Consider the following 115,343-nt stretch of genomic DNA (forward strand, 5'->3'; position numbering starts at 1 on the left):
ATAAGGGCGTTGAGGTCCTTAAGATCGACGCTGAATAATCGGCTTGATCCGATAAAAGAGAAGGAGAGGAGGAGTGAACCTTCTCTCCTTTTTAAGTTTTTGGAGAAGATATATGGTTAAGATCAACAGCGTAATGCATGGCTCTCCGGCAGATTTGTCCGGAGTAAAAAGTGGCGATATACTCGTTGAAATAAATGGTCATGGTATAAAAGATGTACTTGACTATATGTACTATGCTGCCGATACGGAAATCACTATTAAGCTTGAAAGAAACAGCAAGCCGCTTACAATAAATATTTCCAAGGATGAATATGACGACCTTGGACTTGAATTTGAAACTTTTCTCATGGATCAGAAGCAGTCATGCAGTAATAAGTGCGTTTTCTGCTTTATAGATCAGATGCCTCCTGGCATGAGAGAGACCCTGTATTTTAAGGACGATGACGCAAGATTGTCATTTTTGCAGGGAAATTATGTTACACTTACCAATATGAAACAGGAGGATATCGACAGGATCATTGAAATGAAGCTGAATATCAATGTTTCTGTTCATACGACCAACCCCGAACTCAGAGTAAAAATGATGAATAACCGTTTTGCGGGAGAGAAGTTGAAGTTTATACGTCAGCTCGCAGAGAACGGTATCAAGCTGAATTGCCAGATCGTGTGCTGCCCCGGACTGAATGACGGCGATGAGTTAAGAAGATCACTAACAGATCTTGGTGAGTTAATGCCTAATGTCACGAGTATGGCAGTCGTTCCGGTCGGACTTACAAAATTCAGGGAAGGTTTGTTTCCGCTTGTAAGCTTTACAAAAGAAACTGCAGGCGAGACGATCGACATTATTGAAGAGTTCCAGCAGATATTTCTGAAGAAATTCGGAACAAGAACAGTATTTCCTTCCGACGAATTCTATCTCATTGCCGAGAGAGAATTGCCGCCGATGGAAGCATATGAGGATTTTTCACAGTATGAAAACGGCGTAGGAATGCTCAGGTCTCTTATTGATGAATTTGAAAAAGCTCTTGATATGGCTGAATGGGAAGGCGGAGAAAGGTGCGTTTCAATCGCAACAGGTTATTCGCCGTTTAATACGATAAGTATGCTTGCGCAAATGGCGGAAAAGCGTTTCCCGTTGCTTAAATGCAACGTATATCGTATCCGCAATGATTTTTTCGGCGAAACGATCACAGTTACCGGTCTTATAACAGCTCAGGATCTCATTGCTCAGCTAAAGGGCAAGGAACTTGGAGAAGAGCTGCTGATTTCATCTTCTATGTTAAGACGTGATTCAGATGTTTTTCTTGACGATCTTACTGTAGAGGACGTGGAACGCGAAATAAAAGTAAGGATAAAATCCACCAACAGTGACGGTTATGAGCTGCTTGACGCAATAATGGGAGTAACATACTGACCGTCTCTGTCACTGTTTATTGAAATGAAAGCATGAAGCATATTGCTTCTTTAAATATATTTTATTGAAAAGAAAGGAGAGGGCATCAATGTCATTACCAATAGTTGCTGTTGTCGGACGTCCTAATGTGGGCAAGTCTACACTTTTCAACAAGCTGATCGGACAGCGCCTTTCAATCGTAGAAGACACTCCGGGTGTGACAAGAGACCGTATCTATTCAAAATGTGAATGGCGCGGCAAGGAGTTTATGGTCGTTGATACAGGCGGTATTGAACCAGACAGCAATGATGTAATTCTTTCTCAGATGAGAAGACAGTCAGAACTGGCGATAGAAAAAGCCGATGTTATTGTTTTTGTGACTGACATACGCTGCGGAGTAACTGCTGACGACTATGCAGTTGCCCAAATGCTGCTGAAGAGCGGCAAACCTGTAGTTCTCGCCGTAAATAAGGTGGACACACTCGGTGATCCTCCTTTGGAATTATATGAATTTTATAATCTCGGACTCGGAGAACCTTATCCCATCTCGTCTGTACATGGTCATGGTACGGGAGATATGCTTGATAAGGTGTATGAAAGTCTGCCAGACTGCGAAGAAACTGAATATGATGAAGATCATATAAAGGTTGCTGTAATAGGCAAGCCGAATGCAGGAAAGTCTTCTCTTATCAATAAAATCGCAGGTGAAGAGCGTGTGATAGTTTCGGATATCGCCGGAACCACCCGCGATTCAACGGATACTGTTATCGAAAATGAATTCGGTAAGTTTGTTTTCATCGATACAGCAGGTATCAGAAAGAAATCAAAAGTTACTGAAAAGGTTGAGCATTACAGTGTTCTCAGAGCTTATATGGCTGTTGACCGTGCTGACGTATGCGTTATTATGCTTGACGCAACGGAAGGTTTTACCGAGCAGGACTCAAAGGTCGCAGGATATGCGCATGAACAGGGAAAAGCCTGCGTCGTTGCAGTAAACAAATGGGATCTTGTCGAAAAAGATGATAAAACAATGCAGGAATTCAGGACAAAGCTTGAAAATGATTTCAGTTTTATGTCATATGTTCCGTTTGTTTTTATTTCTGCCAAAACCGGTCAGCGCATAAACAAGCTTTATGAGTTGATAAAATATACCTTTGAGCAGAATAGTATGAGGATATCCACCGGTATGCTGAACGATGTGCTTGCATATGCGACTACAAGAGTTCAGCCTCCGTCTGATAAGGGCAGAAGGCTCAAAATATATTATATGACTCAGCCTTCTACAAAACCGCCTACTTTCGTTACGTTTGTTAACAGAGCTGATCTGTTTCATTTTTCATACAGAAGATATATCGAAAACCAAATACGTTCAACATTCGGTCTTGAGGGAACACCAGTTCGCTTTATAGTCCGTGAAAGAGGAGGGAATGATAAATAATGAAAATGTTTATAACTTTGCTTGTGAGTGCAGGTCTTGGCTATTTTCTCGGCAGTCTGAATTTTTCAATTATCGTTGTAAGAATGATGACAGGAAGAGATATCCGTGATATGGGCAGTAAAAATGCAGGCCTTACCAATACTCTCAGATGTGCAGGCAAAAGCTGTGCTTTTATTACGCTTATAGGGGATCTTCTTAAAGGTGTAATTGCTGTTGCACTTGCAAGAGGCTTCTGTCATCTTATGAATACAGGACTCATGCCGGGAAATGATACGCATTATATAGGTTATATTGCCGGATTTTTTGCGATCATAGGTCATGTATTTCCTATCTATTACGGATTCAAGGGCGGAAAGGGCGTGCTTGTCGGAGCTGCATCGTTCCTTGCAGTAGATTATAAGGTATTTATTGCACTTTTGGCGATATTTGTCGTTATGCTTGCGCTTTCAAAGTATGTTTCCCTTTCATCGATTATTTCCACAGCATATTGTCCTATCGCAACATTCATGATGTCACTTATCGTTGATAATTATTCGTTCGGCAGGAGTTTGCTGTATATGGTTTTATCTGTACCGATGGCAGCAATGGTAATATGGATGCACCGTTCCAATATTCAAAGGCTCGTTGCAGGAAACGAGAATAAGTTCTCGTTCAACAGCATATAAATAAGCAGAGACTGATATATTGATAGGAGTGGATCACGATGGCGAATATAGTTATACTCGGTTCGGGAGGATTCGGTCTCAGTCTTGCTATAATGGCTGAGCACTGCGGAAAACATAAGGTCACTGTATGGTCAAAATTCCAGTCTGAGATCGATGAGATACGTTCACATGGCGAGCATATTCAGAAGCTGCCGGGTGTGCCTGTATCTGAAAGTATCGCAATGACAAGTGATATATCATGTATAAAGGGATGTGATATGCTGTTTTTCGGTATCCCTTCATCATTTGTCAGAGATGTCGCAAAAGCAGCTGCCCCATTTGTGGACGATAATATGGTCGTAGTAAATACCGGAAAGGGCCTTGAAGAAGGAAGTCTCAAAACTCTCAGTGAGGTCATACGTGAAGAGATAAAGACTGATAAAATGGTCGTTTTGTCCGGACCGTCTCACGCGGAAGAGGTCGCAAGGTGTGTTCCTACTACTATCGTAGCTGCTTCTGATAACCGTGAGGCGGCAGAGTATGTGCAGCGTGAATTCGGAAATCAGTATCTCAGGATATACGTTAATGATGACGTCAAGGGCTGTGAGATCGGCGGGGCATTAAAAAATATCATTGCTCTTTGTGTCGGAATCTGTGACGGTCTCGGCTACGGCGACAATACAAAGGCAGCACTTATGACAAGAGGTATACACGAGATAGCTCGTCTCGGAAAAGCCTGCGGAGCCAATCCTAATACTTTCAGCGGCCTTACCGGAATTGGCGACCTTATAGTTACCTGTACAAGTATGCACAGCCGAAACAGACGTGCCGGTATACTCATAGGTCAGGGCGTATCGCCTGAAGAAGCAGTAGAACGTGTAGGCACAGTCGAAGGATATTTCTGCTGCAAGGCCGCATATTCACTTGCCAGACAGAAGGGCGTTTCAATGCCTATAACAGAACAGCTTAACGAAGTTCTTTTCAACGGCGGAGATATAAGGCTTGCTCTCGGAGCTCTTATGAATCGTCCGCTCAATTCTGAAGAAATATAATCATACCAATCAAGAGGTGAACTTAATTGATCAGCATCTGCGATTACAGAGGCCATATACGCAATTGGCGCGGACTATGCAGCGAACTTGGAATAAAAACAGATCTTTCACGTGAAGACCGTGAAAAAGAGATCATTATAAAGTCTTATGAAAAATGGGGCAGGGAAATGGCAGACCATTTTTATGGTATGTTCGCTTTTGCTCTTTATGATACAGAAGAAAAAAAGTATTTCTGTCTCAGAGACCAGTTCGGAACAAAGCCGTTCTACTATTACATAACCAAAGACAACAGACTGCTTTGCGGAACCAACATCAGCAGGATAATCGGACAGGAAGGCTTTGTCAAAGAACTGAACATAGATATGCTCCAGATTTATATGACGCTTACCTATGTAGCAGGGGAGGATACCTTCTTCAAGGGAGTAAAGAAGCTAATGCCTGGACACTGGCTTGAATTCAAGGACGGAGTTCTTACTGTAGAGCGCTACTGGACTCCTGTATTCAAACCTGATGATTCTAGGACTCTTGATGAGTGGGCAGACGAGATACATGAAACACTCGGCAATATTTTCCATGAGGTAAAGGACGAGGACGAGACAGCTGAATCTTTCCTTTCAGGTGGTGTTGATTCATCTTATGTTCTTGCCATGTCTGATGCTAAAAGAGCTGATTCATGCGGCTATGACGAGGAAAGATTTGACGAGTCCCGTGTCGCAGCGAAGACTGCTGAGCTCCTCAATGTTGAACACAGTATTGCAAATATCCAGCCTAAGGATTTCTTTGATATCGTACCATTTGTTATGTATAACATGGAGCAGCCTCTCGGAGATGCTTCTGCAATTGTTTTTACCCTTGGCTGCAAAGCTACTGCCGAGCATACAAAGCTCTGCTATTCCGGCGAAGGCGCAGACGAGTTTTTCGGCGGCTATAATATGTATCGCAATGCTGAGCGCTACGGTGATAATCTCAAAACTTTCTATGTTGGAAATACCAATATCATGAAGGAAGAAGAAAAGCAGAAGATACTCAGGCATTATAACCCTGACGTACTTCCGATAAATCTTGTGAAGTATATCTATGATGAAACGGAAGGCCTTGATCCGCTTACAAAGATGTCAGATGTTGATATACAGATATGGCTTGAAGGAGATATCTACCTTAATGTGGATAAAATGAGTACCGCTTTCGGACTTGAGATACGTATGCCTCTTACTGATCGCAGGATATTTGATATTGCTTCACGTATGCCTTCAAAATACAAGGTAAACGACGAAACGAACAAGGTTGCATTCAGGACAGCTGCGGCAAAGGTACTTCCGGAGGAGATCGCTTTCAGAAAGAAGCTCGGCTTTATAGTTCCTATCAGGATATGGCTTGCCGATGAGCGCTACAATGCTGATGTGCGTGCTAAATTCAGAAGCGATATGGCTGCGCAGTTTTTTGATCTTGACGAGATAAACGCTATTTTCAACGATTATGTCGGTGGAAATTCCGATAACTGGCGGAAGGTATGGACGATTTATACCTTCCTTGTCTGGTACGAGGAATATTTTGTAAAAAGATAATAATATATAACAGCACCTTTGAACTTTCACTCAAAGGTGCTGTTATGGTTATTTGGGAAACTATAAAAAGGAGCAGATATATGAATGTAAAAGAATACCTTGAAATACTGCATACAGCTGAAAGGCTAAAGGATACTCTGAGACATTGTACGACTTCAGAAGGAAGGAATGAAAGTGTTGCGGAGCACAGCTGGCGTTTGGCTCTGATGGCATTGTTGTTAAAGAATGAATTCCCTGATGCAGATATAAGCAGGGTGATAGAAATGTGCCTTATACACGACCTCGGAGAGTGTTTTACAGGTGATATACCGTCATTTTTGAAAAATGATAAGGACAGAGTGACAGAAGATAAGCTTCTGAATAAGTGGATAGGGTCATTACCTGATGAAGTGTCCGGAGAGTGGCTGGCTTTATTTGCTGAGTTGACTGCACAGGAAACAAAGGAAGCAAAGATCTGCAAGGCTCTTGATAAACTTGAAGCGCTGATCCAGCATAATGAATCACCGATCAATACGTGGTCGGATAATGAATTTGAGCTGAACAAGACCTATGCTTTTGATACCGTTGAGTTTTCAGACTGGCTTACAGAGCTCAGAGATGAGATATTAAAAGATACACTCAAAAAGATCAAAACTGAAAAAATATAATAAAACAGCCCGAAATAGTCTTTTTTTCGGGCTGTAGTTTATTTATTCAAATACAGGAAGAAATGCAAGTGCACCGAGTTCCTTTGCCTTTGCCTGAGCGTCAGCAAATGAGAGCGTATCTGTTGTTATGTAAGAAAGACCATTTTCGCTGTTATATACTTCAACTCCACCGATCTCCGAACCGCCGGGCAAACGGAAATACCAGCGTGAGGAGAAATTGTCTATCTTTTCAACGAATGAATCATCAGAAGCAGATTCCCATGTCTGGGAGAAGACAGTTACCTTATGCTTTACAGCTTCGATAACATCGCCCATTACAGCGCTTGCAGTCGGAAGTTTTCCTGCTCCGCGTCCATAAAACATTGTCTGATCTATACCGTCACCATAAACGAGGACGGCGTTGAAAACGTCATTAACTCCAGACATTATACTGTCATAAGAAACAAGCATAGGCATAACAGACGGAAGAATCTTGCCGTTATCAAGCTTTGAAACTGAAGCAACAAGCTTTATAGCATAGCCGAGAACGTCAGAAGCTTCCACATCACAGAGCTGTATATCTGTGATACCCTTGGTGTAAACGCTTTTGGGATAAACGTGTTTACCGAATACGAGGGAAGAGATTATGCATATCTTGCGGCAGGCGTCATGGCCTTCGATATCAGCTGTAGGATCCTTTTCAGCATAGCCAAGTTTCTGAGCAAGCTTCAGAGCCTCAGCAAACGGCATATTATCATTATACATTTTTGTGAGTATAAAATTAGTGGTACCGTTAAGTATACCTGCCACCTTGGAAATATCATTGGCAGCAAGGCATCTGTGAAGAGGACGGATTATTGGGATTGCACCGCCTACGCTCGCTTCAAAGAAGAAGTTGCAGTTGTGCTCCTTTGCGGTTTTCAGGAGAATATCACCTTTTTCAGCTACAAGTTCCTTATTGGAAGTTGAAACGCTCTTTCCTTTTTCGAGACAAGCTTTTACGAAAGTGAATGCAGGTTCAACGCCGCCCATACATTCAGCTACCGATACGACTTCGTCATCATTAACTATATCGTCAAAGTTCTTGGTGAATTTGTCAGCGTAAGGAGAATCAGGAAAATCTCTGAGATCGAGTATATATTTTATATCCATTTCAGTACCGGCGTGTTTTTCAATACTCTTTCTGTTTTTGTAAAAGAGTTCAACGACGCCTGAACCAACAACACCATGACCTAAAACTGCAAATTTAACTGACATAAAAAGAAACCTCCGTAAACTATTCGGCAGAGAGTATCTTACACTCTAAAATGCCGTCAAGTTCTGTAATTGAATTAAGCTGAGCGAGTTCTTCGGTGGATTCGCCCGTGAGCCTGAGTGAAATATTTACAGCTGCAGCACCATCAACTGGTATGCTCTGATTAACTGTAAGAATATTGGCATTCAGGTTGTGAAGAAAGACAAGAGCGCTTGACAGGATACCGGGTTTATCGCTAAGTAACAGGTAGATATTCACTATCTTTCTGTTAAAAAGCTCCTCGTAAGAAAAAACACTGTCTTTATACTTATAATAAGCGCTTCTTGATATGCCGATGCGTTTACAGGCGGAAGCAAAGCTTTTTTCGCCTTTTTGTGCCATTAGCTTCTTGACTTCCAGAACTTTTGTAAAGACTTCGGGAAGTATCTTTGAATCGGCAACTATAAGCTGTGATTTGGTATCCATAAGAAATCACCTTTTGATAGATAGTGTATAAATCGTCCGCCTACGGTGAACAGTTGTTTACCATATAATTACTATAACATTTTTTTGATGTTTTGTCAAGACTAAATAATTACAGCGGAAGACGTATATTTTATGTAAGATGACAATAGTCCGCGTTGTTCACGCGGACTATTTTGCTTACTTTTCAGTTTTTTCGAGTATTTTCAGTCTGTACTGATATGCGGACTGTTCCTGCTTGTTATCTCCGAATTTATAGTACACATGGTCTGCGATAGCATCGGGAAGATATTGCTGCTTTACGTAGTGTCCTGGAAAATCATGAGGATAAAGATAATGCTGTCCGATCACTTTTGCTCCTTTGCCGTCGTAGTGAATATTCTGTAAATGACGCGGGAAATCAAGTGCGTCACAGCTCTTTATATCTTCAAGCGCAGCATCAATAGCCATACAGGCACTGTTGGATTTCGGGGCTGTAGCCATTAAGATAACAGCTTCTGCTATGGGAAGCTTTGCCTCGGGAAGTCCAAGCTGCAAAGCGGAGTCCACACAGGCTTTTACTATCGGAACAGCCATAGGGTAGGCAAGTCCGACATCTTCGGAAGCGATACAGAGCATACGTCTGCAAAGAGAGATTATATCTCCGGCTTCGATAAGTCTTGCTGCATAATGCAGGGCGGCGTTTTCATCAGAACCGCGCACTGATTTGTGAAATGCAGACAGTATATCATAATGCTGGTCACCGTCACGGTCGTAGCGCATATTGCTGCGTTGAGCGAGAACATCAAGAGAAGCTTCGGTTATTGTAATTTTCCCGTTGGAAGGTTCTCCGCATATGACAGCAAGCTCGGCTGTATTCATTGCTTTACGCACATCACCGCCGCAGCTGTAAGCAATACGTTTGATAATATCCTCTGAAGCAATGATCTCATAGTTATTTTCACCGGACATAATTTTCAAAGCGCGTTTTATGGCGGGAACAAGCTGCTCGGCAGTAACCGGTTTGAACTCAAATACCGTGCTTCTGCTTATAACTGCATTATATACGGCAAAATAAGGATTTTCGGTAGTTGAAGCAATAAGGGTGATGTCACCGTTCTCAATATATTCAAGAAGACTCTGCTGCTGCTTTTTGTTCAGGTATTGTATCTCATCGAGATAAAGCAGTATACCGTTTTCACTGCCAAAAGTGCCGATATCTGCGACAACGTCCTTGATATCGGAAAGTGAAGCGTTAGTGCCGTTGAGTTTATACAGAGACATTCCACAGTTCTCGGCAATGATACGGGCTACAGTTGTCTTGCCGACTCCTGACGGACCGTAGAAAATCATATTCGGAACAGTACCGCTTTCAATTATACGGCGAAGGGGCTTGCCCTCTGCGAGGATATGCTCCTGACCGACCACATCGGCAAGAGTTTTCGGACGTATCTTATCAGCTAATGGCGCGGGCATAGCAGTTCTCCTTTCTGTTTATTTTACAGGTGCGGTTATTTCAATATGATTTCCTTCTGAATCGACAAATTCCGCTACCCAGTTATCATTTATCCGGGTAAGTGGAAAACATATTTCTTTCCCGGTTAGTTTCCTTTTTAAATCGTTAAGATTTTCAGTGCTTAGGCTTGGCAGGCAATTGCTGCCGAAAGTATGCGGTTCATTAGCTTTTTCATAAGCAAATAAACCCAAACGGAAGCCATTTACATCGAAAACGCTGTAAACATCGTCTTTTTCGGTTACTTTCTGCTCAAAAAGCTCCTCGTAGAACTTTATAAATCTTTACATTTCTTTAACGCACAGATAGAGCGACTTTATGTTAATTCTCATATTATGAATCAGCGATTGCCTGTTTGAATAAAACGTATCAGGGCTTCGATGTCGTCGAAATCGTCATAATCGCCGATAATACCCTCTCTGTGGTAAACAATACCTGCTTTTTCGTTTTTTTCAAGACAGTTCAGAAGCTCATCTACGCCAAATCTTCTTGCATATTCCGCAAAAGCGCGAGCTTTTATTTTATCCGCATATAACCCTTTGCGGCAGTCTTTCGGTTCACACTCATAGCAGCCGTTTATGTTCTTTTCAATTACGCATTTTCTGTTAACGCACCATTCTGCGTCATTGCACCATGAAAGATCAAGAAAACCGTCACGTTTGCAGCCTTTACATTCAACATTTTCAGAGCACAGGCAGCAAGCCAGTCCGCATCTGGCTATTCCGAGTTCGCGTTTCATAGTATACTCCTATAATTATAAAAATCAAGGGACGGACAGCTCGTCCGTCCCTTATTGGCTATTGATTACTTGTAAAGTGGGAACTTCTCGCAGATAGCGTTTACACCTGCACGGATCTCGTCGGCCTTGTTCTCAAAATCTGTAGCGCAGAGGTAGATGTACTCAGCGATCTTTTCCATTTCCTCAACACCGAGACCTCTTGTTGTAACAGCAGGAGTACCGATTCTGATACCGCTTGTTACGAAAGGCTTCTCAGGATCGTTGTGGATAGCGTTCTTGTTTACTGTGATGTAAACCTCATCAAGTCTGTGCTCAAGCTCCTTACCTGTGATGCTGAAAGGACGGAGATCAACCAGCATTAGGTGGTTGTCTGTACCGCCTGATACGAGGTTGAAGCCTCTCTTTACGAGACCGTCAGCAAGAGCCTTGGCGTTCTTTACAATCCTCTGCTGATAGTCCTTGAACTCCGGCTTGAGAGCTTCACCGAAGCATACAGCCTTAGCAGCGATTGTGTGCATCAGAGGTCCGCCCTGTGTTCCGGGGAAGATAGCAGAATTGATCTTCTTTGCAAGAGCCTCGTCATTTGTGAGGATAAGTCCGCCTCTTGGTCCGCGGAGAGTCTTATGTGTAGTAGTTGTTGTGATATCGGCATAAGGAACAGGGGACTCGTGGCAGCCTGCTGCAACAAGACCTGCAATATGAGCCATATCTACCATGAGAAGAGCTCCTACTGAATCAGCTATCTGACGAAGTCTCTTGAAGTCTATTGCTCTCGGATAAGCGCTTGCGCCTGCAACGATGAGCTTTGGCTTGTGCTCATTTGCGAGAGCCTGTACTGTATCATAATTTATCATTTCAGTCTCATCATCAAGACCGTATGAAACGAAGTTGAAGTATTTACCTGAAAGATTTACAGGCGAACCGTGTGTGAGATGTCCTCCGTCTGCAAGGCTCATACCGAGAACGGTATCACCTGGCTGAAGAACTGCGAAATATGCAGCTGTGTTAGCCTGAGCACCTGAGTGGGGCTGAACATTTGCAAACTTTGCACCAAAAAGCTTGCAAGCTCTTTCAATAGCTATAGCTTCTACCTCGTCAACGCACTGGCAGCCGCCGTAGTAACGCTTTCCGGGATAGCCTTCAGCATACTTATTTGTAAGAACGCTTCCCATAGCAGCCATTACTGCGGGAGAAACGATATTTTCGCTTGCGATGAGTTCGAGGTTTCTCTGCTGACGAGCAAGCTCCTTGCCCATTGCTTCGCCTACTGCTGGATCGTAGCTCTTAACGAAGCCGATTGAATCCATAAGATCGTTGTACATAAAAGCACTCCTTTAAAATAGTGAATTTGCGCAAATGCATTACTTTATAATTATACATTAACTTTAGAAAAATTTCAATAGGTAAACTGAAAAAAGTTGCCTGTAATGTAAATTCTCATGTAAATAGCGGAATTTCCGTTGAAATTCGGCATATAACACAGATTGCCCCTCTGTGTATTTTCAGAGGGGCATTGAATTATATTTTAAACAGATTTTTCAAGACTGCTGAAAGCGTTGTCAACTATCTTTTTGTCAGGAGCCTTTGTAAATGCGCTTATAACTGGTACGATAATCAATGAAACTATCATAGAGAAAGCACCTGCATTGATCGGTGAAAGAAGAGACAGAGGACAGTTAAGTCCGATAATAGCTTCCTTGATACCGCTGAAAGCCTCAATATTGAGACTGAAAAGTATCATATGCATAACGCTTATTCCGACACCGGTGATAAAGCTTGCACAGCAGGCAGCCTTTGAAACCTTTTTCATGAAAAGACCATAGAGGAACGGTCCGAGGAAGGCACCTGAAAGTGCGCCCCATGAATAAGACATAAGCGTTGAAATGGAAGCATTTTTATTGCAGGCGATAATAACAGAGATCAAAAGGAATACTGCAATAAAAATACGCATGAACATTACCTGGTGCTTATCGTCAAAATTCTTGATACGTGGTTTGATAAGGTCGTTTGTCAGCGTTGAGCTTGAGGTGAGAACAAGTGATGAAAGAGTTGAAAGCGAAGCGGAGAGTACAAGTACGACTACAAGTCCGATAAGAATGCTCGGAAGTGCCTGCTGAAGAAGTGCAGGAACCATTGTATCATAGACGGGCTTTCCGTTCACGGTTTCAATATAGGTTTTATCTTTATCGCCGCCGAGTGTGCAGTAAAGTCTGACAAATCCGCCCATGAAATATGAACCGCCTGCTACAACAAAAGCAAATAATGTTGAAATGAAAGCGCCCTTCTTTATTGCCTGCTCGTCCTTTATAGCGTAGAACTTCTGTACCATCTGAGGAAGTCCCCATGTACCGAGAGATGTAAGTATTACAACGCCAAGCAGATTTATGGGATCAGGTCCGAAGAAAGAGCCCAGTGTGCCGGTTTCCGTCTTGCTGTCTGAGATCCTGTTTAATGCATCGAATGCAGCAGAAATACCGTCTTTTTTCTGTACTGTAAGAGCAACTACTGTTATAATTCCTATGAGCATAATGATTCCCTGGAAGAAATCATTGAGTGCTGTTGCTTTGTATCCGCCAAGTGTTACATAAACAGCTGAAAGAACAGCCATTGCGATGATTATGTAAGTTGCTCCGTTATCTCCAAGGTCAAATACCATACCGAAAAGTCTTGAAAGACCATTGTAAACGGAAGCAGTATATGGTATGAGGAATATGAAAACTATAAGTGCAGCAATTGTCTTTAAGCCTTTGGAATCAAATCTGCGCTCAAAGAACTCAGGCATAGTTTTTGCGCCGATATGATTTGTCATAAGACGTGTTCGCTTACCGATAAGAAAGAACGGGATAAGGCTTCCGATTATAGCGTTACCGACGCCTATCCATGATGCTGACGCGCCGTATAACCAGCCGAACTGTCCGGCGTAACCGATGAATACGACAGCAGAGAAGTAAGTTGTTCCATATGAAAAAGCAGTGAGCCATGAACCAACATTTCTGCCACCGAGCATAAAGTCTTCAGATGACTTGGTCCGTCTTGACATATAGATTCCGATGCCTACCATAATGATTACATAAATGGCAAGTATTACGAATGTTGCGGTTGTAGCGGTTTGGGATTGCATTGATATCTCGACCTTTCTGTATGCTTCACGTTTTTTTGTTATAAACCTGTAAAGCTTTAAATGAATAAAGTGATTGCCGAGTAATATTATACTATATAATAAATGTAAAGTCAATAGTAATTTTAAAAAAATCCTCGAAAAACAGACTTTTATTTTGTTATATGGCGCAAACCCAAAGATACAGAACAAAAAATCGCAGGCTTCAAAAACCTGCGATCGTAAGTGCCGCTGACCGGACTTGAACCGGTACGATATTGCTACCGAGGGATTTTAAGTCCCTTGTGTCTGCCAATTCCACCACAGCGGCTTAAAAAGCGGTATATCGCACATTGACGATATACCGCCGTTTCTGGTCGAGGTGACAGGATTTGAACCTGCGGCCCCTACGTCCCGAACGTAGTACTCTACCAAACTGAGCCACACCTCGACAGCAATAATATTATACTACAAACGGGAAGTAATGTCAAGTGTAAATATTTTTTGTTTAATTATTTTTATTTTTTTACAATATTGTTTTTGCCAGTGAAGCTATATCTATCAGGCTTTTTTAAGTATCAGGTCTATGTAAAGTACGAGTTTGGTTATTAGTATGATTGACATATAATATTGATTATGTTATAATGTATAATAAATAAATGAGATAATAATTTTGAAGGAGGAGTTTATGATAAGTCGTGAAGAAGCAATGAATATCATTTCAAAATATGGGCAGGAGCATTTACTTGATCATTTTGATGAACTGAGCAGTGATGAAAAGAAGGAGCTTCTTGGACAGATAGAGCTCATCGACTTTTCGGTGCTTGAAAATCTTGATGCTGATAAAAATGTTAATGCAGTGCGTGGCAGATTTGAACCTCTCGGAGCTGTTACCATTGATGATATCGCATCAAACAGTAAGGAATATATTCAAACCGGTATTGAAGCAATAAAAGCAGGTAAGGCGGCTGCTGTGCTTCTTGCCGGAGGACAGGGCACAAGACTTGGCTTTGACAAGCCCAAGGGAATGTTCAATATAGGCGTTGACAAGGAACTTTATATATTTGAGTGCCTTATAAACAATCTTATGGATGTGGTAAAACTTGCAGGCAGTTTTATCCCTTTATACATTATGACCAGCGTTAAGAACAACAGGGATACAGTTGATTTTTTTGCAGAGAAGAACTATTTTGGCTATGATCCTGAATATGTTCACTTCTTTATGCAGGACATGGCGCCTTCAGTTGATTTTGACGGTAAGATACTGATGGAAAGCAGATCAAGGATATCGGTTTCGCCCAATGGCAACGGCGGTTGGTTTTCTTCACTTGTACGTGCAGGAATGCTTGATGAAATCAAGAAAGAAGGCGTGGAGTGGCTCAATGTTTTCGCAGTCGATAACGTACTTCAGCGTATTGCAGATCCGGGATTTATAGGAGCTGTGATCAAATCGGGGCTCCAGTCCGGCGGAAAAGTGGTCAGCAAGGCTGCGCCTGAAGAAAAGGTCGGTGTTCTTTGCCTTGAGGACGGTATGCCTTCGATCGTTGAGTATTATGAGATGACTGACGAAATGAGAACCCTGCTTGATGAAAAAGGTGAACTTGCTTATAAATACGGCGTTATACTTAACTATCTTTTCAATGTAAAAAAGCTTGAGGAGATATGTGACAAGAAGCTGCCTGTACATATAGTTGACAAGAAAATACCCTTTATGAATGAAAAAGGAGAATATATTACACCTGAATCTCCCAATGGACATAAATTTGAAACGCTTGTCCTTGATATGGTACATATGCAGGACAGCTGTCTGGCATATGAGGTAGTACGTGAAAAGGAATTTGCTCCGGTAAAAAACGCTGTAGGTGTTGATTCTGTCGAAACTGCAAGAGAACTTCTTAAAGCAAACGGAGTAGAAATATGATAATCAGCGACACTTCCGGATATTCGGAAGTGTCGCTGTATATATGAAAACATTCAGGTGATGGGACACAAATATGAAAAATTTACTCGTATTTTTGAAAAACTATAAGAAGGAACTTGTTTTAGGTCCTTTTTTTAAGCTGCTTGAAGCTGTTTTTGAACTGATTGTTCCGGTAGTCATGGCAAAAATCATTGACAGAGGAATAGGCTGTCGTGATTCCGGATATGTGATAAAAATGAGCGGACTTATCGTATTGCTTGGCGTATGCGGGTTATGCTTCGCTCTGACTTGTCAGTATCTTGCGGCAAGATGCGCATACGGTTTCGGTACTGAACTGAGGGCGGCGCTGTATAAGCATATCAATTCTCTGTCGTACAGCAGTATAGACAGAATAGGAACATCTTCCCTTGTAAATCGTCTGACAAATGATACCAATACAGTTCAGAACGGCGTGAATATGTTTATAAGACTTGCTGTCAGAGCCCCTTTTCTTGTCATCGGAGCTGCTGTTATGGCTGTAACTATAGACAGAAAGCTTTCATTTGTCTTTTTTGTGGTCGCTCCTCTTATTTCTGTAATAATTTTCTTAATAATGAAGAAAACCGTCCCAATGTACAGAAAAAATCAGCAATGTCTTGACCGTGCATCTATGCTCACTCGTGAATCTCTTGAAGGCGCAAGAGTAATAAGAGCTTTTTCACGACAGCAGGAAGAGGTGGATGAATTCAGGGATGCTGTGGATGAGATATCATCCTGTTCGGTTGCTGTTGGTAAAATATCTGCAATTCTGAATCCTGTCGCGTTCATGGTAATGAACCTCGGTATAGTAGCCGTTATATGGTTCGGCGGAAAAAGAATAAATACAGGCGGACTTACGCAGGGGGAGCTCACCGCATTTACAAATTATATGACTCAGATACTGCTTGCACTTGTTGTGCTTGCAAATCTTATAGTTATATTTACAAAGGCTTTCGCCTCTGCCAACCGTATAAGCGAAATATTCTCTCTTGAACCTGAAATGAACGGAAATGTAACTGTTCTTGAAAAAGATGCTGAAAATATCATTGAATTCAAAGATGTTTCCTTTGCATATGAAGGTGCAGGTGATTATTCTTTAAAAAATATAAGTTTTTCTGTCAGGCGCGGCGATATGCTTGGAATTATAGGCGGTACCGGCTGCGGAAAAACAACGCTTGCCAATTTGATACCATGCTTTTATAAAGCTTCTGAAGGCACGGTGGCAGTTTCGGGAGTTGAAGTCGACAGAATAGAGCCTGATGTACTTAGAAAAAGAATAGGTACGGTTCCGCAGAAGGCGGTGCTTTTTACCGGTACTATACGTCAGAATATGCAGTGGCAGAAGGCAGACGCGACCGATGATGAGATCGTTTCGGCGTTAAAAACCGCTCAGGCCTGGGAATTTGTCAGCAAGATGCCCGACGGACTTGATACGGTTGTATCACAGGGAGGAAGGAATCTTTCGGGAGGTCAGAAACAGCGTATTTCCATTGCCCGTGCTCTTGTTGGACAGCCTGATATATTGATACTTGACGATTCGACAAGCGCACTCGACTACAAAACGGATTTCGCATTCAGAAAAGCTCTTCGCAGTGATCTTCCGTTTACTACAGTTGTTATGATATCACAGAGAACCACTTCTCTGAAAGATGCCGATCAGATAATCGTTATGGAGGACGGAGAAGCTGTCGGAATCGGAAAACATGACGATCTTATACAGAAATGTGATGTTTATAACGAAATATATATTTCGCAGATGAATCAGAAGGAGGGTGAAGCTGATGGCAAAAATACTTAAAAGAGTTATCCTTTATGCACGCCCTTACCTGAAATATTTTGTTCTCACAATTATATTTGCGGCTGCCGGAGTCTCTCTTTCTTTAGCTGTGCCTGTATTTATCGGTGAAGGTGTTGATTGCTGTACGGGTAAAGGAGAAGTTGTTTTTTCCGACCTTCTGAGAATAATTACAGCCCTTGCTTCGGCAGTTGGCGCAAGTACACTTTTCCAATGGTTAATGAGCCTTTATACAAATAAACTCGCATTCCTGACAATTCGCGATCTGAGGGCTGATATTTTCAATAAACTCCAACGGGTACCGCTCAGATATATTGACGGTCATACAAAAGGAGAGCTTACAAGCCGTGTTATAAATGATATAGAGATAATATCCGACGGGCTTCTTCAGGGATTTGCGCAGCTTTTCAGCGGAGTCATAACTATTATAGGAACTTTGATATTTATGATGACAATAAATTACAGGATCGCGATAGTTGTTGTAATACTTACACCTCTGTCTTTTGTTGCGGCTTCAAGGATAACAAAGGCTTCTCATGATTCTTACATGAAGCAGTCAAAGCTTCGCGGAGATATGGTCGGACTTGCTGAAGAGCTTGCAGGCAACCAGAAGATCGTCAAGGCATTTGTTTATGATAAAAGAGCCGAAGAACGATTTGACGAGGTCAACAATGCTTATGGTCAGATCGGAGCTAAAGCAACATTTTTCAGTTCCATGACAAATCCGACTACAAGATTTGTTAACGGACTTATTTATGCAGCTGTCGGAATGCTTGGAGCTCTTGGTGTTATAGGCGGATCTTCGTTTACCGGTGCAATGACCGTAGGTAAGCTGTCAAGTTTTCTTGCTTATTCAAATCAGTATACTAAGCCTTTTAACGAAATATCAGGTGTAATAGCTGAGCTTCAGAATGCTGTTGCTTCTGCTCAAAGAGTTTTTACTCTCCTTGATGAAGAAGAGATACCTGATGATTCTGACAAGGAGATACTCGAATCATGTGACGGAAGTATAAAGCTTTCCAATGTTTTTTTCTCATATGATCCCAAGGTCAAGCTGATACAGAATTTCAGTCTTGATGTCAGTCCGGGACAGCGTATAGCTATAGTTGGTCCTACCGGCTGCGGAAAATCAACTGTCATCAATCTTCTGCTGCGGTTTTATGATATAGACAGTGGAAAGATAGAAGTATCCGGAAAGGATATCTCGGAGATAACACGTAACAGCCTGCGCAGCAATTTTGGAATGGTGCTTCAGGAAACATGGATATTTACAGGAACTGTTGCTGAAAATATAGCTTATGGTGTGCCGGACGCAACAAGAGAGCAGATAATACAGGCTGCCAAAGCAGTTTATGCTCACGGTTTTATCAAAAGACTTCCAAAGGGCTATGATACGGTAATAAATGAAAACAGCGGACTTTCCCAGGGACAGAAGCAGCTTATCTGTATTGCAAGGATAATGCTTATGGATCCTCCTATGCTTATACTTGACGAGGCTACAAGTTCTATCGACCTCAGAACTGAACAGCGCATACAAAAAGCATTCGTAAAGCTGATGAAAGGCAGAACCAGCTTTATTATCGCTCACAGGCTTTCTACTATAAAGAATTCTGATGTGATTCTTGTCATGAAGCATGGTGATATAATAGAACAGGGAAGTCACGAACAGCTGATGCAAAAGGGTGGTTTTTATTCAGAGCTTTATAACAGCCAGTTTGCATCATAATAATAAAATTTTTTGTATTTATGGTGGATCACAATGAATAAAGAATGGTCAGAGCTCAATAAAACATTCCAGCTTCAACTTAAAAAGGAAGAAACATACAAGGACGGGATAGCAACTCTTTTAAAACTGAGAGAAAAGCTTATGCAGGTCATGGAAGATCTGAAAAGCCGGTATACAAGAGAAGAATTCAATGCTATACCGTTTATTAACGCAGATGGCTATCACTCTAAAACAATGGCATATTCAATATGGCATATTTTCCGTATTGAGGATATTACAGCTAATATGCTTATTGCTGATGATGATCAGGTTTTCTTTGCAGGAGACTACAAGGAGCGTATAAATTCGCCGATAATCACAACAGGAAATGAGCTTGTAAAAGAGCAGATTTCTGATTTTTCAAAGCAGCTGAATCTTGACGAACTATATCTGTATGCTGAAGAGGTGAAAAGTCACACCGAAAGTATGTTAAATTATTTATCATATGATTCGCTGAAAAAGAAAGTTTCTTATGAAATGAAAGAAAAGCTCAAAGGATCAAAGGTCGTGAGTGAATACGAAAACGCTGTTTGGCTTATAGATTACTGGTGCGGGAAAGACATTCGCGGGCTTATACAAATGCCGTTTTCTAGGCACTGGATAATGCATACCGAAGCCTGTCTCAGAATAGCTGATAAGCTGGACAAACAGCATAAATGAGTTTTTATAACTGAAAGCACATAATGTTCGGCTTTCAGTTATTTTTCTGCCCGTAATACGTGCAAAGCTTTTTAAGAAAAAAATTTTGCTGGGAAATCTTTCGATAAAAGAATCCTTGACATTTATTAAACAAAGGGATATAATAATTTTGTATATATACGAAGAGGAGGTAGTTTATATGCAGAGAAGAAAAATTTTCAGCGGTATCACTGCAGCTGCAGCTGTCAGCGCTGCCCTTTATTCCTTAACTTCCAATGCAGCTACAGTTGATGATGTAGCCGCGGTTGCCCGTTCATACGGCTATTCGGAAGAAGATATCCAGGCAGGCTATAATGCATACTATGAAAATCCTGACAAATATACGCCTGATATACTTGATCAGGTTATAGCATATCTTCACGCAGCAGGAAATCAGATAATCGCAACAGCTCCTCAGGAGGAAGCAGCTCCTGTTATTACAACTACTACTGAAACTGCGCCTTCAGGCGAACCAGCTGAAGAAGTTCAGCCGCCTCCTGATAACGGTATTACTCTTACAGCTTCCGACGGCTCATCTTTTATAAGGATAAGCCGTGAAGAATTCATAAGTATGGCTTATGATGAAAAAATGACGTATGTACACAGCTTTACACCAGCGCAGCAGCAGGCGATAATCGATGATCTCAGTCCTGAGGAATATAAAAGCCTTATAAAACAGAGTCCTGCCGATCAGAAGATACAGATAGTCGGAAAACTTTCCGAAGCAGCAGAAGAAATGGGGCTTAATGTTACTGTTGATGAGATAACGGATAACTCCCTTACTGTTGCTATGCGAAATGAAAAAGGAGAGCTTCTGAATGTATCAACAGCAGGTGCAGCTGTTGAAGACACAGGATATGACAGAAGAGGTATCCTTGCTGCATCAGCTGCTTTTATCAGCATAGGAACAGCTGCAGCATATCTTCTTATACGCAGAATGAAAAGAAACGGATCGGAGAACTGAATGAATAAACAACAAAGTAAAGACGAACGCTTAATCCACGTTGCAACACCGTTTATACTGCTTTTTATATGTGTTGGTATATTTATAGCAGCTATGATAAAACCGGCTGATAAGTTAAAGGTATACTTTAACCTTGCTTTTATGGATAACCTGAAAAGTAATCCTGAGGCAGCAGGTTCCGGACTTGTAATCAGAGAAAATGATATCATAGATGACTATAGTGGAGAAACGTATGAAGAGGGCGAATTTATACGTCCGAAATTCGGTGAGATGTATGCAGTAATGACAGCCTCTGCTTTTGATATTCAGATACCTGTATACTGGGGAAGCAATTCCGAGCTGTTTGAACGGGGCGCCTGTCAGTCGTCCGGTTCTAAGATAATTGGAGAACAGGGCAATTCTGTCATCAGCGCTCATGAGGATACCTATTTTGCTGACCTTTATAAGCTGAAAAAAGGCGATAAGATCACCTTAAAAACAAATTACGGAGAATTTGTTTATACAGTTACCGAAACAATAAGCTTTAATAAAAGTGATGGAAAATATGTTTCACCATCTGAAAAATCCAAGCTCACACTTTATACCTGCAAAAAGAATGTCCTCGGAAACTCTGACGAACGTATAGGTGTTATATGTGAGCCTACTGAGACAAAATTTTACAGAAAAGCAGGGGAGGGAGATTCAAAATGAAAAAGGTAAGTACTTATCTTCCTTCACTTATAATTTCTGTTTTTCTTGTATTTCTCACTATAGCATGTTCTGCAATTTTACTTGTCGATATAAATGTATCAGCTCCGAAAATCAAAAGCCTTGCAGAGAAAAACGAACTTGAATCAAAAATATACACAGAAATAGAAAGGTATTATACTGACAAGTACAATACAACAGGAATCCCTGCTGAAGTATATATGGATGCTATAGATACTCGATATATCAGGTCTTTTGAAGAAGCTTATATTGATTCGGCGTTTGAAGCACTTAACAGCAATGGTATAATGGCGGATATTCATCCGGCAAATGAAAAACTCGAAAATAATATTGACATCTTCTTTAATGACTTTGCAGATAAGAATAACTATAAAAAGGACGAAAACTTTACCAGCAAGCTCAGCAATACCAAGGACAGCGCATATTCAACAATCGGTTCATACTGTGATGTCTACAAGTTTTCCGCAATGAGCAGCAGGGGAGTCTTTCCAAAAATTGCAAGAGTGTACTCCCGTAAAAACGCAATAACCGCACTTCTTATCGGAGCAGTTGTTTGTATTATACTGCTTCTTTTCCTGATAAATCGCAAAAGGAAGATCACTGTGATGTACTGGACAGGAATTTCTGCAATAATTGCAGGGATCCTCGGAATGATACCAAGCATATACCTTATCACAAGCAGATACTATGATTCATTTTCAATTAAGCAGCCGGCTGTCTTTACAGCGTTCACAAGCGCTATGTATAAGTATACAGAAGCATTTATGGCGATACAAATCGCCTTACTCGTATTCGGAATCGCTATGGTCGTTATATATGGTATAATAGGTGAAAAGAAAAAGTATCCGGATACCAAGCCTACACAAATTGATTAATAATCATTGTGTACTTAACAATTAAAAATAAAATATAAAGCCAAATTTATAATGTTTGCAACATCTAACAATATAAATTTGGCGATTTTATTAGAAAATATTGACATTAAACTATAAATGATGATATAATTAATTTATCGGTTCGACCGGATATTTTATTATTAAGGAGGCAATTTTATGGAATCAATCAAAAAATACGTTGCAGAAGTAATCGGTACATTTGTACTTGTACTTCTCGGCTGCGGTACAGCGATGCTTGTAGGCTGTGATTCTGCAAACGGCTGCGGATACATCCTTACAGCGCTTGCGTTCGGCCTTGTAATTGTAGGTATGGCTTATTGCATAGGCAACATATCAGGCTGTCACATCAATCCGGCTGTATCACTTGGTGTTCTTATCAGCGGTGGAATGACATTTACAGATTTTGTAGGCTATGTAGTTTCGCAGTGTGTAGGCGCAATTGCGGGAACAGGCGTTTTAAAGCTCATCTTCGATCTCGGCAATGTTGTGGATAAAACAGGCGGTTACGGCGCAAACGGGCTTGCCGGTGTAAACGGAAGTTCAGGTGCAGGTATTATAGTAGAGATAGTTCTCACATTCATTTTTGTAATGACTATACTTGGTGTAACATCAAAGAAATCCAATCATGGCTCATTTGGCGGACTTATTATAGGTCTTACTCTTACATTGGTTCATATATTCGGAATAGGACTTACAGGAACCTCTGTAAATCCGGCAAGAAGCCTCGGACCTGCAATACTTGCCGGAGGCGATGCTCTTAATGATCTTTGGGTATTTATTATAGGACCGTTTATTGGAGCAATACTTGCAGCAGTTATTTATAAAGCACTTGAGTCATCAAATAAGACTGTAAAGCATACAGCTGAAAAAGCAGCTCCTGAAAGGATAACTGAAACCGTAAAGAAAGCTTCTTCAGGCACAAACAATAAAAAGAAGAAAAAATGATAAAAAGCTCCCTGATGGGAGCTTTTTTATATCCTGTCATATAATTTGTTCTTGAATATATTAAAGGAAAGTGCTATAATGATGATAATGAAATTTAAGACAAAGTTTCACCAAATCAAAGTTTGGTGAAACTTTGTATAATATAGATAGAATGAATTGAATTGGAGTTTGACGTTTTAGTTCAAACGGAAAAAGGAAGTGATTATATGGAAAACTATAACAGCAATTCCAATCCGGAGTTTCTCAACAATTATCTTGTGCATATGAAAATAGTTAAGTTGCTTGCAGAACGTACAATTGAAGAATATTATACAGATATCAGACTGTTTTTACGATTTGTTTATGAGAATAATCATAATACAGGCATGACTCTTGAAGAAATAGACATACATGATATGTCCGAATCAGAACTTAGGAAAATTTCAGTATCTGATATTTACAATTTTATATTCTATACATCTGATGAACGACATAACAAAGATAGAGCAAGATACAGAAAAATCTCCTCGTTAAGAAGTTTCTTTAAATATCTTGAAAAAGTCGCTCATATCATTGAGGATAATCCTACAAAAGATCTTGATGTGCCTGTACCTAAAACTTCATTGCCAAAGTTCCTGTCTCTTAATGAGAGCTTACGTCTACTTGAAACGGCGGATTCAGCAGATTCAAAGCGTGATTATTGCATTATAACACTTTTTTTGAACTGCGGTATGCGTCTGAGCGAGCTTGTAGGTATAAATATCAAAGATATTGATTTTTATGAAAATCGTTTGAAAGTTCTTGGAAAGCGCAGTAAGGAACGTATGGTTTATCTTAATTCTGCCTGTGTTGACGCATTGAACAAATATCTTTCTGTAAGGAAAAATAATCCTAAAGCTGCAGATGAACCGGCTCTTTTCATAAGTAATCAGAATCGTCGCATATCTAAGCGCAGAGTTCAGCAGATCGTTGAGGATACTCTTATCAAAGCCGGACTTGACGGAAAAGGCATAACCACTCACAAACTCCGCCACACTGCTGCAACATTAATGTATCAATACGGTGATGCTGATGTCCTGACGCTTAAAGAACTGCTTGGACACGCAAGTATCTCCACAACAGAAATATATACACATCTTAATGATGAAAATGTCAGAAATGCAATTGAGAGCAATCCCCTTTCAAAAATCAAATCAAACGATAAAAAATAGTATACTGTTTTACCGGTTTACTGTTGCAAATTATGTTTTTTTGTAGTATAATATTTTGGGAGATTTAATAGCTTATCTAATCGGAGGTCACAGTATATGTGCGGAATCGTAGGTTTTACGAATAATATCAGCAATTCTGACGAAGTTCTCGGCAAAATGATGGACAGGATCAAACACAGAGGTCCGGATGCATACGGAAAATATATCGATGATGATATTGCTCTTGGTCATCGCAGACTGAGCATTATTGATGTAAGTTCAAGCGGAGATCAGCCTATTTTCAATGAAGACAACTCACTTGTTATTATTTTTAACGGTGAAATATATAATTATATGTCAATAAAAGAAAAGCTGATCGAAGCAGGTCATAGGTTCAGAACGAATACGGATACTGAAGTTCTTATTCACGGCTATGAGGAATACGGTGAAAAGCTTCTTGATATGCTGAGAGGAATGTTTTCCTTTGTTATATGGGATAAAAATAGAAAAGAACTGTTCGGCGCACGTGATTTTTTCGGTATCAAGCCCATGTACTATGCGAATATGAACGGAACTCTTATGTTTGGATCGGAAATAAAGAGTTTTCTTGAACACCCCAAATTTGTGAAAGAGCTTAATACTGCAGCACTTGAGAATTATTTAACTTTCCAGTACTCCCCTGCTTCCGAGACATTTTTTAAAAATGTTTACAAGCTTCCTCCTGCACATTACTTCAGATTCAGAGACGGACATTTTGAATCCAAGCGTTACTGGGACGTCCGCTTTAACGCAGATGAAACTCCGGATCTTGACGAATGGGTAAACAGAATCTCAGATACGTTTCATAACTCGGTCGAAGCTCATAAAATTGCAGATGTGGAAGTCGGATCCTTCCTTTCCAGCGGCGTAGATTCAAGTTATGTTGCAGCTGTCGCCGATGTTGACAAGACCTTTACAGTCGGTTTTGGGAACGATGAAAAATATAATGAGATTGGCTGGGCTAAAAACTTTTCAAAATATATTGGTAAAGAGAATACAAGCAAAGTGATTACTCCAGAGGAATACTGGAACAGTCTTTCAATGATACAGTATCACATGGACGAACCTCTTGCAGATCCGTCAGCTGTAGCTCTGTACTTTGTATGCAATATAGCCTCCGAAAAGCTTAAAGTAGTCCTTTCCGGAGAAGGTGCAGATGAAATATTCGGCGGATACAATGTTTACAGCGATCCTGACGGCACTCTGTACGACAAGCTCCCAAGAACAATCAGAAGAAGCATCGGAAAGCTCGCATCAAAACTACCTGCCAAAAGAGGCGTTAATTTCTTTGTCCGGAAAGGCAAGGATGTTGAAGAACGCTTTATCGGCAACGCATATATGTTTACACCTGAGGAACGTAAATCGATTCTGAAGATCAGCACAGCTGCACCTGACCCACCAGTCCTGACAAAGCCTTTCTATGATAATGTCAGAGGAAAAGACGACGTTACAAAAATGCAGTACCTTGATCTTCATATGTGGATGGCAGGAGATATTCTTCTCAAAGCAGACAAAATGAGTATGGCAAATTCACTTGAACTCAGAGTTCCGTTTCTCGATAAAGAGATCATGGCGCTTGCTGAAAGGATACCGACTAAATACAGAGTTACACATGACAAAAGTACAGATGAAACAAAATATATCACAAAATATGCTATGAGACTTGCTGCAAAGAAAGATACTCCTGAACAGACCGCCAAAACAGCAGCCAAAAAGAAACTCGGCTTTCCTGTTCCCATAAGAGTATGGTTAAAGGAAGCAAAATACTATGATATAGTAAAGAGCTGCTTTGAGAGTGAAAGTTCAAAGAAATTCTTCAATACCGCTCCCCTGCTAAAGCTGCTTTACGATCATCGTGACGGTAAAGCTGATAACAGCAGAAAGATCTGGACAGTTTTCATATTCCTTGTATGGTATAAGGTGTATTTTGAAAATGACGGGAAATATTGATTAACAGGAGAGATTATGGCAAGTATAGTTACCTATAAATATATTAAACAGAATCCTGATATTATGGAATATATCAGGCGTGCAGATCAGGCACTTGAAGCTCTCGGATATACAGAGCATTCATTTCCTCACGTTGAACGTGTAGCCCACACATCTGCAATGATACTTGAAGGGCTCGGATTCGACGAACGTACTGTTGAACTTGCTCGTATTGCTTCAATAATGCATGATATCGGAAATGTTATAAACCGTGTCGATCACGCTCAGAGCGGTGCTGTAATGGCTTTCAGACTTCTTGACTGCCTCAGTATGCCAGCAGATGAGATATGTTCTATTATTTCGGCTATCGGTAATCATGATGAAGGCACAGGTCAGCCTCTTGACGCTATTTCCGCAGCAATGATAATCGGTGACAAGACGGATGTACGAAGAAGCCGCGTCCGGAATACCGATCTTCTTACCTTTGATATACACGACCGTGTAAATTATGCTGTTGAAAAGTCTGCGGTCAGATTCAACGAAGATAAATCATCAATTATACTCGAACTTCAGATTGATACAGAAATATCCTCTGTACTTGAATATTTTGAGATATTTATGAAACGTATGCTGCTTTGCAGAAGAGCTTCCGAATATCTCGGAGTACAGTTTGAAATGATAATAAACGGCAGCAAAATACTTTAAACCGTACCGGAGGTCAAAAATATGTTTTCAGAATATCAGCACCTTATTGACTTGAATGATTATCCAGTTTCCTGGTGGAAAAAGGTGGTTGAACTTGGTGAGGAGATCTATAAAGCGCCTGAAAAATTCGCACACGTATGTGACGGAAAGATCATGGCAACTCTTTTCTATGAACCTTCCACAAGAACACAGATGTCATTTCAGACAGCTATGATACGACTCGGAGGACAGATCATCGGATTCGATAATCCTGCCAATTCTTCAGTCGCAAAGGGAGAAACAATAAAGGATACTACTAAGATCGTAAGTAACTATTCAGATGTTCTTGTTATACGTCATCCTGTTGCCGGTGCTGCAAAAGCTGCCTCTCTTACAGCTGACTGTTCAGTAATAAATGCAGGCGACGGCGGTCATCTTCACCCTACTCAGACTCTTACAGATCTTCTTACACTGAAAATAGAGAAGAAAAAGCTTTCCGGACTTACTGTCGGAATGTGCGGTGATCTTCTGAACGGAAGGACAGTACATTCACTTTGTAAGGCTCTCAGTATGTTCCCTGACAACAAATTCGTTTTCATATCTACAAATGAACTTGGTATGCCGGCATATATCAAGGATATAATCAAGGCAAACGGAAGCAGTTATAAGGAAGTACATACTCTTGAAGAAGCAATAGGCAGTCTCGATGTGCTGTATATGACAAGAATACAGCAGGAACGCTTCGCAAGCGAAGAAGAGTATCTCGCTCAGAAAAACACGTATGTACTTGATAAGAAAAAAATGCTGAGCGCAGGAAAAGATATGATCGTTATGCATCCCCTGCCCCGTGTTGATGAAATAACTGTTGAGGTTGATGATGACGAAAGGGCTATGTATTTCAAGCAGGCAAAATATGGTATGTTTGTGCGCATGGCACTTATTATGACTATTCTCAAAGAAAAGAAAGCCTCCGAAACGCTCAGGGGAAAGGTTTTCAGCGGCGTAAAGTGTTCAAATCCGAATTGTATTACAAATCATGAGGAATACCTGCCGAAGAGTTTCCGTTCAAGCGGAGATGAAACTCTTCTTGAATGTGAATACTGCGACGAAAGAAAGCTTATATAATAAAGAAAAGCGATAGACTTTGGTCTATCGCTTTTAATATTTATACTGTCGCATACAGATTTGTTTCCCATGCCGGTATGTAAAGCTGATGACGTATATAGAGCTTATACGAAGGGTTCAGCTTCTTTATCAGTATCGGCAGTTCAAAAATATCTTCATTTCTGTGATAAAGTGATACCATAAGCTTTGGAGCATAATGAGCTATCGTTATGGATGAACCCCATATAGCCTCACGCTCAAAGCCCTCAACGTCCATTTTTATTATGGTTGCAGGACGTTTTGCGAGTATACTGTCTACAGAAAGCGCTCCGACAACATTTTCAGACTCAGCACTTATTGATGACTGGCGACCAGCCTTTGAAGCAAATGGCAGTTCGCAGTCGATACACCATGCAGCGGAATTGTATGCATAAACATGAGGCATTCCGTCAATGAATTTTGCAAGCTTCTTGAAATTCTTCTTATCAGGCTCAAGTGCATATATTGATACGTACTTTCCGTGGGTAAACTCTAAAAGTTCTTTTATAGTATCTCCGTTATATGCTCCAAGATCGACATATACCTCGTTTAATGTAGGTTTTATAATCTTCTTGTATATATCTGCTTTTGTAGTCGTAACCTCTGAAAGATACTCTATTTTGCCGCTTATTTTGAAATTAATTATATTTGCATAGACTTTTCTCGAATAGTCATCTGCAAGACTGTCATAGACCTGCTGTATCTTTTCTGCATTCTCTTGGCAGTATTCATAAGTAAAAAGTCCCCTGCCCACTACAGGCACATCCGGAACATACAGTGTATGTTTCGCTGCGATCTCCTGAACCTTATCAACGATCTCCTGATATCCGGCGGCAAACGCAAGAACTACAACAAAATCGTCTACAGCCTCTTCTATCTCTGACAGTTTATGTACTCTGTATCCTTCAAATGAATGTCCTCTTACAAAATCGTCGCTTGCAAAGATACCTGCTACAGTTATATGCTTTTCACGGAAAACAGACATTATTTTTAATGCTCCGTCGCCCATTCCGTATATGAATATAGGACGTTCTTCCTCTTTCAGTCTGTCCCAGCTGGATTGTTTTTCAGTAATAAACGAGAGCATCTGCCAAATCACCTCTGAAATCAAAAATCTCCGTCTTCATCGTGGGCGTCGTCAAAATCATCATAATGATCGTGATCTGAATGGAAGCCCATCATATCTCTTCCTCTTATGCCGTATCTGTCACGCATAATGTTAAGATATTTGTCTATAAGTTCTGAAACTTTTCTGACATTTTTTACACAGTGTACTTCCTTTGAGGGAGTATCAGCGTCACGGCTGTATATAATTATCGTTCCGCAGTTAACGAGGCGCTGAAAGAACGGATATTTAACCTTTTTATCTGTGACCTTGTAAAGATCAATTTCATCTTCATCAACATTCAGAAAACCTGTACGGGTGATAAATTTGGTTTCTGTAAGATAATAACGAGTAAAAGTAAGAGGCAGACCGAAAATGGATCTTTTTTTGTCTGTCCATACATATTCAAAAGCATTTTTTTTCATTATTGATCCTCCAATCCGTTTATCATGCATTCTCTGTATATCTATTTTAACACATTACGTCTGAATAGTCAACTATATTCTTTAATAAAACATCATGCGCCGGCACAGTATATGTTTTTTTCATCTTAACTGACAGATTTTTACAAGAAAAATACGATAAAAATCAAAAAAAGGCTTTACAAAAATACAATAATATGGTATAATATTATCACCGTGTACTTGGTCCGGGGCTTGTCCTCGACTTTCACCCCCTACTGAGTTTACGGAATATTTTATCAAGAGGTGCTTCAAATGTTATTGAAGGATGAAAAGACAGCCGTTATTGAGGCTAACAGAACACACGAAAACGACACAGGTTCACCTGAGGTTCAGATCGCTATTCTTACAAGAAGAATCAACGACCTTACAGACCACCTCAAGAGCCACAAGAATGATCACCACTCAAGAAGAGGTCTTCTGAAGATGGTTGGTCACAGACGTAACCTTCTTGCATATCTCAAGAAGAAGGATATCAACAGATACCGCGCTATCGTAGAAAAGCTCGGTCTCCGTAAGTAATCATGTGTATGAAGGCAGTGGGGTTCTGTACCCTTCTGCCTTTACGTCTATCAGAGTGCAGGGATTAGAAGTCAGAGGCAAGCGTCAGAAATCTTATATTTCTGACTTTTACCTCTAACTTCTAAAAGCTCTCCTCTGATGAAAATTTTCTGAAAATGGAGGCAAATCAGATGTTTGAAAATTACAGAACTTTTGAAACAACTTATGCCGGCAGACCGCTTATAGTTGAGACTGGAAAGACCTGCGGACTTTCCAACGGTTCCTGTTGGGTAAGATACGGCGAAACTGTCGTAATGGCAAATGTTACAGCAAGCGCAAAGCCGAGAGAAGGCGTTGACTTCTTCCCTCTTTCAGTTGACTATGAGGAAAGACTGTATTCTGTAGGCAGAATCCCCGGTTCGTTCACAAAGCGCGAGGGCAAGCCTTCCGAAAAGGCTATCCTCACTTCACGCTGTGTTGACCGTCCTATACGTCCTCTTTTCCCGAAGGATATGAGAAACGACGTTTCAGTTGTAATGACCGTCCTCGCAGTTGAGCCTGACAATTCACCTGAGATCGCAGGTATGATAGCTACTTCAGTTGCTATATCAATATCGGACATTCCGTGGAACGGTCCTATCGCCGGAATCAACGTAGGTCTTGTTGACGGTGAGATCGTTCTCAATCCTACTCTTGAGCAGAGAACCAAGACAGATCTTAACCTTACTGTTGCAGGTACTGCCGAGAAGATCGTTATGATCGAGGCCGGCGCTAACGAGGTTCCTGAGGACACAATGCTTGAGGCTATCCTTAAAGGTCATGAAGAGATCAAGAAAATGGTAGCTTTCATCAGCGATATCCGCTCACAGATCGGTAAGCCCAAGTTCACTTTTGAATCAATGGAAGTTGACCATGATATGTTCGACGCTATCGAAGCATTCGCTTCAGAGCGTGTTAAGTTTGCACTCGATACCAACGACAAGAACATTCGTGATGAGCGGCTTGCTCCTATCGTTGACGATATCCACGCAAACTTTGATGAAAAGTATCCTGAGCAGATCCCTATGATCGACGAGTGTATCTACAAGCTCCAGAAGAAGATCGTTCGTGCATGGCTTTATGAAGGCAAACGTGTTGACGGACGTGGTATAGACGAAATTCGTCCTCTTGCCGCAGAAGTCGGTATACTCCCCCGTGTTCACGGTTCTGGTCTTTTCACAAGAGGTCAGACACAGGTTCTTACAGTTTGTACACTTGGTCCTGTAAGCGACTGCCAGAAGATCGACGGTCTCGATGAAGAGGACTCAAAGAGATATATGCACCAGTACAATTTCCCGAGCTATTCTGTCGGTGAAACTAAGCCGAGCAGAGGTCCCGGTCGTCGTGAGATAGGTCACGGTGCTCTTGCTGAAAGAGCTCTTGCTCCTGTTATTCCTTCGGTTGAGGACTTCCCGTATGCTCTGAGACTTGTTTCTGAGGTACTCTCTTCAAACGGTTCAACTTCACAGGGCTCTATCTGCGGCTCAACACTTGCTCTTATGGACGCAGGTGTTCCGATAAAGGCGCCTGTAGCCGGTATATCCTGCGGACTTATCACTCTTCCCGACAGTGATGATTTCATGACCATGGTCGATATACAGGGCCTTGAGGACTTCTTCGGCGATATGGACTTCAAGGTTGGCGGTACTCATAAGGGTATCACTGCTATACAGGTAGATATCAAGGTAGACGGTCTTACTCCCGCTATTATCAAGCAGGCATTTGAAAAGACAAGAAAGGCTCGTATCTATATTCTCGACGAGATCATGCTCAAGGCTATTCCGGAAAGCAGACCTACAGTCAATAAGTACGCTCCCAAGATGCTTCAGACAAAGATCCCTGTTGACAAGATTAGAGAGGTCATCGGTCAGGGCGGTAAGGTCATCCAGAAGATCTCTGCTGACTGTGACGTCAAGATCGACATAAACGATGACGGAAATGTATTTATCAGCGGTGTTGATGCTGACAATGCAAACAAGGCACTCCAGATAATCCACACTATTGCCAACGATCCCGAAGTAGGTGCGATTTACAAGGGCAAGGTTGTTAGGATCATGGATTTCGGTGCATTTGTCGAGATTGCACCAGGCAAGGACGGACTTGTTCACATATCAAAGCTTGACAAGCAGAGAGTTGAAAAAGTCGAAGATGTTGTTTCTATCGGTGACGAGATCGTTGTAAAGGTTACTGAGATCGACCGTCAGGGCAGGATCAACCTCTCACGCAAGGACGCACTTGCTGAGATTGAAGCCAAGAGACAGGGCTGATATACCAATAATTCGGGCGGTCATTTGACCGCCATTATCTTGTATTATACAGAAAAAGCAGACCTTTGCGGTCTGCTTTTTAATATTTATGGTTCAGTTTCGACTGCTTTTCCTGTTTCAAGGCTTTTTTTACAGTCGATATATCTCTGATTTGAACTTCCGCGAAACTTTATTTCCCAATCCTTCTGTTCAAGGATAAAAGGTCCATCAATAAGAATATCAGTAACACCCAAAAGCTCATCCCAGTTATTAAGACTTCGCTCTTCATAGAGCTTCTCAAAAGTATAGCCCGTATACGTAACGATATTGAGTCCAAGCTCTTTGATCTGTTTACCGAGCGAAGCAAGCGCTTCCGCCTGACAGAAAGGCTCTCCCCCGCTGAATGTCACGCCGTCCAGCAATGGATTACCTTTTATTTTTTCAAGCAGCTCCTCAGTATCCGCAACAGTACCGCCTTCAAAATCATGGGTCTGCGGATTGTGGCAGCCCTTGCAGTTATGAGGGCAGCCCTGAACAAATACAGTAAATCTTATTCCCGGACCGTCAACGATAGAATCGTTAACGGTTCCGGCAATTCTAAGTTTCATTATATCACCTTATACATCATGCTTTACGCGGTCATGTTCCTCCGCGCGTTTACCGTTATTGAAACGGTCAAGTGTTCCCACAAGGTATCCTGTTATACGGCGTATCCTGTCGAAAGCTACATTGTCGGAATGCTCCTTCCTGCCGCAGCATGGACAAGTTTCACCGATTATACCGGTATATCCGCAGCATGGATCACGGTCAACAGGGTGATTGATAGCGCCGTAGCCTATGCCTGATTCCTTCATGCAGCGTACTATCTTCTCGAAGGCACTGAGATTTTCAAGAGGATCGCCGTCAAGCTCAATATAGCTTATATGTCCGGCATTTGTAAGCTCATGGTAAGGAGCTTCGATCTTTATCTTATCAAAAGCGCTGATAGGATAATAAACCGGTACATGGAAGGAGTTTGTATAGTAATCACGGTCTGTAACACCTTCGATAACGCCGTATTTTTTAGCGTCCATGCGTACAAAACGTCCTGAAAGTCCTTCTGCCGGAGTAGCAAGAAGCGAGAAGTTGAGTCCTGTGCGCTTTGATTCTTCATCAAGGCGTTTTCTCATTGATGTAACTATCTCAATACCGAGCTCTCTTGCCTCTTCACTTTCACCATGATGAGCACCGATAAGAGCTTTAAGTGTTTCAGCAAGTCCGATAAATCCAACGGAAAGCGTACCGTGTTTGAGCACCTCGCCTACTGTATCATCAGGACCGAGTTTGTCAGAGTCTATCCAGATACCCTGTCCCATAAGGAAAGGATAATTCCTTACTCTCTTCTGTGACTGGATATTGAATCGATGCATTAGCTGAGCAATGACAAGCTCCATTTTCTCTTCAAGCATATCGAAGAAAAGCCCAACATTGTGATCTGCCTTTATTGCAAGTCTCGGGAGATTTATAGATGTGAAGCTGAGATTTCCCCTGCCTGTAACTATTTCTCTTGAAGGATCATAATTATTTCCGATAACTCTTGTACGGCAGCCCATATATGCTATCTCTGTATCAGGATTGCCTTCCTTGTAATACTGAAGGTTATATGGTGCGTCAATAAACGAGAAATTCGGGAAGAGTCTCTTTGCGGATACTCTGCAGGCAAGCTTGAAAAGATCATAGTTCGGATCGGTAGGATTATAGTTGATTCCTTCCTTGATCTTGAAAATATGGATCGGGAATATAGGAGTTTCACCATTTCCGAGACCAGCTTCCTGAGCAAGAAGAACATTCTTTATTACCATTCTTCCTTCAGGAGATGTATCTGTACCATAATTTATTGAGCTGAACGGAGTCTGTGCGCCGGCACGGCTGTTCATGGTGTTAAGGTTGTGGATAAGTGCCTCCATAGCCTGATAAGTAGCCCTGTCTGTTTCCTTTTCAGCATTTCTTGTAGCGAAAGCCTGAATTTTCTCAGCAGTTTCCTTATCTGTATACTTCAGCAGCAGTTCCATTTCCTTTTCCTTGTAGCCGTTATCGTTTGCAAGGATCGGTTTCAGTTCACATTTTTCGGATAATTCTTTCTTTATTTCGTCAACTATCTCGAATTCATTTTCAACGCCGCCCAAAAGTGACAATGCCCTTGCAACATTCTGTCTGTATCTTGATGCATAGGTCTTCTTGACACCGTCAGCCATAGCATAATCAAATGTAGGGATACTCTGACCGCCGTGCTGATCGTTCTGATTGGACTGGATAGCGATACAGGCAAGTGCCGAATAGCTTGCTATATCGTTAGGCTCTCTTAAAAAGCCGTGTCCGGTGGAGAAGCCGTTAGTAAAAAGCTTCTTCAGGTCGATCTGTGTACAGGTAGTAGTCAGTGTGTAAAAATCGAGATCATGTATATGAATATCGCCCTCACGGTGAGCCTTTGCATGAGCAGACTCCAGGACGTACATCTCATAATATTCCTTGGCTGATACCGAACCGTACTTGAGCATCGTACCCATTGCGGTATCACCGTCTATATTTGCGTTCTCACGCTTTATATCACTGTCTTTTGCGGGACTGAAGGTAAGCTCGTTGAGTACGCACATCAGATTGGTTTTCATCTCACGTGAGCGTGTACGCTCATAACGGTAGAGAATATAAGCCTTTGCTGTCTTGGCGTGGCCCTTTTCAATAAGGACTTTCTCGACGAGGTCCTGTATCTCTTCAACAGTTGGAGTTTTTCCGGGATTCTGTTCCTCATAAAGTCTGCAAACTTCTACTGCAACATCCATAGCAACATTAAAATCTGTACCGCCACGTGCTTGTGCTGCTTTGAAAATAGCGTTTGCTATCTTTTCTATATTAAAAGGAACTTTTCGTCCGTCTCTTTTAATAATGTGTATTATCATTTCTATACCATACCTCCAAACACAATATATAGTGTCTGCTTTCTTGTTGCTCATATACAAGTATATAGCATTATCAAAGATATGTCAATGTAGCACTTGCACGATTCACAGCACGATAATATTTGAATTTTTGTGCAAATATGCGTATAAATTATTTAAAAAATAGACTTTCAGCTATTTTGCGGCGTTTAAAAGCGTCTACTCAATGTAAAAAAGTCGAACACTATATATAGTGTTCGACTAAAAAATTATACAGTATGACAAAGTATGTATTCAACTATTTTTTTATAGGCTTTTTCGTTGAGATTACCGTTTTGGAGATCCACATATTCCTCTGAAATGTTACCGTCAACTCCTTTTAATGCAGTATTGGTATCAAGACAGTAAACTCCTGTTGTATTGGCAATAGTAAGAAGTTTTGTATTGAATTCGTTGACAGTGTTGTTGCTGATCCCCTCAGCGTCAGCCCTAAGCGGCGGAAGCTGCATAATGTAAATATCAGCAGAATTTAGATATCCTCTTACGTTTTTGACAAAATCAGTATAATTTATGATCATGTCATCCACAGAAGCTGTGGAAATATCACTCCCGATCATAATGTAGACTTTTTCCGGCTTTTTTGCCTGAAGAATCTCATAAGCAGTTTTGTTTCCGTATGGGGATTCGATGGTAACAGAGTTGCAGCCGGCTGCGCTGAGCGACTCGCTTCCGATTACATCATTTAAATCTGTAAATTTGTCTATTCCTAACAGAGTAGAATCCGTAACAAGGCAGCAGGAACTGAGATATGAGGCATCTTTCGCCTCAGACTGAGAAATCGGATTTATAACTGAAGTTCTTACTTCCTCGTTTTCACTTTTTTCCTCACTTTTATCTTCGGTATCCGAAATGTCATCAATATTCGGAACTTTAGCATTCTTTTTTTCTACGACAACTTTATCAAACTCTTCATTCCAGAAGTTTTCATTCATATTTGCTGCTATCATATATATTGCAAAACATCCTGAAAATGAAAGAACAAAGATTAGTATAAGCCCCCAGAAGCTGAATCTTATCTTTGGTCTTCCTCTTTTTTTGTCAGATATTCTAGTAATACTTTTCTTTTTTGCCATATTCGGCTCCTTTTCAATAAAGAAATGCCGTTTCTTTTTCAAACGGGATACGTAAACCTGCTAATTATACACAAATATATTATACCTCTTTTTTAACATCTTTGCAATAGATTTTAGTTTTTTTCCAAACATTTATAATTTATTTCATAAGAGTCTTGAATTCCGGTAAAAAAAGGTCTATAATATTACTATGGTCGTTAAAAGGGGGATCAGATATGTTACACTGCGGCAAGCCCATGGTAAAGGGAACTTTCAAAATTGAAAACCGCGGAAGGAATTCACCTTTCGGATATCCGGTATCAACATTCTACGAAAATGATACTATGATATGCGAAGTGCCTGTTGATACTACCATCGGATATTATTGTACTGAATGCGGTATGCTCATAGGTGTATTTCCTTTGACTCACCCGACAGGATTTGCCGGTGAGTTCAACAAGGATATAGATGAGAGTATAGACGTACTCCCTAAAAAGATATGCATTGAATGCGGTGCAGAAATAGATCTTGATTATCCAAGATGTCCTTTCTGCGGTCATATATACGAAGAAATATAAAGCTGATGACCTGCTTGCAGGAAATATACATAACGGAGGTTATAAAAATGAATTACAAGGAAAGTTTCATAAAATTCATGGTTGACTGCGGAGTGCTTACTTTTGGAGAATTTACTCTTAAAAGCGGCAGAAAAGCTCCTTATTTTATAAATTGCGGCAACTACAAAACAGGAGCTCAGCTCGCAAAACTTGGTGAATACTACGCTGAATGCATTAAAGAAAATGATATCCCTGCAGATACACTTTTCGGACCTGCATACAAGGGAATTCCGCTTGCTGTTTCAGCTGTCGTAGCCCTCAGCAATAAATACGGTATAGATGTATCATACTGCTTTGACAGAAAGGAAGCAAAAGATCACGGTGAAGGCGGTATGTTTGTCGGAAAAACTCTCAGAGACGGTGAAAGAGTGGTTATCATAGACGACGTTATGACATCAGGCAAGGCTCTCCGAGAGTCCATGCCTAAGCTTATGACAGCTGCAGATGTTAATGTTACCGGTATGGTCATTACTGTAGACCGTATGGAAAAAGGCACAGGCGAGCTTTCCGCTGTACAGGAAGTAAAGCGTGATTTTGGCGTTATAGTTTATCCTATTGTTACGATGGAGGATATAATAGATGCAATAAAGAAGGAGATAGTTCCAGGAAAGGAATATCTTGATAAAATGCTTGAATACCGTGAAAAATACGGTGTGAAATAAAAATTAAGCGCTTCCTTTTTTCGGAAGCGCTTTTCTGTTACCTGAATAATATTATAAGGAACTGTGATACAAGAACTACTGATATCAGAGCTACAGGATATGTTGCGGCATAAGCTGATGCTACATTTTCTGTACCGGCAGTGCTTATAAGAGTACCAAGGGCAGGAGTTGATGTCATTCCTCCTGTTATTGAACCGAGATTATTGAGCAGGCTCAGCTTGAGCACATATTTTGCAAAAAGGAAACCGATTATCATGGGAACGATAGTCATTATCATTCCATATATAAAGTATACTGCGTCGAAATACTGAACAAATTTTGCACCGCCTGAAACACCGGCGCCGATAAGGAAGAACATCAGTCCGAGCTCGCGGAACACCTTTAAAGTCGATTCTTTTGGAGTTAGGGAGAATCTGCCGAAATGGCCAAAATGACCGAATATCAGTGAGACAAGAAGACATCCTCCTGTAGTTGAAAGCGAAAAATTGCCGAATTTGAAAGAACCAACAATTATTCCAAAGAACGCCGCCAACGCAAAAGGCATGATACCAAAGCTGTCCATTTCTATGAGCTTATCAGCTTTCTTAGCCTTTGCAGAATCCTTTGAAGCGGGTGCAAGCAGTTCCCTTTCCTTTTCCATATTTGCTTTCATTATCTTAGGTATTACCTGTACAAAGAGAACAACTCCTATAACACCGAATATATATGCGATAGCATAACCAACCGAAACTATGCTCTGAAGATGATCTGTTCCGACCGCATCCTTTGCCGCAGAAAAACCAGGTGTACTTGTAAGCGCACCTGAAAGAATTCCTGTAAGCATTGCCGTAAACTCTTCATTTGAGAGATCTGTGAAATTTCTGCCGACCAATATACAGCCTGCACAGGCAAGTCCTCCGCTGAAAATTATTATAATTGCAAGAAGAACATAGGACTTGAAGTTCTTCTTGAAGTTTCCGAAGAAATTAGGGCCTGCAATAAAGCCTACAGCTGTAACAAAGAGTATAAGTCCGAGGTTATCAACTATTTTCAAAGCGCTTCCGACAAAATCAGTATTTATCTCTGATGAAAGCTGTTTGTAAAAAACGCAGCCGTAAATCAGCGCTATGATGAATACACCTGCTGTACCGAGGGAAATGCCTTTTATAGTTATTCTGCCCAGAACATAACCTAATGCAGCTATAGCTATAACAGATATCATAAGAAAGGAAACGCCATGAATTGACAGAATTCCATTAAACAGTTCCATTATTTATCACTTTACTTTCTTTTATTAATATCTTTTCAGGGCGCTTATTCAGCGCCCCTTTTTTTATTTCTTTCTTGAATAATGAGGAAGAAGCATAGGTGAAACAGCACCGCTTGCAGCTCCTGAAGCTTCAAGTTCTTTGTTGAAGCTTTCTATATGAGCGAGAGTAAGCTTTTCCGGACTTGCTGTCGCCTTGGCTTTGGCAGCAGCGTTGATACCAGCGTTTCTGCCGAATACGATAACATCAAGAAGAGAATTGCCCATGAGTCTGTTTCTGCCGTGGATACCGCCAGCCACCTCGCCGGCTGCATAGAGATTCTCAACTCCTGTAGAACAGTCGTCAGAGATATCAAGGCCGCCGTTCTGATAGTGAAGCGTAGGATATACAAGTATAGGCTCCTTGCGTATATCTATGCCATATTTGCCGAACATTCGCATCATGGCAGGAATACGCTTTTCAATAGTTCCCTCTCCGTTTTTGTACTCGATCATAGGAGTATCAAGCCATACAGCCTTTCCGAGAGAGGTCTCGATGCCCTTGTTCCTATAAGTACACTCACGTATAATAGAAGCAGCTGTAACATCTCTTGTCTCAAGCGGATGCATAAATACATCGCCGTCGATATTTACAAGCTTTGCACCGAGAGAACGAACCTTCTCCGTAACAAGTGCGCCGAAGATCTGTTCAGGATAACCTGTACCTGTCGGGTGATACTGCAATGTATCAGCGTACAGAAGCTTTGCTCCTACTCTGTAGCCGAGAATAAGTCCGTCAGCAGTTGCACCGTAATGGTTCGAGGTCGGAAAGCCCTGATAGTGAAGGCGTCCTGCACCGCCGGTAGCTATAATAACAGTCTTTGCCTTCGCAACAAGAAGTTCCTTTGTTTCCATGTTCATGAGAACTGCACCTGCTGCCTTACCGTTTCCGTCGAGAATTATCTCTACAGCAGCAGTAAAGTCGATAACAGGAATACCGCGGTTTATGACCTCATCACGGAGTGTACGCATTATCTCTGCGCCGGAATAATCCTTTGCAGCGTGCATTCTCTTGCGTGAAGTTCCGCCGCCGTGAGTAGTTACCATTGTGCCGTCGGGCTCTTTATCGAATTCAACGCCAAGCTTATTCAGCCATTGGATAGCTTCCGGGGCCTTGGTAACAAGCTTTTTTACAAGTTCAGGCTTTGCGGCGAAGTGACCGCCTCCGAAAGCGTCAAGGAAATGTATTGCGGGAGAATCGTTGGGCTTATCCGCAGCCTGTATACCGCCTTCCGCCATCATCGTGTTTGCGTCGCCTATACGGAGCTTTGTGACGATCATTGCCTTTACACCTGCTTCATCGGCTTCGATCGCAGCAGAAGCTCCTGCGCCGCCTCCTCCGATAATAAGTACATCTGTTTCATAATCCGGAGATGTAAGGTCAACATCTTCAGCGCTGATACGGCTTTTGCCCTGTAACAGAGCAGCAAGCTGTGTAGGAACTTTATCGCCTTTGTTTACACCTGCAGAAAGAACAGTGAACTCATCCTGTTTATAATCGGGGTGAAAATTGGCAAGAAGTTCATCTTTTTCTTCAGCAGTCATTCTTCTTGGTTCAAGATCTGCATTTTCAGCTCTTTTTTCAGCAACAACTTTTGCAAGTTCATTAAGCTTTTCTATCTTGTACATATTCTCCCCTCCTTACTTCTCTATCTCGCGGTGGTTGTACATATCCTTGATCTCTTCGATATTATCTACCGCTTTTGTCATGAGCTCTTCGATATCCTTATCAAAAATGCCTTCGTTTACTTCCTTGACCCTGTCGGAAAGGTGTCCGCATTCAGGAGCGATGTACTTACCATTGAGACGCCTTGCAAGCATTGCTACCTGAGGGTGTGAGATACCGGCAGGACATCGTGACGAACATACTCCGCACATTACACAGTCAAAGCTCTCCTCTGCGCATTTCTCATACTCACCTCTCTGGGCATATGCGATATACTGCATAACATTGAGCTCCTGCGTACAGGCTTTGGTACAGGCATTGCAGCCTATACAGCTGTATATTTCGGGATAAAGCTGCATCATTATCTGCTGGTCAGGCTTTATCTCCTCAATATTGTAGGTTCTTTTTTCAAGCGGAAAGAATGGAAGTGTTGCAACATACATTCCTTCCTGTACCTCCGTCTGACAGGCAAGACAGCCGTGGAGCTCTATCTCCCCTTTTATTCTGTAGATGGTCGCACAGGCACCGCAGAAACCGTTCCTGCAGCCGCAGCCTCTTACAAGATCATAGCCTGCATATTCCATAGCTGTCATTATCGTAAGACCTGCGGGCACTTCATATTTTTTGCCGAACAGGTAAACATTCAACATATTATCCATGCGAATTTCTCCTTATTAATATTCGTCGGGCAGTTCTCCAAGCTGGTCAAAACGGAAAACAGGACCGTCCTTGCAAACATACTTGTTACCGATATTACAGCGTCCGCATTTGCCTACACCGCACTTCATGCGAAGCTCCATAGTGGTGTAAACCTGTGTTTCTGTAAAGCCGAGCTCTTTAAGTCCCGCAAGAGTGAACTTTATCATGATAGGCGGTCCGCAGACAAGAACTGTCTTGCTTGTGGAAGGACTGAGTTCCTTGACATAATTAGGAACAAAGCCCACATGACCGTCCCAGCCTTCCTGCGGATTGTCGATAGTCAGGTTTACTTCGATATTGGGATCAGCCATCCACTCGTCAATTATTTCTTTGTAATCTACCAGATCGTCCTTTGAACGCGAACCGTAAATAACCTGTACATCACCGTAGTTAGAGCGGTTATCACGTACATAGTTGATGACCGAGCGGAGAGGTGCAAGACCTATACCGCCGGCGATAAAGAGAAGGTCCTTTCCTTTGAGTTCAGTCTCAACAGGGAAAGCGTTACCGTAAGGTCCGCGTATAGTTATCTGCTGACCAACGTCCATGGCATGGAGCCATGTTGTGAGACAACCGCATTTTTTAATGCTGAACTCCATAAATTCCTTATTGGTGGGAGACGATGTTATTGAAAACATAGCCTCGCCAACTCCAGGAATAGAGAGCATTGCGCACTGTCCGGGCATATGCTCGAATACCTTGCCGCCTTCTGGAGAAATGACTCTGAATGTTTTTACATCAGGGGTATCCTGCCTTATATCCGTTACAACGCCGATATAAGGTATCAATGTATCATTGTTCATCACTTTACCTCCAATGCTTTCATGACTTTAACGATATTCATGGAAATCGGACATTTTGAAAGACATCTTCCACATCCGACACAGCCGAATTCTCCGTTATTGTTTGCAGGAAAATATACAAGTTTATGCATGAACCTCTGACGGAAGCGCTCAAGCTGAGTAAGTCTCGGATTTCCATGTGCCATTTTCGTGAAATCGGAATACATACATGAGTCCCAGCAGCGGAAACGCTTTATGCCATGACCTGTGTCGAAATCTTTTATATCATAACACTGACAGGTAGGGCAAACAAAAGTACATGTGCCGCAGCCGAGACAGCTTTCCGAAAGCTCTCCCCATTTGTCAGAATTAAAGTATTCATTCAGCTTGTCACCACCGAAGTTATCTGTAGTGAGGTTTGCAAGAGGGAGCTTTTTTAAAATCTCTCTTGTTTTTGAACGTACACTCTCAAGCTTTGAGGTATCTCCTTCTTCAAGTAGCGAGGAAACGGAGTCGATGAACTTCTGTCCCTTTCCGTTATGAGCTTCAATGAATAAGTTCTCACCGTCGCTGTAGCAGGCAGCGTCGCCCTCCTCAGGAGCAGCTGCATCAATACCGAAAGTTCCGCAGAAGCAGGTCTCGGCAGGGCGTGTACAGGCCATAGTTACAACAGTTCCGTGTTCACGGCGGTTCTTGTAGAAACTGTCCACAGGATCAGCAAGAAATACCTTATCAAGAATAGTGAAACTTCTCGCGTCACAGGCGCGGACACCGAATATCACAAAATCCTCGGACTCTTCACGAACGTCAACAACCTCTATGTTCTTGCCTTCCATTTTGAAGTCCACAAGATTTTCTATCTGAGGAAAGAAAAAGTCCTTGGCGCTTCTGACAGTATTGAGAGAGCTGCTGAGCTTCATGCCGCTCTCGTACTTCTTATACTCAGCTGCACCGTCCTTGCGGTCAACTGGAATATACAGAGCCTGAGAAGCAGATATTGCATCAAAAAGCTTATCAAGTTTATCGAGAGATATCTTCAGCATTATTCCACTCCCCTTTCGTGAACTATGCTTGTCTCGCAGTCGTCCTGTTTGTAATCATTGAGCGGAGCGCGAGATATACTGTCTTCGCCAGCCTGATATTCACCGTAAAATACATTAATATCCTTTATAAACTTCCTGTTGAGAAGGTGGAGAGGTATATTCTGAGGGCATACTCTTGAACATTCACCGCAGTCCGTACATCTGCCGGCAACATGGAATGCGCGGATTATGTGGAACATATTCTCCTCGAAGCTGTCAGCCGGAGCTTTGTTTTCAACGCCTGAATCTGGATTGTCGAATACGCACTTCTCACAGGTGCAGGCAGGACAGACGTTACGGCAGGCGTTGCAGCGTATACATTTGGAAAGCTGCTCTCTCCAGAAGTCAAAACGCTCCTGAGCAGTCATATTTTCAAGCTTCTCCACCATATCGAAGCGGTTGGAATCGAGAACATCTCCGTCCTCTCCTATCAGTTCGTCATAGATCACGTGCTTCTTGCTCTTGCAGGAAGCACACTTGTCAAGGACAGCCTCATAGAAGGGCATTGTCTCTTCACCGTAAACAGTCTCTATTTTAAGAGTATAATTCTCATTCTTTACGCCGAGGATTCCTGTTATACCTTTTTTCTTTATCTTCTCAGCGTCAAGTTTAGGACCGCCCGGTATGCCTACTATGTACACATTATCACGTACAACTCTGTGCTCCTTTATCAGCTGATTGAAGCTGTATGTATCACATGGCTTCAGAAAAGCAAGTATCTTTCCTTCTTTTCTGCTCTCTTTGACGAGATACTTGGATACATTTGCAGATGTGAAATCATCGTATATGAACTCTTTTTCGAGTTCCTCAGCAGTATCAAATACAGCAGGAGTGATATCGTATGCGAACTCTCCCCTTTTCCAGCCGATGACACGATTTACGGTACCCTCAGCCAGAAGCTGTTTTGCTTTATTTATCATTGCTTCCTGCATCGTAAATCCTCCAGTCTACGGTTGGGTCCGAGTTTTTTTACAGTTTCAGTAAAATCATTCATAGTCGCGGCAAATTTTGCACCCTCAGCTGCCGATACCCATTCAACTCTTGTCCTGTCGCGCTCGATGCCGAGGAAATCCAGCATACTGAACAGAAGAGTCATTCTTCTTCTTGTGAAGTAATTTCCTGATGTATAATGACAGTCTCCCGGATGGCAGCCGCAGAGGATAACTCCGTCAGCTCCGCGCTGGAACGCCCTGAGAATGAACATGGGGTTTACTCTGCATGAGCAGGGCACTCTGATTATCTTAACATTTGCCGGATAATTGAGTCTGTTCGTTCCCGAAAGATCAGCTCCTGCATATGAACACCAGTTACAGCAGAAAGCAACGATCAGCGGCTGAAACTCTTTATTCTCATTTACCTGCATATTGCATCTACCTCCGCCATTATCTGACTGTTAGAAAATCCGTTGAGATCCATAGCTCCCGAAGGACAAGCAACTGTACAAGCGCCGCAGCCCTGACATACAGCAGGGTTAACACTTGCTACTCTGCGTACAGCGATCGTCCTGTCCGGCATTTTGAATTCCTTGTCGATATATGTTATAGCTCCGTAAGGACATACCTTTTCGCATGATGAACAGCCGTTGCACATAAGCTCGTCAGAATGAGCAACGCAGGGATTGCAGGTGATGCTGTTCTTTACGAGAAGTCCTATAGCCTTTGCAGCCGCAGCACTTGCCTGTGCAACAGTTTCGGGGATATCCTTCGGTCCCTGACAGGCACCTGAAAGAAAGATTCCGGCCGTAGCGCTTTCTACAGGTCTAAGCTTAGGGTGAGCTTCTGTAAAGAAATCATTTGTATCCATCTGAGTTGTAAGCATTGTAGCAAGAGGACGAGCAGTCTTGTCAGGCTCGATTGCAGCAGCAAGGACCACCATATCAGCATCGATATGAAGCTGTTCGTTGGCAAGAAGATCAGACGCCTGAACGTCGATCTTTCCGTCAGAACGAGGTGTTACCTTGCCCACCATGCCCTTTATGTAATGAACATTGTACTGCTCAACAGCTCTGCGGTAGAACTCATCAAAGTTCTTGCCCGGTGTACGGACATCTATATAGAATACATACACCTCTGTATCCGGATATTTCTCACGGATGAGCATAGCGTGCTTGGCTGTATACATACAGCATATCTTTGAGCAGTAAGGCTTGCCCTTGCTGTCGTCGCACCTTGAACCGACGCACTGTACGAAAACTATCTTGTGCGGGTGAGTCTTATCCGAGGGACGAAGGAGTGTACCGCCGTTTGGACCTGCGGCGTTCATAAGTCTTTCAAGCTCAAGTGATGTAACAACATCAGGACACTGATTGTATGCAAATTCATCGTACTTATCAAGCTTAATAGGATTGAAGCCGGTAGCAACTATAATAGCACCGTATTTCTGCTCTATGAATCTGTCCTCCTGCTTATAGTCGATAGCACCGACCGAGCATACAGATGAGCAGATACCGCACTTGTCCTTCTGCAGCATCATGCAGTGATTCGGATCAATAGTTGCAACCTTAGGAACAGCCTGAGCAAAAGGAATATATATAGCTGTACGGTTATCAAGTCCCATATTGAACTCGTTGGGGACTTTTTTCATGGGACATTTTTCTGTACAAAGACCGCAGCCGGTACATTTTGTCTCGTCAACAAAACGTGCTTTCTTCTTTATGGTAACTGTGAAGTTGCCTACAAATCCTTTGACATCAGTTACTTCACTGAATGAGTGTATCGTTATATGTTCATTCTGAGAAGCCTCAACCATTTTAGGGGTGAGTATACAGGCAGCACAGTCAAGAGTCGGGAAAGTCTTGTCTATCTGAGCCATTTTACCGCCTATAGTCGGCTGTTTCTCGACGATATCAACATCAAATCCTGCCTCAGCGATATCGAGAGCGGTCTGAATGCCCGCTATACCGCCGCCGATAACAAGTGCTCTTTTAGCTACTGGGCTCTCACCTGCTGTGAGAGGAGCGTTGAGATGGACTTTTGCTACCGCAGCCTTGCCGAGTATAATTGCTTTTTCGGTCGCTGACGCGATATCCTTATGTATCCATGAACACTGTTCACGGATATTGGCTATCTCGACAAGGTATGGATTTAGTCCTGCCGAAGCGGCAGCTTTTCTGAATGTATTCTCATGCATTCTTGGTGAGCACGAACATACTACAACTCCTGTAAGTTTATGCTCCCTGATAGCATTTTTTACAAGGTTCTGTCCCGACTCGGAGCACATATACTGATAATCCTGGGAGATAACGACTCCGGGCTCATGTCCGAGGGTCTCTGCAACAGTCTTTACATCAACAGTTGCAGCAATATTTGTTCCGCAATGACAGACAAATACACCTATTCTCTGCATAGTCCTTATCTCCTCCTTACTTTATGTATTTTCTGAATGCTGTGACTATAGCCTGCTGCGGCATATCCTCGTCAAGCAGTTCAGGTAACTGATTAGGATTCATATGATTGTTGCCCTGCTGACGAACAGCAGCAAGACGTACAGCTTCGACCACCTTGGCTGGTTCTACATTTCTTGGACATCTGTCCACACAGGCAAAGCAGGTCAGACATTTGTATATGGACTTTGAATTCATAAGAGTCTCGATATCTCCCCGCTCTACCATATATACGAACTGATGAGGATGATACTCCATTTCGTCATAAGACGGACAGGTTCCCGAACATTTTCCGCAACGCATACATTTCAGCACATTAACTCCGCTTGAACGCATCACCTGTTCTTTAAGATTCTTATTCATTGCTCTCCCCCTTTACTCCAAGAGCTTCAGCAAGGAGTTCGGTAAAATAGTATACCGGCAAATCCGAGCCGGAATTTCTTCTTAAATTATACATACATAGTGGACAGGCAGTAATTATCATCTCTGCCCCCTGATCTTCAGCAGACTTAATTACCGCTGAGCTTCTTTTATGAGCCTGCGACTTGTCTTCAAGAGCTATGTATCCGCCGCAGCATTCATTTCTCTGTGAATATATAACCGGAGTACCGCCGACAGCTTTGATAAAATCCTCAATAATTGTAGGATTCTCAGGATCATCCATAGCAAGAGCTTTTGAAGGCCTGAGAAGCAGGCAGCCGTAGTACGCAGCTATCTTCCTGCCTGTAAGCGGATTTACAACCTTTTTTGCAAGTTCATCGAAGCCCACAACATCACGAAGCATTTCCAGATAGTGATATACCGTTGTCTCTCCGCAGTAAGGCTCTTCAAGTCCGAGATAGTTCTTTACCTTTGATGCCATATCCTCATCATTGGAAATATCATAGTTTGTCTGCTTTATAACATTATGACAGGCTGAACAGACGGTGATAAGAGGTCTGTCAGCTTCTTTTGCAGCAATAAGCGTTCTGACAGCTGAAAGTTTTGTGGCGATCTCATCTTTAGCTGTAGTATACGCACCGCCGCAGCACTGCCAGTCAGACGGTTCCTCAAGGGCGATGCCAAGGACCTCTGCCGACAATCTTGCATATTTGTCAAGGTCTTTGGCTTTGGTTCTCAGCGTACAGCCAGGGTAATATGTAAACGTTTCCATACGTCAGCATCCTTTCATGTATTATCAGACCATTTCTTCAGGATGGAATACTTCATCAAACTTTTCCGCAGTAAGGAAACCGAGTTCAACACAGGCTTCTTTAAGGGAGATATTGTCTTTAAAAGCTTTTTTTGCGGTCTTAGCAGCGTTTTCATAGCCAATATACGGATTTAGAGCTGTAACAAGCATAAGAGAATTGTGAAGATTATGATGCATTTTTTCCTTATTTGCTCTTATACCCACCGCACAGTTTTTATTGAACGAGGTTATCGACTCGGAAAGCAGCCTTGCAGACTGTAAGAAGTTATACGCGCATACCGGCATAAATACATTAAGCTCAAAGTTGCCCTGTGATGCAGCCATTCCAACCGTAACATCATTGCCCATTACCTGTACAGCCACCATAGTTACCTGTTCACACTGCGTGGGATTAACCTTGCCTGGCATTATCGACGATCCCGGCTCGTTTTCAGGAATAAATATCTCTCCGAGACCGTCACGCGGACCTGACGCGAGCCATCTTACATCATTTGCTATTTTCATCATATCAGCGGCAAGCGCCTTCAGTGCGCCATGTGCAAACACTATTTCATCTTTGGAAGTGAGCGAGTGGAATTTATTCGGGGACGTTCTGAAATTCTTTCCTGTAAGACTTGCAATAGCTTCTGCTGACTTTTCAGCAAAGCCTTTCGGCGCATTAAGTCCTGTACCAACGGCGGTTCCTCCAAGTGCAAGTTCTTTCAGTTCTTCGCAGGCAGTAAGTATCATTTTTTTATCCTTTTCGAGTGATGATCTCCAGCCGCTGATCTCCTGCGAAAATTTAATCGGTGTAGCATCCTGCAAATGAGTACGTCCGCTTTTTACAACACCTTCATTTTCCTTCTCAAGCTGCCTGAATGTACTGATAAGCTCATCAACAGCAGGAACGACCCTGTCTTCCAGTGCAAGAACGGCGGAAATATGCATTGCAGTCGGGAATGTATCATTTGAAGACTGGCTCATATTGATATCATCATTCGGATGGAGAAGCTTACTTCCCGCGATCTCGTTTCCTCTGTTGGCAATAACTTCGTTAGCATTCATATTCGACTGAGTGCCGCTTCCTGTCTGCCATACGACAAGAGGAAAATGTTCATTAAGTGAACCGCTTATTACTTCATCACAAACTTCTGAAATGATCCGGAATTTTTCATCAGTCATTTTTTCATGTCTTAGTTCATGATTTGCTATTGCAGCAGCCTTCTTCAGAATTCCGAGAGCATGGGTAATTTCACAGGGCATTGTTTCAAGCCCCACTCCAATAAGAAAATTCTCATGACTGCGTTCAGTCTGAGCACCCCAGTATTTGTCGGCAGGCACTTTTACTTCGCCCATTGAATCATGTTCTATGCGGTAATCCATTAAACATTCACTCCCAAACAGATTTGTCGGAGATAATACTCTTTGAGGGCACTATCTCCATTATTATAAACGTATACATTAATAGTATACCAATATATTTCACTAATTTCAAATTCACTTTAAGAATATCGCTATTCTGATATTGATATCTAATTAACAATTATTATTTCATTAAAAGCATAATATTATTTTAATATGATATATTATTTTTTATATTGTAACTTCAATACTTTTTCATAAACTTTAAGAAGCATTTTATTTTTACGGCAGTTAACTTGTTTTTGGCTGTATTTCATAAATGTATATTGAGTGAAATAGTCGGCGAAGTTTCAGCAGATATTTTTCTAATTATAATTTGTGCAATAAAACACATATACATTTTTATGCAATGCATATAATTGCTCATAACGAGCTCGAATACATCTATTCCATTATATATATAGTTCAGTGAAACTTTGATATTTTTTTCACATTCAATCAATAAAAAGCGGAGTTCAATACTGAACTCCGCCGGTAATCAGCGTACTGATTTTGCCCTGAACAGCAAACAAGCAGATATTAATTATCTTTTTCACAGTTTTCGAGGTTGTTAAGTCCATAAGAAAGGGTAGTAAGACTGTCTCCAAGATGAACATTTTCTACAGCCACGCCCTTATGTGTAACCTTCAGATCATAGTGCGTAAAGTTCCAGAATGCCTTGATTCCGCAGTCTATCAGTGTATTCACAAGTTTTTCAGCTGCTACCATAGGAACACACAGAATTGCTGCGACAGGCTTGTGAACAGCACAGAATGAGCTTATCTCTTCAGCGCTCTGAACCGTTAATTCGCCAAGCTTTTTACCGATAATTTCTGGATTTACATCGAACGCTCCTATCAGATCAAAGCCTTTATTTCGGAAATCAATATGGGTTGCAATAGCCTTTCCGAGATTTCCGGCACCAAGAAGTATCATCGGTGTCTGCTTGTCAAGGCCAAGTATCTTGCCTATTTCAAGGCGGAGATCACTGACATTATAACCGTATCCCTGCTGTCCGAATTCACCGAAGCAATTGAAGTCCTGTCTTATCTGAGAAGCGGTAAGCCCCATTTTTTCAGAAAGCTCTCTTGATGATATGCGAACATATCCATTGTGCTCAAGTTCCCCAAGAAAGCGATAATAACGCGGAAGCCTTCTTATGACTGAATTTGATATTGAGTCCTTTGACATTGCGGTATGCCTTCTCTCTTATTACATTAATTTATCAAGCCTGATCTTTATCTCGTCAAGGAAAGTCTTTGAATCGACCTTTTTCTTGTTTTCAAGCTTAGAAATAAGGTAAAGATCTCCTGTCATAACTCCGTCTTCAATGGTCTGGATAGTTGCTTTTTCAAGCTTGTCAGCAAACAAGCAAAGTTCAGGAGTGCCGTCCAGTTCTCCCCTTTTGCGGAGAGCTCCGCTCCACGCAAATATTGTTGCAACGGAGTTTGTGGATGTTTCTTCGCCCTTGAGATACTTATAATAATGACGCTGAACTGTTCCGTGTGCGGCTTCATACTCGTATATTCCGTCGGGTGAAACCAAAACAGAAGTCATCATAGCAAGACTGCCGTATGCAGTTGAGACCATATCAGACATGACATCACCGTCATAGTTCTTGCAAGCCCATATATATCCGCCGTTTGAGCGAATAACTCTCGCAACAGCGTCATCAATCAGAGTATAGAAGTATTCAATGCCGACAGCTTCATACTTATCCTTGTATTCATTCTCATATATTTCCTGGAAGATATCCTTGAAGCGATGATCGTACTTCTTTGAAATAGTATCCTTTGAAGCAAACCATACATCCTGTTTAAGATCAAGACCGTAGTTGAGACAAGCTCTCGCAAATCCGGCAATAGAAGCGTCAAGATTATGGAGTCCCTGTATGATTCCGTCACTCTTTGTAAAGTCATGGATAAGCTCACGTGTCTCATTTCCGTTCTCATCAGTTACAACAAGTTCAGCCTTGCTTCCCTTGCTGACGCGCATTTCCGTATTCTTGTAGACATCTCCGTAAGCATGACGGGCAATGGTTATGGGCTTTGTCCATGTGGGGATATACGGTTCAATACCTTTTACAATAATAGGTGTACGGAAAACAGTTCCGTCAAGCGCTGCACGGATAGTACCGTTAGGCGACTTCCACATCTGTGTGAGATTATACTCCGGCATTCTTGCAGCATTCGGAGTAATAGTTGCGCACTTTACTGCTACACCATACTTTTTAGTAGCCTCGGCAGAATCAAGAGTTACCTGATCCTTGGTCTCTTCTCTGTGCTTCAGTCCAAGATCAAAATATTCTGTATTGAGCTCTACATAAGGTTCAAGGAGAGTCTCCTTTATCCACTGCCAGAGGATCCTGGTCATTTCGTCGCCGTCCATTTCGACAAGCGGCGTTTTCATGGTGATTTTTGCCATTGGTTTATACCTCCTAATCTATTCTGATGTCAAAAGCGAGCATACAGATTATAAACAATACAAGTGTAATGAAGAATGCAGCTGAATTTCTCGCTTTCTGCGACAACGGAGTTTTCAGCTTCCCAAGCAGCCAGTAAACCGCTGCATATATCAGTCCGATAATCAAAACGGAAAGCCAGCCTCTTGGAGTAGTCGGGATCCTTACTCTTCTGGCAGCTGTAACAAAGTTACCGTTTAATAATTCAAAAAACATAATTGTTCAAGCCTCATCAGAAGTAATATCAGATTATTTCATTGACTCTCTTGTAAAGTCAAGAAGTCCACCTGCAAGCATTATATCCTTTGTACGTCCGGAAAGCTCGCAGAGAACCGGTATCGACTTGCCGTTTGTTTTATTGAGTACGGTAAGTTCAGACTTGCCTGACTCTACAGCCTTTCTTACATCGGCAAGCACAAGTTCGTCGCCCTGTGATATACTGTCATAATCAGCTTCATTTACAAATGTAAGAGGAAGTATACCGGCATTGATAAGGTTAGCACGATGAATACGTGCAAACGACTTTACAAGTACAGCCTTTACGCCAAGATAAAGAGGCGCAAGAGCAGCGTGTTCACGTGATGAGCCTTGTCCATAGTTTGAACCGCCGACAATTATGCTCTTTCCAAGAGATTTTGCCCTCTCTGGGAAGCTTTCATCACAGACTGCAAAGCAGTGCTGTGATATCTTCGGAATATTTGAACGAAGCGGAAGTATCTTTGCACCTGCCGGCATGATATGATCTGTAGTGATATTGTCACCGACCTTCAGTGAAACAGGAGCATCTATGCTCTCAAGAAGAGGAGCCGTTTCAGGATAAGGCTTGATGTTTGGTCCGCGGAGTATCTCAACGCTGTCCATTTCCTCAATAGGTACTGGAGGAACGATCATGTTGTCGTTTATAACAAATTCCTCCGGAAGCTTGAATTCAGGCATATCGCCGAGCTCACGAGGATCTGTGAGATAGCCTGTGAGAGCTGAAACAGCAGCCATTTCAGGTGATACAAGATATATCTGTCCGTCCTTTGTTCCGGAACGTCCTTCAAAGTTTCTGTTAAATGTTCTGAGAGAGATTCCCTTGGAATTAGGTGACTGTCCCATACCGATGCACGGGCCGCAGGCACTTTCGAGAATTCTTGCGCCGGCGTCGATAAGTATTGAAAGCGCCCCGTTCTGTGCAAGCATATTGAGGACCTGCTTTGATCCCGGAGCTATAGCAAGGGAAACGTCCGGATTAACAGTCTTGCCTTTAAGTATATGAGCCACCTTGAGCATATCCAGAAGAGAAGAGTTAGTACATGAACCGATACAAACCTGATCTATCTTGAGTCTGCCTATCTCCTCAACGCTCTTCACATTATCAGGAGAGTGAGGACAGGCAGCAAGAGGAACAAGTTCGCTGAGATTGATCTTCAGCTCTTCATCATAAACTGCATCCGGATCAGCAGACAGCGGAGTCCATACTTCCTCACGTTTCTGTGCTCTGAGGAACTGCTTTGTTACTTCGTCAGACGGGAATATAGATGTGGTTGCGCCAAGCTCTGCACCCATATTTGTAATTGTAGCTCTTTCAGGAACAGAAAGAGTCTTTACGCCTTCACCGCAGTACTCAATGACCTTTCCGACACCGCCTTTAACGGATAATCTTCTGAGCACTTCAAGGATAACGTCCTTTGCAGCTACCCAGGGTCTGAGCTTGCCGGTCAGTTCAACTTTAACTACCTTCGGACATGTGATATAGTAAGCTCCGCCGCCCATAGCTACAGCAACATCAAGTCCGCCTGCGCCGATGGCTATCATACCGATACCGCCGCCTGTGGGGGTATGGCTGTCGGAACCAATAAGAGTCTTTCCGGGAATACCGAATCTTTCGAGGTGAACCTGATGGCAGATTCCATTGCCGGGACGTGAGAAATAAATACCGTGCTTCTTTGCAACGCTGCCGATGAATCTGTGGTCATCAGCATTTTCAAAGCCGCTCTGAAGTGTATTATGATCTATATAAGCAACTGAGCGCTCGGTTTTAACACGAGGAACTCCTATTGCCTCAAATTCAAGATATGCCATAGTACCTGTGGCGTCCTGTGTAAGAGTCTGATCGATACGTATACCTATCTCCTGCCCTTTTACATACTCGCCGTCAACAAGGTGTGCTTTAAGGATCTTTTCAGTTAAAGTTAAACCCATTGAAGATCATTCCTTTCAAAATATAAAAATACATTATAATTTTACATCATTTATATCAGTTTGTCAAGAATTAAACAAAGTATTTTTACATAAAACTTTTATTGAAAAATTTGCAAATAGATATAAAAAAGCCTTACGTTTTACGTAAGGCTTTTGAGCGTGCCTGGAGGGATTCGAACCCCCGACCTACTGGTTCGTAGCCAGTCACTCTATCCAGCTGAGCTACAAGCACATCTTTTGACGACTTAAATATTATATCATGTAACGAAGTAAAAGTCAATAACAAATATAAAAAACGTCAATTTGCACTAATTAGAATAATTAATGTTGGTGTAATAACCGAATATATAAAAAGATAAAAAACAACTTGACAAGACAATGCAAATTTGATATAATTAATTTTGTTGCGAGACATTAGCTCAGTCGGTAGAGCATACGCCTTTTAAGCGTAGGGTCGAGGGTTCAAATCCCTCATGTCTCACCACTTTTATTTATGCCGGTATTTCGAGTAATTCTTGGAATATCGGCATTTTTCGTTTGCTTTGTCTTCAAGTTAAATTACGAATATGAAGCTAAAAATACATGAAATCAGTTAAAAATACAGCGTTTGTCACACGAATGTCACACGGATATTAACCAAATACTATTAAAATTAAAGGACGGCATACGCCGTCCTTAACTTTTATTCTTCTAGGAATCGCTCTATAACGACCATAATCTCCTCAAGTCTCTTACCACCGATACCTTTGATTTTACTCAGCTCTGCTTCAAGAGTCAGAAGATCTATTGTTTTGCCTTGTTCTCCTAGTAACTGATCACCATACTGCAGAATGAACTTTGTAAGTTCCTCGCGGTTCATTTTCTTGATCTTTCGGTAAGTGTCCCTGTCGATGATCTCTTTCTGTCCCATATATAGCTCCTTTTCGTTTCTTATCACTTATTATAGCACATCACCAATACAATGTAAATACATAAAACAAATCTGTCACTATGAGCGGTTATCTTGTAAAACTTCGATAATTCCTTACAATTAACAAACTAACTTAAATCTATATACTACAACTCAGATTTGAAGCATATTTATCAATTGAATTAAGTATAACGGAAACAGGCGGCACAAAGCCGCCTGCTTTTCTATTAATTCTTGCTTTTTTCTTAGAATTAACCAAAATCGTTACCACTGCCACTATCACCGCCAACGCTGCTGCCGGCAGGACTTGTAGTGATAACGTCCTCTGTTTCAAATTCGATAATTTCCATTTCAGGAGAAGTGTACTTCATTTTTTCCATTGATATAGCCTCCATTAGCTTATTGAATTATATGTAACAGCAGTGAAGTTAGTATAAAGTGTAACTTCCTCGTTGTTATCATTCTTGCATTTGATATAGCCGACTGCATAAACGTAGCAATCTGTATTATTTCCGATCGCATAGCTGAATGAGATAGTACCGTTATGATTTGTGTAGGCAGCTACAAACTTCTTGACCTTTCCGCTTATATTGTTCTTGACAGAAGTCTCAACATCAAAGTCAGTTGTTCTCAGATCTACAGTATTAGCGTATTTAGGATCAGATGTATTAGCACCAGCCAGCTTGTTTGTAGCATACAGCAGACCAACTTCCTCGATAGTATAGCTGTCGGGAGTTGTATGTGTAAACTCAAAGCTGATTGCATTTTTGCCGTTATATACTGTCTGAATTTCACCGAGTGTAAGAACAGGCTTTGCTTCTACTACAGCTGTATCCGCAACATAAACAGGTGTCAGGTCAACGCTTTCATTTACGATAAAGCTGTACTCCTCGGAGTAGCATACGGGTTCATTATTTACAGCCCAGTGCGAGAACTTCTGTCCAGCGGGAGCAGCATCAGCCGTTACAGTAAAGGACTTTCCAAACTCAAAACCGTCAACGGGTGCACCGTTTACGGAGATATTAACAGCAGCAGGGATGATATACCAAGGTATAGTTTTTTCGCCCACGAAATCTTCACCTATACCTCTTATCTTGACCATGTATGTACCAGGCTTAGTTGCTGATTTATCACCCTCGAACATTTCATAATCCTGTCCCTCAACAAGAACCTTACCGTTGTAGATAAGAGCATAGTCAACATCTATTAAATCGCCTGTTTGAGTGAATGTATCACCGTTTGTAAAAGCAACTTCCGCCTTTGCGATATCTGGATGTACAAGCTTGGCAAGTACGACTGTCTGTGTATCGGTGTATTCCTTTTCGAGGAAAGTAGCTTTTGCTGTGTAAACAATGCTGCCCTCGGAATCGTAAGTTGCATTTGTTATAACAGGCTCGGAAAGCTGAACATCTGTTGTTTCCTCACTGCCACATTTATCGCATACGAATTTAACACTTGCCTTGCTGAAGTCATTGCTCCATGTCCATACAGGCTCGCCGTACTTGTGACCAGAAGACTCGATAATAGTATCAGCCTGGGTTATCTCGTTATTACCCGCGTTATCTGTGAAGTACTTTTTATTAGCTTCATCATACCAGTATTCGATTGAACCATCTACGGTGCAGGAAGGTGCAACTGCTTCATGATGAGTTAGAGGCAGCTTAGCAATAGAGATTTCCTTTGTGTCGGTGTATTCTACACCCTCAAAAGTTGCCTTAGCAGTGTAGATAGTCTTTCCGTCGGCAGTATAGGTTGGAGCTATGGTTTCAGAAGTTACTTTTGCTTCGATAGTCTGAACATCATCGTCCTTTTCGCAGGTGAAATTAGCACTTGCGATGTAGCTGTCATCGAACTCGCTCTCTTCCCATGTCCATTTCGGAGCTTTGTAGGTATGACCTGTTGCAGGAATTGTCACAGCCTCCTTTGGAGTCAAATTGAATTCTTTCCCCTCAATTAAATAGGCTTCACCGTTGCTTCCGCTGTAATATTCTGTATTTCCCTCAGCCATACAAGTAGGATCTTTAGCATTCACAGAAATTGCAAGTATTCCGTCCGAGTATTCACCAAATAAGCTGCCCCTGTTAGCAAATGTGATAACTTCCTTTCTTTCGTCTACAAAGCGATAGTTCTGCCCTTCTACCAAGTCATTCGGATTACACCCGTATAGTTCCTCAAAGGAGTCAGGATCCTCCCTCAGCCACCAGAAGAAGTTATCAGGATCGTCATTGTATCGTTCCTGAATAAATTCATCGTCAAAATGCCAGTGACCGCTTTCGTATATATATGAACCTGATGGAATTGCTACAATAGAATCATCACGAAAATAAGCATCTGAAAATACACCCTCTGAAAAAGCAACAGGTTTTTTTACGTTAAAAATTAATTTTAATTTGGTATCCACATAAATCGGATTATAAAGTGGGTTTGATATCTCAGGGGCAGTAATTATTATATCAACAATTGGATCGTTATCATAATAACAAAAAATGAATTCCTCTGAAAGACTAATTGGAACTGTTGAATTAATTTCAAAATATGTCATCTGCGAACTTTCAACATAAGAAACAAAAGCCCAGTTTCCAATCGAAGAAATAGCACAATCCTCAGCAAAGACTACTCTCTTTACTTTACTTGCATTTCCCCAATCATTGCCACAAAATGCCCTGTCAGGAATTGAACCTGAACCAGTAATATAAAGCAGACCTTCGTTGTCAAGAGTCCATTTTACACCTCCGAAATTGCCGCTGTCAATTATTTCTGTCTCCGCATTAGCAACAATGCCCGTACTTCCTGTCAAAAAGCCTCCCACGTTTGCGGGCAAGCTACCCGCTACAAGAGCCAGTGAAAGAACAAATGCCGCTGTCTTTTTCCATGTGTTTCTCATAAAATTTCATACCTCCTTATTTTTAGATAACACAAAAAGCGCACCCCACAGGATAAACCTATCCCATGTGATACGCTTGTATTACCCATGTTAAATTGCAAAAGGGCGCAGTTATAGCCTGTGCTGTGCTGTGCTGTGCTGTGCTGTCGCATTGTAACACGGTATGGCATAACTGTCAACTCTTTCCCCCTAATTTTTATAAAGAATTTATATAATATGAAGATAAACAAATTCTTTATAGTGATATTATACCACAATCTTTTCGTGTTTGAATGAATATTTTGTAAACAAAATCTATTATATGTTAACAAAAGTCCGATTTATACTCTGCGTTTTCATCTTTCTCAAGTATATGAAATGAGGCGGCGCGAAGCCGCCATCAAATATATTTGATCTTACATTGTAATGAACTCATTTGGGGATCTATAGTACTCCACTGCTCTTTCAAATATCATGTTTGACAGTGCTTTTTCAACTATAGCACTGGGATCTCCGTTTGGACGTATCCAGTCCTGCAAGTTCTCCTTATCCAGTATCAGCGGCATACAATCATGGATATCTCTTACAGTACCTGCTGCTTCTCGTGTAAGGATAGAAAACATAGGTATCTGCATATCATCATGATTCTCATATCGATAAAGTCCTGCGATATATGTGATGTCTGAGCCTTCTGTTTGTATAGCGAATTTGACCTTCTTGGAATTGAGATGCTCAATCATGCTGCGGCTATCGTTCTCATATACAGGATATCCCCACTCATAATACCACGAAGCAGGGATAACACATCTACGTCTGTACCATGAATCCCGCCACAATGGCTTACTATCTGCAGTCTCTAAGCGGCAGTTGGCAAGAGGCTTAGGCGTAGCCTTATGCGTAAATCCCCACGCCATTGGGAATACTGCCATATTTCCATACTTATTCGGTGCAAGAACTGGCGCAATATCGGAGGGATACAAGTCGCCGGACATAATCAAGCTCTTTCCAAGCTTATTAGATATTTCCTGAGCTAATGCCATTTTCCTTATCTTTACGAGTACCTCAGCCATTTCTCTTGGCTCTATACGCAGAGACATACACATGAAGACCACCTCTCAGCGTCAAAGTAGAATATATGTTCTTATAAGATTATATCATATAAAGATAACTTTGTCAATATAAATAAGGAACGCCTCTAAGGCGTTCCTATTAGATATATCATTTTATTGAAGCAGTACATACATCCAAACTGTGATTTTTTGTCGATATATTGTTTGTTTTAGTATTTCTCAAGATATTTAAATTTATCAGTATAACCATATCCCAAAACAGTTCCAAATGGGTAGTTCATTTTCATATCTAAATCAAAGCTTTTTAACAGGAACAATGTATCATGTCCCCCTTTAAATACTCTCGGATTTTCTGGACACCGGTTTATACTCATTAATGACTTTACTTTAGTAAAGTCAAGAATTGCTTTATCCAATCCATTTATCTTTTTTTGCAAATCATAATACAGTCTCCATGCAACTGCATCTCTTAAGCCACCTAAATAATCATAATGGTTGTCAAACATGTGTATCATTTCGTGGAGAATACAGTATTCTTCTGTTCTGGCTTTTGGAGAAACTGTGACAGTATGATATTGTGACTCATAATAAGCCTTCAAATCAGGATCTCCAATTTCACGAACACGAACTATCAGATTATTATAAAAAGTTTGTGATGGATTATCCACATTTGTTTCGAACATTGTATATGTAATAGAATCTCTTTGAATTGTCAAATCATTAAAATAGTTGCTATATCGAAAAATAAGATCGTAGATTTCTTGTTCCTCCGGCGTTGCTTTACAATAATACCAATCTTCCCAAGTTTCTAAACCTCGCCTTATACCACCATACATGATACATCTTTCCTTTCTTGTATAAAAATAGTCATCGCATCCCTTCGGCTTCGATATCCTGCTAGGCAAATTATAAAACAATAATATCTATAATTCTATCTTGAGAGACAGTTCTACCGTACCCTGAATAACATGTATTACCATTTATACTTTTTTCTTCATTGTGCAAATAATCATACATATACGTTAGAGCCGCTCTAAGTATTTCGTCCATTACGGATGGTTCATTGCAATCTATAACTTCTATGAATTCAACTACAACTGGTTTACTCATCCTTTTAAATTCTGATACGATTTCATTCCCTGCTTTTCCGTATTTCGCAAGAGCGTAATCAGATACAATTTCGGGTTCATTAATATAACTATGGCAATCAAATACATTGGCGTTTATAGCAGCTTCATACATCAACATTGCACAGGGACCGTGATCGGCAGCATTTTCTAATTTGAATTCAATTCTTTGCTTTGTCCATGATGATTCTGTATCTTCACACATGGGAATTCCAAGATGCAGGGCGATTGAATCAATAAGCTCTTTTATTTTTGGGAGCATGTATGTTAAAGGTAATATTCCTCCAATTTTAAAAGAGTTTGTATCGATTACACGACTACCATGAAACCAATGAATATTGACCGTCTTGTGAGTAATGGGATAATCAGTAAAGCCTTTATATAATATATAGATTCCAAAATCTTCGTATATCTTATCGTCGTCCTCGTCAAAATCATAATCATAATAGTGCTTCTCTCGTTGCTTTATTGCACTTTCATATTCAGATTCCCAATCTTTTGAAAGTATCGCTATTATATCAGATACAGAGCAATTAAACCAATCAGACAATGATTTTAGAACAGATTCAGGCGATTTACAAATAAAATCCATATTACTTCTCCGTCAACCTCTGATACATTTTCATCAGCTCAGCCACGCACTCGCTCTCGGTGTTGAGCTTGCCCCAGAAGCCGTAAGCCTCCATGACAGCCTTATCGTTAGCCTGATGAGCCTTGCGGAGTTCGGGAGGCATCGTCAGCTCGTCGTAGAGGTCTGCGAGGGAGCTGTCTGGGTAGAGTGCTCTTGCGTCGAGGATAGCCTGTGCGGTCTTTTCTATTTTTGCCTTTTGCTCGGCTGTGGGATTACACCACGGGATCTATCGCAATATTATAAGAAACAAAAAGACCATAAATACACAAAAAATGATTTCCTCAAAGAGGTATTCATTACAGAATCAGATTATGATAAACTTCGTTCCCTTGTAATTAGGAAGAAAAATGTCATTTTACAAGGTGCTCCTGGAGTAGGAAAGACATTCTCCGCTAATCCCAAAGAACATAACTCTTCCGATATAGTCGAAATAAAAACAGAATTTGTCGGAATATCACTTGAACACTGAAGCACGTTTAGAAAGATTGTATCTGCAAGTTCCGCGTTATGCCTGTACCACCCTGATTTTATCGCGTGTCTTACAGCACGCTCTACTGAACATTCAGAGGTATGATAATTTTCAGCCATTTTTGCATAAAGCATCTTTGTCATTGCATTGATGGGTTCTTTTGTAGTCACACAGATATAGATACAGTCACGCAGGTAATGGTATCCTTTTGTATTCGGCGATATTCCAAAGTTAAGAAGAATTTTTACAATAATTGCTGAGAGTTTGTCTGTCATTTTTTTCACCTCTTAAAAAGTGCTTACAGACAAATTATACCATAATGTGCGTTTTACGCATATAGCGAATATAGTCGTAAAGTGACGAGTTTTGTCGAATAATGCAAAAAAGAACAGCTTACGCTGTTCTTTTTTGATTCAGTTCTTTATTTGTTTAGCCACAAGGCTTTCTCCACAGTATATCGAACGAAGCTTAGGCTTTTCTATTTTGCCGGTCGGATTTCTCGGAACATCAGCAAATATGATTTTATGAGGTCTTTTATATCTTGGAAGTTTCTGACAGAACGACGTGATATCATCTTCTGTGCATTTATGGTCTTCTTTGACGGAAATTATAGCAGCTGCTATTTCACCCAGTCTGTTATCCGGAAGTCCTATAACTGCAACATCCTTTATTGCCGGATGACTTCTGAGGAAGTCTTCAATCTGAACAGGGTACAGATTCTCACCGCCGCTTATAATGACGTCTTTTTTACGGTCAACAAGGTAAATGAATCCGTCCTCATCTTCCTGCGCCATATCACCTGTATAGAGCCAGCCGTCCTTCAGAGTCTCGGAAGTTGCTTTTTCATCTCTATAATAGCATTTCATAACACCCGGACCTTTTACAAGAAGCTCTCCGACCTGTCCGCGCTCAACTGCGTTTCCGTTTTCGTCAACTATCTTGATCTCCCAGCCGTAGCCTGCCTTACCGATAGCGCCGACTTTATGAATATTCTCAACTCCGAGATGAACACAGCCTGGACCAATAGACTCACTGAGACCATAGTTTGTATCATACTGATGATTCGGAAAAACCTTTTTCCAGCGAGCGATAAGTGACGGCGGAACAGGCTGGGCGCCGATGTGCATAAGCCGCCACTGACTGAGCTCATATTTTGATAGGTCTATTTCACCTCTGTCGATTGCGTCAAGTATATCCTGAGCCCACGGAACAAGCAGCCATACGATGGTGCAGCCTTCAGCGGAAACGGTTTCTATTATCGACTTTGGCTTAACTCCTTTTAGGAGAACAGCCTTGCTGCCTGAATAAAGACTTCCGAACCAGTGCATTTTTGCTCCTGTATGGTAAAGAGGAGGTATGCAGAGAAAAATATCATCTCTTGTCTGTCCGTGATGATTCTGTTCAACCTTTGCCGAATGCATCAGACTTGTGTGATCGTGAAGGATAGCCTTAGGGAAACCTGTTGTACCTGATGAAAAATATATTGCCGCATTGTCGGTGTCGCTGACTTTTACGTCAGGAGCGGCACTTGCGCAGTTAGCTACGAGGCTGTCATAATGCTCGGCAAAAGAGGGACATCCTTCACCAACATAGAATAAGAGTCTGTTTTTGCTGATCTCATCAGCGATCTCTTCGATCCTTCCTATAAATTCAGGACCGAAAACAAGTATATCAACTTCAGCAAGATCAAGACAATACTTGATCTCATCTGATGCATACCTATAATTGAGCGGCACCGCAAGAGCTCCGGTCTTGAGTATGCCAAAATATATAGGCAGCCATTCAAGGCAGTTCATAAGGAGTATACCGACTTTATCCCCTTTATGTACTCCTCTTTCAAGGAGCATATTAGCAAAGCGGTTTGCCTTTTCATCAAATACCTTCCATGTTATCTCACGTCTGTAGGTACATTCCGGATTAGGCTCGATAAGCTCATATTCTTTCCAAGTGATACGGCGGACTTCAGTTATTTCGGGATTGATCTCCACAAGTGCTACATCATTGCCGTAAAGTTTTGCATTTCTTTCAAGTAATTCTGTAATAGGCATTATGTAAATCCTTTCTGCAAAAGCAGCATTGCTTTTATGTATAAAAGTCAAAAAGCTGCAAAGCGATAAACTATTTTTATTTTATCACAAAAAAGCTGAAAAGTAAATACCCAGTTAATGTTTTATTGTCCAAATTACAGCCACGTTTTTTTAACAGTTTGCATAAATAAAGGCGCACCAAAAAAGATGCGCCTTAAATTTATTCGTTTTCGGAATCTTCTGAACTTGCTGTAACTTCTTCTCCGGAAGTCTCAACAACATCTGTGACCTCGGCTGTTACTTCCGATGCGATTTTCTGACCGCATTTGTCGCAGAATACCTGATCCTTGCTGACCTGTGCGCCGCAGTTTGGACATGAAGACTTGTCCTCAAGTGACATAAGCGTGTTTTTCAACTCTTCAAGTTTCTGATTCTTTTCTTTGATACCGGAAATAGTCTCTGCGAATTCGCTGTCGGTGTCATTGCATATCTTTTCAAACATCGCCTTTCCGAGAACAATGTAATCATTGTTGATACTTGATTCGATTGAAGAGAGCTCGCGCTTGATCTTGTTTTTTTCAGCGAATTTCTTTGAGTTGTCGGATACAGTTTTTGCACCTCGTTCAACAGACTCTCCGAATTTACCTGCTATGTCTTTAACTGAATCAAAAAATCCCATATTGAGTTACCTCCTTAAAGTATATGTTAATATTATTTTATCACACAAGAACTGATTAGTCAAGTGTAACTTGGCTTTTCAGTGATCTCGAATTTAACAGCATTCAGAGCTCTAACGGCTGCGTCCGAGAAATCACTGCATACAGTTGAATAAAGTGTCATAATAATATCGTCAGCATTAAGATGATCTCCGATTTCGCAGTTCATAATTATTCCTGCGCTCATGTCAAGCTTATCATTTTTATTGAGCCTGCCTGCACCAAGAAGGAGCGACGTCATTCCGAGCTCTTCGCAATTGAATCCGAGTATCTTCATTTCCTTTGTCGCACGTATCTCGTATTTCAGCTGCGGCTGCGGCAGAATTGAGGTATCGTCACATATCCTCTCGTTTCCTCCGTGAAGCCTGATAGTGGAACGAAGTACATCGAGAGCCTTTCCTGAGGATACAGCTTCCTTTGCAAGCTGAATACATTCCTGCAAGCTGCCTTTTCCGGCAAGTCTGAGCATTTCTGCAGAAAGTTCTATGCATATATCATAGAGTTTTCCTTTTGTCTTTCCCTGAAGCAGCTCAATGGCTTCCCTGACTTCAAGTGCGTTGCCGATATTCTTACCTAAGGGCGAATTCATATCAGTAACCACAGCTTTGCATTTCTTCCCTGCCGCTGCACCTATCTTCTCCATCAGGTCTGCCAGCCTTTCAGCTTCTTTCCTGTTTTTCATAAACGCTCCGGAACCGTATTTAACATCAAGAACAAGGATATCTGCATTCATTGCGAGCTTTTTGCTCATTATACTTGCGCATATAAGCGGAATGCTGTCAACAGTACCTGTAGCGTTTCTTAATGAGTATATTTTCTTGTCGGCAGGACAAAGCTCACCAGTCTGTGAAATAATGGAAAAACCGGTTTGGCTGAGTATCTTTTCAAATTCAGGGATGGACAGATCTGTTCTGTAACCTTCGATACTTTCAAGCTTATCAATAGTTCCGCCTGTATGTCCAAGACCGCGTCCTGACATTTTAGCAACACAGACTCCACAGGCAGCTACAACAGGCCCGACAATAAGAGATGTCTTATCACCTACTCCGCCTGTACTGTGCTTGTCCGCAGTCAGAGGAATATTAAGTTTAAGTATGTCCCCGCTGTCACGCATTGCAGCGGTAAGCGCAAATGTTTCTGCTTCTGTCAGGCCGTTAAGACATACAGCCATAAGCCATGCGGACATCTGATAATCTGGGATATCCCCATTAGTATAGCCGTTTACGAGCCATAATATCTCGTCCTCAGACAGTTCCTGTGACTTCTTTGTTTTGTTTATTATATCAATAATGTTCATGATCCACCTCCCGTGTGTATATTTTAACATAAATCATGCTGTATATCAATAGTTTTTGTGAAAACGAGCACAGTGTTTACAAAAAGTTCATTATTACAAGAAATAGTACGAAAGGTACTCCAAGAATTAAGCTCCCTGAAATATTAAAAAGATTAAGAGGTATCACTATTCCAAGTATCTCACCATATTTATTTAAAAGAAAAAGTGCTGCACTGCCCGTAACTGCGCCAGTGAAAAATGACAGGAGCTTTTTTTCACGTCTGAAATAATATATCCCCATTATTAAAATCACCGATACGCAAAGCACTCTGAAAATCCATTCTGAATCCATATTTCGACCTCTCACAGCAATATGTATCCAAGCGCCAATATCAGTTTGATATCGGCGCCTTCTTTTATAAGTAAATATATTATTAGAGCAACAAAAAGCTTGTCACTGTCAATGTTGCCTCCGAAGAATTCTTCAGCAATATCATCAAATAATCGCTTTTTGGTTTCGTGAGCAGCTTCATCTGTCTCATACGAAACCGGATCAGGAGGAATATCTGCGGCAGCTTTCTTGTGAAAGCCCTGACATATATCCACGCTATCATTAAAGCGGCGTGGATGTCCATAGCTGTATACTGCCATCAGACTTTTTCTCCTTTCTAAATTATATCATTGAGAAGACCGCTGTCCTTTGCGATGTTCCAGACAGCAAGTATTTTCAGGAGCTTTAATGCCTTATCAACGCGCTTTTGTTTTTCTTCACCCAGATGAGGCTTCAAAGCAAGCAGAAGCTCCGCGTTCTTGTCCTGTTTTGAGGCTTCACCTATCAGACCGGTAAGTTTAACTACAGTTTCGATGTCAGGACCTGATATTTCAGCTGTTTCATTACTTTTTCCGCTGCTTTCATTTTCTGTTACAAGCATCTGAGCAAGCTCGGAAAGCTGCTTAACGCTCTCATCATCTGACAGCAGATCGCCTATCTTATAGATTATATCATCCATTTTTAAACATTATTGCATCTTTTTTCCGCCTGAAAGCTTTTCGTACAGCGCTTTTGCCTGCGGACTGCTCATCATTTTTTCAACGATTTTAGGATTGTTGACAGCTTGTTGAAATCTTGCAGCATCATTTTTATTCATAGCATTCAATGCGCTGTCAAATTTGCCTTCTTCAAGTTCGGTTTTCAGCTTTTCCGGCGGAACACCGATTTTTTTGCTTATAACACTCAGCAAACCGTTTATTTTTGATTTATCAATTTCTTGTTTCATAATTATCTCCTTAAAAATGATGTATGCAATAATATTATATTGCATTTTTCAGAAAAATATGATATAATAAATTATCATTTAATTTGGAGGGATCGAACTTGCGCATTGTTGCATTATCTGATACACATGGTAATTCTTATGCTCTCGAAAGTGTCATTTTAAGAAACACAGACGCTGATTGGATCTTTCATCTTGGTGACGGCGAGCGCGAGCTTGATAATTTTATACTCTCTCATCAGAAACTTGCCCCTAAAATAATTCATGTAGCCGGAAACTGTGACTTCGACAGCCTGAGTCATGAATATTTTGTTCTCCCGGTATTGGATCATAAAATACTTGCTACTCACGGTCATTTGTACGGTGTCAGCAGTTCTCTTGACAAACTCAGAGAACTTGCACTTGCAAATGAATGTGATATTGTACTTTTTGGTCATACCCATATGAAATACGAAAGCTATGAAAACGGGATATACTTTCTTAACCCGGGCAGCGCCTCGATCCCGCGCGATGGCAGCAAACCTTCATTCGGGCATATCGACATTTCTCCGGCTGGAGTGGTTCTTAATATTGCAGATGTATAATCTCTCCATTGATATATTCTATGCATAAGCATTATATATGTTACATAAACGACAGGTCCTCATGAGCTTTTGAAGTTCATGAGGACCTGATTTATATATCTATAATTGCACCGAAATGAAATTATCAGCGGCATTATCACGCAAAAAACGGCGCATAATGCGCCGCCTTTTAAGATATTCTTTTACCCCTGCTTTTTTCACGTTTTTCAATGGGCTTTTCTTTTCCGCCCATATCCTCGAAAATACGTTCAGTTTCATCGTCGGTGTCGTCTACAAGTTCAGGATTGATTTGACCTATACTTGTATAATAAGGATTAATGACATATTTCTGTATTACAGGATAGCTGTTGAAGCATGAAACCAGACAAAGGAATGCTGCCGGAAAGAACGGGAGAAGAAGCAGATATACTGACATCAGGAAAATTCTTAATACAACCATAACTGCTATGGTTATCAATATGATAATAAAAGTAATAAAATTCTGTTTCAGCGCAACAAATGCCAAAGCAAAAGAGTTTTTGAAAAGATTCTTCGGTTTTAAAGTCGTTGCCACCATCATCGGGAATATATAAAAATTCATTATCATTAATACAAGAAACAGACTGAAAGTTATTACCATAGGAATATAAACAGCCTTCGACTGCATCTGTTCGGCAAGCTGCGGGTAAAACCATAGTGCCGATAAAGCCGATAATATAATAAGACAATCAACAAAACCAACAATTGCTGCGGTCTTAAAGTTTGATTTGAAGCCCTTCCAGAAATCGCTCCAGATAAAGGTGTGCTTTCCGAGAACATAGCAGCGTATTACCTTTGTCATTCCGGCAGTAGCCGGTCCGATAAAGATCATAAATACGACCATCAGCAGAATGTTAACTGCCAAAGAAAGCTTATAGAAGTCGCCAAGCAGATAGATAGCCGGGATCATCAGTATCAGCGGCAGAAAAAATACCATGTAAAGCAGATTGATTTCCATCAGGTTCCATATTTTTCTGCCGAATATATCAAAGAAAAGAGATAAGCCTTTCTTTTTCGGGGCGTCTTTGGCTATGCCGACACCTGCGGTTTCATAGTTTTTGGAAAATAAGCCCAATTTTTGATTCCTCCGTTTACTTTCTGTTCGCCATGAGCCGTAAATAATAGAGTACGCCTGACACAACAGACAAAATTAATGATAATATAATAATCACAAGAAACCTTACTAAGTAAAGTTTCAGGGAAATTCTTTTGTTTTCACGTATATCTCCGTGAAGGTAAAAGCTGAAAAGGTAAGAAGAACTTCTGAGAGCTTCTTTTGCAGCAAGGATAACAACAGATGTCAAGGCGAATGCTCTTGGTAAAACAGTTGTCAATACCGGCAATATCGCCTCTTTACCATATAACTGATATGCTGAAGCAGTGATAAGTCCGATATAAATACCTGAATACAAAAGCAGACCGTAAGCTAAAGGTTGTCCTATGACGGATGAACCTATAACAAAAGCTGCTGCTGCAAAAATGAAAAGACATACAAAAGTATCCTTTATCTCGGAGATCCATGTACAATTCTGAGAAAAACCGCTTAATACGGCTGATGTGATCTTATTAAAGCAAGATTCATTCCGAAATACCGAGCCAATAACTATTCCTGAAATTATTACAGCAACATACAGCAACAGGCTTGTACTTTTCTCATTTTGCTCGTTATATATACTTATGTTTTTCATGTACATCATTCCTTTCTTAATCAAGAATATGCGCATGAAAAATTATTTAGAATTATTTTGAAAGCTCGTAAGCTCTCTTTGTACAGCTTTCGCAGCAGTTTTTTACAACATCAGTCAGATTGCCTTCGTAGAGCCTGTCAAGACCTGCCAGAGTAGTTCCGCCCGGTGAGGATACCATCTTGATAAGTTCATCGATAGTATTGCCTGAATCTGTTATCATTTTCGCAGAACCAATCAGACTTTGCGTAAACAGCTCTTCCGCTGCCTTTCTGTCTATACCTGCAGATACAGCATAATCAATAAAGCCTTTTGCAAAAAGGTAAATAAACGCCGGACTGCTTCCGTTAATTGCGATTATTTCCTTCATTTTATCCTTCGGGATAACTGCGGCTTTTCCGCAGATCCTGAATATGTTGAGGACTATATCGAACTCTTCGTCCGTAACATTTTCATTTCTTGAGAGAGCTGAAGCTCCTTCTCCGAGAAGCAGAGGCGTATTTGGCATTACGAGAATAACTTTTGCGTCAGGAATGGTTTTTCTTGCAATAAAATCATCTCCGATACCTGCTGCAATAGATATAATAACTGTATCCTTTGTTGTATGAGCGGAAACAGCATCGAGTACATCTTCAATTATCTGGGGCTTAACAGCAAGAAATACGTATTTACATTTATCCATTATCTCTTGTTCAGATGAACAAGCTGAAATATTGTACTCATTAAGAGCCTGAACCTTTTCAATGCAGGGGTCAAATGCATAAAGACTTACTTCTGAGCTGAGACTGCTCGAAGCGATTCCCTTCATTATAGCAGTACCCATATTGCCTGCACCAATAAAACCTATATTGACCATAGTTTTATCTCCTTTATTTATAATGCAATATCCATTATACATCATAATGCACAAAAAATCAAGAACATTTTTTGCATAATTAAACCTCGGATATTTTTTAATTGTTTTAGAAAATAATTTGTCATATTATATAGAACCATGCTTCGTCAGGATCAAGATCCGAACTGTGTACAAGATTTGATGAATCAAAATTGAAGCGCAGTTCCTGATTCTTTATGCTGACTTTGGCTCCGGCAGGCACTGAACGTGTTATAAAAGCGTTACCGCCAATAACAGCGTTTTTACCTACAACTGTTTCACCGCCAAGTATAGAGGCTCCTGAATAGATAGTAACATTGTCTTCGATAGTAGGATGACGCTTTTTATTGCGCAGTGACTGTCCGCCTCTTGTTGAAAGTGCACCGAGGGTCACGCCCTGGTAAACCTTGACATAGTCCCCTATCTCGGTAGTTTCGCCAATAACTATACCTGTACCGTGGTCTATAAAGAAATATTTTCCGATTGTCGCTCCGGGATGGATATCTATACCTGTCTTACTGTGGGCGTGTTCGGTCATAACACGTGGGATAAGTGGTACACCGAGCAAAAACAGCTCGTGTGCAAGTCTGTTTACAAGTATGGCATAAAGTCCCGGATATGAATAAATGATCTCGTCCTTGTTATATGCCGCGGGATCTCCGTCATATGCTGCCTGAACATCTGTTTCAATAAGGGCTCTTATCTTTGGGATTCGTCCGAGGAACTCGAATGTGATCTGTTCTGCAGTTCTGTTTACCTCATCTTCAGCGAGATGCTCATTTTTTTCGTCATAACGCAGAACGATCGAGATCTGCCGGATAAGCTTGAATATAACGTCTTCGAGTATCATGGATATATTATTTCTTACAGTGTAGACCCTATAGTTCCTGTTGCGGAAGTAACCGGGAAAAACGACCCTTCTGAGGGCTTCTATTATATCAACGATATCATCATTATCGGGATGATCGAACGCTTTAACTTCATCAATAGTCCTGCTGTTCTCATAATCAGCAAGTATGTTCTTTGTGAGAGAATTGATATTGTCTTCAAGTTTATGCATTTATATTCACCTCATATTAAACTAAGTTTACTCCAATTTAACATTTTTATTATACTGCATTTTTCATACATAGTCAATATGCTTTGTAAGTCTCCGTGACATATTCTGATATTTCTTGACAATCTTATGTTTTAGCGGTATATTTATTATATAATACATATTGGTGAGGAATAATATGAACAATAATATCGACAGATCAATAACTGAAGAGTTCAGCAGGTCTATCTGGTCTAAATTCCGCAAGGGCATCGAAGATTATAAGCTGATCGAAAGCGGAGATAAGATTGCGGTCTGTATTTCAGGCGGAAAAGATTCAATGCTCATGGCAAAATGCATACAGCGGCTGCAAAAATATTCGGATTTGTGCTTTGAAGCAAGGTATATTATCATGGATCCGGGATACATTGCCAAAAACAGGTCTAAAATAATCAAAAACGCTGAACTGCTCGGACTTCCAGCGAATATATACGATACGCATATTCTTGAATCAGCTGCAAAGGAAAAAAAGAATAAGTGCTTCCTTTGCGCAAGGTTAAGGCGCGGATGGCTTTACAAGACAGCTCAGGAGCTTGGCTGTAATAAAATAGCTTTGGGTCATCATTTTGACGATGTTATAGAGACAATACTCATGGGAATGCTTTACGGTTCGCAGGTACAGACAATGATGCCAAAACTCCACAGCGAAAACTATCCGGTACAGGTCATTCGTCCTATGTACCTTGTACGTGAGGCGGATATAATAAAATGGGCAGAGTATAATGAGCTTTCTTTTATTCAATGCGCCTGTCAGACTACCCAAAATCACGGAAGTTCAAAACGTGCTGAAATAAAGCAGCTGCTGTGTCAGCTGAGAAAGATAAATCCGGCTGTTGATATGAATATTTTCAGAAGTGTAGAAAACGTCAATCTTCAGACGCTAATCTCCTATCACCGCGGTGACAGTTTCCATCATTTCCTTGATGATTTTGAAAAGGGACTGAGTATAAAGGGAACGAACAAATTTGATGATACTGATAAAAAGGCGGATATATTCTGATGTTCAAAAGATTTCGCGGAAGTATAATGCTGCTTTTAGCTGCTGTAATATGGGGAACCGCTTTTGTTGCCCAAAGTAAGGGAATGGATTATGTTGAACCTTTTACATATAATTCCGTCAGAACGCTCATTGGTGGTATAGCTCTTATTCCGGTTAATGCGGTATTGAGCAAAAGTTCTTCACAAAACTCCGGTCCTAATGGTAAAGTGTCAGTTATCGGCGGGATATGCTGCGGTATCATACTATTTGCGGCAAGTTCATTTCAGCAGCTCGGTATCAGTCTTACAACTGCCGGAAAAGCAGGATTCATTACAGCGTTGTATGTCATTATAGTACCGATAACAGGATTGTTTTTGGGAAAAAGACCGCATATTAAGATATGGGTATGCGCTGCTGTTGCTGTAGCCGGATTCTATCTCCTTTGCGTAAAAAGCAGCTTCATTGTTTCAAACGGAGATGTTTATGTTCTGATAAGCGCATTCTTCTATGCATTTCATATTATTGCCATAGACTATTTCAACGCAAGGAAAGCTGATTGTATACTGATGTCATGTATACAGTTTTCACTGCGGGAATCATAATGGCGGTATGTATGTTCATATTTGAAGCTCCTGCGCTGAAAAATGTGTTTGAAGCACGGTATACGATACTCTATACCGGAATAATGTCATGTGCTGTTGCGTATACGCTGCAGATAGCCGGACAGAAATATACAGAGCCATCTGTCGCAACGCTTATCATGAGCCTTGAATCTGTATTTGCGGCTCTGTCCGGCTGGCTCATACTGCACGAAAAAATGAACATAAGGGAAATTATAGGGTGTATCCTTGTTTTTACAGTGGTTATAACCGCTCAGGCTGAATGTACCCCCAGAAAACAAAGAAAAGGATCTTTTTCAGATTTAATGTGAAAAAGATCCTTTTGATTTTATCAAACGTTGTATATGATCTCTGAATATGCAGGGATAGGCCATTTTGCTGCCGGCATATTAAGTTCTATCTCGTCAGCTATGTTTCTCATTATATCCATTTCAGCAAGAACAACATCATGGAAGAATTCTGCCTGTTTCTGGATGCCGTTGACTTTGTTTGCTTCAGCAACGCGATCTTCAAGCCTCTCAATTGATTCGTAGAAACTGTCCGCGAGTTCATTGAGCTTCTTTGCGATCTTTTCATCTGTTTTACAGGTAAAACCGATCTGATTCTTGGTAGCAATAGCCTCGCAGAGCGACTGAACATAATCCATTGTTGCCGGAAGAAGCTGCTTCCTTGCCATTTCTATCATAGTACGTGCTTCAATGCGAACTGTCTTGGAATACTTTTCAAGGTGTATCTCGGTTCTTGCCGCAACTTCGTTCTGGTTGTATATTTCAAATTTACGGAAAATACGAAGATTCTTTTCATCAGTATAATGCGGCATACAGTCAACAGTGGAAGCATAGTTCGGGAGACCTCTTCTGGCTGCTTCTTTTACCCATTCAGCCGAATATCCGTCACCGTTGAAGATGATCCTTCTGTGCTCCTTTATGACACTTTTGAGGAGCTTTCTGACTTCAGCGTCAAAAGTATCCTTTCCCTTGAACGGTTCGAGGATCTCTGTAAACTGGCTGAGTTCTTCGCACATGATAGTATTGAGAAGTACGTTAGGACAAGCGATATTATCAGAAGAGCCTACCATTCTGAATTCAAAACGGTTTCCGGTAAAAGCAAAGGGAGATGTTCTGTTTCTGTCAGTTGAATCCTTTGGGAAAGAAGGAAGAGCGTCAACACCGATCTTGAAAGCGCGGGTCTTGGTCTTGTACTCTGTATCGTCCTCGATTGCCTGAAGTACGGCTTCAAGCTCTTCTCCAAGGAACATTGATACGATAGCAGGCGGAGCTTCATCCGCACCAAGTCTGTGGTCGTTTCCGGCTGAAGCAGCTGACAGTCTCATAAGGTCAGCGTACTCGTCCACGCCCTTGATAAGAGCGCAGAGTATAGTTAGAAACTGAAGATTGTCCATCGGAGTATCGCCGGGATCAAGAAGATTCTGACCGTCATTTGTTGACATGGACCAGTTATTATGCTTTCCTGAGCCGTTAACACCTTCAAAGGGCTTTTCATGGAGAAGGCAAACAAGACCGTGCCTGAGAGCGACCTTTTCCATGACCTCCATCGCAAGCTCGTTCTGATCTGTGCCAAGATTTGAAGTAGTGAATATAGGAGCCATTTCGTGCTGCGCAGGTGCAACCTCGTTATGCTTTGTTTTTGAATATATGCCAAGTTTCCACAGCTCTTCATCAAGATCAGCCATATATGCTGCAACACGCGGACGAAGGTTTGCAAAATACTGGTCGTCAAGATCCTGTCCCTTGGGAGGTTTTGCGCCAAAAAGCGTCCTTCCTGTAAGAATAAGGTCTTCACGCTGGTCGTACATTTTTTTGTCAATAAGGAAATATTCCTGTTCTGCTCCTACAGTGGAAGTAACTCTCGTTACTCTGTCATTTCCGAAAAGTTTAAGGAAACGTACTGCTGTCTTGCTGAGTGCCTGCATAGAACGAAGAAGAGGAGTTTTCTTGTCAAGCACCTCACCTGTGTATGAAACGAAAACAGTGGGGATATAAAGGCTGCCCTCTTTAACAAAGCAGTAGGATGTAGGATCCCAGGCAGTATATCCTCTTGCTGAGCTTGTTCTTCTGAGTCCGCCTGACGGGAAGGAGGAAGCATCAGGCTCACCTTTTACAAGTGCTTTGCCCGAAAATTCCATTATTGCAAGACCATTTGGAGCGGGATTGATAAAGCAGTCGTGCTTTTCAGCTGTTGAACCGGTCATAGGCTGGAACCAGTGTGTGTAATGTGTAGCGCCTCTCTCAATTGCCCATTCCTTTATAGTATTGGCAACAACATCGGCAGTTTCCATATCTGCGAGCGGTTCATTGTTCTGCATTGTTCTTTTAAGCGCCTTGTAGACGTTCTTTGGCAGTCTTGTCTTCATGACGTCTTCGTTGAAAACATTGCAGGCAAAAATTTCGGGAATATTCACTGACATATAGTTTCCTCCTCAGAGCTTATAAGCTCATATATACAATACTCCATTATAATTCAAAATTATACCACTGCTGCGACGTTTTGTCAATATCACGCTATAAGAATGAACACAGTTTTTCATCTTGATACAAAATAGAAGTCTGATAGTCAGTAAAAAAGTGTATTCTGACAATATAAAATTCAGACAGCAGTCTGTAAATGTATATATAATTACTGCCGTTCAGATGAACGGCAGTATATGACATAAAATGATTATTATGCTGACTCGACCATTTTTTCGAGCTTGGAGTTCTTGAGCTCCTTGCTGTTGAATTTTTCGGGAGTTGTGAATGTCGGTACCATGTCGTGAAGTGCCGAAACAGCAAGCTTCTCATTATTCTTTTGAGCGGCATTTCGCAGCTCGTCAAGTTTTGAGGCAAACGTAGCTTCATCAATCTGAATTTGTTTCCCGATAAATATAAGTTTATTGGAAGTTTTCTGGAGTCCCTCCTCGTTCATCAGAAGCTCTTCCTTGATCTTTTCGCCCGGACGAAGCCCTGTGAACTTGATCTCAACATCTTTATAAGGCTCCTTACCGTACATTCTGATAAGATTTTCGGCAAGAGTTACTATCTTGACTGGTTTGCCCATATCAAGAACAAATATCTCACCGCCGTTTGCAATGGCAGCAGCTTCCATAACAAGATTGACTGCTTCAGGAATGGTCATAAAATATCGTATAATGTCAGGATGTGTAACGGTAACAGGTTTTCCCTGCTCGATCTGCCGCTTGAACAGCGGGATAACAGAACCGTTTGAACCGAGAACATTACCAAAACGTGTGGTAACGAACTCAGTTCTGCCCTCATGCTGCTGTGCAAGATACTGTACTATCATCTCGCAGCAGCGCTTTGAAGCTCCCATGACATTTGTAGGATTAACTGCTTTATCTGTAGATATCATAACAAATTTTTCAACATCATGGAATTGCGCCAGTGTTGCAACATTGAAAGTACCAATGATATTGTTCTTTATTGCTTCCATAGGAGAAACCTCCATAAGCGGAACGTGCTTATGAGCGGCAGCATGAAAGACAACATCAGGTTTATATGTATTGAATATCTGGTTCATGCGGAAATAATCCCTGACGGAAGCTATAAGAGTAACAAGAGAAAGCTCGTCTCCGTATTCCATTTTGAGCTCCTGTTCTATATCGTAGGCATTATTTTCGTAAATATCAACAATTATTACGCGGCTCGGCTGATACTTGGCTATCTGCCTGACAAGCTCGGAACCAATGCTTCCGCCTCCTCCGGTTACCATGCATACCTTTCCGCTGATGAAGCTCCTGATATCCTTATTGTCAAACTTTATAGGATCTCGTCCGAGAAGGTCTTCAACTCTGATATCGCGTATCTGATTAACTATAGTTTTATTCTTTTCATCAAAAACGAGATTGCCTATGAACGGCACCATCTTGACCGGAACTTTTGTATCTGTACAGATATCAAGTATTCTCTTGCGTTCATCCTCAAGGCATGAAGGAATCGCAAACAATATCTGTTCTATCCTTTTTTCATTGACGAATCTGTATATTTCCGCAGTGGTTCCGACTATCTCAACACCTTCGATCTCGGTTCCGACCTTTGATCTGTCATCATCGATGATACATACAGGATCTATCGCAGTTACCTGCTTGTCTTCAGTATAAGGAGATTTTTTTGCATTATATATTTCTTTGAGAATGGTTTTACAGGCTTGTCCACCGCCGATCACCATTGTTCGCTTGCCATTGAACTTCTTCTGAGCGGCTATAGTAATAAAAGTCGTTTTAAACAGATATCTGAAAAGGCAAACTGCGCATATCAGAACAGCAGTGTGCATAATTGAAAAAGCGGGATAAAACGAATTATCGATCATATACACAATTGCTGTCGATGCTGCGATTCCGACTATAACTCCATATACGCAGCTGAGATAGTCCCTGCGGTTAAAATATCTCCACAGCTTGCTGTATGCACCTGTAATAAGCAGGCCACCTATACAGCATATCGAACCGACAGCTACGGATATGATAAGATCTGATTCTTCTATTTCCATATTGCGGAAAGAAAGAATGAAATTGGCAATAAGCGCCGATACCCCAACAAAAAACATATCTGCTGCTGCAAGAATGGTTTTTCTCACTTTGAAAATCTTGAATAAATCCTTCATTATGTAATCCCTCCAATGTAAATCACAAAAAGCAGTGATAAGCAATACTTCGTAAACTGGAACGATTAAAGCAACAAATAAAACAATTGATAAAAGAATTATACGAAATATTTATAAATATATATTGCCCTTCTATAATATATTTATGTGTTTTTATTATACTTGCTGTTACTTAAAAAATCAATACTAAATATAAAATCAATAAAAAAATAAACATAATTTCAGCGAAACTAACAAATACGAATAATCTTTTAAGCTGTTTATGCAAAAAACTGTTCTATCACATCATTATCACAAGTAGAACACATTATAAAAATTACATATTGTTATTATTAAAATCAAAATAGCAATATATTTTTTTAATAGAAGTGCAATATAGCGATCTATAATGTCATGAAATTATTATAACATCTTGTATCTAGACTTTCAAGATATATCTGATAATTTCCATAAATTACATAGGCATTGGATAAAGTGACAAATGTCACTAAAGCAGTGACATTTCTCACTTTACATATTTTACGTTGAAATGATATCATATTAGTATAAAAAAACTCTCTGAAGAAAGGATGATATATATGTTAACGATCAGTCTGCTCACAGCTTTACTTATTGCTATTCCTTTTATTGTTCCGTTTATTGCTATCATTGTTGTAAAATATTTTGATCAGAAAGACAAACCGCCTTCCGTCCGCACCGGCGGACAGAGATCATAACACTATAGACAATGAATAAACCTTTACAGCAGCTTTACTGCATATTACTTATTATAACACCATTTTGAGCAATATATCATCTTTGAACTTTTACATACCTGAGGGAAAGGTGCTCTGCAAATGCAGAGCATTTATTTTTTAATATTACGTTAATTTTATTGTGCTAATATTGATTTTTTTTCATTCGCATGATATAATAAATTTGAATATTTAAAAATCAGAGGTGCTTTATGACAGCGAATATCATTTCAGCTGTACTTAATTTTCTCGGTTTGTTCGGTATGCTTGGTTCTGTCACATGGATTTTAAGACGAGGCAATAGCAACAGACTTACATATTTATTCATCAGCTGTCAGCTTTCTATCGTATTATGGCTTGTTTCTGAGCTTCTTATATTATGTTCCGTGAACACAAAGCAGCTCTGGGGCAGTTATGTTATATCCAATATAGGCATCAGTTTTTTTGGACCATTGTGGCTCATGCTTTCAGCCGAATACGCCAGTGCAGGAAAAAGGGTAAGGAAGCTTATGAACTTCATGCCCTGTATTTCACTGCTCGCTCTGACGCTGACGCTTTTAAATCCATGGCACTATATGTATTATTCAACATTTGTTATCGGAAATGTTGTGCACGGTCCTCTGTTTTACGTTTTTCAGGCGATATACTATGTATGCATAATCACAGGTATAACCATGATATGCCTGAAGCACACGCGCAGACAGGATAAGATCAGTATGCAGTCGTTCCTTCTGATCCTTTCAGCTGCTATTCCGCTGGGGATAAATACCCTTTCGATTACCGGAATACTTCAGTCCAGGATCAATATTACTCCCCTGTTTTTTGTTTTTTCAAGTCTGCTCATACTTATAGCGCTTGGCAAATACGGTTTGCTCAATATCAACAGCATCGCTATACGTGACACAATACAGAATATCAGCAGCGGTGTTATTATTTTTGATATCAACGGAGCTGTTTCATATAAGAATTCATTTGCGGCTGCTCTCCCTTTTATTAAAAAAATAAGTTCCATGAACGACTTTATGTGGGAAATTGAAAAAATCACAAATGAAAAGTTTGACGAGAATTTTGAGTCAATAGAATTTGTATACAACAACTGCTTTTATAACCTCAATCAGTCTTATTGCGCAAATAAGACAGGAAATAAGGTCGCAAGAGTCGTGACAATAAGTGATGTTACGGAATATCACGAACTTGCCGCTGCTGAAAAAAAACTCAGTCTTGAGCAGGAACGCAACAGGATCGCCCAGGAAATGCATGATTCAGCCGGTCATACATTTACTATGATAAGTTCGCTTGCAAAGCTGGTTAAATATGAGGCTGGCAAGGAAAATCCATCCTTTGATGATATGCTGAAAAATATATCGGAAATAGACGGACTTTCAAGAAGCGGCGTAACACAGCTGCGCTGTACTATAAACAATCTGCGCGACGATGAATTCATGACTTCGGTAACCAAAGCTGTACAGACGATCATAACAGCTGTAAGAGGCGTTGATGTTGATCTCTGTGTTCAGGGTGAAGAAGATAAACGCTATCGTTTCTGTATAAAAGAAATTTATGACAACTGCCGCGAAACTGTTACAAATGCTCTTCGTTATTCAGAAGCAACAAGAATTGATATAATCCTTAAATTTCTTGCTGACAGAATAGAGATGTATATTCTCGATAACGGTAAAGGCTGTGACAGTATTTCCGAAAACAACGGACTCAGAGGGATACGTGAGCGTACAGAAGCTCTTGGCGGAACAGTAAAATTTACTTCGCTGAAAGGCGAAGGGTTTAATACAGTAGTCAAAATTCCAATAAAAGAGGTGCAGTCATGATTAATGTGATTATAGCAGACGATATTAAAATTCTTCGTGCAGGATTAAGTGCTGTTCTGGAAAGTGACAGTGAGATAAAAGTAGTTGGTGAAGCTTCAGACGGCAAGGAAGCTTACGAAATGAGCGTTAGGCTGAAGCCTGACGTTGTTCTTATGGATATGAGAATGCCTGATTATGACGGCGGTTACGGTACACGCAAGATCAAGGATACTCTTCCGAACGTCAAGGTGCTTGTCCTTACTACGTTTGACGATAAAGAAACAGTTGACAAGGCTATTTCCAGCGGTGCTGACGGTTATATACTCAAGGAAATGGACAACGATAAGATCATAAACTCGATTAAGGCTGTTGCAGGCGGAATAAATGTGTTCTGTGACAATATCTTCAGATCCATAAAAAAAGATGTTCTTGTGCAGCAGGATGCCAAAAACTTTGATCTTACTGATCGTGAGATCGATTTTCTCCGTCTTATCTGTGAAGGCGCCGATAATAAAGAGATAGCGTCAAGGCTGTATCTTGCAGAAGGCACTGTCAGGAACGGTATTTCGAGACTTCTTGAAAAATTAGGACTCAAGGACCGCACACAGCTTGCTGTATTTGCAATAAAGAATAATATTCTGTGATAAAAACAGGGAGCATCTGCTCCCTGTTTTTATTTTCAATAACCCAAAACATGACAGATTATATTCCAAATAATACTTATATAAATTATTAATGCGGATTATAGATTTTCATTTTTTAAAGCGTCTATCGGATTTTCTTTTTTTATCATTCTCATTGAATACATCATAGTTAAAAATACAACGATAAATACGCTTAAAACAGCTGTTCCGGCTGCTTTCCACGGCATAACGAAGGCCGTTTCAATTCCCCTGTTGACCGTATCGTAAATAAGATATGTGATGACTGCCGAAACGGGGATACCATAAATGAGAGCCTTTGTTCCATACATAATGCATTCGAACCGGTAAGATCATCCATAAAACTGAATGGATATATTACCGAGATGTATTCGGACTCTGTAAAATATGGATTTCCGGTAACAACCTTTCCGATATTGAGTTCAATGTCATGAATGCTTTCTTCGTATGGTACTTCAATTGTGTCATCTGACCTGCCGCCAGGTTTATAATATATCACCGTGTCCTGTCTTTGCTGTATAAATGGATATCCATCTATTTTGTTATAGGCAACAGATTTCATACGTGAATTGTCGCTGCTGAACAGCTTTAAACCAATATATCGCTCTGCGTCAAAATCAAATTCCAGTCCTTCGTCAACTGCGATGCCAAGCGGAGCTTCCCTGTTGTAGAATTCAGCTTCAGAAAGTCCTTCCTGACGGATATACTCAAGATATGCTGCATCATCAACATAAATTATTGGCAGGACGATCATTTTATAACCGTCACGCTGCGGAAGAGTGATATTGAAATTATCAAATAATGAAGGATGATCTTTAAGTATATTAGCTTCAATATCATTTTCCGGAATATAAACTACATTATAATCATACAAACAGTAAGCAGCATCTGTTATATATTCAGTATTCTTGATTATACTGAGAATTTCGTCAATATCATTGATTCCGTAATCGCCGTTATCCCATATTAATTTATAATCATATCCATAAGTGCTGAATGCGTCATTAGCTCCGCCGGTAATATAATACGTGAATGCTGATGCTGAAATGAAAAGAACTACACTCATAAACAGGCTGATTATAGTGGCACGGTACTTTTTCTTGCTGCGTTTGAAGTTTTTATGTGCCATTATTCCCGGCAGACCGAAAAATTTATATATCACTTTAGGCGTTTTTATGTATTTTGTTTCCTTTATATCGTTATTCTGCCGAATCGCTTCAACTGCTGATATTTTTGTCGCTCTTTTGGAAGGCAGCCATGCAGATATCCTTATAGTTATAAAAGCAATGACAGCTGCGGCTATGATCTCCGCCGGAGATATGCATATACGCAGTGGTTCTTTGAAATCGTCATTTGACAAGAACAAAAGAAATTTGCTGCCTATTGCGAGGAAAGTTATCCACATACCAGCAATGCCGAGAATAATTCCGAGCGGTATACCGATAACACTTAGCACAGCAGCTTCAAAGCGCACCATTCTGCGTATCTGTTTTTTGGTGCCTCCGATCGAGGAGAGCAGCCCGAATTGCTTTGTTCTTTCTGATATCGATATAGCAAATGCATTGTATATAAGCATTATCGAACCAAACATAATAAGTCCGACAACAACAGAAAAAAGACCGAATATTACCGCATAATACCTGTTATATCTTGAAACTCCTTTGCATAAAAGAAGAAATGTATTGATATTACCTGACAGATTGTTTTCTTTTCTGAATTTATATATATCCTTTGTGTTTTTTAGGGTGTAATATACATCATACTGTATATTCTCAGAATAATCATCCGGAACAGTCAAGGCCGTATAGCCCGGAGAAGACGCTTCTTCAAAATATGGACGGGCATATATTCCGACAACTGTATAGTCGCGTTTCTCTCTTATATCAAGATATTCAGCGGAAATACTGTTTCCTTCCTCATCGTTTACCACTGTGAAGGAATTATACTGGATAAGGTTGATATCATTGTAATCAATCTCCTGATCTGTAATTTCTTCTTTCGCAGCTATACCGGTCCCGATTATTTTTTCAGGATCTATTTTTCTGTCTCCTATCTCCAGTGTTAGTTTATCACCTGCATGAAGTACAACATTGCCATTTTCTGTAAGATGTTCCGGAATGATGATCTCGTTTCTGTTCTGCGGCATTCTTCCCGAAGTAATATGTATCGGTATAATCCCGTTTTCGTCCTCCTGAACACCGGATATATAAAGATAAGGTTTATATGTGTTAGAAATTTTTATATCAGCGTAGCCTATATAGCTCAGTACACCTGTACTCTTGACTTTATCGGAATATTTTATCAATTTATATGTGCCAAGGTCTGTATTTATTTCCGATGCATCAAATTTGCCGTAAGAAAACTCCATAAAATCTATGGCAAACTTTCTTACTGAAGCGAACGAGGTCGTAACGGCGCATATCAGCGCCGTAGAAAGCATAATACCAATAATAGTTACAAGTGTGCGCGTTTTATTCTTTTTCAGCGACTGGATTGTAAGCCTGTGGAATATGTTCATCTGCGCATCACCTCGTCACGGGTTATTTTACCGTCTTCGATCGCGAGAATACGGTCAGCCTGAAGTGCGATATTCTCATCATGTGTGATTATTACAAGAGTCTGATTGTATTTCTGATTGGAATATTTCAGCAGTTCAACAATTTCCTGACTGTTTTTACTGTCAAGATTTCCGGTAGGTTCGTCTGCAAGAACAACAGCAGGTGCATTTATAAGTGCTCTTCCTATCGAAACTCGCTGCTGCTGTCCGCCTGAAAGCTGGTTAGGAAGGTGTTTTTCACGTCCGTTAAGCTTTAGAGTATCAATAAGCTCGTTCAAGCGGTCATTATTTATCTGCTGTCCGTCCATAAGCACGGGAAGGGTTATGTTTTCGGTTACGTTAAATACAGGTATCAGATTATAGAACTGATATATCAGCCCTACCTGTCTGCGCCTGAATATTGCAAGCTGCTCATCATTTTGCGCATATACATCACTGCCGTCCATATAAACCTTTCCGGATGTAGGTTTATCCACGCCTCCAAGAATGTGAAGAAGCGTTGACTTTCCTGAACCTGACGGACCGATTATTGCAACAAATTCACCTTTTTTTATTGAAAAGCTGACATTGCTGAGAGCATGGACCTCATTTTCACCATTCCCGTAAATTTTACACAGATTTTCAACTTTCAAGATATCCATTCCGTACTCTCCTTTTCTGAAGTTTATATAAATATTCTATCATGTCAATATGACTTTCAGGTGACTTAAAAATAACAATTATGTCACATAAGAAAAAGCGGGATGACTCCCGCTTTCAGATCGTGCTTTCATAAAATCTTACTGTAAACACTGCTCCTACTTCTGAGGAGTTCTCGGCTTTTAGTGTTCCGTTCTGTTCGGTGATTATCATTCTCGCAAGTGCAAGGCCTATTCCAAAACCGCCTTTATCATCCGTATCCTTGCCCTTATAGAATCTCTCGAATATATGCGGCAGATCTTCATCTGAAATATCGTTTCCGCTATCTGTTATCCTTATTTCCGAAAAAAGCGGATTTTGTGTTCCGGTTATTGTAATACTTCCGCCGTCCGGTGTATGTTCCATACAATTCTTTATGATATTGCCGATGGCTTCACAGGTCCATGCAACATCACAGGAAAGTTCTCCGTCTGCCTCGATTTCAAGCATCTGATTATGCAACTCTATCGGAACTCGTACAGGCATACATGATCTCTCCAGCAAATCCTTTACAGATACGGATTCCTTATTGAATCTGACAGTACCGGCATCAAGTTTTGAAAGTTTCAGAAGTGCTGTGATAAGCCAGTCGATTCTGGAAAGCAGACCATACAGTTTATGTACTGTCTGTTCTCTTTTTTCAAAAGTCAGATCAGGTTCAGCAAGCATGGAAACGAGCAGATTTATTGACGTAAGAGGTGTTCGTATCTGGTGAGAGATATCTGCCAAAAGATCTGCAAGATATACCTTGTCATCAAGAAGCTTTGACTTTTGTTCCCGCAGACACACTGTCATTTTATAGACCTCGCTGCTCAGTAAAGCAATTTCTCCCTCAGAGCAGCTTTCAAAGGAAACATTCTCATCTCCGTGAAGTATCTTGTCGATCTTCATTGAAAGATCAGAGATTTTTCTGTATCTGACATATTCAAGAATAATGTGAGCTGTGCAAAATACCGCACAAAGACACAGAACAGGAATAAACATTCTTTTGTCATATAATAATGCGCTAAGCAATGCTATAGAAGAGATCAGTATGAATGCGTATGCTGACCTGATCACTTCACTGTTACGGAATAATTTCATCATACATCTACCTTGTAGCCGAGTCCGCGGATTGTTTTGATAATACAGGGATTCTGAGGATCGTCCTCGATCTTTTCACGAAGTCTCTTTATATAAACAGTAAGAGTATTGTCATTTACGAATTCTCCGGCAATATCCCATATTGATTCAAGAAGCTTTGTTCTTGTCATTACTGCTCCCCTGTTGTTTATGAACACAAGAAGAAGTCTGTATTCAAGTGCCGAAAGAAAAAAATCTTTTCCGTTTTTGCTTGCTGTTCCTTTTACAGTGTCAACCATAACATCACCGAGCTGAGTTATATTTCCGGAGGAGCCGGTAAGTCTAAGTACGTTTTTTATACGTGAAACAAGCTCGCGCGGCCGAAACGGCTTTGCGATATAATCATCTGCGCCAAGGTCAAAACCTGTGACTGTACTGTATTCGTCGCCTGAGGCTGTAAGGAAAATAACAGGCAGACAGGTGCTTGATTTTATTGCTGAACAAACTGCAAATCCGTTTCCGTCTGCAAGAGATACGTCCAGCAGGACAAGATCAAAAGTTTCATTTTCTACCAGCTCAATGGCAGCGGCCTGTCCCTTTGCATTTTTTATGCTGAATCCCTCTTTTGTGAGAAATTCCGTAAGATTAACGATTATTTCCTTATCATCTTCAACAAGAAGTATTCTGTTCAATGTATCTCAGCTCCGTTCAAATATTATTTTCGTATGATCCGGCTTTACTCTTCTATAATATCACAATAAACCTAAAAAAGCAACGAAAAAATAAAACAGCTCGCAAGAGCTGCTTTTAAAGCTGATATTGCTTACATATCCTGATCAGAGTTATGCTTAAACGGAATATTTACAATGACAATACCGGCTGCAACAAGTAAAAGTGCAGCTGTAATTCCTGTAAATCCTGCGGAACTTTTTTCGGACAGAATGACAGATGACAGTATTACCCCGAATACAGGATTCATAAAACCGAATACCGACACTGTAGAAACATTATTATACTTTATCAGAGTTCCCCACAGTGAAAAAGCTGCAGCTGAAACAAATGCAAGATATAAAAGCATCAGTATTCCCTCTTTGTTTATAACCGTGATCCTGCCGCCTAAAAATATACCTGCTGCAGTCATGAATGAACCGCCGATAATAAACTGCCACCCGCTGAGTAAAACAGGATCCTCGGTCAGAGAGTACTTTTTCATCAGCGCCGCTGAAAAAGCATACGAAAGCGCTGAGAGAAAAACAAATCCCTCTCCAGTAAGTCTGAAACCTCCGCTTATACCGCTGAGATTTATCATAATAACACCGGAAAAACCAACAATGCAGCCGATTATTTTTCTGAATGTCAGCTTTTCAGCCTTAAAAATCAGCGCTGCAACAATTATTGATAAAAAAACATTGGAAGCTGTTATGACTGAACTCTTCATACCGGTACTTCTTGACAGTCCGATATAGAAAAAAGTATACTGAAGTATTGTCTGGAAACATGAAAGTTTAATTGCCTTATGAAGCGAATTTTTACTGATAATCAATGGTCTGCGGACAACAGCACTGCCGATGATCAATGCAAATATACCGGCAAGAATAAAACGCAGACCGGCATATAGTATCTGTGAAAAAGTATCTCCTGCTGATATACCCGAAAATTGGCATCCAAGTTTGATGCAAGGAAATGCACTCCCCCATAAAAGACAGCATATCATAGCAATCAAAAACACAACAGCTTTATTTGTGAGAAGCTTTTTGCCAGTCAAGAAACAGCACCTTCTTTTATTAGTCCTGACTTTTCTGCTTCTTTCGCAAGCGTAAGACAGAATTCATTCATTGTACCGAATTCTTTTACAGCACATATCACTCGTTTGCAGCGTCTCATTACCTGAAGAGCTTTTTCAAAACTTTCCTTAGATACAGATTCAAAAGCTTTTTCTGTTATCAGTTCTGAAGCAAGTGCGGACGCTACCGGGAATTCAATATCATTTTCATGTATTATACCTGCCGCAAACGGTATGCCCATACGCTGAAGACTGCGGTAAACAGAAATTCCGCTTCCGCCTCCGCCTATTACAAATACTTCAGACATCCCCTCGCATTTTCCAAGTTCAGGTGAACCATAGCTTTCACAGAAACTGCCGTTTGTTATCCCGTAAAGCTCCTCGATATATCCGTTTGAGAAAACCTCGTCCGGAGTGCCGATACGATCCGGACGCTCACCTTTGATACATAGGATATTATCAGAAACACGCTGTGCAAGCTCAAGTTCGTGAAGTGACATAATAATAGCGGTATTCTTCTCGCGTGCAATTTTTTTCAGAATACTCATTAGCTCAAGTTTGTATTTTATATCAAGAAATGTGGTGGGTTCGTCAAGTATAAGCACATCAGGTTCACGGCATATTGCTCCCGCAAGCAATACGCGCTGACGCTGACCGTCGCTAATTCTTTCAAAGTCACAGTACGCAATATCTTCGATATCTACATTTTTTATTGCTTCCGTTACCATTGCATGGTCATGTGCTGAAAGTATTCCAAGTCTGCCGGTATATGGATAACGGCCTGTTTCAACAACATCAATGCACCTCATATACTCGGTTTTTGTCCTGTCGGTAAGCAAAAGTGAAACTGATCTTGCAAGTTCATTTCCGCTCAGGTTACGCAGATCGGTATTTCCGATAAAAACTGTACCGCCAAGAGGTTTTATCTGCCTGCAAAGAGTTTTAAGAACTGTGGACTTCCCTGCCCCGTTCGGACCGATAAGTGTAAGTATCTTTCCTTTTTCAGCTGATATCTCAACTCCGTTTATAACAGCTTTTTTCCCGTAACCTGCTGAAAGAGCGTGTGTACTTAACCAGGCTTCACACATTTTTCTTTCCCCTTTCTCTGCAAAGAAGCATATATATAACCACAGGTGCTCCAAAAAATGATGTTACAGTGCTGATACTGAGTTCAGTCGGAGCAAAAAGTGTCCTTGTGACAAGATCACAGAACAGGCAAAATACCGCTCCGCCAAGGAAACAGGCGGGGATAATACAGATAGGCTTTGCAGTTTTAAAAAGAGATTTTACAAGGTGCGGCACTGCAACACCAACAAAAGAAACTGGGCCGGCAAAAGCAGTAACACAGGCTGAAAGCAAACTTGACAGAAGTATCAGCGCTGTTCTGAACATTTTTATATTAACGCCGGAATTACGAGCGTATTCTTCTCCGAGCTGATAAGCGTTCATTGGTTTGGCAAGCATAAAAGCACAGATACAAGCCGGGAAAACAATAAATGCAGCAGTAAGTGTGTCCGTACCATCAATACCTGAAAAGCTGCCCATCGACCAGTTATGCAGATTTACTATATTGGAATCATCTGAGAAATTGACAACAAGATCGGTTATAGCCGAACATATGTAACCAATCATGACTCCGCAAACTATAAGCACGGACATACGCCTTACCTTTCCTGAAATAAGAAGGATAAGCCCCATAGATACCATTGAACCTATGAATGCTGCAGCGACCATTTCAGCTGAATTTCCTGTAAATCCATGTGAAAGCGATATTACCATAAACACGGCAACAGCCAGTTTTGCGCCTGAAGAGATACCAAGTATATATGGCCCAGCTATAGGGTTGGCAAAAAAGTTCTGCAATAGGAAACCCGATACAGCCAAAGCGCCTCCGAGTATAGCTGCCGCAGCTGTTCTAGGGATACGCAGTCCGGTTATGATATTATAAGCCGCTTTGTCAGTATCCGGATTAAGCAGAGCATTCCACAGTCTTGAAAGTGATATGGATGCGCTTCCGATGCAGATATTCATTATCACGAGCAATGTAAAGAGTAACGTCAGGAATATATAACCGGCAACTATGCGTGATCTGCGTGATTCCATTACTTATTCCCCCAAGCGGTACATAAAATTCATTTTGCTTTCGCAATTCTCAGTAAATATACTGTGAAGTTCGGTTATCATATCAGCTGCACCTGTGGTTTGCTGAAACATATTCTTTTCAGTACACCAGACATCCCCTTTTTTGACTGCAGAAAAATCTTTCAGCATCGGATATCTTTCTGTCAGGTCTTCCAGTGTATTTATCTCGCCTGTGATTGTACTGTTATAAATCAGAATATCTGTATCCCAGGCTTTTTCATAAAATACTTCAGGCTGTATGACCATGGTTGAAAGTGAATTTTCGTCAGTTTTAAGGTCATCTGCTGAGAAAACATATTCACCGCCTGCCATACGGATCATTTCCGGAACATAGTCATAAGGCTTCCGCACAACGACTCCACCGGATGAGTTGATATAGAAAAAAGCGACTGTTTTACCAGTTTTTTCATCGGAAAGTACACTGTCGATCTGAGAACACTTTTCCTCAAAAAAATTTTCTGCCGCATCACTGCAGTCAAAAAGAATACCGTAGAGCTTGATCCACTCCATTCTTCCGAGCGGATACTTTTCATAGCTCGAACGTTCAACAAGAACCGGAATACCAAGTGATTCTATTTTTTCTTTAACATCCGGACTATGATATATCATAGTGGATTCAATAGCAAGTGAACAGTCGGATTCTATAAGTGCTTCATAATCAGGAGCACTGTATTTTCCGACGTAAAACATCTCATCGCTGTCAAAAGCCGATCTTACAGCCGGAAGATACCAGTCTTCGTATTTTGTTGATGTCATTGAAACTTTACCGAGAGAACCTGTACTGTCAATAAGATCCATAGCCGATGAAGCGGCATTGTATACATTTCCGAGAGGCTGTCTGATAATAACAGCACCGTCTGTATTATCCGTAAAATCAGCATTTTCGGGAACTATGATATAATTATCTGTCCCAATTTTTACACAGGTACATCCGTTATCAAGAAATTCGGCTGTAAATTCCTTGGCATATTTCAGATAAAGCTTTTTTGTGCCGGCTTCTGTTTGATTTTCAGCCTGCAGTTTTGAACAGCTGCACAGCAAGAACATTGAACATATGAAAAATAACCGTTTTATCATTTTACTTTTTTATTGAATCTGAATCAAAGGTAAGAGTATATTCTATCTCATGAGGTGTACTCATTGCAGTTGTATCTGCAGAAACCGGCATTCTGTAGTCAAAAGCACTTACTGGTATTTCAAACACTGAAAATTCGTCAGTGCTGACGGGCAGTATCTTTTCTCCGTCAACTACCATATAATCATATTTGTTGCTGCTCCATATGATCTCTGCATATGCTTTACCGTCCTTTACAGTCATCTTTGCCGGTGACTGTACGGTCGCCTTGCCTGAACCGCCGTCAAGCCTGACATTTACTTCATACACACCGTCTTCAAGCGAGAGCGATTCAAGAGACGTTATCGCACCGCTGCCAAGAGCTTCCTTAGGAAGCGAATCTGCCCGGAACACAAGCTTTCTGCCATACCACTGCTCTTTACGTTTGCTGAAAGCTGCACAGTCGATCTCTTTGTCGAGCGCTTCAACAGGCACGGTAAATGATACAGTCTCACCTGACGGTACCGCATTTATATAATCACTTTCTGTAGCTTTTTCTGCATCATCTTCCGTTCCCATATACAGGAATTCATAGCCGTTTCCGCTCATCGTCATTTCAGCAGTCATTTTACCACCTGAAACTCTTAGTTTGCAGGCAGTTATCTTGAACATTGAAGAACTTGAATCGACATCAATGTCATATTCGCCTTCATTTACAGAATCAGCATATATTGCCTTCATTCCTGAAAATCCGACTTTAAGCTGAGGTGCAGTTGCTTTTTCAGTAGTTGTGACTGTTGTTGTGGCAAGAGTTTCCGGTTCACTTGAAGTTACAGCAGTTGTAACAGAAATGGAAGTGTTTTCCGCATTATCGGAGCATGAACACATCAGTGCTGCAATTAATAAACACGAGGCTAAAGCTGTTATTCTTTTCATATTATCACCTTTTATCAAATAAGCCGACAAAATGTCGGCTTTATTTTTAGTTTAATGAATCAATTGCCTTCTGTGCGTGATCTATATAGATCTTACGGATATCTTCGTTTTCACCAAGACCTCTGAGGAGGCATTCTACTTCAATACCCTCAGCCTCGAACAGCGATTTCCATGAGTCCTCATCATCGCCTGCCATGTCGTTGTTTGCATGATCGCCGGCAACAACCATAAGGGGTTCAAGAATTACCTTCTTGTAGCCGCCTTTTTTAACTTTTGAAATAACATCTTCAACCGTAGGTTCAGCTTCAACAGTTCCAACATAGTAATTTTTGAAATCATCGGCTGTGAGGAGATCCTGCATTTTCTGATAAACTGAATTAGAGGCAGCTTCCGTACCGTGTCCCATGAAGCAGATAGCTGTCTGACCGTCATCATATTCCTTTGTCCAGTCGATTATAGCTTTTTCGACTCTTTTAAAGTCATCATCGCTTGTAAGAAGAGGCTCACCGATTGATACTTTATCGAATGCATCTGAATAGCTTGCGATTTTTTCGGTAAGTTCCTCATACTCAAGACCGTTCATAAGATGTGTCGGCTGTACAACGAGGTTCTTTACGCCGTTCTCAGATGCCCTTTCGAGCGCTGCATCGATATCATCAATAAGGATTCCGTCACGCTTCTGAATATGATCGATAACGATATTGGCAGTAAAACCACGGCGAACAGAATAATCAGGGAAAGCTTTTTCAAGTGAATCCTCGATAGCTCCGATGGTAAGTCTGCGGCTGTCATTGAAGCTTGTTCCGAAGCTGATAACGAGAAGTTCATTTTCTCCGATATTATCCTGATTTCTGATATTATCAAGAGAAGCGTCGCCTGTATTATAGTTTTCTTCGTCCTCTTCTTCAGAAGCTTCTGTAGTTGTTTCGGCTTCTGTTGTGTTTTCTGCTGTTGTGGTTACAATTGTAGTTGTTACTTCGGTGCTTTTTTCAGATGTGCTGACATTTGATTCAGCTCCGCATGATACTTCACAGGCTGTGAGCGAGATAGCAGCAACTGCTGCAAGAAACTTTTTGATATTCATTTTCTTTTCCTCCTATTTTTTAGGAGACATTATTTCGTGCGCAAAAAATACCTTCCGCACCCGGCAGAAGGCATGACAAAAAAGCTCTGGTAAAGAGCGATGGTACGATCAATGCCTCGTGATCCGAGCTTTAGCCCTGTACCGATAAACGGCAGGTTTCCTGACTTGCAGACAATGACACATTGCTCCGCCTTCCCGTTTTGATTCAGTGGCTGCATGAATGCGTGGAGAATGCTGTCTGTATACAGTGACGAGATCGTGCGGGATTTGCACCCGCTTCCCTTTTACCTTTCATTGCTAAATAATGAAAGCACCGCTTACCATTTTTAATATTCATGAATACGTGAATTATTATATCACAGTTCAGCTGTAATTCCAATAGAAAGCCGAAAAATCGGAATTATCTACAAATAAACATTAAAAATTGAGGATAAAAATGTATATACGCATTATCCGCAGTTTTTGGATACGATATGTAACAGTAAGAATACTTTTCTGCACTGCCTAACGATTGACATTTTGCACAAAAAAGAATATAATATTATCAACAAAAATCTATAGGAGGAAATCCCATGAAAATAAAAAAGCTTATTTCAGCTGTCCTCTCGTGCTGTCTTATGCTTTCATTATTAGGCAAAACTGATGTATATGCATCAGGCAACAGGGTATCAGTGCATGATCCTTCAATAATAAAGGCAAACGATACATACTATGTTTTCGGCTCCCATACAGAAGCAGCCAGATCATCTGACCTTATAAACTGGAAACGCTTTTCCAACGGTTATGCCACAACAAACAATACAGAATTCGGTAATTTGTCTCAGAATCTGAAGAAAGCATTTGCATGGGCAGGAGAAGACCTTGAAGACTGTGAAGGAGGTTTTGCGGTATGGGCTCCGGATGTGGTGTGGGATGATGAATTTATAAACAGTGACGGAAGCAAAGGCGCGTATCTTATGTATTTCTGTACTTCATCAACATATATGCGTTCTGTTATATCTTATGCGTCATCAAAATACATAGAAGGACCTTATGTGTTTGCCGATACTCTTATTTATTCTGGTTTTACAAATAATGACAGCTACGCAAGGAGCAGCACCAAAAACGTAAACCGTAAATACACGTCAACAAATATTGACGAGCTTATCGCTGAAGGTAGGGTCACATTCAACAGCAATTGGTTCAGAAATGATAATTATAACAATCAGCTTTATCCTAATGCTATTGATCCGACGATATATACGGATAGTAACGGAAAAATGTATATGTGCTACGGTTCATGGTCAGGAGGCATTTTTGCTCTTGAAATTGATAAAAAAACAGGTCAGTGCATACATCCGGAAACAGGACAGACATCCGACGGAAGAATGACAGACAGTTATTTTGGAACAAAGCTATCGGGAGGATATGGCAAATCTGGCGAAGGTCCGTTTATCGAGTACAATTCTGAAACAGGATATTATTATTTATGGGTAACATACGGCGGCCTTACATCGGCAGGCGGCTATAATATGCGTGTTTTTCGTTCACTCTCCCCTCTTGGTCCGTTTGTCGATCCGGCAGGCAGACAAGCTGTCCTATCTTCAAATTCTGATCTTGACTCTATCGGCCTCAAAGTAATGGGCAACTATAAATTCAGTTCCCTCAGCAAAGCGTATATGGCTTGCGGTCATAATTCGGTTCTTCACGATGATGACGGAAAATGGTATCTTATATATCATACCCGTTTCGATGACGGCGCTGAGTTTCATGAAGTACGTGTACATTCCATATACTTCAATGAGCGTGGATGGCCGGTCGTGGCGCCTTATGAATACTCAGGAGATGAAATATCAGCATCCGGTTACAATACAGAGGATATCTGCGGAGAATATGAATTTATAGATCACGGAACAGCTACCGATGGTAAAATAATAAACTATTCTTCTGTGAGACTTAATTCTGACGGAACTATAAGCGGTAGCGTATCCGGCAAATGGCAGCAGTCAAAGGACAACTCAGATGTTGAAATAACAATAAACAATCAGGTGTATTACGGCTGCTTCCTCGCTGCAATAGACGAAAACGGTAAAAAAGTTATGTCATTTACAGCTGTGGGCAGTAACAATCGTTCTGTATGGGGTGTGCAGACAAAAGATTTCACCGGCATACAGCGTTCAGTTTCCGCCGATTATACTGATACAGACTCCCAGCTTATAGGCAATCCGGATAATGTTTCGGGAACAGGTACTTTTTCAAGACTAAGCAGTACAGAATTACTCAGCGGAGTTTCTTATTACATAATCAATCAAAACAGCGGATTTGCGATTGATATTCCTAATGGCAAACTCGATCAAGGTACAAATATTCAGCAATGGGAACGCAATGGGAGCTGGGCACAGCAATGGCGGATTATCTCCGTTGATGAAAACTACTGCCGGATCGTTTCGTCAGGTGACGAAGCAATGTGTATTGCTGTTGCTGAAAATTCCGGCGACGATGGTATCAACATCGAACTGCAGAAATACAAAGGCAGTGACGAGCAGCTTTTCATGTTGAGAAAATGCGGTACAGATTACGGAATCATATCGAAATGTTCTGATAATACTGCCGGACTTGACGTTTATGAATGGTCAAAGGAAAACGGCGGCAATATAAACCAGTGGAATTACTGGGAAGGCGGCTGCCAGCTATGGAGTATCACGCCTGTTTACCCAACCGTATCCGACGGCAGTTATATGGTGCGAAATGTTGACAGCGGACTTTATTTATTTGACAAGAACGGAAGCTGTGTACAGTCGGATATTTACCGTATTTCATTTGAATATGATCCGTCAGGCGCTCCTCCTCCGTACAATGTGAACGATCAGATATGGACATTTAACAAAAATAGTGACGGTAGTTACTTTATAAAGAATCAGAAAGGAAAAGCTATTTCATCCGACAGTGCATTACATCTTAGTGTTATGGAATTTACCGGTTCTGATAATCAGCGTTTCAATGTAATATGCAATAAAGACGGCTCATATTCTATTATACAGTCGCAAAAGTACATCGGCACAGAAAACAACAGTAAAAATTTTGAATCATCTCTTTGCCTTAACACAATTACAGGAGCTGACAGTTGTAAATTTGTTCTGGAGCCGATTGTCCCGGAAGAAATAGTATCGCCTGTCATCGGAGATGTAAATGATGATGGTATTATAAGCATGGCTGATCTTGTAATGCTGCAAAAATATCTGCTCAAAGCCGGTAATCTGATAAAATCTTTTACAGCAGACGTTAACAAAGATGGCTATGTGGACGTTTTCGACAGTGTTGCACTGAGAAAACTCCTGATAACCCAGTAATATGCGAGTGCAGCCGAATGGCTGCACTCATTTTTTGACAAATAACCAATTTGTAACCGCTTTTAACTTGACATTCTCTGTGAAAGCGTGTAAAATGTATTTGTATGCAGAAATATAAATCTGCTAAATAGTTGTTTTATGGAGGTTAATATGGATCCTAATCAGAACAGGCCACAGGGCAGACGTAAAAACGTCACATCCGGTGGCAGCGGAGCACATAGAAGAGGCGAAGGCCTCGGCACAGGACCTGTCGGATCAGGCAGCTATTCCGGCGGATCGACTGGTGGCGGCGGAAGCAATGCGAAAAGAGCTGCAGCCGGAGGCGGCGGTCTTATTACTCTCCTCATCATCGGATTTTTCATTTTCAAGATGATGAGCGGCGGAGGCGGCGGTCTTGGAGATCTTCTTGGTTCACTTACTGGCGGAAGCGGCGGCGGTTCTGCTCCTGCCGGATTCGATTTCAGTACTGATGATACCGCAGTCGGAAGTGATACAAGTGACAGTGCGGTTGATACATCAGTTGCCACCGGCTCACGTGAAAAACGTACAGTTATCAAAGGAAACGGCGAAGATGTCGTTACTCTTATGGTTTATATGTGCGGTACTGATCTTGAGTCAAAGTATGGTATGGCTTCTTCCGATATGGAAGAAATGAGATCTGCAACATTCGGCGATAATGTAAATGTAATTATATTTACCGGCGGATGCTCCAAATGGAAGGTAAGCGTTATAAGCAACAGCGTAAATCAGATCTACCAGATAAAGAACGGTCAGATAGGAAGGATCGTTGAAGATGCCGGAAATAAGGCTATGACTGATCCTAACAATCTTGCTTCATTTATACAGTTCTGTTCAAAGAATTTCCCTGCAAACAGAAATGAGCTTATTCTCTGGGATCACGGCGGCGGATCAGTTACCGGCTACGGCTATGATGAGAAGAACCAGAGAAGCGGTTCCATGTCACTTGCAGGCGTAAATCAGGCTCTCAAGAGCGGCGGTGTAAAGTTTGACTTTGTAGGCTTTGATGCTTGCCTTATGGCAACGGCTGAAACTGCTCTAATGCTCAATGAGCACGCAGATTACCTTATTGCTTCAGAAGAAACTGAGCCTGGCATCGGCTGGTACTATACAAACTGGCTTACAAAACTCGGCAGCAATACTTCAACTCCTACACTTGAAATCGGAAAAGTCATCGTTGATGACTTTGTAACAGAATGTGCAAAGAAATGCAGAGGTCAGAAGACAACTCTTTCGGTTATTGACCTTGCTGAATTTTCAAACACAGTTCCTAAGGATCTTACCGCATTTGCAAAATCTGTAAGCGACAAAATCGCCAAGGACGAATATAAGGATATCTCCAACGCGAGATATTCAACACGTGAATTTGCTGAAAGTACAAGAATAGATCAGGTCGACCTGGTAAATCTTGCTGAGAATATCGGAACACCCGAAGCAAAGGCTCTTGCTGAATCGCTGAAGAATTCAGTAAAATACAATCGTACTTCTTCAAATATGACCAATGCTTATGGTGTATCGATCTATTTCCCTTATCAGCGTGCTTCTTATGTAGACAAGGCGTGCAGCACTTATTCAGATATAGGAATGGATTCGGAATACTCAAAGTGCATAAAGCAGTTTGCTAAAGTTGAGACAGGCGGACAGATCGCTGCAGGCGGTACAGGCTCTGTACTTGGTTCACTCTTCGGAGGTACTGCATCATCAGGTTCATCAGGCAGCTCTGATATGATCGGTTCACTTCTTTCATCTTTCCTGGGCGGCGGAAGAAGTATCGCCGGACTTGACGAGACAAATACCGAGTTTATGAAAGATACAGATGTAAGCGACACGGCAGATTATCTTTCAACTCATTACTTTGATTCTTCAAAGCTCACTTGGGAAGAGAAAAATGGTACTTACACGATGAAGCTTGCCGAATCCCAGTGGGAAATGGTACATATGCTTGACCTCAATATGTTCTACGATGACGGTGAAGGTTATATTGATCTCGGTCTTGATAATATCTATTCGTTTGACAACGGTAACCTTGTAGCTGATACTGAAAAGAACTGGCTGTCTATCAACGGTAATGTTGTTGCATATTATCATACTGATACAACAAAGAGCGGCAATGATACTATTATATCCGGTTATGTTCCTGCTTTCCTTAATGGTGAAAGGGTAAATCTTATAATCCAGTTTGTAAATGATGATAACGGTTCTATCGTCGGAGCTTCAACTGATTATGTAGGCGGCGAAACAGAAGCTGTTGCAAAGAATCTTACTGAAATAAACGTAGGAGACACTCTTGAATTCATCTGTGACTATTACTCATACGATATGGAATATCAGGATAGCTATTTAATAGGCGATGTAGTAACTGTTACTGATAATATGACTATCAGCAACACTGATGTCGGAAGCGGCGCTTGCCATATTCTCTATCGCTTCACTGATATATACAACCAGAGCTACTGGTCAGAGCCTATAGTTATAAAATAATTTATCAGGAATAAAAATACAAATAAAAGAGTCCCTTAAACATTTATAAAGTTTAAGGGACTTGCTTTTATCTGACTTGATTATAAAAAAACCGGTACTCATTGAGTACCGGTTTACGGGGTTATGCTGATCGCATCTGGTCTGAGTGACGGGACTTGAACCCACGGCCTCTACCACCCCAAGGTAGCGCGCTACCAACTGCGCCACACCCAGACGAGTAATCATCGCAATCAACGATATATATTATATCACCATATCCTTGATTTGTCAAGTATTTTCTGAAAAAATTTTTGGTATATTTTGAATCAAATATTATTTTGTACGATTTTACGCAGTTTTTACGAAAAATTAATATTTTGAGCGAACATATTAAACCGCTTTTCTATGGACAAAACAAAAAGAATATGATATAATAATATAATGGAGTTGGTAATATGCAAAAGCTTTATAAAAAAATTATATCGGTTTTTTTATCAAGTATGTTAATATGTTTATCTGTTCCCTTCTCGCAAGCAATCGCATTTGCAGCAGATGGCACATCATCTGAAAAAGTTTCCAAGGGAATGATTATATTTATCATGGTTACGGTATTTATCGTTACCGCAGTGATAACCGCTTATATTTCTTTTAAAATAACAGCGAAAAAAAATAATAATCAAAACAGAAACGATGATAAATAATCTTAACGAATCTTATTATGGATATTGATCTTTATATCGATTTCGTATATCATGGCTTTTACAGGCTTGATGATATCGAAGAACGCTTTAATGAATATTCATTGATGGCTCAGGAAGCTGCGGCTGATCTTGCTGAGGATGAGATCATTCTGTTTGCTATATATGCCTTTGATGAAGAGACGCAACGCTTTTTATATGCTAATTTTATGATGAGAAAGCTAAAGCTCGACCATTATGCCCGTGTTTGTGAAAGGCTTTCAAAATTCTGCAGATTATTCTGCGTTGGAAACAGTTAGGTGGAATATATATGTTAATGAAAAATATACTTGCAGCTGTAAGTTCGGCTGTTCTTCTGTCGCTGGTTTACATTGCAGCAAATACTGCTTCACATGACAGTTATGAAGTCTATGGAGCATCCGAAGCAGCAGCTTCAACGACTACAAGTACATCATCGGCTGATTCTACTGCAACTGCGACCTCATCTGCATCAGGAACCACAACTACCACTGAGCCGACAACTGTAAAAAAATATAATATAACATTTCTTGATTTTGAAGGTAAAACTCTGAAAACTATCGAAGTTGAAGAAGGTTCAGCTATTGATTACAGCCTTGTTGATACAAGTTCACTTGATAAACATCTGGATTCCAATACTGAATTGGCTTTTTCTTCATGGGATATAACTCCTAAAGTGGCAGATAAAGACTATACTTTACATCCCCTTTCAAAAACAGCTAAAATATACTATACAAAGAAGCCTGACAAGTACAGATATTTTTCTACTAACGGAAAAGTGCTCCTTGACGGAATGCAGGTATATATAGATCTTTCTGTACAGACTCCCCAAAAGGATAAAGACGGAAAATTTATATCCGAAGAAAAAACAATAGATATTTCGTCAAGCTGTGTCGCTAAACCTGTCGCGCTGTCTGCTGCTTTCGCAAAAAGTGACAAAGCCACTATATCTGTATATCCCATCGGTGATAATAAGCCGATTTTCTCTTTTGACATAATATGTTTCAGAGATCTTGGCGATGTAAATGAAGATGGAATGATAGATTCGGTTGACGCTTCCATGGTCCTTAACATCTATGCCAATATTGCCGCATCAAGGACATATAAGCCTACAGAAAAGCTAAAAAAGCTTTCCGATGTTAATATGGACAATAAAGTTGACGTGCTTGACGCTTCGATTATTCTTGAGTATTATGCTGTCGCATCTACCGCAAAGGATTTTATGGACTGGGAAAATATCCTTGATTTTGATAAGATCCTTAAACAATAGTAAATATAAAAAGCTCAGTAAAAACTGAGCTTTTTTCTTGGTTATTTATGGATTCAATTCTTTTTGATAAATGAATTGAGCGTCATATCCTCGCTGCCGCTTGAAACATATGCATAGAATCCGAGAACACGGCTTGCATCAACAGCATCAACAAATTTATTTCCGTCAACATCTGAAGCTGCCCTCTGACTTTCTGTCATTGATGATTCTCCGGAAGCTGATGTAACTGCATACTCATAAAGTATCTTTGATGCATCTACCGCATCTACAAAACCATCATCGTTAACATCTCCAAGCTTTCTGTCGGAAACATTTATGATGAGATCTTCACATTTTCCGGCCATATCAACACTTTTAATGATAGTTTTATCTTCATATCTTGGAGTTACAGATGAATAATAATCAGGCTTGCTTATAACTTCGACAGTATATCTTCCGAATTCAGCATCTTTTTCAAGAGCAGCGTTAAAACAAGCGATAGGATAATCGGCTGCGGAATCACCTGTAAGAGCCATAGGATCACCGGACATAGTTGAATATGCTACAGCATGAATATTTAAGCCGTTTTCATTATAGTCCTTAAGCAGAATTTCGTCCGGATTTTCATTGAAGTAAGAAAATGGTGCTTTTCCGTATTTTTTGTTATCTATCGGATTTGACAGATCCTTTAGCACGATTCCCTTCTTTTCACACTGCCACTTTGCAAGAACCTTTCCGGCAAGCTTCTGCTCATCATTAAGGTAAATAGCGCATGGAACAGATATACTGTCAGATGATGCTGCCTTTGTATTGATAAAAACAACACCGCCTCTTAAAACTTCGTAGTCACTTCCTTCGTCAACCTGAAAATTGAAGTACGGATTGTATTCCGGTACATCTGCTGTATCTGCAGCATTTGCCGCAAATGAAGCAGTTATACCTGCGACCAGAACAGTTGATGTGATAATTGAGATAGTTTTTTTCATAATATGTTACTCCTTTCAAAGCAGCTCAGCCATGCGAAGAACGATCTCAGCAACACGCTTAGCTGCAATTTTTTCAAATTCGTCAAATGACATTGCACCTTCATCATCGGCATTGTCGGAAATGCAGCGAACACTGACGTAGGGAAGCTTATTGAGATAACAGCAATGTCCGACTGCAGCGCTTTCCATATCAACAGCATATGGATCAAATTTTTCAAGTATAGCATTTTTTACTTCGTTGCTTGAAATAAATGTCTCACCGGAAACAATACGACCTCTGAATGACTTTACGCCTGATTCCCTGCAAACCTTCTCAGCGGTACTCATCAGTGTTTCATCAGCCTTGAAAATACCGCAATAAGGAGGATAATCCTTGAGAAAATGAAGATCAAGATCATGAGGCAGAACTTCCGTAGAGATTACGATATCACATACCTTGACTGCACTGTTCATTCCGCCTGCTATACCTGTATTAATCACACAATCAGGGTGAAAGTTATCGATGATCACCTGTGTACAGAGTGCTGCGTTAACCTTGGCAATGCCGCAGCAAGCATTTATAATTGTTTTGCCGCTTTTTTCATTGATATAAAAATCGAAACCGGAGATGTGCTTTATCTCCCCTATGCCGAGCATTTCACGTATATCCGTAAGTTCTGACGGCATTGCTCCGATAATCGCAATTGTGTTCATTTTTATCACTCCAAATCAAATTTACTGTTTTTATTATAGCATATATTTATAAACAAATCAAGTATAATAAAACGATCGTACCATTTAAAGCAATAAACGGTACGATCTATCTTTTTTTGCGGAACTTTGGCATAAGTCTTTTACGGTATATCTTATACGTCAGATCAAGATCAAAGTCGTAAAACAAAAAAACAAGGTTTGATATCCCGAGCATGATATATGCGCCATATTTTCCGAAATCATCAAATTCTTCAAGCATTTCCTGCATACCAAGTATGTAAACAGTTGTATAAAAGTAAGCAATTATACAGCTGTTGAATATAATCAGTTTTACAAAAAGTCTTATAAAATCAGGCTTTATTCTTTGTATATAAAATCTCAGAATAGGATAATGTCCGAAAAAAAGAATGAATATCAAAGCCGCCTCTTTGTCAAAGGTTATAAACAGTGCGAGCAGACTTACCGCAAGATAAGTAAGGAAAGCCCATCCTGTACTGACTTCAACAGCTATTATCATCAGAAGGATACCGGCTATTCCTGGGAGAAGCAGGTACAGCGCAGGCAGTATTCCTGCCATGAACATTGTCACAAGGCAAAGTGCGGATACTATACCGCCCAGCGCGACCCTGTAGCTTATATCTCTCATTGTTTAAGAGCCTTTTCCTTTCCGTCAGAAGTCTTTTTGGCTTTTTGAATGTTATATACAATAGCAGCAAGAAGTTTATCAGGCAGGAAACGCGAAGCAAATGTTCCAAGCTGTACTGTAAGTCCCGGTATAGCGAAAAGCTTCCCGTTAAATGCCTTTTTAAGAGCATAACCTGCTGCATAATCAGCTGTGATCGGTTTTACAGAAAAGCTTACCCCAGCACGGTTGTTAAAATTGGTGTCAACAGGTCCGGGACAAAGAACAGTTATACTTACATTTGAATGATCTCTTCTCAGTTCCTCATATATTGCGACAGAAAGTTTCAGGACATAGTTCTTTGAAGCGTAATACGCTGCCATAAGAGGGCCTGACATAAAACCAGCTGCTGAGGCAACATTAAGAATGGTACCATGATCTTTCTTCTTGAAATCACGTAAGAAAAGCTTTGTGAGAATGTGAAGAGCTGTCACATTAACATTTATCATATTGACTTCATCTTCAAGATCCGTTTCGTCAAATTTTCCGAACAGTCCGTATCCTGCATTATTTACAAGCATATCGATATCCTTGTTACGACAAAATTCATAAACTTTAAAAACGTCTTCACGTGTGGAAAGATCAGCGGCAATTATCTCGATACAGCCGCCGAGAGATTTCTGGAGCTCTTTCAGCTTTTCCTCATTTCTTCCCGTAAGAACGAGAGACCAGCCTTTTTTTGAAAGTTTTGCTGCAAAGCTTTGTCCAATACCTGATGTTGCGCCGGTTATCAATGCTTTCATAAAATCAGTTCCTTTCTGTTATTTTTTCAAGCTCTTTACTGTTTACGAGATTTTCAATACCAAACATAAAAAGCGTCTGACTGTAATCATTGATATTTACATAATCCGAAAGTGTTCCGTTCATATCTTCAGGAGATAAAACAGCAATTTCACTGTAATGCTGTGTAAGAAACGGTATAAAACAGTTCGCGTAGCTGTCCTTGACAACAAGTATTTTCTTTCCGTTTTTTACAGAGGTGTTTATTACAATAAACGGAGCCGGATCACCGAGAAATACCGAATACATATCACTTGAATCGAGTTTGCTTCTGTCATAAAGATCTGATACGTCTGTACAACCACTGTCGGTTGTTTTCTTGAAAGAAACTACAGAAGCACCATCGCGGCATTTGAAAATATCTATTGTATCAGCTTTTGTCTTTTCAGAAAGCGTTCTTGTATAGAGATTGCCTCTGAATTTATCAGTAATATGTTCTATATTGTATTTATCATATGAGATCGGCTTGAATCCCAGTTTCTGAATAACAGTTTTATATACACAGTATGCTCCGTATGATGTCCATTTAGTATCATTTCTGTAAAAAATATAGTTTTCATTCAGCATTTTAAGGATATTGTATGCGTCGATCTTTTTTATATCACCGGACAGTAATTCATAAAATGAGGATATCTGCTGTTTTTCTGAACGTGCATTTGCATTTTTAGGCAGAACATCGGCATAAATTCCGGAAGAACTTGGTATCGTTGTGAAATAAACTGTTCCGTTATAATACTCGGAATAGCTGTTCAATACAACAGCATTGAATGGTGCAGGAGTACGGAGAGACGTATCTGCATCAAGCAGTCTTGCGCCGCTCACATATACTCCGTTTACAATTTGCTCAGACAGTTCCGTCTGCATAACGGTTTTTGCCGATATCCATTTGCTTCTTTCCGCCAAATGATCCGTAATATAGTTCCCAAGCTGTTCAATGTCAGAACCATCTAAAAGACCTTTTGCGGACAAAACCGGAAAATCTGTCAGTACACGGTTTTCTGTAACTGAAAATTTTTCCTTTTCACGAAAAATAGTTGCAAAAGAAATAACCGCTATAAATGAAAGTGTAAGAACCGCAGTTATCCTGCTTGTTACTTTTGCGATCTTTGTCATAAGATTTCCCCTTATAGTTTCATAAGAAGTATTCCTGAGCTTCCGCTGTATGAAATAAGTGCGGTACAGATAATTAGAAGCGCAACAACAATTAACGGAGATACAATGGTTACAGCTGCTTTGATTTTTCTTTTGCCTGATTTCAACATCAGATTCCTGAAAAGATCAGTAGAAGCATACATTGCAAGTAAGATCAGTACAATATAGGACTTGAGCAGATAGAATGTCTGAGAATCGGCAAGATTGCCATATGCGCCGATCATTGTGAGAAGGTATCGTCCCGAATACGCAGGACTGTCTCCTGACAAAAAAACAGCACACAGAACAACAACGAGAAATGTATAGAAAATACCGGTCAGTTCCATGATTTTCTTTTCTCTCAGCCTTGCTTCGATTATCAGGAATAATCCGAGTATACTGCCGCATATCATACCATTGAGTTCAAATGTGTACCAAAATCCGAATAGCGCCCATCCGAAAACAAAAATTATTTCTCTTACTATTTTTCTGCGGCAGATACTGTACAGCGGCTTGGTTATATACCTCCTGAACCATTGTACTACCTGTGACTGCCACCGTGCCGCGAAATACTTTATTCTTGGACTGAGCAATGGATAATTGAAGCTCTGCGGCATTCTAATACCAAAACAGTATGCACAACCAGTACCCATATCGGCTAATCCCGAAAGTGTAAAATAGAGGCAGAAAACGTAGGCTATAATGCCGAGCCATGCTGTTGCAGCGGATAAATCTTCTGCATTTTCGGCTTGAACTGACTGGAAAAGCATATAAAGATTATCTGCGGCGATAACCTTTTTGGCAAATCCTTTTACAAAAATTGTCATCCCAATGCCGATGCCTGACAAACTTAATCTTCGCTTGTCTATGATTTTTGAAAAGGTACTGTATCTAAGAAGAGGTCCCATTATGATTTTGGGAAAGAAAATAATAAAAAGTGCAAATCTTATAAAAGATATCTCTGCCTTGACCTTGCCTTTATATGCGTCTATAAGAGTACCTATAGCCGAAAGTGTAAAGAAAGATATCCCTATCGGATAAAAACTATAGGGTGCCTTGATAATTCTGTGCAGCCACGAAAAATATGCTGTACGGAAGGCAAACAGCGCAAGCAGGTCAAAGATTATTCCTATAGTCATAGGAATTGCAGCAAGATTCTCATTTTTACGCAATCTGTTTATCAATCTGACGCATCCGTAATTTACACAAATAAATACAGCTAAAAAAATGAGGAAATACAGGCTTATCATGCTGCAGAAAAGCATACTCAAAAGCAGCAGTACCGGCTCACGCAGCTTTTTGGGTGTAATGTAATACAGCAGTAAGGCTGCAGGCAGAAATCCGTATATATACAGCAAACTGCTATATACCATTGTTTTCCTCCTTTATTATATTAGTCAAGCGCTTTAGCTCTTCACTGTCCATCATAGTACAAAGTACCTCTATCAGAGCTCCGGCTGACAACTGATGCGGAAGTTCGAGGCTCTCCTGAAGTCTTGCGCGAAGCTCACGACTGTTCGGACTTCCGCTTAATCCGAGCTCATATAAGGTAAACTTTGTTATATCAGAGGTTTTAACCTCCTCGGAGGCAGTTATTCCGGATTTGCTGAACGCCTCAAGCAATATTTTTGTTTCAATTCCTTCGACGCCGAGTTTCCCTTCGGCAGAAGGTTTGTCTTTGCGCTTTTCTTTTCCGAGAATGTCCGGAATATATACATTTGTTATCTTGCCTTCACTTACAGCGCTCTTGATATAGCCTCTTATCTTCCTCCCTGCCGCATCCGAATCAGTAAGGATTATAATTCCGGTCTTTCTGGCATAATAGCGAATCAGTTCAAGTTTTTCAGTATCTTTGAAAATCCCGAAGCCATTAGTGATAATTATGACTGCATCAACTATTGAGGAAAGTTTTATCTTATCATACTTTCCCTCGACTATAATAGCTTCACTGATCTTTATCATTGCTTCCTCCGCTAATTTTTAGTCATAAGTATTTTTGTGATTGCTTGTTCAAGTATGACTTTTTCGTCGACAACACCGGAATTAAGGATGATATTTGTATCGCGCAGTATTTTTATACATTCTCTTAACCTTTTTATGCTCATACGCGAACTGTCACGGAAAGCATTCTTTACCTTGAATTCCCAGACATATCCGAAGTCTTCCCTGACATCATTTACTTGCTTGCCGCTTTTTCTTGCGCAGGCAGCACGGTACATATCTGTAAATGATGCAGTTATATTTGCAAGAACGGCTCCCCTGTTGTCTTTATCCTGCATCATTTCATCAAGCGCCTCAAAAGCGGAGCTCTTGTTGAATGCCGCTACTGCGTCGGCAAGCTTGAAAAATGTTGCATCGCTTTGCCTGTGGACAAGATTATCAAGCACATCTGCTGTAATTTCCTTATTACCTGAATAAGCACACAGCTTGTCTATTTCATTGCGTATCGTCAATGCATCGTACTGACACATATCTGCAAGTTTGTGTGCCGTATCAAGTGATATGAGACTTCCCCTTGCCGAAACGCCTGACGCAATATCCTTTGCAAGTTCATTTCCACTCTTGACAGGACATTCTACAAGGATTCCCGCCTTTGCGGCATAGTCAGCAAGCTTTTTGTTTTTGTCCTTTATGATACTTCTGCCGGTTTTGTAGTCAGATCTGACAGGTATCTCAAATCCAGTAACATTAAATATAACAACTGTTTGTGAAGGAAGTTCCTTTATTGTATCAAGAAGCTTTTTATTTAGATCTTCAGCTTTCAGACCTACCATGACCTCTCTCGGCTTTTCACAGTTATAGTCATTGATAAGAATACAATTATATTCCGACATCATCGGCATCATCTGTATCATATCATACAGTTCGGAGAAATCAAGATTTTTGCCGTTTATCTTATTAAGAGCGAAATCCTCGTTATCTCCTACTGCCGCACGGATTATCTGCTTGGTCAGCTTTTCCACTTCAGGAATATTACAGCCAAAAATATAATAAAGATTGCTTAGTTCGCCCTTTGAAAGCTGGGCTTTTAAAGTCTTTGGATCTATCTGCGGCATTACAGTCTCCTTATATCACAGCTGCCAGAATCTGACAGTATTATCTCAAAATTATTCTGTTCGTTCAACAAAATCGTGTTTTTGCCTGCGCTTTCTTTGCCACTGGCAGCTTTTCCGTATTTGACGGTCAGAGAATTCGCTTCAACCGTATGACTGTTGTCTGATACGAAAGAAATATTTACAGTATCTGTTTTTACAGAAACAATGCTTTCAGACAAAGAAATATTACAGTTATTCATTAAAAGAACGGCATCTTTATCGCCTAAGCAGCTTATATCGGCATTTGCGGCCGCAATACTGGTTTCTCCCGATACAAGCCACTTTCCTACACTTATAAAATCAAGTTCCTTAGCATAGCTTGCATATGAAGATTGTATCCTGTTTGTAAAAACTGCGGTATCAACGCTGTTTATACCGTTTTTCATAAGGTATTTCCTTACATATGATGCCGAACGATAGTGACCGCTCAGATCAATTATATTCGCGGTTCCGCCGCTGCTTATCACCAAAACTGCATTATTTCCTTTTCCGAGTACACCTATAATAGTGCTCCTGTTTCTGATTGAGCGTACAAATCCCGATGAAATAAATAAAAATATAAGTGATAACGCAACTGTACAGCAAACCAAATATCTTCTGCGGAAAACAGCAACAACCAATGCAGTTATAACTACGCATATCAATAAACCGCCGATTAAAGCAGTACTCTCACTTGAAAAATGCGAAAAACGCAGTCTTGCAGCCTTATCAGAAAAAAGAAGAATGAAATCGTTTATGAACTTTGAAATGAAAAGCAGATCTATCAAACCGCCTGTTAATGCATAAATTAGCCCAGCTACCATAGAAACTGAGCAGAGTGGTACGATCAGACAATTGGTAATTGGTGAAATCAGAGATGTTTCGTCAAAGAATAACAGTGAAAACGGAAACACGCTGAGTGTTGTACATAGCATAACAGCTGCATTTGACATTAATTTATGCAATCGAGTGTCAGTCGGCATATTTTTTGTCATATATGGTGCAAAAACGCCTATTCCGAAAGTACCTGCTACAGATAGGATAAATCCGGTATCATACACAATATACGGTTGTGCCAGGCATATCAACAATACAGCGCAGGCAAGCGAATTGAAGGTATCATTCTGCCTCAGGAAAAGATGCGCTGCATAGAGAAAATTCATCATTATAGCCGCTCTTATCGCTGATGCCGGATAATGCGCCATAGTAACAAGAAACATGAGAAGCAATTCCATCAACACAAAAGATACGAACTTATTGATATGGAATAATCTCAGAATACTCATAATTACAAAAACGGCAATTGAAACATGAAGTCCCGATACAGCAAGTACATGACCTATACCGCACCGATAAACCGCTGTTTTTATATTTGAATCCATACCGCGCTTTTCACCGAACACCATACCTGCAAGAAAATCGCCGCTGTCTTTCCCAAGATAAGTATTAAAGTCAGAAATGATCCTTTCCCTGAAGATTTCAATATTTCTACTGAACCTTCTTTCAGAAGTATGCAGGACATTTACACCTTTTGCAGAGTCAATGGAAAGAAAAATACCGCGCGGTTTATAATATCTTTCACTGTCAAAAAGATAATCTTTGGAATGCTTGGAGAATATGCAGTTTTCTACAGTTATTCTGTCGCCTATTTCAGCTTCAACATCATTAACAAAAAGAGTTACTTTTGCATTTATATCCCCGTTAATCTTTCCTTTAAGAATATATTGGGCGTTGTTACTGCTGTAATGCTGTACTTCTTCCACATCACCGCTGAAACTTCCTTCACAGCCGTCCATTCTGACAACAGGCACATATTTTATATGAGTATAGATACTGAAAACAGAAACGGCTGCGGCAAAGCATACTGTCATCATAATATAATCCGCCGTCCTGAAGCCGTATTTCCTTCCGGCTAAAAGTGCAGCAGCTATAATCGCTGCGGTTGTTAACAGTAAAGCGGGATCTGTAAAAAATGAAGCGAAAAACAATCCCGCCATATAAGCTGCCGCAGCTCCAATCATTTTTCGCTTCATATTTCTTAACCCTTATTTAAAGAAAAGCGGTAACTTCTCAAGGAAGCAGATGTCTTTTCTGTCAGCTGCATCGCCTTCCGCAAGAACAGCAGATCTTCCCGAAACTATTCCTCCGGCTTCAGCAACAAGCTTTTCAAGTGCAAGAAGCGATTCGCCGGTACTGATAACATCATCAACTATCAGGACTTTCTTGCCCTTGAGCATATCAGCTTTTTCCTTCGAAAGATAAAGCGTCTGTTCTGCAGCAGTTGTAATAGACTTTACTTTAACAGAAATAGGATCCGTCATATAAAGCTTTACTGATTTTCTCGCAACGACATAAGGCTTTCCGCTTTCTCTTGCCATTTCAAAAGCAAGTGGAATACCCTTTGATTCAGCTGTAAGTATAACATCGAAATACGGGGATTTACTCAGAAGCTTTTCTGCAACTGCCACTGTAAGCTCAACATCCGAAAACATTACAAACGCAGCAATATCGATTTTATCATTCAGCGGACATAAAGGAAGTTCTCTTTCAAGTCCAGCAATAGTCATTTTATATGTTTCAGCCATATTGTTTCCTCCTTATTCCGTCTTTCCGAGCGACTCAGGTCCCCAGCCCATTTTAACGCCTGCAAGCATATGGAAATGCAGATGCTTCACGGTCTGACCAGCATCATCTCCGCAGTTATTAATTATACGATAGCTGTCGATCCCTTCTGATTCTGCTATTTTAGCAGCTGCTTCAAAAACCTTTGCAACTGCAGAAGAATTGGTTTCAGTAATATCATTTGCACAAGAGATATGTACCTTTGGTATGATGAGATAGTGAACCGGTGCAATAGGAGCAATATCCTTGAAAGCAAATACAAATTCATCTTCATAGACCTTTGTGCTTGGGATCTCACCGTCGATTATCTTACAGAATAAACAGTCCATAGTAATTCTCCTTTATTATTGATTTTATTACGGCAACCGGAAATACCGTCCGTTATGTTATTTTATTATACCAGAAACTACATCTGCAAATTTTGACATAGCTTCATCTATCCTGGAGATATCTCCTGCACCTGCCATAGCGCCGTCCGGCTTTCCTCCGCCCTTTCCGCCTGTTACAGCAGCAATTTCACGGACTATGCTGCCTGCATTTGCGCCTTTTGCAACTGCTTCGCCGGTACAAACGCAGTAGAAAGTGCCTTTTTCGCCGACAGTGCCTGCGAAGAGAGCAACAATGGCTTCATTCTTGTCCTTAACACTGTCACCAAGCTTCCTGAGAGCGTCAGGAGCTGAACCGTCAAGACGCGCGGAAACGATCTTTATACCTCCGATCTCCTTTGCATTATCAAAGAGAGCGGCCGTCTTTGAATTAGCTATCTGTTGTGTAAGACTTTCAAGTTTCTTGTCTTTTTCCTTAGCCTCAGCAGCAAGAGCAGCACATTTTTCGGGCAGTTCATTTAAATTAGCAAGCTTCAGCGCCTTTGCGGAGCGAAGTATAGTATCCTTAAAGCCATTCATCAGTTCGAGTACACCTGTACCGGTAACTGCTTCGATACGTCTTACACCCGCTGCAACAGAGCTTTCAGATACTATTTTGAACAGACCTATCTGAGAAGAATTTGATATATGTGTACCGCCGCAGAACTCTACTGACTTATTTGCTGTAACAACACGTACCGTATCGCCGTACTTTTCACCAAACAGAGCCATAGCTCCAAGCTTTCTCGCTTCATCTATAGGCATCTCCTGCATTGTAACAGGGAAAGCCTCCATAATCTCAGAGTTCACTATATCCTCAACTCTTGAAATTTCTTCATCAGTCATTGCACTGAAATGGTTGAAGTCAAAACGGCAAGCTTTTTCGTTAACAAGCTGACCAGCCTGATGTACATGATCTCCAAGAACCTGTCTGAGAGCGTGCTGAAGCAGATGTGCTGTTGTATGATTGCGCATTATAGCCATTCTGCGATTTTTTTCGATCTGCGCAAGCACCTTGGCGCCCTTTGAGATACTTCCCTGCTCTACGGTTGCAATGTGTAGGAAATGTCCCTCAGATTTTATTGTATCATCAACAGAAGCGATATTTGCACCATTTATGAGCATTCCGGTATCGCCTACCTGTCCGCCGCTTTCTGCGTAAAATGGTGTTACGTCGAGAACTATAACAACATCATCGCCCTCAACAGCTGTTTCGACCTCGGCGCCGTTCTTATAAATAGCAAGTATCTCTGCGTCAGCGGCTTCAAAGTCTGTATAGCCTGTGAATACTGTCGCAGGAGCGTCAACCTTTATGCTGTTGTCTGCCCAGGAAGAGCCAGCCTTGGCTGCATGATCCGCCTTGGCTCTTGCCCTCTGTTCTTTTGCGAGCTCTGTGAAGCGGTCACGGTCAACAGTGAATCCTTTTTCCTCACATATCTCTTCTGTAAGATCTATCGGGAAGCCATATGTATCAGACAGCTTGAAAGCGTCATCACCTGAGAGAATCTTTCCGCCCTCAGAATCAAGCTTATCCGTAAACTGATTGAGAAGCTCTGTACCCTTGTCTATAGTCTTTGCAAATGCTTCCTCCTCAACACCGATTATCTTCTTGATATAATCACGCTTTTCCGCAAGTTCGGGATAAGCGTTTTTATTCTCATTTATTACTGTATCGCATACGTCGCAGAGGAAAGGCTTAGTAATGCCGAGAAGTCTGCCATGACGTGCAGCTCGTCTAAGCAGACGTCTAAGAACATAGCCGCGACCTTCGTTTGAAGGAAGGATACCGTCGCCGACCATGAAAGTTGTACTTCTTATATGATCTGTTATTACACGAAGTGAAACATCTTTCTTCGCATCTTTCTTATATTCAATTCCGGCAATGGAGGAAATGTGTTTCATTATATTCTGAACTGTATCGACTTCAAAAATGTTGTCAACGCCCTGCATTACACAGGCAAGTCTTTCAAGTCCCATACCTGTATCGATGTTCTTGTTCTTCATCTCGGCATAGTGACCGTTTCCGTCGCTGTCGAACTGACTGAAAACAAGGTTCCATATCTCGATAACTCTGTCACAGTCGCTTGCCTGCTCGAAGCTTTCAAAAGGACCGTAAGCCTCACCACGGTCAAAATGTATCTCAGAGCATGGACCACAGGGACCTGATCCGTGTTCCCAGAAATTATCCTTCTTGCCAAGGCGGATTATCCTGTCATGGGGGATACCGATATGCTTTTCCCATATCTGCTCAGCTTCATCGTCGCTCTCAAAAATAGTGATCCAAAGCTTCGCAGGTGGAATGGCAAGAGTTTTTGTAAGAAACTCCCAAGCCCATTCGATAGCCTCTGTCTTGAAATAATCACCGAATGAGAAGTTTCCGAGCATTTCAAAATATGTACCGTGACGAGCGGTTTTTCCGACACTTTCGATGTCAGGAGTTCTGATACATTTCTGGCAGGTCGTCACTCTTTTATTCGGAGGAGTAGCCTGTCCGAGAAAAAATTTCTTGAGAGGAGCCATACCGGAATTTATAAGAAGGAGGCTCTTGTCACCCTGAGGTACAAGTGAAGCACTTGCCATTCTTGTATGATTCTTACTCTCGAAGAAAGATAAATACTTTTCACGTAGATCATTAAGACCTGTCCATTGCATAAATATATCTCCTTTAATAAAAATATAAAACTTAGCAATACAAAAAAAGCCCCGCCGCCAAATGGGACGAAGGCTCTCGTGGTACCACCCAAATTTGAGGAAATTACTATATTTCCTCCTCTTGCTTCCTTAACGCAGAAATACGCTCCGGTTTCCCGAAGAGGCTCAGGGGTAGCACCTGTATATCATGCAAAAGCTCACACCATCCGCTTTTTCTCTGTATCATGACATTTACAGTCATTCCCGTCAATGCTATACATTAGTATTATACCTCTGTTTTATGCAATTGTCAATGCTTTATACAGATTTTTCATATTATTTTGATTTTTATATTTGAAAATTCAATCTATTTTCTCAAGACTGGTTATCCTTTCAGCAATATCCCTGAATATAGGTGCAGCTGCATCGTTGCCATAACCTCCGTTCTCAATAAGAACTGTCAATGCATATTTCGGCTCAGAAGCCGGAAAAAAACCAGTTATCCACGCATGGCATAATTCCTCACCCTCGTTATTGAACTTTCCGGTCTGAGCTGTTGATGTTTTTGCTCCTATACTTACTTTACTGCTTCTTGCTTTTGAACTCTTATTCTCCTTTACTGCAAGTTTCATCATATTCTGAAGTTTATAAGCCGTTTCACTGCTTATTACCTTTGAATGCAGTATCTGATTCTTTTTACCTGTATTTTCGCCATCTGCGGTCAGTCCTTTTATAAGTCGCATTAATGGCATTTCACCGCCATTTGCAATAGCACAGGTCAACTGAGTGATCTGCAAAGGCGTAGCCGTCAGCTTTCCCTGACCGAATGAAAAATTTGCATGCTCCGCAGGTACAGCAAGTTCCTTTTCATCAGGCAGAACTCCGCTTGTACCGACAATACCTGCACACAGGCAGCATTCCTTCCCAAAACCTATATACGTTGCAAGACGCCTGTATTCTCGTGTATCAAGGCAACGAGCGAGATTTATAAAATAAGTGTTGCATGAATTCGTCATTGCTGTTGCCATATCCTGCACGCCGTGACCATCAAGTTTATGGCATTTGAACATTTTCCCTTCAACATCCGTTGTACCGTTACATTCATATAAATAGTTTTCAAGCCCTTGCTCAAGTGCGGCTGCAGCTGTTACAAGCTTAAAAACAGAGCCTACACTATATGAATATAATGCACGGTTTATAAGCGGACTTCTGGTATCATTCAAAGCTGCTTCAATTTTTTCCGGATCATAATCCGGGAAACTTGACATTGCAAGGATATCTCCGCTGCTTACGTCTGCAAGAACGATTGCGCCTGTATTTATATTTTTTCCGCATTCTTCACATATTTCCTGCATTTTCTTGTCGATCGTCAGCACAACACCGCTTTTGTACGATTTGGTCCTGTAAACTGTCTTGCCGTCGCCTATAAGTATATTTCCGAATCCGTCTGTAATATATGAGACACTGTTTACCGGAAAACTGTTTCGCAGAACAGTATCATATGCAAATTCTATACCGTCAGCACCTTTATCATCGGAGAGATAACCTATAATATGACGTGCTGATTGATTTTCCGAATATCTTACAGGCACTTCAAATACAGTAAGTCCGTCTGATTCGAGAACAGTATCGTTACATTCAAATACAAAAGGCTTTCCTTTATCATATTCTCTGTAGAAGCTCTCCCTGTCTGCTGCGTATTCAGCTGTCTGTTCCCTGTCAAGGAATGCCGGAATCGCAGCAGCTTTCGTAACAATTTCGGAGTTTACCAACGGTCTCATATTTCTGTCATAGATAGTCCCCTGACATTTTCCCAGCTCGATCGTGAATGTATGCTCTGTTTTGGCTGCCGGGACATACTCCTGTTTCCATGCAACTGCATAATATCTGAATATTATGAAAATAAATGAAGTAAAAAGCAAGCCTGCAAGTATTATTACTCTGTTTTCTCCGCGTTTCCTTATCATATCATCACCTCATGTGTATTTTGGACTATGACAGCTCTTTTATACGAGGTGAATGAAAAAGCCTGAGAATTGTTTTTCTCAGGCTTAATACAGCTTTATTCAAGTATCACAGTAAACGGTCCGTCATTTAAAAGCTCGACCTTCATATCAGCTCCAAATGAGCCTGTCTGAACATTTTGTCCATTGCTCCGCAGATACTCTATAAAATATTCATAAAGCTCATTTGCTTTTTCCGGCTTTGCAGCCTGTATAAAATTCGGCCGGTTTCCCTTACGGCAATCCGCGTACAATGTGAACTGCGGAACTACAAGAAGAGAGCCGCCCACATTTGCAAGATCAAGATTGATCTTGTCATTCTCATCAGAGAAAATGCGCAGGCCGATAATTTTATCCGCCAGTCTGCGGCAATCATCTTCCGTGTCATCGTGTCCAACTCCAAACAGCAAAAGAAAGCCTGTTCCGATTTTTCCTATGATTTCTCCGTCAACTTTAACGCTTGCTGAAGTTACCCGTTGCAAAACTATCCTCATTCAATCCTACTTTCTGACAATTTCCATGTCAAAGGGATCAAGATGAAGCTTTTCCATGTCATTGCCTTTTATTATACTGAACATTGCTTTCGGAAGCTCGATATCAGCTTCTTTATCCGAGTTGTTGAAAAAGAAAATATAATCATCAAGTCCGTTTGTACGTGTTGTGACTTCAACTCCACGCGGCAGATCTTTAAGACGAGGTATTCCTGTCTGTTTAATTATATTGCCGGCAAAGCTTTCATAGAATTCAGCATCACATACTGTTCCGACATAATATGCAACTCCGCTGCAATAGCGATTCATGCTGACAGCAGGGCTTCCGCTGTAGAAGAAATCTGTATATTCAGCGTAAGCGCGTGCTGTTGTAAGTTCAAGAATATCGCACCACTGTCTGCATTTGAATTTATTGCCCGCAAAATCTTTTATTCCCTGTTCATGACCGCCTATAGGATCATATTCTGTTACCTCAGCACCTATAACCTCCCTGAAAACTGTAGGAAGCGGTTCCATTATACAGTTATTGTACTGATCTTTAACACCGCTTCGTGCAGTCATTACAAGAGTTCCTCCCTTTATAACG

At 40.9% G+C, this 115,343-nt stretch carries 107 protein-coding genes, 5 tRNA genes, 1 riboswitch and 1 other annotated feature (1 of these 114 running past the window's edge); of the genes, 34 read left to right on the plus strand and 78 right to left on the minus strand.

Annotated features, from left to right (window positions below; genetic code table 11):
* The first annotated feature begins 112 nt into the window (after positions 1–112).
* From QZZ36_RS00005 to QZZ36_RS00030, 6 genes are all read left to right on the plus strand, one after another.
* Positions 113–1,414, plus strand: a complete 1,302-nt coding sequence (locus QZZ36_RS00005) for a DUF512 domain-containing protein (RefSeq protein ID WP_295074793.1) — start codon at positions 113–115, stop codon at positions 1,412–1,414.
* Between the two features lie 88 nt (positions 1,415–1,502).
* The gene (gene der / locus QZZ36_RS00010; RefSeq protein WP_295074796.1) at positions 1,503–2,831 is read left to right on the plus strand and encodes a ribosome biogenesis GTPase Der; all 1,329 of its coding nucleotides are present in this window, start codon (positions 1,503–1,505) and stop codon (positions 2,829–2,831) included.
* A complete protein-coding gene (gene plsY, locus QZZ36_RS00015) occupies positions 2,831–3,496 on the plus strand; it encodes a glycerol-3-phosphate 1-O-acyltransferase PlsY (RefSeq protein ID WP_295074799.1) in 666 nt (221 codons plus the stop codon). Before der ends, plsY begins: the two co-directional genes overlap by 1 nt.
* 38 nt (positions 3,497–3,534) lie before the next feature.
* Positions 3,535–4,527 carry an NAD(P)H-dependent glycerol-3-phosphate dehydrogenase gene (locus tag QZZ36_RS00020; RefSeq protein ID WP_295074802.1) on the plus strand — a complete coding sequence of 331 codons (993 nt, stop codon included), beginning with the start codon at positions 3,535–3,537 and terminating at the stop codon, positions 4,525–4,527.
* A gap of 26 nt (positions 4,528–4,553) precedes the next feature.
* On the plus strand, positions 4,554–6,092 hold the full coding sequence (locus tag QZZ36_RS00025) for an asparagine synthase-related protein (RefSeq protein ID WP_295074805.1): 1,539 nt from the start codon (positions 4,554–4,556) through the stop codon (positions 6,090–6,092).
* Positions 6,093–6,172: 80 nt separating this feature from the next.
* On the plus strand, positions 6,173–6,739 hold the full coding sequence (locus tag QZZ36_RS00030) for an HD domain-containing protein (protein ID WP_295074808.1): 567 nt from the start codon (positions 6,173–6,175) through the stop codon (positions 6,737–6,739).
* 42 nt (positions 6,740–6,781) lie between these two features.
* On the opposite strand, the gene QZZ36_RS00035 is transcribed toward QZZ36_RS00030, so the two are convergent.
* The 9 genes from QZZ36_RS00035 to QZZ36_RS00075 form a co-directional block, all read right to left on the minus strand.
* A complete protein-coding gene (locus QZZ36_RS00035) occupies positions 6,782–7,975 on the minus strand; it encodes a homoserine dehydrogenase (RefSeq protein WP_295074811.1) in 1,194 nt (397 codons plus the stop codon).
* A 19-nt stretch (positions 7,976–7,994) separates the two neighbouring features.
* Positions 7,995–8,438, minus strand: a complete 444-nt coding sequence (locus QZZ36_RS00040; protein ID WP_295074814.1) for an ACT domain-containing protein — start codon at positions 8,436–8,438, stop codon at positions 7,995–7,997.
* A gap of 177 nt (positions 8,439–8,615) precedes the next feature.
* Complete coding sequence (locus QZZ36_RS00045) at positions 8,616–9,890, minus strand: replication-associated recombination protein A (protein ID WP_295074817.1); 1,275 nt, start codon at positions 9,888–9,890, stop codon at positions 8,616–8,618.
* An 18-nt stretch (positions 9,891–9,908) separates the two neighbouring features.
* The gene (locus QZZ36_RS00050; protein WP_295075625.1) at positions 9,909–10,205 is read right to left on the minus strand and encodes a VOC family protein; all 297 of its coding nucleotides are present in this window, start codon (positions 10,203–10,205) and stop codon (positions 9,909–9,911) included.
* A 62-nt stretch (positions 10,206–10,267) separates the two neighbouring features.
* The gene (locus tag QZZ36_RS00055) at positions 10,268–10,666 is read right to left on the minus strand and encodes a DUF3795 domain-containing protein (RefSeq protein ID WP_295074820.1); all 399 of its coding nucleotides are present in this window, start codon (positions 10,664–10,666) and stop codon (positions 10,268–10,270) included.
* Between the two features lie 65 nt (positions 10,667–10,731).
* Entirely contained in the window at positions 10,732–11,988 is a 1,257-nt protein-coding gene (gene glyA, locus QZZ36_RS00060; protein ID WP_295074823.1) for a serine hydroxymethyltransferase, read from the minus strand.
* Positions 11,989–12,191: 203 nt separating this feature from the next.
* Positions 12,192–13,787 (minus strand): sodium:solute symporter, encoded by a 1,596-nt coding sequence (locus QZZ36_RS00065; RefSeq protein WP_295074826.1) that lies wholly within the window; start codon positions 13,785–13,787, stop codon positions 12,192–12,194.
* A 223-nt stretch (positions 13,788–14,010) separates the two neighbouring features.
* Positions 14,011–14,094, minus strand: a tRNA-Leu gene (locus tag QZZ36_RS00070).
* A 43-nt stretch (positions 14,095–14,137) separates the two neighbouring features.
* A tRNA-Pro gene (locus tag QZZ36_RS00075) sits at positions 14,138–14,214 on the minus strand.
* Between the two features lie 237 nt (positions 14,215–14,451).
* Here QZZ36_RS00075 and QZZ36_RS00080 point away from each other — a divergent pair.
* The 12 genes from QZZ36_RS00080 (at position 14,452) to pyrB (ending at position 28,399) form a co-directional block, all read left to right on the plus strand.
* Complete coding sequence (locus QZZ36_RS00080; RefSeq protein WP_295074829.1) at positions 14,452–15,684, plus strand: UDPGP type 1 family protein; 1,233 nt, start codon at positions 14,452–14,454, stop codon at positions 15,682–15,684.
* 73 nt (positions 15,685–15,757) lie between these two features.
* Complete coding sequence (locus QZZ36_RS00085; RefSeq protein ID WP_295074832.1) at positions 15,758–17,500, plus strand: ABC transporter ATP-binding protein; 1,743 nt, start codon at positions 15,758–15,760, stop codon at positions 17,498–17,500.
* Entirely contained in the window at positions 17,484–19,223 is a 1,740-nt protein-coding gene (locus QZZ36_RS00090) for an ABC transporter ATP-binding protein (protein WP_295074835.1), read from the plus strand. The genes QZZ36_RS00085 and QZZ36_RS00090 overlap by 17 nt, the downstream gene beginning before the upstream one ends.
* Before the next feature lie 33 nt (positions 19,224–19,256).
* Complete coding sequence (locus QZZ36_RS00095; RefSeq protein WP_295074838.1) at positions 19,257–19,922, plus strand: phage head-tail adapter protein; 666 nt, start codon at positions 19,257–19,259, stop codon at positions 19,920–19,922.
* A 178-nt stretch (positions 19,923–20,100) separates the two neighbouring features.
* Positions 20,101–20,904 carry a hypothetical protein gene (locus tag QZZ36_RS00100; RefSeq protein ID WP_295074841.1) on the plus strand — a complete coding sequence of 268 codons (804 nt, stop codon included), beginning with the start codon at positions 20,101–20,103 and terminating at the stop codon, positions 20,902–20,904.
* Positions 20,905–21,594, plus strand: coding sequence for a class D sortase (locus QZZ36_RS00105; protein WP_295074844.1), 690 nt, complete (start codon positions 20,905–20,907; stop codon positions 21,592–21,594).
* The gene (locus QZZ36_RS00110; protein ID WP_295074847.1) at positions 21,591–22,487 is read left to right on the plus strand and encodes a hypothetical protein; all 897 of its coding nucleotides are present in this window, start codon (positions 21,591–21,593) and stop codon (positions 22,485–22,487) included. The genes QZZ36_RS00105 and QZZ36_RS00110 overlap by 4 nt, the downstream gene beginning before the upstream one ends.
* A gap of 177 nt (positions 22,488–22,664) precedes the next feature.
* On the plus strand, positions 22,665–23,453 hold the full coding sequence (locus QZZ36_RS00115; RefSeq protein ID WP_295074850.1) for an MIP family channel protein: 789 nt from the start codon (positions 22,665–22,667) through the stop codon (positions 23,451–23,453).
* Between the two features lie 206 nt (positions 23,454–23,659).
* On the plus strand, positions 23,660–24,643 hold the full coding sequence (locus QZZ36_RS00120) for a tyrosine recombinase XerC (RefSeq protein ID WP_295074853.1): 984 nt from the start codon (positions 23,660–23,662) through the stop codon (positions 24,641–24,643).
* A gap of 96 nt (positions 24,644–24,739) precedes the next feature.
* A complete protein-coding gene (asnB, locus tag QZZ36_RS00125) occupies positions 24,740–26,611 on the plus strand; it encodes an asparagine synthase (glutamine-hydrolyzing) (RefSeq protein WP_295074856.1) in 1,872 nt (623 codons plus the stop codon).
* Positions 26,612–26,626: 15 nt separating this feature from the next.
* The gene (locus QZZ36_RS00130; protein ID WP_295074859.1) at positions 26,627–27,295 is read left to right on the plus strand and encodes an HD domain-containing protein; all 669 of its coding nucleotides are present in this window, start codon (positions 26,627–26,629) and stop codon (positions 27,293–27,295) included.
* 21 nt (positions 27,296–27,316) lie between these two features.
* Entirely contained in the window at positions 27,317–28,399 is a 1,083-nt protein-coding gene (pyrB, locus tag QZZ36_RS00135) for an aspartate carbamoyltransferase (protein ID WP_295074862.1), read from the plus strand.
* 40 nt (positions 28,400–28,439) lie between these two features.
* Here the strand turns inward: pyrB and QZZ36_RS00140 are convergent, their stop codons facing one another.
* Positions 28,440–29,504: an FkbM family methyltransferase gene (locus QZZ36_RS00140; protein WP_295074865.1), complete on the minus strand. Its 1,065-nt coding sequence runs from the start codon at positions 29,502–29,504 to the stop codon at positions 28,440–28,442.
* Between the two features lie 20 nt (positions 29,505–29,524).
* Positions 29,525–29,947: a PH domain-containing protein gene (locus QZZ36_RS00145; protein WP_295074868.1), complete on the minus strand. Its 423-nt coding sequence runs from the start codon at positions 29,945–29,947 to the stop codon at positions 29,525–29,527.
* A 291-nt stretch (positions 29,948–30,238) separates the two neighbouring features.
* Between QZZ36_RS00145 and rpsO the strand changes: the two genes are divergently transcribed.
* Both rpsO and QZZ36_RS00155 read left to right on the plus strand, forming a co-directional pair.
* Positions 30,239–30,505: a 30S ribosomal protein S15 gene (gene rpsO / locus QZZ36_RS00150; RefSeq protein ID WP_295074871.1), complete on the plus strand. Its 267-nt coding sequence runs from the start codon at positions 30,239–30,241 to the stop codon at positions 30,503–30,505.
* 170 nt (positions 30,506–30,675) lie between these two features.
* Positions 30,676–32,790, plus strand: a complete 2,115-nt coding sequence (locus tag QZZ36_RS00155; RefSeq protein ID WP_295074874.1) for a polyribonucleotide nucleotidyltransferase — start codon at positions 30,676–30,678, stop codon at positions 32,788–32,790.
* Positions 32,791–32,876: 86 nt separating this feature from the next.
* Here the strand turns inward: QZZ36_RS00155 and nrdG are convergent, their stop codons facing one another.
* The 3 genes from nrdG to QZZ36_RS00170 all read right to left on the minus strand — a co-directional run bounded on the left by nrdG (position 32,877) and on the right by QZZ36_RS00170 (position 36,817).
* Entirely contained in the window at positions 32,877–33,377 is a 501-nt protein-coding gene (gene nrdG, locus QZZ36_RS00160) for an anaerobic ribonucleoside-triphosphate reductase activating protein (RefSeq protein WP_295074877.1), read from the minus strand.
* Between the two features lie 9 nt (positions 33,378–33,386).
* Entirely contained in the window at positions 33,387–35,705 is a 2,319-nt protein-coding gene (locus QZZ36_RS00165; protein ID WP_295074880.1) for an anaerobic ribonucleoside triphosphate reductase, read from the minus strand.
* 248 nt (positions 35,706–35,953) lie between these two features.
* Positions 35,954–36,817: a hypothetical protein gene (locus QZZ36_RS00170; RefSeq protein ID WP_295074883.1), complete on the minus strand. Its 864-nt coding sequence runs from the start codon at positions 36,815–36,817 to the stop codon at positions 35,954–35,956.
* 215 nt (positions 36,818–37,032) lie between these two features.
* On the opposite strand from QZZ36_RS00170, the gene QZZ36_RS00175 reads away from it, so the two are divergent.
* Positions 37,033–37,374: a zinc ribbon domain-containing protein gene (locus tag QZZ36_RS00175; protein WP_295074886.1), complete on the plus strand. Its 342-nt coding sequence runs from the start codon at positions 37,033–37,035 to the stop codon at positions 37,372–37,374.
* Positions 37,375–37,421: 47 nt separating this feature from the next.
* A complete protein-coding gene (pyrE, locus tag QZZ36_RS00180; protein ID WP_295074889.1) occupies positions 37,422–38,075 on the plus strand; it encodes an orotate phosphoribosyltransferase in 654 nt (217 codons plus the stop codon).
* Between the two features lie 37 nt (positions 38,076–38,112).
* Here pyrE and QZZ36_RS00185 read toward each other — a convergent pair whose 3' ends face one another.
* The 16 genes from QZZ36_RS00185 to QZZ36_RS00260 form a co-directional block, all read right to left on the minus strand.
* The gene (locus QZZ36_RS00185; RefSeq protein ID WP_295074892.1) at positions 38,113–39,276 is read right to left on the minus strand and encodes a permease; all 1,164 of its coding nucleotides are present in this window, start codon (positions 39,274–39,276) and stop codon (positions 38,113–38,115) included.
* Positions 39,277–39,387: 111 nt separating this feature from the next.
* Positions 39,388–40,989 (minus strand): FAD-dependent oxidoreductase, encoded by a 1,602-nt coding sequence (locus QZZ36_RS00190; protein ID WP_295074895.1) that lies wholly within the window; start codon positions 40,987–40,989, stop codon positions 39,388–39,390.
* A 12-nt stretch (positions 40,990–41,001) separates the two neighbouring features.
* Positions 41,002–41,685, minus strand: a complete 684-nt coding sequence (locus QZZ36_RS00195) for a 4Fe-4S dicluster domain-containing protein (RefSeq protein WP_295074898.1) — start codon at positions 41,683–41,685, stop codon at positions 41,002–41,004.
* Between the two features lie 15 nt (positions 41,686–41,700).
* Positions 41,701–42,528, minus strand: coding sequence for an FAD/NAD(P)-binding protein (locus tag QZZ36_RS00200; protein ID WP_295074900.1), 828 nt, complete (start codon positions 42,526–42,528; stop codon positions 41,701–41,703).
* Complete coding sequence (locus tag QZZ36_RS00205) at positions 42,528–43,550, minus strand: 4Fe-4S dicluster domain-containing protein (protein WP_295074902.1); 1,023 nt, start codon at positions 43,548–43,550, stop codon at positions 42,528–42,530. The genes QZZ36_RS00200 and QZZ36_RS00205 overlap by 1 nt, the downstream gene beginning before the upstream one ends.
* On the minus strand, positions 43,550–44,521 hold the full coding sequence (locus QZZ36_RS00210; RefSeq protein WP_295074905.1) for a 4Fe-4S dicluster domain-containing protein: 972 nt from the start codon (positions 44,519–44,521) through the stop codon (positions 43,550–43,552). The genes QZZ36_RS00205 and QZZ36_RS00210 overlap by 1 nt, the downstream gene beginning before the upstream one ends.
* Positions 44,506–44,952, minus strand: coding sequence for a hydrogenase iron-sulfur subunit (locus QZZ36_RS00215; RefSeq protein WP_295074908.1), 447 nt, complete (start codon positions 44,950–44,952; stop codon positions 44,506–44,508). The genes QZZ36_RS00210 and QZZ36_RS00215 overlap by 16 nt, the downstream gene beginning before the upstream one ends.
* Positions 44,943–46,934 carry a CoB--CoM heterodisulfide reductase iron-sulfur subunit A family protein gene (locus QZZ36_RS00220; RefSeq protein WP_295074911.1) on the minus strand — a complete coding sequence of 664 codons (1,992 nt, stop codon included), beginning with the start codon at positions 46,932–46,934 and terminating at the stop codon, positions 44,943–44,945. The genes QZZ36_RS00215 and QZZ36_RS00220 overlap by 10 nt, the downstream gene beginning before the upstream one ends.
* Positions 46,935–46,950: 16 nt before the next feature.
* A complete protein-coding gene (locus QZZ36_RS00225) occupies positions 46,951–47,334 on the minus strand; it encodes a 4Fe-4S dicluster domain-containing protein (protein WP_295074914.1) in 384 nt (127 codons plus the stop codon).
* Positions 47,327–48,124 (minus strand): CoB--CoM heterodisulfide reductase iron-sulfur subunit B family protein, encoded by a 798-nt coding sequence (locus QZZ36_RS00230; RefSeq protein WP_295074917.1) that lies wholly within the window; start codon positions 48,122–48,124, stop codon positions 47,327–47,329. Before QZZ36_RS00230 ends, QZZ36_RS00225 begins: the two co-directional genes overlap by 8 nt.
* 24 nt (positions 48,125–48,148) lie before the next feature.
* On the minus strand, positions 48,149–49,525 hold the full coding sequence (gene fumC, locus QZZ36_RS00235; protein ID WP_295074920.1) for a class II fumarate hydratase: 1,377 nt from the start codon (positions 49,523–49,525) through the stop codon (positions 48,149–48,151).
* A gap of 558 nt (positions 49,526–50,083) precedes the next feature.
* Complete coding sequence (locus QZZ36_RS00240) at positions 50,084–50,734, minus strand: redox-sensing transcriptional repressor Rex (RefSeq protein WP_295074923.1); 651 nt, start codon at positions 50,732–50,734, stop codon at positions 50,084–50,086.
* 21 nt (positions 50,735–50,755) lie between these two features.
* Positions 50,756–51,967, minus strand: a complete 1,212-nt coding sequence (locus QZZ36_RS00245; protein ID WP_295074926.1) for an NADP-dependent isocitrate dehydrogenase — start codon at positions 51,965–51,967, stop codon at positions 50,756–50,758.
* Positions 51,968–51,980: 13 nt separating this feature from the next.
* On the minus strand, positions 51,981–52,220 hold the full coding sequence (locus tag QZZ36_RS00250) for a hypothetical protein (protein ID WP_295074929.1): 240 nt from the start codon (positions 52,218–52,220) through the stop codon (positions 51,981–51,983).
* Between the two features lie 33 nt (positions 52,221–52,253).
* Positions 52,254–54,191, minus strand: coding sequence for an aconitate hydratase (locus QZZ36_RS00255; protein WP_295074932.1), 1,938 nt, complete (start codon positions 54,189–54,191; stop codon positions 52,254–52,256).
* A 158-nt stretch (positions 54,192–54,349) separates the two neighbouring features.
* Positions 54,350–54,423, minus strand: a tRNA-Arg gene (locus QZZ36_RS00260).
* A 176-nt stretch (positions 54,424–54,599) separates the two neighbouring features.
* Between QZZ36_RS00260 and QZZ36_RS00265 the strand changes: the two genes are divergently transcribed.
* A tRNA-Lys gene (locus tag QZZ36_RS00265) sits at positions 54,600–54,675 on the plus strand.
* A gap of 198 nt (positions 54,676–54,873) precedes the next feature.
* Here QZZ36_RS00265 and QZZ36_RS00270 read toward each other — a convergent pair.
* From QZZ36_RS00270 to QZZ36_RS00340, 15 genes are all read right to left on the minus strand, one after another.
* The gene (locus QZZ36_RS00270; RefSeq protein ID WP_295074935.1) at positions 54,874–55,101 is read right to left on the minus strand and encodes a hypothetical protein; all 228 of its coding nucleotides are present in this window, start codon (positions 55,099–55,101) and stop codon (positions 54,874–54,876) included.
* A 251-nt stretch (positions 55,102–55,352) separates the two neighbouring features.
* A complete protein-coding gene (locus tag QZZ36_RS00275) occupies positions 55,353–55,481 on the minus strand; it encodes a hypothetical protein (RefSeq protein ID WP_295074937.1) in 129 nt (42 codons plus the stop codon).
* Between the two features lie 14 nt (positions 55,482–55,495).
* Complete coding sequence (locus QZZ36_RS00280; protein WP_295074940.1) at positions 55,496–57,985, minus strand: hypothetical protein; 2,490 nt, start codon at positions 57,983–57,985, stop codon at positions 55,496–55,498.
* 395 nt (positions 57,986–58,380) lie between these two features.
* Positions 58,381–59,061, minus strand: a complete 681-nt coding sequence (locus QZZ36_RS00285) for an SOS response-associated peptidase family protein (protein WP_295074943.1) — start codon at positions 59,059–59,061, stop codon at positions 58,381–58,383.
* Positions 59,062–59,243: 182 nt separating this feature from the next.
* Positions 59,244–59,870: a hypothetical protein gene (locus QZZ36_RS00290; RefSeq protein WP_295074946.1), complete on the minus strand. Its 627-nt coding sequence runs from the start codon at positions 59,868–59,870 to the stop codon at positions 59,244–59,246.
* A 70-nt stretch (positions 59,871–59,940) separates the two neighbouring features.
* On the minus strand, positions 59,941–60,753 hold the full coding sequence (locus QZZ36_RS00295; RefSeq protein WP_295074949.1) for a hypothetical protein: 813 nt from the start codon (positions 60,751–60,753) through the stop codon (positions 59,941–59,943).
* Between the two features lies 1 nt (position 60,754).
* Entirely contained in the window at positions 60,755–61,018 is a 264-nt protein-coding gene (locus tag QZZ36_RS00300) for a type IIL restriction-modification enzyme MmeI (protein ID WP_365685358.1), read from the minus strand.
* 83 nt (positions 61,019–61,101) lie between these two features.
* Positions 61,102–61,536 (minus strand): sporulation initiation factor Spo0A C-terminal domain-containing protein, encoded by a 435-nt coding sequence (locus QZZ36_RS00305; RefSeq protein WP_295074952.1) that lies wholly within the window; start codon positions 61,534–61,536, stop codon positions 61,102–61,104.
* A 138-nt stretch (positions 61,537–61,674) separates the two neighbouring features.
* A complete protein-coding gene (locus QZZ36_RS00310; RefSeq protein WP_295074955.1) occupies positions 61,675–63,309 on the minus strand; it encodes a class I adenylate-forming enzyme family protein in 1,635 nt (544 codons plus the stop codon).
* Positions 63,310–63,508: 199 nt separating this feature from the next.
* Entirely contained in the window at positions 63,509–63,967 is a 459-nt protein-coding gene (locus QZZ36_RS00315; RefSeq protein WP_295074958.1) for a zinc ribbon domain-containing protein, read from the minus strand.
* A gap of 59 nt (positions 63,968–64,026) precedes the next feature.
* Positions 64,027–65,301, minus strand: a complete 1,275-nt coding sequence (locus QZZ36_RS00320) for a thymidine phosphorylase (RefSeq protein ID WP_295074961.1) — start codon at positions 65,299–65,301, stop codon at positions 64,027–64,029.
* A gap of 76 nt (positions 65,302–65,377) precedes the next feature.
* Positions 65,378–65,632, minus strand: coding sequence for a pro-sigmaK processing inhibitor BofA family protein (locus tag QZZ36_RS00325; RefSeq protein WP_295074963.1), 255 nt, complete (start codon positions 65,630–65,632; stop codon positions 65,378–65,380).
* 11 nt (positions 65,633–65,643) lie between these two features.
* On the minus strand, positions 65,644–65,931 hold the full coding sequence (locus tag QZZ36_RS00330) for a hypothetical protein (RefSeq protein ID WP_295074966.1): 288 nt from the start codon (positions 65,929–65,931) through the stop codon (positions 65,644–65,646).
* A 17-nt stretch (positions 65,932–65,948) separates the two neighbouring features.
* Positions 65,949–66,290: a hypothetical protein gene (locus QZZ36_RS00335; RefSeq protein WP_295074969.1), complete on the minus strand. Its 342-nt coding sequence runs from the start codon at positions 66,288–66,290 to the stop codon at positions 65,949–65,951.
* 9 nt (positions 66,291–66,299) lie between these two features.
* Positions 66,300–66,557: a hypothetical protein gene (locus QZZ36_RS00340; RefSeq protein ID WP_295074972.1), complete on the minus strand. Its 258-nt coding sequence runs from the start codon at positions 66,555–66,557 to the stop codon at positions 66,300–66,302.
* Positions 66,558–66,655: 98 nt separating this feature from the next.
* On the opposite strand from QZZ36_RS00340, the gene QZZ36_RS00345 reads away from it, so the two are divergent.
* Positions 66,656–67,138, plus strand: coding sequence for a metallophosphoesterase (locus QZZ36_RS00345; RefSeq protein ID WP_295074975.1), 483 nt, complete (start codon positions 66,656–66,658; stop codon positions 67,136–67,138).
* Between the two features lie 169 nt (positions 67,139–67,307).
* On the opposite strand, the gene QZZ36_RS00350 is transcribed toward QZZ36_RS00345, so the two are convergent.
* From QZZ36_RS00350 to epsC, 4 genes are all read right to left on the minus strand, one after another.
* Complete coding sequence (locus QZZ36_RS00350; RefSeq protein WP_295074978.1) at positions 67,308–68,231, minus strand: DUF624 domain-containing protein; 924 nt, start codon at positions 68,229–68,231, stop codon at positions 67,308–67,310.
* A gap of 16 nt (positions 68,232–68,247) precedes the next feature.
* Complete coding sequence (locus tag QZZ36_RS00355; protein ID WP_295074981.1) at positions 68,248–68,844, minus strand: stage II sporulation protein M; 597 nt, start codon at positions 68,842–68,844, stop codon at positions 68,248–68,250.
* A 52-nt stretch (positions 68,845–68,896) separates the two neighbouring features.
* Complete coding sequence (gene proC, locus QZZ36_RS00360) at positions 68,897–69,697, minus strand: pyrroline-5-carboxylate reductase (RefSeq protein ID WP_295074983.1); 801 nt, start codon at positions 69,695–69,697, stop codon at positions 68,897–68,899.
* Positions 69,698–69,818: 121 nt separating this feature from the next.
* Entirely contained in the window at positions 69,819–70,775 is a 957-nt protein-coding gene (epsC, locus tag QZZ36_RS00365; protein ID WP_295074987.1) for a serine O-acetyltransferase EpsC, read from the minus strand.
* Positions 70,776–70,950: 175 nt separating this feature from the next.
* Between epsC and QZZ36_RS00370 the strand changes: the two genes are divergently transcribed.
* From QZZ36_RS00370 to QZZ36_RS12900, 3 genes are read left to right on the plus strand one after another with little or no spacing between them, the layout of a single operon-like run.
* Positions 70,951–71,811 carry an ATP-binding protein gene (locus QZZ36_RS00370; protein ID WP_295074990.1) on the plus strand — a complete coding sequence of 287 codons (861 nt, stop codon included), beginning with the start codon at positions 70,951–70,953 and terminating at the stop codon, positions 71,809–71,811.
* On the plus strand, positions 71,811–72,392 hold the full coding sequence (locus QZZ36_RS12895) for a DMT family transporter (protein ID WP_365685237.1): 582 nt from the start codon (positions 71,811–71,813) through the stop codon (positions 72,390–72,392). The genes QZZ36_RS00370 and QZZ36_RS12895 overlap by 1 nt, the downstream gene beginning before the upstream one ends.
* 11 nt (positions 72,393–72,403) lie before the next feature.
* On the plus strand, positions 72,404–72,721 hold the full coding sequence (locus tag QZZ36_RS12900) for a DMT family transporter (RefSeq protein ID WP_365685240.1): 318 nt from the start codon (positions 72,404–72,406) through the stop codon (positions 72,719–72,721).
* Positions 72,722–72,741: 20 nt separating this feature from the next.
* Here QZZ36_RS12900 and QZZ36_RS00380 read toward each other — a convergent pair whose 3' ends face one another.
* A complete protein-coding gene (locus QZZ36_RS00380; protein ID WP_295074993.1) occupies positions 72,742–74,838 on the minus strand; it encodes a glutamine synthetase III in 2,097 nt (698 codons plus the stop codon).
* Positions 74,839–75,092: 254 nt separating this feature from the next.
* Positions 75,093–77,030, minus strand: coding sequence for a nucleoside-diphosphate sugar epimerase/dehydratase (locus QZZ36_RS00385; protein WP_295074996.1), 1,938 nt, complete (start codon positions 77,028–77,030; stop codon positions 75,093–75,095).
* A gap of 946 nt (positions 77,031–77,976) precedes the next feature.
* Between QZZ36_RS00385 and QZZ36_RS00390 the strand changes: the two genes are divergently transcribed.
* Positions 77,977–79,590 carry a histidine kinase N-terminal 7TM domain-containing protein gene (locus QZZ36_RS00390; protein WP_295074999.1) on the plus strand — a complete coding sequence of 538 codons (1,614 nt, stop codon included), beginning with the start codon at positions 77,977–77,979 and terminating at the stop codon, positions 79,588–79,590.
* On the plus strand, positions 79,587–80,213 hold the full coding sequence (locus QZZ36_RS00395) for a response regulator transcription factor (protein ID WP_295075002.1): 627 nt from the start codon (positions 79,587–79,589) through the stop codon (positions 80,211–80,213). Before QZZ36_RS00390 ends, QZZ36_RS00395 begins: the two co-directional genes overlap by 4 nt.
* A 98-nt stretch (positions 80,214–80,311) precedes the next feature.
* Here QZZ36_RS00395 and QZZ36_RS12905 read toward each other — a convergent pair whose 3' ends face one another.
* The 11 genes from QZZ36_RS12905 to QZZ36_RS00445 all read right to left on the minus strand — a co-directional run bounded on the left by QZZ36_RS12905 (position 80,312) and on the right by QZZ36_RS00445 (position 91,527).
* Positions 80,312–80,494 carry a hypothetical protein gene (locus tag QZZ36_RS12905; RefSeq protein ID WP_365685360.1) on the minus strand — a complete coding sequence of 61 codons (183 nt, stop codon included), beginning with the start codon at positions 80,492–80,494 and terminating at the stop codon, positions 80,312–80,314.
* A complete protein-coding gene (locus tag QZZ36_RS00400; RefSeq protein ID WP_295075004.1) occupies positions 80,407–82,749 on the minus strand; it encodes an ABC transporter permease in 2,343 nt (780 codons plus the stop codon). Before QZZ36_RS00400 ends, QZZ36_RS12905 begins: the two co-directional genes overlap by 88 nt.
* On the minus strand, positions 82,746–83,429 hold the full coding sequence (locus QZZ36_RS00405) for an ABC transporter ATP-binding protein (protein WP_295075006.1): 684 nt from the start codon (positions 83,427–83,429) through the stop codon (positions 82,746–82,748). The genes QZZ36_RS00400 and QZZ36_RS00405 overlap by 4 nt, the downstream gene beginning before the upstream one ends.
* A 115-nt stretch (positions 83,430–83,544) precedes the next feature.
* Positions 83,545–84,552: a HAMP domain-containing sensor histidine kinase gene (locus QZZ36_RS00410; protein WP_295075009.1), complete on the minus strand. Its 1,008-nt coding sequence runs from the start codon at positions 84,550–84,552 to the stop codon at positions 83,545–83,547.
* Positions 84,549–85,220 carry a response regulator transcription factor gene (locus QZZ36_RS00415; protein ID WP_295075012.1) on the minus strand — a complete coding sequence of 224 codons (672 nt, stop codon included), beginning with the start codon at positions 85,218–85,220 and terminating at the stop codon, positions 84,549–84,551. The genes QZZ36_RS00410 and QZZ36_RS00415 overlap by 4 nt, the downstream gene beginning before the upstream one ends.
* A 131-nt stretch (positions 85,221–85,351) precedes the next feature.
* Entirely contained in the window at positions 85,352–86,242 is an 891-nt protein-coding gene (locus QZZ36_RS00420) for an EamA family transporter (protein ID WP_295075627.1), read from the minus strand.
* A gap of 47 nt (positions 86,243–86,289) precedes the next feature.
* Positions 86,290–87,399 carry an ABC transporter ATP-binding protein gene (locus QZZ36_RS00425; protein WP_295075015.1) on the minus strand — a complete coding sequence of 370 codons (1,110 nt, stop codon included), beginning with the start codon at positions 87,397–87,399 and terminating at the stop codon, positions 86,290–86,292.
* Positions 87,392–88,414 carry an iron ABC transporter permease gene (locus QZZ36_RS00430; protein WP_295075018.1) on the minus strand — a complete coding sequence of 341 codons (1,023 nt, stop codon included), beginning with the start codon at positions 88,412–88,414 and terminating at the stop codon, positions 87,392–87,394. Before QZZ36_RS00430 ends, QZZ36_RS00425 begins: the two co-directional genes overlap by 8 nt.
* 3 nt (positions 88,415–88,417) lie before the next feature.
* A complete protein-coding gene (locus QZZ36_RS00435) occupies positions 88,418–89,530 on the minus strand; it encodes an ABC transporter substrate-binding protein (RefSeq protein ID WP_295075021.1) in 1,113 nt (370 codons plus the stop codon).
* 1 nt (position 89,531) lies between these two features.
* Complete coding sequence (locus QZZ36_RS00440; protein ID WP_295075024.1) at positions 89,532–90,443, minus strand: hypothetical protein; 912 nt, start codon at positions 90,441–90,443, stop codon at positions 89,532–89,534.
* Positions 90,444–90,489: 46 nt separating this feature from the next.
* Complete coding sequence (locus QZZ36_RS00445; RefSeq protein ID WP_295075027.1) at positions 90,490–91,527, minus strand: sirohydrochlorin cobaltochelatase; 1,038 nt, start codon at positions 91,525–91,527, stop codon at positions 90,490–90,492.
* Positions 91,528–91,659: 132 nt separating this feature from the next.
* Positions 91,660–91,860: riboswitch (cobalamin riboswitch) on the minus strand.
* 239 nt (positions 91,861–92,099) lie between these two features.
* Here QZZ36_RS00445 and QZZ36_RS00450 point away from each other — a divergent pair.
* Positions 92,100–94,856 (plus strand): RICIN domain-containing protein, encoded by a 2,757-nt coding sequence (locus tag QZZ36_RS00450; protein WP_295075029.1) that lies wholly within the window; start codon positions 92,100–92,102, stop codon positions 94,854–94,856.
* 150 nt (positions 94,857–95,006) lie between these two features.
* Positions 95,007–97,355: a clostripain-related cysteine peptidase gene (locus QZZ36_RS00455; protein ID WP_295075031.1), complete on the plus strand. Its 2,349-nt coding sequence runs from the start codon at positions 95,007–95,009 to the stop codon at positions 97,353–97,355.
* 137 nt (positions 97,356–97,492) lie between these two features.
* Here the strand turns inward: QZZ36_RS00455 and QZZ36_RS00460 are convergent.
* Positions 97,493–97,568: transfer RNA gene (locus QZZ36_RS00460), tRNA-Pro, on the minus strand.
* A gap of 221 nt (positions 97,569–97,789) precedes the next feature.
* Between QZZ36_RS00460 and QZZ36_RS00465 the strand changes: the two genes are divergently transcribed.
* The 3 genes from QZZ36_RS00465 to QZZ36_RS00475 are packed head-to-tail and all read left to right on the plus strand — an operon-like array spanning position 97,790 to position 99,320.
* Complete coding sequence (locus tag QZZ36_RS00465; protein ID WP_295075034.1) at positions 97,790–98,035, plus strand: hypothetical protein; 246 nt, start codon at positions 97,790–97,792, stop codon at positions 98,033–98,035.
* Positions 98,036–98,052: 17 nt separating this feature from the next.
* A complete protein-coding gene (locus QZZ36_RS00470) occupies positions 98,053–98,331 on the plus strand; it encodes a hypothetical protein (RefSeq protein ID WP_295075037.1) in 279 nt (92 codons plus the stop codon).
* Between the two features lie 11 nt (positions 98,332–98,342).
* Positions 98,343–99,320: a dockerin type I domain-containing protein gene (locus tag QZZ36_RS00475; RefSeq protein WP_295075039.1), complete on the plus strand. Its 978-nt coding sequence runs from the start codon at positions 98,343–98,345 to the stop codon at positions 99,318–99,320.
* Between the two features lie 53 nt (positions 99,321–99,373).
* Here QZZ36_RS00475 and QZZ36_RS00480 read toward each other — a convergent pair whose 3' ends face one another.
* The 15 genes from QZZ36_RS00480 to QZZ36_RS00550 all read right to left on the minus strand — a co-directional run.
* Positions 99,374–100,285, minus strand: coding sequence for a dockerin type I domain-containing protein (locus tag QZZ36_RS00480; protein WP_295075042.1), 912 nt, complete (start codon positions 100,283–100,285; stop codon positions 99,374–99,376).
* Positions 100,286–100,300: 15 nt separating this feature from the next.
* Entirely contained in the window at positions 100,301–100,978 is a 678-nt protein-coding gene (locus QZZ36_RS00485) for a 5'-methylthioadenosine/adenosylhomocysteine nucleosidase (RefSeq protein WP_295075045.1), read from the minus strand.
* A 106-nt stretch (positions 100,979–101,084) separates the two neighbouring features.
* On the minus strand, positions 101,085–101,624 hold the full coding sequence (locus QZZ36_RS00490; protein ID WP_295075048.1) for a hypothetical protein: 540 nt from the start codon (positions 101,622–101,624) through the stop codon (positions 101,085–101,087).
* The gene (locus tag QZZ36_RS00495) at positions 101,621–102,403 is read right to left on the minus strand and encodes an SDR family oxidoreductase (protein ID WP_295075051.1); all 783 of its coding nucleotides are present in this window, start codon (positions 102,401–102,403) and stop codon (positions 101,621–101,623) included. The genes QZZ36_RS00490 and QZZ36_RS00495 overlap by 4 nt, the downstream gene beginning before the upstream one ends.
* Before the next feature lie 4 nt (positions 102,404–102,407).
* Entirely contained in the window at positions 102,408–103,553 is a 1,146-nt protein-coding gene (locus tag QZZ36_RS00500) for a DHHW family protein (RefSeq protein ID WP_295075054.1), read from the minus strand.
* Positions 103,554–103,564: 11 nt separating this feature from the next.
* Entirely contained in the window at positions 103,565–104,755 is a 1,191-nt protein-coding gene (locus tag QZZ36_RS00505) for an MBOAT family O-acyltransferase (RefSeq protein ID WP_295075057.1), read from the minus strand.
* A 178-nt stretch (positions 104,756–104,933) separates the two neighbouring features.
* Complete coding sequence (locus QZZ36_RS00510) at positions 104,934–105,533, minus strand: DUF4093 domain-containing protein (protein WP_295075060.1); 600 nt, start codon at positions 105,531–105,533, stop codon at positions 104,934–104,936.
* Between the two features lie 11 nt (positions 105,534–105,544).
* Positions 105,545–106,627 carry a DNA polymerase III subunit delta gene (gene holA / locus QZZ36_RS00515; protein WP_295075063.1) on the minus strand — a complete coding sequence of 361 codons (1,083 nt, stop codon included), beginning with the start codon at positions 106,625–106,627 and terminating at the stop codon, positions 105,545–105,547.
* Complete coding sequence (locus tag QZZ36_RS00520; protein WP_295075066.1) at positions 106,627–108,441, minus strand: ComEC/Rec2 family competence protein; 1,815 nt, start codon at positions 108,439–108,441, stop codon at positions 106,627–106,629. Before QZZ36_RS00520 ends, holA begins: the two co-directional genes overlap by 1 nt.
* Positions 108,442–108,690: 249 nt before the next feature.
* Positions 108,691–109,230 (minus strand): phosphoribosyltransferase family protein, encoded by a 540-nt coding sequence (locus QZZ36_RS00525; protein WP_295075069.1) that lies wholly within the window; start codon positions 109,228–109,230, stop codon positions 108,691–108,693.
* A gap of 12 nt (positions 109,231–109,242) precedes the next feature.
* Positions 109,243–109,596, minus strand: coding sequence for a histidine triad nucleotide-binding protein (locus tag QZZ36_RS00530; RefSeq protein ID WP_295075072.1), 354 nt, complete (start codon positions 109,594–109,596; stop codon positions 109,243–109,245).
* Positions 109,597–109,653: 57 nt separating this feature from the next.
* The gene (gene alaS, locus QZZ36_RS00535) at positions 109,654–112,284 is read right to left on the minus strand and encodes an alanine--tRNA ligase (RefSeq protein WP_295075075.1); all 2,631 of its coding nucleotides are present in this window, start codon (positions 112,282–112,284) and stop codon (positions 109,654–109,656) included.
* A 59-nt stretch (positions 112,285–112,343) separates the two neighbouring features.
* Positions 112,344–112,543, minus strand: a binding site (T-box leader).
* Between the two features lie 82 nt (positions 112,544–112,625).
* Positions 112,626–114,230 carry a penicillin-binding protein 2 gene (locus QZZ36_RS00540; RefSeq protein ID WP_295075078.1) on the minus strand — a complete coding sequence of 535 codons (1,605 nt, stop codon included), beginning with the start codon at positions 114,228–114,230 and terminating at the stop codon, positions 112,626–112,628.
* A 95-nt stretch (positions 114,231–114,325) separates the two neighbouring features.
* On the minus strand, positions 114,326–114,760 hold the full coding sequence (dtd, locus tag QZZ36_RS00545) for a D-aminoacyl-tRNA deacylase (protein WP_295075081.1): 435 nt from the start codon (positions 114,758–114,760) through the stop codon (positions 114,326–114,328).
* Between the two features lie 6 nt (positions 114,761–114,766).
* Positions 114,767–115,343: the end of a beta-galactosidase gene (locus QZZ36_RS00550; RefSeq protein ID WP_295075084.1), read on the minus strand. 1,388 nt of this gene lie beyond the right edge of the window; 577 of the gene's 1,965 nt are visible here — the last part of the coding sequence; the start codon falls outside the window, past its right edge; it ends in the stop codon at positions 114,767–114,769.

Source organism: Ruminococcus sp. (assembly GCF_016287535.1).
Taxonomy (GTDB): domain Bacteria; phylum Bacillota; class Clostridia; order Oscillospirales; family Ruminococcaceae; genus Ruminococcus.

What these genes read in the sequence shown, in the direction of transcription:
- asnB (WP_295074856.1), top strand. Translation starts at nt 24,740, where the DNA reads ATGTGCGGAATCGTAGGTTTTACGAATAATATCAGCAATTCTGACGAA.
- QZZ36_RS00145 (WP_295074868.1), bottom strand. Translation starts at nt 29,947, where the DNA reads ATGAAAAAAAATGCTTTTGAATATGTATGGACAGACAAAAAAAGATCC.
- QZZ36_RS00450 (WP_295075029.1), top strand. Translation starts at nt 92,100, where the DNA reads ATGAAAATAAAAAAGCTTATTTCAGCTGTCCTCTCGTGCTGTCTTATG.
- QZZ36_RS00225 (WP_295074914.1), bottom strand. Translation starts at nt 47,334, where the DNA reads ATGAATAAGAATCTTAAAGAACAGGTGATGCGTTCAAGCGGAGTTAAT.
- nrdG (WP_295074877.1), bottom strand. Translation starts at nt 33,377, where the DNA reads ATGAAACTTAGAATTGCCGGAACCGTTAACGATTCTATCGTTGACGGT.
- QZZ36_RS00435 (WP_295075021.1), bottom strand. Translation starts at nt 89,530, where the DNA reads ATGATAAAACGGTTATTTTTCATATGTTCAATGTTCTTGCTGTGCAGC.
- QZZ36_RS00400 (WP_295075004.1), bottom strand. Translation starts at nt 82,749, where the DNA reads ATGAACATATTCCACAGGCTTACAATCCAGTCGCTGAAAAAGAATAAA.
- QZZ36_RS00185 (WP_295074892.1), bottom strand. Translation starts at nt 39,276, where the DNA reads ATGATATCTGTTATAGCTATAGCTGCATTAGGTTATGTTCTGGGCAGA.
- QZZ36_RS00420 (WP_295075627.1), bottom strand. Translation starts at nt 86,242, where the DNA reads ATGATATGCTGTCTTTTATGGGGGAGTGCATTTCCTTGCATCAAACTT.
- QZZ36_RS00085 (WP_295074832.1), top strand. Translation starts at nt 15,758, where the DNA reads ATGAAAAATTTACTCGTATTTTTGAAAAACTATAAGAAGGAACTTGTT.
- QZZ36_RS00395 (WP_295075002.1), top strand. Translation starts at nt 79,587, where the DNA reads ATGATTAATGTGATTATAGCAGACGATATTAAAATTCTTCGTGCAGGA.
- QZZ36_RS00295 (WP_295074949.1), bottom strand. Translation starts at nt 60,753, where the DNA reads ATGGATTTTATTTGTAAATCGCCTGAATCTGTTCTAAAATCATTGTCT.
- QZZ36_RS00440 (WP_295075024.1), bottom strand. Translation starts at nt 90,443, where the DNA reads ATGAAAAGAATAACAGCTTTAGCCTCGTGTTTATTAATTGCAGCACTG.
- QZZ36_RS00175 (WP_295074886.1), top strand. Translation starts at nt 37,033, where the DNA reads ATGTTACACTGCGGCAAGCCCATGGTAAAGGGAACTTTCAAAATTGAA.
- QZZ36_RS00340 (WP_295074972.1), bottom strand. Translation starts at nt 66,557, where the DNA reads ATGAAACAAGAAATTGATAAATCAAAAATAAACGGTTTGCTGAGTGTT.
- QZZ36_RS00100 (WP_295074841.1), top strand. Translation starts at nt 20,101, where the DNA reads ATGCAGAGAAGAAAAATTTTCAGCGGTATCACTGCAGCTGCAGCTGTC.
- QZZ36_RS00325 (WP_295074963.1), bottom strand. Translation starts at nt 65,632, where the DNA reads ATGGATTCAGAATGGATTTTCAGAGTGCTTTGCGTATCGGTGATTTTA.
- QZZ36_RS00495 (WP_295075051.1), bottom strand. Translation starts at nt 102,403, where the DNA reads ATGAAAGCATTGATAACCGGCGCAACATCAGGTATTGGACAAAGCTTT.
- pyrE (WP_295074889.1), top strand. Translation starts at nt 37,422, where the DNA reads ATGAATTACAAGGAAAGTTTCATAAAATTCATGGTTGACTGCGGAGTG.
- QZZ36_RS00490 (WP_295075048.1), bottom strand. Translation starts at nt 101,624, where the DNA reads ATGAGAGATATAAGCTACAGGGTCGCGCTGGGCGGTATAGTATCCGCA.
- QZZ36_RS00410 (WP_295075009.1), bottom strand. Translation starts at nt 84,552, where the DNA reads ATGATGAAATTATTCCGTAACAGTGAAGTGATCAGGTCAGCATACGCA.
- dtd (WP_295075081.1), bottom strand. Translation starts at nt 114,760, where the DNA reads ATGAGGATAGTTTTGCAACGGGTAACTTCAGCAAGCGTTAAAGTTGAC.
- QZZ36_RS00430 (WP_295075018.1), bottom strand. Translation starts at nt 88,414, where the DNA reads ATGGAATCACGCAGATCACGCATAGTTGCCGGTTATATATTCCTGACG.
- QZZ36_RS00055 (WP_295074820.1), bottom strand. Translation starts at nt 10,666, where the DNA reads ATGAAACGCGAACTCGGAATAGCCAGATGCGGACTGGCTTGCTGCCTG.
- QZZ36_RS00385 (WP_295074996.1), bottom strand. Translation starts at nt 77,030, where the DNA reads ATGAAGGATTTATTCAAGATTTTCAAAGTGAGAAAAACCATTCTTGCA.
- QZZ36_RS00530 (WP_295075072.1), bottom strand. Translation starts at nt 109,596, where the DNA reads ATGGACTGTTTATTCTGTAAGATAATCGACGGTGAGATCCCAAGCACA.
- pyrB (WP_295074862.1), top strand. Translation starts at nt 27,317, where the DNA reads ATGTTTTCAGAATATCAGCACCTTATTGACTTGAATGATTATCCAGTT.
- QZZ36_RS00140 (WP_295074865.1), bottom strand. Translation starts at nt 29,504, where the DNA reads ATGCTCTCGTTTATTACTGAAAAACAATCCAGCTGGGACAGACTGAAA.
- QZZ36_RS00120 (WP_295074853.1), top strand. Translation starts at nt 23,660, where the DNA reads ATGGAAAACTATAACAGCAATTCCAATCCGGAGTTTCTCAACAATTAT.
- der (WP_295074796.1), top strand. Translation starts at nt 1,503, where the DNA reads ATGTCATTACCAATAGTTGCTGTTGTCGGACGTCCTAATGTGGGCAAG.
- QZZ36_RS00315 (WP_295074958.1), bottom strand. Translation starts at nt 63,967, where the DNA reads ATGGGATTTTTTGATTCAGTTAAAGACATAGCAGGTAAATTCGGAGAG.
- QZZ36_RS00425 (WP_295075015.1), bottom strand. Translation starts at nt 87,399, where the DNA reads ATGTGTGAAGCCTGGTTAAGTACACACGCTCTTTCAGCAGGTTACGGG.
- QZZ36_RS00020 (WP_295074802.1), top strand. Translation starts at nt 3,535, where the DNA reads ATGGCGAATATAGTTATACTCGGTTCGGGAGGATTCGGTCTCAGTCTT.
- QZZ36_RS00310 (WP_295074955.1), bottom strand. Translation starts at nt 63,309, where the DNA reads ATGCCTATTACAGAATTACTTGAAAGAAATGCAAAACTTTACGGCAAT.
- QZZ36_RS12895 (WP_365685237.1), top strand. Translation starts at nt 71,811, where the DNA reads ATGTTCAAAAGATTTCGCGGAAGTATAATGCTGCTTTTAGCTGCTGTA.
- rpsO (WP_295074871.1), top strand. Translation starts at nt 30,239, where the DNA reads ATGTTATTGAAGGATGAAAAGACAGCCGTTATTGAGGCTAACAGAACA.
- QZZ36_RS00165 (WP_295074880.1), bottom strand. Translation starts at nt 35,705, where the DNA reads ATGATAATACACATTATTAAAAGAGACGGACGAAAAGTTCCTTTTAAT.
- QZZ36_RS00405 (WP_295075006.1), bottom strand. Translation starts at nt 83,429, where the DNA reads ATGGATATCTTGAAAGTTGAAAATCTGTGTAAAATTTACGGGAATGGT.
- plsY (WP_295074799.1), top strand. Translation starts at nt 2,831, where the DNA reads ATGAAAATGTTTATAACTTTGCTTGTGAGTGCAGGTCTTGGCTATTTT.
- alaS (WP_295075075.1), bottom strand. Translation starts at nt 112,284, where the DNA reads ATGCAATGGACAGGTCTTAATGATCTACGTGAAAAGTATTTATCTTTC.
- QZZ36_RS12900 (WP_365685240.1), top strand. Translation starts at nt 72,404, where the DNA reads ATGTTCATATTTGAAGCTCCTGCGCTGAAAAATGTGTTTGAAGCACGG.
- QZZ36_RS00215 (WP_295074908.1), bottom strand. Translation starts at nt 44,952, where the DNA reads ATGCAGGTAAATGAGAATAAAGAGTTTCAGCCGCTGATCGTTGCTTTC.
- QZZ36_RS00510 (WP_295075060.1), bottom strand. Translation starts at nt 105,533, where the DNA reads ATGATAAAGATCAGTGAAGCTATTATAGTCGAGGGAAAGTATGATAAG.
- QZZ36_RS00045 (WP_295074817.1), bottom strand. Translation starts at nt 9,890, where the DNA reads ATGCCCGCGCCATTAGCTGATAAGATACGTCCGAAAACTCTTGCCGAT.
- QZZ36_RS00210 (WP_295074905.1), bottom strand. Translation starts at nt 44,521, where the DNA reads ATGCAGGAAGCAATGATAAATAAAGCAAAACAGCTTCTGGCTGAGGGT.
- QZZ36_RS00390 (WP_295074999.1), top strand. Translation starts at nt 77,977, where the DNA reads ATGACAGCGAATATCATTTCAGCTGTACTTAATTTTCTCGGTTTGTTC.
- QZZ36_RS00115 (WP_295074850.1), top strand. Translation starts at nt 22,665, where the DNA reads ATGGAATCAATCAAAAAATACGTTGCAGAAGTAATCGGTACATTTGTA.
- QZZ36_RS00370 (WP_295074990.1), top strand. Translation starts at nt 70,951, where the DNA reads ATGAACAATAATATCGACAGATCAATAACTGAAGAGTTCAGCAGGTCT.
- holA (WP_295075063.1), bottom strand. Translation starts at nt 106,627, where the DNA reads ATGCCGCAGATAGATCCAAAGACTTTAAAAGCCCAGCTTTCAAAGGGC.
- QZZ36_RS00240 (WP_295074923.1), bottom strand. Translation starts at nt 50,734, where the DNA reads ATGTCAAAGGACTCAATATCAAATTCAGTCATAAGAAGGCTTCCGCGT.
- QZZ36_RS00270 (WP_295074935.1), bottom strand. Translation starts at nt 55,101, where the DNA reads ATGGGACAGAAAGAGATCATCGACAGGGACACTTACCGAAAGATCAAG.
- QZZ36_RS00250 (WP_295074929.1), bottom strand. Translation starts at nt 52,220, where the DNA reads ATGTTTTTTGAATTATTAAACGGTAACTTTGTTACAGCTGCCAGAAGA.
- QZZ36_RS00485 (WP_295075045.1), bottom strand. Translation starts at nt 100,978, where the DNA reads ATGAACACAATTGCGATTATCGGAGCAATGCCGTCAGAACTTACGGAT.
- QZZ36_RS00275 (WP_295074937.1), bottom strand. Translation starts at nt 55,481, where the DNA reads ATGGAAAAAATGAAGTACACTTCTCCTGAAATGGAAATTATCGAATTT.
- QZZ36_RS00540 (WP_295075078.1), bottom strand. Translation starts at nt 114,230, where the DNA reads ATGATAAGGAAACGCGGAGAAAACAGAGTAATAATACTTGCAGGCTTG.
- fumC (WP_295074920.1), bottom strand. Translation starts at nt 49,525, where the DNA reads ATGGATTACCGCATAGAACATGATTCAATGGGCGAAGTAAAAGTGCCT.
- QZZ36_RS00455 (WP_295075031.1), top strand. Translation starts at nt 95,007, where the DNA reads ATGGATCCTAATCAGAACAGGCCACAGGGCAGACGTAAAAACGTCACA.
- QZZ36_RS00205 (WP_295074902.1), bottom strand. Translation starts at nt 43,550, where the DNA reads ATGCTGAAGATATCTCTCGATAAACTTGATAAGCTTTTTGATGCAATA.
- QZZ36_RS00245 (WP_295074926.1), bottom strand. Translation starts at nt 51,967, where the DNA reads ATGGCAAAAATCACCATGAAAACGCCGCTTGTCGAAATGGACGGCGAC.
- QZZ36_RS00080 (WP_295074829.1), top strand. Translation starts at nt 14,452, where the DNA reads ATGATAAGTCGTGAAGAAGCAATGAATATCATTTCAAAATATGGGCAG.
- QZZ36_RS00155 (WP_295074874.1), top strand. Translation starts at nt 30,676, where the DNA reads ATGTTTGAAAATTACAGAACTTTTGAAACAACTTATGCCGGCAGACCG.
- QZZ36_RS00190 (WP_295074895.1), bottom strand. Translation starts at nt 40,989, where the DNA reads ATGTACAAGATAGAAAAGCTTAATGAACTTGCAAAAGTTGTTGCTGAA.
- QZZ36_RS00200 (WP_295074900.1), bottom strand. Translation starts at nt 42,528, where the DNA reads ATGAACAATGATACATTGATACCTTATATCGGCGTTGTAACGGATATA.
- QZZ36_RS00255 (WP_295074932.1), bottom strand. Translation starts at nt 54,191, where the DNA reads ATGGGTTTAACTTTAACTGAAAAGATCCTTAAAGCACACCTTGTTGAC.
- QZZ36_RS00065 (WP_295074826.1), bottom strand. Translation starts at nt 13,787, where the DNA reads ATGCAATCCCAAACCGCTACAACCGCAACATTCGTAATACTTGCCATT.
- QZZ36_RS00230 (WP_295074917.1), bottom strand. Translation starts at nt 48,124, where the DNA reads ATGGAAACGTTTACATATTACCCTGGCTGTACGCTGAGAACCAAAGCC.
- QZZ36_RS00445 (WP_295075027.1), bottom strand. Translation starts at nt 91,527, where the DNA reads ATGAATATCAAAAAGTTTCTTGCAGCAGTTGCTGCTATCTCGCTCACA.
- QZZ36_RS00330 (WP_295074966.1), bottom strand. Translation starts at nt 65,931, where the DNA reads ATGGCAGTATACAGCTATGGACATCCACGCCGCTTTAATGATAGCGTG.
- QZZ36_RS00220 (WP_295074911.1), bottom strand. Translation starts at nt 46,934, where the DNA reads ATGCAGAGAATAGGTGTATTTGTCTGTCATTGCGGAACAAATATTGCT.
- QZZ36_RS00005 (WP_295074793.1), top strand. Translation starts at nt 113, where the DNA reads ATGGTTAAGATCAACAGCGTAATGCATGGCTCTCCGGCAGATTTGTCC.
- QZZ36_RS00040 (WP_295074814.1), bottom strand. Translation starts at nt 8,438, where the DNA reads ATGGATACCAAATCACAGCTTATAGTTGCCGATTCAAAGATACTTCCC.
- QZZ36_RS00480 (WP_295075042.1), bottom strand. Translation starts at nt 100,285, where the DNA reads ATGAAAAAAACTATCTCAATTATCACATCAACTGTTCTGGTCGCAGGT.
- QZZ36_RS00105 (WP_295074844.1), top strand. Translation starts at nt 20,905, where the DNA reads ATGAATAAACAACAAAGTAAAGACGAACGCTTAATCCACGTTGCAACA.
- QZZ36_RS00320 (WP_295074961.1), bottom strand. Translation starts at nt 65,301, where the DNA reads ATGAACATTATTGATATAATAAACAAAACAAAGAAGTCACAGGAACTG.
- QZZ36_RS00475 (WP_295075039.1), top strand. Translation starts at nt 98,343, where the DNA reads ATGTTAATGAAAAATATACTTGCAGCTGTAAGTTCGGCTGTTCTTCTG.
- QZZ36_RS00520 (WP_295075066.1), bottom strand. Translation starts at nt 108,441, where the DNA reads ATGGACGGCTGTGAAGGAAGTTTCAGCGGTGATGTGGAAGAAGTACAG.
- QZZ36_RS00470 (WP_295075037.1), top strand. Translation starts at nt 98,053, where the DNA reads ATGGATATTGATCTTTATATCGATTTCGTATATCATGGCTTTTACAGG.
- QZZ36_RS00525 (WP_295075069.1), bottom strand. Translation starts at nt 109,230, where the DNA reads ATGGCTGAAACATATAAAATGACTATTGCTGGACTTGAAAGAGAACTT.
- QZZ36_RS00355 (WP_295074981.1), bottom strand. Translation starts at nt 68,844, where the DNA reads ATGAAAAACATAAGTATATATAACGAGCAAAATGAGAAAAGTACAAGC.
- QZZ36_RS00030 (WP_295074808.1), top strand. Translation starts at nt 6,173, where the DNA reads ATGAATGTAAAAGAATACCTTGAAATACTGCATACAGCTGAAAGGCTA.
- QZZ36_RS00290 (WP_295074946.1), bottom strand. Translation starts at nt 59,870, where the DNA reads ATGTATGGTGGTATAAGGCGAGGTTTAGAAACTTGGGAAGATTGGTAT.
- QZZ36_RS00500 (WP_295075054.1), bottom strand. Translation starts at nt 103,553, where the DNA reads ATGACAAAGATCGCAAAAGTAACAAGCAGGATAACTGCGGTTCTTACA.
- QZZ36_RS00170 (WP_295074883.1), bottom strand. Translation starts at nt 36,817, where the DNA reads ATGGCAAAAAAGAAAAGTATTACTAGAATATCTGACAAAAAAAGAGGA.
- QZZ36_RS00195 (WP_295074898.1), bottom strand. Translation starts at nt 41,685, where the DNA reads ATGGATAATATGTTGAATGTTTACCTGTTCGGCAAAAAATATGAAGTG.
- QZZ36_RS00095 (WP_295074838.1), top strand. Translation starts at nt 19,257, where the DNA reads ATGAATAAAGAATGGTCAGAGCTCAATAAAACATTCCAGCTTCAACTT.
- epsC (WP_295074987.1), bottom strand. Translation starts at nt 70,775, where the DNA reads ATGCATAAACTTGAAGACAATATCAATTCTCTCACAAAGAACATACTT.
- QZZ36_RS00285 (WP_295074943.1), bottom strand. Translation starts at nt 59,061, where the DNA reads ATGTCTCTGCGTATAGAGCCAAGAGAAATGGCTGAGGTACTCGTAAAG.
- glyA (WP_295074823.1), bottom strand. Translation starts at nt 11,988, where the DNA reads ATGTACAACGATCTTATGGATTCAATCGGCTTCGTTAAGAGCTACGAT.
- QZZ36_RS00110 (WP_295074847.1), top strand. Translation starts at nt 21,591, where the DNA reads ATGAAAAAGGTAAGTACTTATCTTCCTTCACTTATAATTTCTGTTTTT.
- QZZ36_RS00335 (WP_295074969.1), bottom strand. Translation starts at nt 66,290, where the DNA reads ATGGATGATATAATCTATAAGATAGGCGATCTGCTGTCAGATGATGAG.
- QZZ36_RS00280 (WP_295074940.1), bottom strand. Translation starts at nt 57,985, where the DNA reads ATGAGAAACACATGGAAAAAGACAGCGGCATTTGTTCTTTCACTGGCT.
- QZZ36_RS00130 (WP_295074859.1), top strand. Translation starts at nt 26,627, where the DNA reads ATGGCAAGTATAGTTACCTATAAATATATTAAACAGAATCCTGATATT.
- QZZ36_RS00465 (WP_295075034.1), top strand. Translation starts at nt 97,790, where the DNA reads ATGCAAAAGCTTTATAAAAAAATTATATCGGTTTTTTTATCAAGTATG.
- QZZ36_RS00305 (WP_295074952.1), bottom strand. Translation starts at nt 61,536, where the DNA reads ATGACAGACAAACTCTCAGCAATTATTGTAAAAATTCTTCTTAACTTT.
- proC (WP_295074983.1), bottom strand. Translation starts at nt 69,697, where the DNA reads ATGGTCAATATAGGTTTTATTGGTGCAGGCAATATGGGTACTGCTATA.
- QZZ36_RS00090 (WP_295074835.1), top strand. Translation starts at nt 17,484, where the DNA reads ATGGCAAAAATACTTAAAAGAGTTATCCTTTATGCACGCCCTTACCTG.
- QZZ36_RS00380 (WP_295074993.1), bottom strand. Translation starts at nt 74,838, where the DNA reads ATGTCAGTGAATATTCCCGAAATTTTTGCCTGCAATGTTTTCAACGAA.
- QZZ36_RS00035 (WP_295074811.1), bottom strand. Translation starts at nt 7,975, where the DNA reads ATGTCAGTTAAATTTGCAGTTTTAGGTCATGGTGTTGTTGGTTCAGGC.